The organism is Kribbella antiqua, from assembly GCF_004345665.1.
GTDB classification, from domain to species: Bacteria; Actinomycetota; Actinomycetes; order Propionibacteriales; family Kribbellaceae; genus Kribbella; species Kribbella antiqua.
The window spans coordinates 518,118-633,460 of the sequence record NZ_SLWR01000002.1; the positions used below are offsets into that span (position 1 = coordinate 518,118).

The 115,343-nt window shown below is 67.4% G+C and carries 100 protein-coding genes and 1 pseudogene (2 of these 101 cut by a window edge); 45 read left to right on the plus strand and 56 right to left on the minus strand.

Going from position 1 to position 115,343, the window contains the following annotated elements; translation table 11 throughout:
* The 4 genes in view from EV646_RS08370 to EV646_RS08385 are tightly spaced (at most 34 nt apart) and all read right to left on the minus strand, a layout consistent with a single transcriptional unit that may run on beyond the window.
* A protein-coding gene (locus EV646_RS08370; protein WP_132145695.1) for a type 2 periplasmic-binding domain-containing protein crosses the window boundary here: on the minus strand, positions 1-1,374 show its 5' portion. 318 nt of this gene lie to the left of the window's left edge; the window shows 1,374 of its 1,692 coding nt (coding positions 1-1,374); it begins with the start codon at positions 1,372-1,374; its stop codon lies beyond the left edge, outside the window.
* A 34-nt stretch (positions 1,375-1,408) separates the two neighbouring features.
* On the minus strand, positions 1,409-2,359 hold the full coding sequence (locus EV646_RS08375) for a carbohydrate ABC transporter permease (protein ID WP_132145697.1): 951 nt from the start codon (positions 2,357-2,359) through the stop codon (positions 1,409-1,411).
* A complete protein-coding gene (locus EV646_RS08380; protein ID WP_132145699.1) occupies positions 2,356-3,345 on the minus strand; it encodes an ABC transporter permease in 990 nt (329 codons plus the stop codon). Before EV646_RS08380 ends, EV646_RS08375 begins: the two co-directional genes overlap by 4 nt.
* A 25-nt stretch (positions 3,346-3,370) precedes the next feature.
* A complete protein-coding gene (locus EV646_RS08385) occupies positions 3,371-5,746 on the minus strand; it encodes a glycoside hydrolase family 95 protein (protein WP_132145701.1) in 2,376 nt (791 codons plus the stop codon).
* 141 nt (positions 5,747-5,887) lie between these two features.
* On the opposite strand from EV646_RS08385, the gene EV646_RS08390 reads away from it, so the two are divergent.
* The 3 genes from EV646_RS08390 to EV646_RS08400 are packed head-to-tail and all read left to right on the plus strand — an operon-like array spanning position 5,888 to position 10,002.
* A complete protein-coding gene (locus EV646_RS08390) occupies positions 5,888-7,207 on the plus strand; it encodes an L-fuconate dehydratase (protein WP_132145703.1) in 1,320 nt (439 codons plus the stop codon).
* A complete protein-coding gene (locus EV646_RS08395) occupies positions 7,204-7,953 on the plus strand; it encodes a FadR/GntR family transcriptional regulator (protein ID WP_132145705.1) in 750 nt (249 codons plus the stop codon). Before EV646_RS08390 ends, EV646_RS08395 begins: the two co-directional genes overlap by 4 nt.
* Positions 7,954-7,962: 9 nt before the next feature.
* Positions 7,963-10,002 carry a glycoside hydrolase family 36 protein gene (locus EV646_RS08400; protein WP_132145707.1) on the plus strand — a complete coding sequence of 680 codons (2,040 nt, stop codon included), beginning with the start codon at positions 7,963-7,965 and terminating at the stop codon, positions 10,000-10,002.
* Here EV646_RS08400 and EV646_RS08405 read toward each other — a convergent pair.
* Complete coding sequence (locus tag EV646_RS08405; RefSeq protein ID WP_132145709.1) at positions 9,997-10,845, minus strand: NAD-dependent epimerase/dehydratase family protein; 849 nt, start codon at positions 10,843-10,845, stop codon at positions 9,997-9,999. The genes EV646_RS08400 and EV646_RS08405 overlap by 6 nt on opposite strands.
* Before the next feature lie 172 nt (positions 10,846-11,017).
* On the opposite strand from EV646_RS08405, the gene EV646_RS08410 reads away from it, so the two are divergent.
* Entirely contained in the window at positions 11,018-12,178 is a 1,161-nt protein-coding gene (locus EV646_RS08410; RefSeq protein ID WP_132145711.1) for a pyridoxal phosphate-dependent aminotransferase, read from the plus strand.
* 1 nt (position 12,179) lies between these two features.
* Positions 12,180-12,896, plus strand: coding sequence for an alanyl-tRNA editing protein (locus EV646_RS08415; RefSeq protein ID WP_132145713.1), 717 nt, complete (start codon positions 12,180-12,182; stop codon positions 12,894-12,896).
* 329 nt (positions 12,897-13,225) lie between these two features.
* Here EV646_RS08415 and EV646_RS08420 read toward each other — a convergent pair whose 3' ends face one another.
* From EV646_RS08420 to EV646_RS08470, 11 genes are all read right to left on the minus strand, one after another.
* Entirely contained in the window at positions 13,226-13,996 is a 771-nt protein-coding gene (locus EV646_RS08420; RefSeq protein WP_132145715.1) for a sugar phosphate isomerase/epimerase family protein, read from the minus strand.
* Complete coding sequence (locus EV646_RS08425) at positions 13,993-15,096, minus strand: Gfo/Idh/MocA family protein (protein WP_132145717.1); 1,104 nt, start codon at positions 15,094-15,096, stop codon at positions 13,993-13,995. Before EV646_RS08425 ends, EV646_RS08420 begins: the two co-directional genes overlap by 4 nt.
* Positions 15,093-16,106: a Gfo/Idh/MocA family protein gene (locus EV646_RS08430; protein WP_132145719.1), complete on the minus strand. Its 1,014-nt coding sequence runs from the start codon at positions 16,104-16,106 to the stop codon at positions 15,093-15,095. Before EV646_RS08430 ends, EV646_RS08425 begins: the two co-directional genes overlap by 4 nt.
* Complete coding sequence (locus EV646_RS08435; RefSeq protein WP_132146134.1) at positions 16,103-16,804, minus strand: ThuA domain-containing protein; 702 nt, start codon at positions 16,802-16,804, stop codon at positions 16,103-16,105. The genes EV646_RS08430 and EV646_RS08435 overlap by 4 nt, the downstream gene beginning before the upstream one ends.
* Positions 16,805-16,806: 2 nt before the next feature.
* Complete coding sequence (locus EV646_RS08440) at positions 16,807-18,474, minus strand: ABC transporter substrate-binding protein (RefSeq protein WP_132145721.1); 1,668 nt, start codon at positions 18,472-18,474, stop codon at positions 16,807-16,809.
* A 25-nt stretch (positions 18,475-18,499) separates the two neighbouring features.
* The gene (locus tag EV646_RS08445) at positions 18,500-19,510 is read right to left on the minus strand and encodes an ABC transporter ATP-binding protein (RefSeq protein WP_132145723.1); all 1,011 of its coding nucleotides are present in this window, start codon (positions 19,508-19,510) and stop codon (positions 18,500-18,502) included.
* Positions 19,507-21,486, minus strand: a complete 1,980-nt coding sequence (locus tag EV646_RS08450) for a dipeptide/oligopeptide/nickel ABC transporter permease/ATP-binding protein (RefSeq protein WP_132145725.1) — start codon at positions 21,484-21,486, stop codon at positions 19,507-19,509. Before EV646_RS08450 ends, EV646_RS08445 begins: the two co-directional genes overlap by 4 nt.
* Positions 21,487-22,464 carry an ABC transporter permease gene (locus tag EV646_RS08455; RefSeq protein ID WP_132145727.1) on the minus strand — a complete coding sequence of 326 codons (978 nt, stop codon included), beginning with the start codon at positions 22,462-22,464 and terminating at the stop codon, positions 21,487-21,489.
* 74 nt (positions 22,465-22,538) lie between these two features.
* Positions 22,539-23,486, minus strand: coding sequence for an aldo/keto reductase (locus EV646_RS08460; protein WP_132145729.1), 948 nt, complete (start codon positions 23,484-23,486; stop codon positions 22,539-22,541).
* Positions 23,487-23,488: 2 nt separating this feature from the next.
* The gene (locus tag EV646_RS08465; RefSeq protein WP_132145731.1) at positions 23,489-24,946 is read right to left on the minus strand and encodes an aldehyde dehydrogenase family protein; all 1,458 of its coding nucleotides are present in this window, start codon (positions 24,944-24,946) and stop codon (positions 23,489-23,491) included.
* 11 nt (positions 24,947-24,957) lie between these two features.
* Complete coding sequence (locus EV646_RS08470) at positions 24,958-25,896, minus strand: sugar phosphate isomerase/epimerase family protein (protein WP_132145733.1); 939 nt, start codon at positions 25,894-25,896, stop codon at positions 24,958-24,960.
* Between the two features lie 120 nt (positions 25,897-26,016).
* On the opposite strand from EV646_RS08470, the gene EV646_RS08475 reads away from it, so the two are divergent.
* Positions 26,017-27,183, plus strand: a complete 1,167-nt coding sequence (locus tag EV646_RS08475) for an ROK family transcriptional regulator (RefSeq protein ID WP_132145735.1) — start codon at positions 26,017-26,019, stop codon at positions 27,181-27,183.
* A 3-nt stretch (positions 27,184-27,186) separates the two neighbouring features.
* Here the strand turns inward: EV646_RS08475 and EV646_RS08480 are convergent, their stop codons facing one another.
* From EV646_RS08480 to EV646_RS08490, 3 genes are read right to left on the minus strand one after another with little or no spacing between them, the layout of a single operon-like run.
* Complete coding sequence (locus tag EV646_RS08480) at positions 27,187-29,052, minus strand: primary-amine oxidase (protein ID WP_132145737.1); 1,866 nt, start codon at positions 29,050-29,052, stop codon at positions 27,187-27,189.
* A complete protein-coding gene (locus EV646_RS08485; protein WP_132145739.1) occupies positions 29,030-30,061 on the minus strand; it encodes an SIS domain-containing protein in 1,032 nt (343 codons plus the stop codon). Before EV646_RS08485 ends, EV646_RS08480 begins: the two co-directional genes overlap by 23 nt.
* A 10-nt stretch (positions 30,062-30,071) precedes the next feature.
* A complete protein-coding gene (locus EV646_RS08490) occupies positions 30,072-30,980 on the minus strand; it encodes an N-acetylglucosamine kinase (RefSeq protein WP_132145741.1) in 909 nt (302 codons plus the stop codon).
* 229 nt (positions 30,981-31,209) lie between these two features.
* Here EV646_RS08490 and EV646_RS08495 point away from each other — a divergent pair, with 229 nt between their 5' ends.
* Positions 31,210-32,568 (plus strand): FAD-binding oxidoreductase, encoded by a 1,359-nt coding sequence (locus EV646_RS08495; RefSeq protein WP_241995575.1) that lies wholly within the window; start codon positions 31,210-31,212, stop codon positions 32,566-32,568.
* Here the strand turns inward: EV646_RS08495 and EV646_RS08500 are convergent.
* Positions 32,565-32,936 carry a DUF5997 family protein gene (locus EV646_RS08500; protein WP_132145743.1) on the minus strand — a complete coding sequence of 124 codons (372 nt, stop codon included), beginning with the start codon at positions 32,934-32,936 and terminating at the stop codon, positions 32,565-32,567. The two genes, EV646_RS08495 and EV646_RS08500, sit on opposite strands and share 4 nt — an antisense overlap.
* 45 nt (positions 32,937-32,981) lie before the next feature.
* Here EV646_RS08500 and EV646_RS08505 point away from each other — a divergent pair, with 45 nt between their 5' ends.
* Both EV646_RS08505 and EV646_RS08510 read left to right on the plus strand, forming a co-directional pair.
* Entirely contained in the window at positions 32,982-33,644 is a 663-nt protein-coding gene (locus EV646_RS08505; RefSeq protein WP_241995577.1) for a LysR substrate-binding domain-containing protein, read from the plus strand.
* 10 nt (positions 33,645-33,654) lie between these two features.
* Complete coding sequence (locus tag EV646_RS08510; protein WP_132145745.1) at positions 33,655-34,098, plus strand: RpiB/LacA/LacB family sugar-phosphate isomerase; 444 nt, start codon at positions 33,655-33,657, stop codon at positions 34,096-34,098.
* Here EV646_RS08510 and EV646_RS08515 read toward each other — a convergent pair.
* The 5 genes from EV646_RS08515 to EV646_RS08535 are packed head-to-tail and all read right to left on the minus strand — an operon-like array spanning position 34,076 to position 40,176.
* Positions 34,076-35,998: a GMC oxidoreductase gene (locus tag EV646_RS08515; RefSeq protein WP_241995579.1), complete on the minus strand. Its 1,923-nt coding sequence runs from the start codon at positions 35,996-35,998 to the stop codon at positions 34,076-34,078. The two genes, EV646_RS08510 and EV646_RS08515, sit on opposite strands and share 23 nt — an antisense overlap.
* Positions 35,988-37,610 (minus strand): AMP-binding protein, encoded by a 1,623-nt coding sequence (locus tag EV646_RS08520; RefSeq protein ID WP_132145747.1) that lies wholly within the window; start codon positions 37,608-37,610, stop codon positions 35,988-35,990. The genes EV646_RS08515 and EV646_RS08520 overlap by 11 nt, the downstream gene beginning before the upstream one ends.
* 18 nt (positions 37,611-37,628) lie before the next feature.
* Positions 37,629-38,231 (minus strand): maleylpyruvate isomerase family mycothiol-dependent enzyme, encoded by a 603-nt coding sequence (locus EV646_RS08525; RefSeq protein ID WP_241995580.1) that lies wholly within the window; start codon positions 38,229-38,231, stop codon positions 37,629-37,631.
* Entirely contained in the window at positions 38,231-39,040 is an 810-nt protein-coding gene (locus EV646_RS08530) for a fumarylacetoacetate hydrolase family protein (RefSeq protein ID WP_132145749.1), read from the minus strand. The genes EV646_RS08525 and EV646_RS08530 overlap by 1 nt, the downstream gene beginning before the upstream one ends.
* Positions 39,037-40,176 (minus strand): cupin domain-containing protein, encoded by a 1,140-nt coding sequence (locus tag EV646_RS08535; RefSeq protein ID WP_132145751.1) that lies wholly within the window; start codon positions 40,174-40,176, stop codon positions 39,037-39,039. Before EV646_RS08535 ends, EV646_RS08530 begins: the two co-directional genes overlap by 4 nt.
* Positions 40,177-40,241: 65 nt before the next feature.
* Here EV646_RS08535 and EV646_RS08540 point away from each other — a divergent pair, with 65 nt between their 5' ends.
* The 3 genes from EV646_RS08540 (at position 40,242) to EV646_RS08550 (ending at position 43,586) form a co-directional block, all read left to right on the plus strand.
* Positions 40,242-40,982: an IclR family transcriptional regulator gene (locus EV646_RS08540; RefSeq protein WP_132145753.1), complete on the plus strand. Its 741-nt coding sequence runs from the start codon at positions 40,242-40,244 to the stop codon at positions 40,980-40,982.
* Positions 40,983-41,030: 48 nt separating this feature from the next.
* A complete protein-coding gene (locus EV646_RS08545) occupies positions 41,031-41,426 on the plus strand; it encodes an SRPBCC family protein (RefSeq protein ID WP_132145755.1) in 396 nt (131 codons plus the stop codon).
* A gap of 165 nt (positions 41,427-41,591) precedes the next feature.
* Positions 41,592-43,586 (plus strand): HNH endonuclease signature motif containing protein, encoded by a 1,995-nt coding sequence (locus EV646_RS08550; RefSeq protein WP_132145757.1) that lies wholly within the window; start codon positions 41,592-41,594, stop codon positions 43,584-43,586.
* Positions 43,587-43,590: 4 nt separating this feature from the next.
* Here the strand turns inward: EV646_RS08550 and ilvY are convergent, their stop codons facing one another.
* Positions 43,591-44,442, minus strand: a complete 852-nt coding sequence (gene ilvY, locus EV646_RS08555) for an HTH-type transcriptional activator IlvY (RefSeq protein WP_132145759.1) — start codon at positions 44,440-44,442, stop codon at positions 43,591-43,593.
* Between the two features lie 75 nt (positions 44,443-44,517).
* Between ilvY and EV646_RS08560 the strand changes: the two genes are divergently transcribed.
* The gene (locus tag EV646_RS08560) at positions 44,518-45,981 is read left to right on the plus strand and encodes a ketol-acid reductoisomerase (protein ID WP_132145761.1); all 1,464 of its coding nucleotides are present in this window, start codon (positions 44,518-44,520) and stop codon (positions 45,979-45,981) included.
* Between the two features lie 32 nt (positions 45,982-46,013).
* Here EV646_RS08560 and EV646_RS39235 read toward each other — a convergent pair whose 3' ends face one another.
* Both EV646_RS39235 and EV646_RS40925 read right to left on the minus strand, forming a co-directional pair.
* On the minus strand, positions 46,014-46,304 hold the full coding sequence (locus tag EV646_RS39235; protein WP_199236908.1) for a nitroreductase family protein: 291 nt from the start codon (positions 46,302-46,304) through the stop codon (positions 46,014-46,016).
* 76 nt (positions 46,305-46,380) lie between these two features.
* A pseudogene (locus tag EV646_RS40925) lies at positions 46,381-46,629 on the minus strand (nitroreductase family protein); the annotation flags it as partial.
* 163 nt (positions 46,630-46,792) lie between these two features.
* On the opposite strand from EV646_RS40925, the gene EV646_RS08570 reads away from it, so the two are divergent.
* From EV646_RS08570 to EV646_RS08580, 3 genes are all read left to right on the plus strand, one after another.
* The gene (locus tag EV646_RS08570) at positions 46,793-47,488 is read left to right on the plus strand and encodes a GntR family transcriptional regulator (RefSeq protein WP_132145763.1); all 696 of its coding nucleotides are present in this window, start codon (positions 46,793-46,795) and stop codon (positions 47,486-47,488) included.
* Between the two features lie 129 nt (positions 47,489-47,617).
* Positions 47,618-49,069, plus strand: a complete 1,452-nt coding sequence (locus EV646_RS08575; RefSeq protein ID WP_132145765.1) for an NCS1 family nucleobase:cation symporter-1 — start codon at positions 47,618-47,620, stop codon at positions 49,067-49,069.
* Positions 49,066-49,788: an aspartate/glutamate racemase family protein gene (locus EV646_RS08580; RefSeq protein ID WP_241995582.1), complete on the plus strand. Its 723-nt coding sequence runs from the start codon at positions 49,066-49,068 to the stop codon at positions 49,786-49,788. Before EV646_RS08575 ends, EV646_RS08580 begins: the two co-directional genes overlap by 4 nt.
* Here the strand turns inward: EV646_RS08580 and EV646_RS08585 are convergent.
* The 3 genes from EV646_RS08585 to EV646_RS08595 are packed head-to-tail and all read right to left on the minus strand — an operon-like array spanning position 49,781 to position 55,091.
* Positions 49,781-52,717, minus strand: a complete 2,937-nt coding sequence (locus EV646_RS08585) for a DUF3376 domain-containing protein (protein ID WP_132145767.1) — start codon at positions 52,715-52,717, stop codon at positions 49,781-49,783. The genes EV646_RS08580 and EV646_RS08585 overlap by 8 nt on opposite strands.
* Positions 52,608-53,813, minus strand: a complete 1,206-nt coding sequence (locus tag EV646_RS08590) for a patatin-like protein (protein WP_132145768.1) — start codon at positions 53,811-53,813, stop codon at positions 52,608-52,610. Before EV646_RS08590 ends, EV646_RS08585 begins: the two co-directional genes overlap by 110 nt.
* A 15-nt stretch (positions 53,814-53,828) precedes the next feature.
* Positions 53,829-55,091 (minus strand): MFS transporter, encoded by a 1,263-nt coding sequence (locus EV646_RS08595; RefSeq protein WP_132145770.1) that lies wholly within the window; start codon positions 55,089-55,091, stop codon positions 53,829-53,831.
* A 150-nt stretch (positions 55,092-55,241) separates the two neighbouring features.
* Between EV646_RS08595 and EV646_RS08600 the strand changes: the two genes are divergently transcribed.
* The 7 genes from EV646_RS08600 (at position 55,242) to EV646_RS08630 (ending at position 61,240) form a co-directional block, all read left to right on the plus strand.
* Positions 55,242-56,456: a helix-turn-helix domain-containing protein gene (locus tag EV646_RS08600; RefSeq protein ID WP_132145771.1), complete on the plus strand. Its 1,215-nt coding sequence runs from the start codon at positions 55,242-55,244 to the stop codon at positions 56,454-56,456.
* Positions 56,457-56,568: 112 nt separating this feature from the next.
* Positions 56,569-56,895, plus strand: a complete 327-nt coding sequence (locus EV646_RS08605; protein ID WP_132145772.1) for a hypothetical protein — start codon at positions 56,569-56,571, stop codon at positions 56,893-56,895.
* A 16-nt stretch (positions 56,896-56,911) separates the two neighbouring features.
* Positions 56,912-58,141: a DegT/DnrJ/EryC1/StrS family aminotransferase gene (locus EV646_RS08610; RefSeq protein WP_132145773.1), complete on the plus strand. Its 1,230-nt coding sequence runs from the start codon at positions 56,912-56,914 to the stop codon at positions 58,139-58,141.
* On the plus strand, positions 58,138-58,845 hold the full coding sequence (locus EV646_RS08615; protein ID WP_132145774.1) for an amidohydrolase family protein: 708 nt from the start codon (positions 58,138-58,140) through the stop codon (positions 58,843-58,845). Before EV646_RS08610 ends, EV646_RS08615 begins: the two co-directional genes overlap by 4 nt.
* On the plus strand, positions 58,842-59,564 hold the full coding sequence (locus EV646_RS08620; RefSeq protein ID WP_132145775.1) for an amidohydrolase family protein: 723 nt from the start codon (positions 58,842-58,844) through the stop codon (positions 59,562-59,564). The genes EV646_RS08615 and EV646_RS08620 overlap by 4 nt, the downstream gene beginning before the upstream one ends.
* Positions 59,565-59,654: 90 nt before the next feature.
* Positions 59,655-60,422: a helix-turn-helix transcriptional regulator gene (locus tag EV646_RS08625; protein WP_241995584.1), complete on the plus strand. Its 768-nt coding sequence runs from the start codon at positions 59,655-59,657 to the stop codon at positions 60,420-60,422.
* A 68-nt stretch (positions 60,423-60,490) separates the two neighbouring features.
* Positions 60,491-61,240, plus strand: a complete 750-nt coding sequence (locus tag EV646_RS08630; protein ID WP_132145777.1) for a glucose 1-dehydrogenase — start codon at positions 60,491-60,493, stop codon at positions 61,238-61,240.
* A 1-nt stretch (position 61,241) separates the two neighbouring features.
* On the opposite strand, the gene EV646_RS08635 is transcribed toward EV646_RS08630, so the two are convergent.
* From EV646_RS08635 to EV646_RS08645, 3 genes are read right to left on the minus strand one after another with little or no spacing between them, the layout of a single operon-like run.
* Positions 61,242-61,538 carry a hypothetical protein gene (locus tag EV646_RS08635; RefSeq protein ID WP_132145778.1) on the minus strand — a complete coding sequence of 99 codons (297 nt, stop codon included), beginning with the start codon at positions 61,536-61,538 and terminating at the stop codon, positions 61,242-61,244.
* Between the two features lie 48 nt (positions 61,539-61,586).
* Entirely contained in the window at positions 61,587-62,369 is a 783-nt protein-coding gene (locus tag EV646_RS08640; RefSeq protein WP_132145779.1) for a CPBP family intramembrane glutamic endopeptidase, read from the minus strand.
* 38 nt (positions 62,370-62,407) lie between these two features.
* On the minus strand, positions 62,408-63,406 hold the full coding sequence (locus EV646_RS08645; protein WP_132145780.1) for a LacI family DNA-binding transcriptional regulator: 999 nt from the start codon (positions 63,404-63,406) through the stop codon (positions 62,408-62,410).
* A 188-nt stretch (positions 63,407-63,594) separates the two neighbouring features.
* On the opposite strand from EV646_RS08645, the gene EV646_RS08650 reads away from it, so the two are divergent.
* The 3 genes from EV646_RS08650 to EV646_RS08660 are packed head-to-tail and all read left to right on the plus strand — an operon-like array spanning position 63,595 to position 69,818.
* Entirely contained in the window at positions 63,595-66,813 is a 3,219-nt protein-coding gene (locus EV646_RS08650) for an alginate lyase family protein (protein WP_199236874.1), read from the plus strand.
* A gap of 13 nt (positions 66,814-66,826) precedes the next feature.
* A complete protein-coding gene (locus tag EV646_RS08655) occupies positions 66,827-68,590 on the plus strand; it encodes a glycosyl hydrolase family 28 protein (RefSeq protein WP_132145784.1) in 1,764 nt (587 codons plus the stop codon).
* Between the two features lie 25 nt (positions 68,591-68,615).
* Complete coding sequence (locus EV646_RS08660) at positions 68,616-69,818, plus strand: alginate lyase family protein (RefSeq protein ID WP_132145786.1); 1,203 nt, start codon at positions 68,616-68,618, stop codon at positions 69,816-69,818.
* An 11-nt stretch (positions 69,819-69,829) separates the two neighbouring features.
* On the opposite strand, the gene EV646_RS08665 is transcribed toward EV646_RS08660, so the two are convergent.
* Positions 69,830-70,396, minus strand: a complete 567-nt coding sequence (locus EV646_RS08665; RefSeq protein WP_132145788.1) for a TetR/AcrR family transcriptional regulator — start codon at positions 70,394-70,396, stop codon at positions 69,830-69,832.
* 47 nt (positions 70,397-70,443) lie between these two features.
* Between EV646_RS08665 and EV646_RS08670 the strand changes: the two genes are divergently transcribed.
* Both EV646_RS08670 and EV646_RS08675 read left to right on the plus strand, forming a co-directional pair.
* Positions 70,444-72,861 (plus strand): glycoside hydrolase family 3 protein, encoded by a 2,418-nt coding sequence (locus EV646_RS08670; protein WP_132145790.1) that lies wholly within the window; start codon positions 70,444-70,446, stop codon positions 72,859-72,861.
* Between the two features lie 51 nt (positions 72,862-72,912).
* Entirely contained in the window at positions 72,913-73,170 is a 258-nt protein-coding gene (locus tag EV646_RS08675) for a hypothetical protein (protein ID WP_132145792.1), read from the plus strand.
* 579 nt (positions 73,171-73,749) lie between these two features.
* Here EV646_RS08675 and EV646_RS08680 read toward each other — a convergent pair.
* Positions 73,750-74,400 carry a TetR/AcrR family transcriptional regulator gene (locus tag EV646_RS08680; RefSeq protein WP_132145794.1) on the minus strand — a complete coding sequence of 217 codons (651 nt, stop codon included), beginning with the start codon at positions 74,398-74,400 and terminating at the stop codon, positions 73,750-73,752.
* Positions 74,401-74,504: 104 nt separating this feature from the next.
* Positions 74,505-75,455: a winged helix-turn-helix domain-containing protein gene (locus tag EV646_RS08685; protein WP_132145796.1), complete on the minus strand. Its 951-nt coding sequence runs from the start codon at positions 75,453-75,455 to the stop codon at positions 74,505-74,507.
* 59 nt (positions 75,456-75,514) lie between these two features.
* Between EV646_RS08685 and EV646_RS08690 the strand changes: the two genes are divergently transcribed.
* Genes EV646_RS08690 through EV646_RS08700 form a run of 3 tightly spaced genes read left to right on the plus strand, consistent with a single transcriptional unit; the run spans position 75,515 to position 78,142 of the window.
* Entirely contained in the window at positions 75,515-76,759 is a 1,245-nt protein-coding gene (locus EV646_RS08690) for an MFS transporter (protein WP_132145798.1), read from the plus strand.
* On the plus strand, positions 76,689-77,498 hold the full coding sequence (locus EV646_RS08695) for an ABC transporter ATP-binding protein (RefSeq protein ID WP_132145800.1): 810 nt from the start codon (positions 76,689-76,691) through the stop codon (positions 77,496-77,498). The genes EV646_RS08690 and EV646_RS08695 overlap by 71 nt, the downstream gene beginning before the upstream one ends.
* The gene (locus tag EV646_RS08700) at positions 77,495-78,142 is read left to right on the plus strand and encodes a hypothetical protein (RefSeq protein WP_132145802.1); all 648 of its coding nucleotides are present in this window, start codon (positions 77,495-77,497) and stop codon (positions 78,140-78,142) included. Before EV646_RS08695 ends, EV646_RS08700 begins: the two co-directional genes overlap by 4 nt.
* A gap of 2 nt (positions 78,143-78,144) precedes the next feature.
* On the opposite strand, the gene EV646_RS08705 is transcribed toward EV646_RS08700, so the two are convergent.
* Positions 78,145-79,191, minus strand: a complete 1,047-nt coding sequence (locus EV646_RS08705; protein WP_132145804.1) for a LacI family DNA-binding transcriptional regulator — start codon at positions 79,189-79,191, stop codon at positions 78,145-78,147.
* 4 nt (positions 79,192-79,195) lie between these two features.
* Positions 79,196-81,562, minus strand: a complete 2,367-nt coding sequence (locus tag EV646_RS08710; RefSeq protein ID WP_241995586.1) for a glycoside hydrolase family 3 N-terminal domain-containing protein — start codon at positions 81,560-81,562, stop codon at positions 79,196-79,198.
* Positions 81,563-81,915: 353 nt separating this feature from the next.
* Here EV646_RS08710 and EV646_RS08715 point away from each other — a divergent pair, with 353 nt between their 5' ends.
* The 3 genes from EV646_RS08715 to EV646_RS08725 are packed head-to-tail and all read left to right on the plus strand — an operon-like array spanning position 81,916 to position 85,118.
* Positions 81,916-83,265: an extracellular solute-binding protein gene (locus EV646_RS08715; protein ID WP_132145808.1), complete on the plus strand. Its 1,350-nt coding sequence runs from the start codon at positions 81,916-81,918 to the stop codon at positions 83,263-83,265.
* A 31-nt stretch (positions 83,266-83,296) separates the two neighbouring features.
* Positions 83,297-84,226 carry a carbohydrate ABC transporter permease gene (locus EV646_RS08720; RefSeq protein WP_132145810.1) on the plus strand — a complete coding sequence of 310 codons (930 nt, stop codon included), beginning with the start codon at positions 83,297-83,299 and terminating at the stop codon, positions 84,224-84,226.
* A gap of 1 nt (position 84,227) precedes the next feature.
* Positions 84,228-85,118, plus strand: coding sequence for a carbohydrate ABC transporter permease (locus EV646_RS08725; protein WP_132145812.1), 891 nt, complete (start codon positions 84,228-84,230; stop codon positions 85,116-85,118).
* On the opposite strand, the gene EV646_RS08730 is transcribed toward EV646_RS08725, so the two are convergent.
* From EV646_RS08730 to EV646_RS08750, 5 genes are all read right to left on the minus strand, one after another.
* Complete coding sequence (locus EV646_RS08730) at positions 85,108-85,872, minus strand: FAD:protein FMN transferase (RefSeq protein ID WP_199236875.1); 765 nt, start codon at positions 85,870-85,872, stop codon at positions 85,108-85,110. The two genes, EV646_RS08725 and EV646_RS08730, sit on opposite strands and share 11 nt — an antisense overlap.
* Positions 85,869-86,294, minus strand: coding sequence for an FMN-binding protein (locus tag EV646_RS08735; protein WP_132145814.1), 426 nt, complete (start codon positions 86,292-86,294; stop codon positions 85,869-85,871). The genes EV646_RS08730 and EV646_RS08735 overlap by 4 nt, the downstream gene beginning before the upstream one ends.
* A 5-nt stretch (positions 86,295-86,299) precedes the next feature.
* The gene (locus EV646_RS08740; protein ID WP_132145816.1) at positions 86,300-87,682 is read right to left on the minus strand and encodes a ferredoxin reductase family protein; all 1,383 of its coding nucleotides are present in this window, start codon (positions 87,680-87,682) and stop codon (positions 86,300-86,302) included.
* Positions 87,683-87,779: 97 nt separating this feature from the next.
* Positions 87,780-88,184: a (R)-mandelonitrile lyase gene (locus EV646_RS08745; RefSeq protein ID WP_132145818.1), complete on the minus strand. Its 405-nt coding sequence runs from the start codon at positions 88,182-88,184 to the stop codon at positions 87,780-87,782.
* A gap of 2 nt (positions 88,185-88,186) precedes the next feature.
* Positions 88,187-89,053 carry a helix-turn-helix domain-containing protein gene (locus tag EV646_RS08750; RefSeq protein ID WP_132145820.1) on the minus strand — a complete coding sequence of 289 codons (867 nt, stop codon included), beginning with the start codon at positions 89,051-89,053 and terminating at the stop codon, positions 88,187-88,189.
* A gap of 102 nt (positions 89,054-89,155) precedes the next feature.
* On the opposite strand from EV646_RS08750, the gene EV646_RS08755 reads away from it, so the two are divergent.
* From EV646_RS08755 to EV646_RS08790, 8 genes are all read left to right on the plus strand, one after another.
* Positions 89,156-90,193: a zinc-dependent alcohol dehydrogenase family protein gene (locus tag EV646_RS08755; RefSeq protein WP_132145822.1), complete on the plus strand. Its 1,038-nt coding sequence runs from the start codon at positions 89,156-89,158 to the stop codon at positions 90,191-90,193.
* A complete protein-coding gene (locus EV646_RS08760) occupies positions 90,190-91,623 on the plus strand; it encodes an MFS transporter (RefSeq protein ID WP_199236876.1) in 1,434 nt (477 codons plus the stop codon). The genes EV646_RS08755 and EV646_RS08760 overlap by 4 nt, the downstream gene beginning before the upstream one ends.
* Complete coding sequence (locus tag EV646_RS08765) at positions 91,544-91,861, plus strand: carboxymuconolactone decarboxylase family protein (protein WP_132145824.1); 318 nt, start codon at positions 91,544-91,546, stop codon at positions 91,859-91,861. The genes EV646_RS08760 and EV646_RS08765 overlap by 80 nt, the downstream gene beginning before the upstream one ends.
* Positions 91,858-92,235 (plus strand): DUF2255 family protein, encoded by a 378-nt coding sequence (locus tag EV646_RS08770; protein WP_132145826.1) that lies wholly within the window; start codon positions 91,858-91,860, stop codon positions 92,233-92,235. The genes EV646_RS08765 and EV646_RS08770 overlap by 4 nt, the downstream gene beginning before the upstream one ends.
* A 66-nt stretch (positions 92,236-92,301) precedes the next feature.
* A complete protein-coding gene (locus EV646_RS08775; RefSeq protein WP_422386699.1) occupies positions 92,302-92,898 on the plus strand; it encodes an aldo/keto reductase in 597 nt (198 codons plus the stop codon).
* Positions 92,899-93,021: 123 nt separating this feature from the next.
* Positions 93,022-95,415, plus strand: a complete 2,394-nt coding sequence (locus tag EV646_RS08780; RefSeq protein WP_132145828.1) for a penicillin-binding protein — start codon at positions 93,022-93,024, stop codon at positions 95,413-95,415.
* Between the two features lie 64 nt (positions 95,416-95,479).
* On the plus strand, positions 95,480-97,879 hold the full coding sequence (locus EV646_RS08785; RefSeq protein WP_132145830.1) for a hypothetical protein: 2,400 nt from the start codon (positions 95,480-95,482) through the stop codon (positions 97,877-97,879).
* A 60-nt stretch (positions 97,880-97,939) separates the two neighbouring features.
* A complete protein-coding gene (locus EV646_RS08790; RefSeq protein WP_199236877.1) occupies positions 97,940-99,199 on the plus strand; it encodes an aspartate aminotransferase type Ic in 1,260 nt (419 codons plus the stop codon).
* Positions 99,200-99,208: 9 nt separating this feature from the next.
* Here the strand turns inward: EV646_RS08790 and EV646_RS08795 are convergent, their stop codons facing one another.
* Complete coding sequence (locus EV646_RS08795; RefSeq protein WP_132145832.1) at positions 99,209-99,721, minus strand: PaaI family thioesterase; 513 nt, start codon at positions 99,719-99,721, stop codon at positions 99,209-99,211.
* Positions 99,722-99,904: 183 nt separating this feature from the next.
* On the opposite strand from EV646_RS08795, the gene EV646_RS08800 reads away from it, so the two are divergent.
* Together EV646_RS08800 and EV646_RS39925 are read left to right on the plus strand one after the other, a co-directional pair.
* Positions 99,905-100,399 (plus strand): winged helix-turn-helix transcriptional regulator, encoded by a 495-nt coding sequence (locus tag EV646_RS08800; protein ID WP_132145834.1) that lies wholly within the window; start codon positions 99,905-99,907, stop codon positions 100,397-100,399.
* 247 nt (positions 100,400-100,646) lie between these two features.
* Positions 100,647-101,099 carry an excalibur calcium-binding domain-containing protein gene (locus tag EV646_RS39925; protein WP_241995588.1) on the plus strand — a complete coding sequence of 151 codons (453 nt, stop codon included), beginning with the start codon at positions 100,647-100,649 and terminating at the stop codon, positions 101,097-101,099.
* On the opposite strand, the gene EV646_RS08810 is transcribed toward EV646_RS39925, so the two are convergent.
* The 7 genes from EV646_RS08810 to EV646_RS08840 all read right to left on the minus strand — a co-directional run bounded on the left by EV646_RS08810 (position 101,039) and on the right by EV646_RS08840 (position 109,641).
* On the minus strand, positions 101,039-101,959 hold the full coding sequence (locus EV646_RS08810; protein ID WP_132145836.1) for a hypothetical protein: 921 nt from the start codon (positions 101,957-101,959) through the stop codon (positions 101,039-101,041). The genes EV646_RS39925 and EV646_RS08810 overlap by 61 nt on opposite strands.
* A gap of 71 nt (positions 101,960-102,030) precedes the next feature.
* On the minus strand, positions 102,031-103,389 hold the full coding sequence (locus EV646_RS08815) for an NAD-dependent succinate-semialdehyde dehydrogenase (RefSeq protein WP_132145838.1): 1,359 nt from the start codon (positions 103,387-103,389) through the stop codon (positions 102,031-102,033).
* Between the two features lie 286 nt (positions 103,390-103,675).
* Positions 103,676-104,311, minus strand: a complete 636-nt coding sequence (locus EV646_RS08820; RefSeq protein ID WP_132145840.1) for a histone deacetylase — start codon at positions 104,309-104,311, stop codon at positions 103,676-103,678.
* An 8-nt stretch (positions 104,312-104,319) separates the two neighbouring features.
* Positions 104,320-105,912: a peptide ligase PGM1-related protein gene (locus EV646_RS08825; RefSeq protein WP_132145842.1), complete on the minus strand. Its 1,593-nt coding sequence runs from the start codon at positions 105,910-105,912 to the stop codon at positions 104,320-104,322.
* A complete protein-coding gene (locus EV646_RS08830; protein ID WP_132145844.1) occupies positions 105,909-107,027 on the minus strand; it encodes an adenylate/guanylate cyclase domain-containing protein in 1,119 nt (372 codons plus the stop codon). The genes EV646_RS08825 and EV646_RS08830 overlap by 4 nt, the downstream gene beginning before the upstream one ends.
* Positions 107,024-107,407 (minus strand): response regulator, encoded by a 384-nt coding sequence (locus tag EV646_RS08835; protein ID WP_132145846.1) that lies wholly within the window; start codon positions 107,405-107,407, stop codon positions 107,024-107,026. Before EV646_RS08835 ends, EV646_RS08830 begins: the two co-directional genes overlap by 4 nt.
* Positions 107,404-109,641: a hybrid sensor histidine kinase/response regulator gene (locus EV646_RS08840; protein ID WP_132145848.1), complete on the minus strand. Its 2,238-nt coding sequence runs from the start codon at positions 109,639-109,641 to the stop codon at positions 107,404-107,406. The genes EV646_RS08835 and EV646_RS08840 overlap by 4 nt, the downstream gene beginning before the upstream one ends.
* Positions 109,642-109,879: 238 nt before the next feature.
* On the opposite strand from EV646_RS08840, the gene EV646_RS08845 reads away from it, so the two are divergent.
* Positions 109,880-111,913 (plus strand): phosphocholine-specific phospholipase C, encoded by a 2,034-nt coding sequence (locus tag EV646_RS08845; RefSeq protein ID WP_132145850.1) that lies wholly within the window; start codon positions 109,880-109,882, stop codon positions 111,911-111,913.
* Positions 111,914-111,915: 2 nt separating this feature from the next.
* Here EV646_RS08845 and EV646_RS08850 read toward each other — a convergent pair whose 3' ends face one another.
* The 4 genes in view from EV646_RS08850 to EV646_RS08865 are tightly spaced (at most 5 nt apart) and all read right to left on the minus strand, a layout consistent with a single transcriptional unit that may run on beyond the window.
* Positions 111,916-112,800: an ABC transporter ATP-binding protein gene (locus EV646_RS08850; protein WP_132145852.1), complete on the minus strand. Its 885-nt coding sequence runs from the start codon at positions 112,798-112,800 to the stop codon at positions 111,916-111,918.
* Entirely contained in the window at positions 112,797-113,612 is an 816-nt protein-coding gene (locus tag EV646_RS08855; RefSeq protein WP_132145854.1) for an ABC transporter ATP-binding protein, read from the minus strand. Before EV646_RS08855 ends, EV646_RS08850 begins: the two co-directional genes overlap by 4 nt.
* Complete coding sequence (locus EV646_RS08860; RefSeq protein ID WP_241995590.1) at positions 113,605-114,480, minus strand: ABC transporter permease; 876 nt, start codon at positions 114,478-114,480, stop codon at positions 113,605-113,607. The genes EV646_RS08855 and EV646_RS08860 overlap by 8 nt, the downstream gene beginning before the upstream one ends.
* Before the next feature lie 5 nt (positions 114,481-114,485).
* A protein-coding gene (locus EV646_RS08865; protein ID WP_241995592.1) for an ABC transporter permease crosses the window boundary here: on the minus strand, positions 114,486-115,343 show its 3' portion. 216 nt of this gene lie beyond the right edge of the window; the window shows 858 of its 1,074 coding nt (coding positions 217-1,074); the start codon falls outside the window, past its right edge; it ends in the stop codon at positions 114,486-114,488.

Here is a 115,343-nt window from a genome sequence, read left to right on the forward strand (position 1 = left end):
GACCTCGGAGTTGCGGTACTTCGCGGTGTTGTTGTACTGCGCCAGCGGACCCCAGCCGCTGTTCCGCGGTTTCGACCCGGGCTTCAGGGGAATCTGTTTGAAGCTCGGCTTCAGCGACTTGTCGAGCGCCACATCGCCGGGACCGGGCTTGGTCCAGGCCTTGCCCTCCATGCCGAACTGTCCGTTGTTCTGTCCCTCGTCGGTGAAGATGTAGTCGAGCATCTTGATCGCCTGGATCTGCTTCTCCGGTGTGGCCTTCGACGTCAGGACGAACGTGGCGCCGGGAATACTCGGGAAGACGTAGCTGGCGTAGTTCGCGCCACTCGGACCGGTCAGCGGCGGTACCGCGTCGTACTGCTTGTCCCGCCCGTCCGCCGAACCGATGGTGACGAAGATACCGGAATGCATGACGGTGCCCGCGCCGAGGATGACCGAGCCGCCGTGGTTGCCCTGCTGCTGCATCGCGTCCGGGTTCTGCGTGAAGGCGCCTTTGTCGATCAGGCCTTCTTTGTAGAGCGAGTTGATGTACCGCAGGCCTTCGCGCCAGCCGTCCTTGTTCGCCTGGACGTCGACCTTGCCGTTGTTGAGAACCAGCGTGGTGTTGTTGCCGCCGCTGTTGTTCTGCCCTTGCGGGTCGTAGATGAAGGCGTCCATGAGGTACGGGATGAGGTTGTCGCGGACGTTCGCGCTGAGCGGGATCTCGTCGGCCTTGCCGTTGCCGTTCGGGTCCTGGGTCTTGAACGCCTGGAGCACCTTCCGCAGGTCCTCGGTGGTCTTCGGCTGCTCGAGGCCCAGCTTCTTCAGCCACGCCGAGTTCATCCACAGCTTGTCCGGGTACGAACAGTGGAAGCAGTCGACCCACTGCGGGATGCCGTAGATCTTGCCGTCCGGCGCGGTCGCCATCGCCTTCCACTCCGGCGTGGAGTCCAGCGCCTTCTTGATGTTCGGCGCGTACTGGTCGATCAGCTGGTTCAGCGGTACGACGACACCCTGATTTCCCAGCTTCAGCAGGTCCGCCGTCGTGAACTGGTCGACCCAGGGGATCAGCAGGTACAGATCGGGATAGTCGCCGCTGGCCAGCGAGATCTGCCGCTTCTCCTTGGCGGGGCCGCCGTCGAACGTCGTGGTCTGCCACTTGACGGTGATGTTGAACTTCTGCTGGATCAGCTTGGTGAAGTCGTTCGTGGCCAGGTTCGTGTCGGCCGACTGCGGCGCGAAGACGTTCAGGGTGACGGCGGGATTTCCGGTGATCGTTGGCAACGGCTTACCCTGCTCGTCGTTCGAGCCGCCACCGGAACAGGCCGCAAGCGCGAATGCCAGGAGACTGATGCCGGCGATCGCGGCACGCCTCCTCTTTCTGAACTGTACAGACATTAGGTCCCTCACAGGGTCGAGGTGATGCGGAAGATCAGCCCTTCACGGCGCCGATCAGGATTCCCTTGGTGAAGTAGCGGGCGACGAACGGATAGATCAGCAGCACCGGCACGCTCGCCACCACGATCAGCGAGTACTTGAGCAGATCGGCCAATTGCTGGCGCTGGATGACCACGGAGGCATCGACCGCCCCACCGCCGGTCGTGTTCAGGATCAAGATGTTGCGCAGCACCAGCTGCAGCGGGAACAGATCCGGGTTCTTGAGGTAGATCAGCGCGTCGAAGTACGAGTTCCACTGCATGATCGCGTACATCAGCGCGACGACCGCGATCATCGGTTTGGCCAGCGGGATCACCACCGACCACAGGAAGCGCAGGTCACCGCAACCGTCCAGCTGGGCCGCCTCGACCAGTTCCTCGGGGATCGCGGTCCGGAAGTAGGTCCGGGCGATGATGACCTGCCAGACCCCGATCGCCTGCGGGATGATGAGCGCCCACCGGGTGTCGAGCAGCCCGGTCGACTGGACCACCAGGTACGTCGGGATCAGGCCGCCGGTGAACAGCATCGTGAACAGGATCAGCGTCATCACGACATTGCGGCCGACGAGCGTACGACGGGACATCGGATACGCGATCGCGACCGTCATCGTGACACTGACGATCGTCCCGACCACCGTGTAGAACAGCGAGTTCAGGTACCCCTGGACGATCTGCGGGTTGGCGAAGACCGCGTGGTACCCGCGCAGCGAGAAGTCCACCGGCCAGAACAGCACCCGCCCGGACGTCACCGCCTCCGGGCTGCTGAACGAGCTGGCCACGATGTACAGCAGCGGCAGCGTGACCACCGCGAAGAACACCGCCAGCAGCAGATACACACAGAACAGGAAGATCCGGTCCGTGCGCGGCTCGCGGATCCGGCGGGCCCGCGCCGCCCGGCGCTCGACCTTCTTGCTCGGCAACGGCCTCGTTTCGGTCTGAGCGCTCATGACCACAGTCCGTTTCCGGTGATCCGCTTGGCGATCGCGTTGACCATCAGCAGCAGCACCAGGTTGATCACCGAGTTGAACAACCCGACCGCTGTCGCACCGCTGAAGTCCGCGTTCAGTAGCCCCGTCTTGTACACGTACGTCGCGATGATCTCGGACTCACTCAGGTTGAGCGGGTTCTGCAGCAGGAACGCCTTCTCGAAGCCGATCGCCATGATGTTGCCGACCGCAAGGACGAGGATGATCACCGCGGTCGGCATGATGCCCGGCAGATCCACATGCCGGATCCGCTGCAACCTGGTGGCACCGTCGAGCTTGGCCGACTCGTGCAGCGCCGGGTCGATGCCGGACAACGCGGCCAGGTAGATCACCGCGGAGTACCCGGTGGTCTGCCAAACGTCCGACCAGACATAGATGTGCCGGAAGTAGTCCGGGGTGCCGAGGAAGTCGATCGCGGGAACGCCGAAGAATCCCAGGCCCTCGTTGACGATGCCGAGCCGCGGCGACAGCACCAGGATCGTCATCGACACGACCACCACGGTGGAGATGAAGTACGGCGCGTACGTCACCATCTGCACGGTCCGCTTGAAGAGTCCGTTGCGGATCTCGTTGAGCGCCAGCGCCAGGATGATCGCGATCGGGAAACTCGCCGCGACGGTGTAGACCGAGAGCACGAAGGTGTTCTTCACCAGGTTCCAGAACACCGGGTTGTGGAAGAACAGGTCGAAGTTCTGCCAGCCCACCCACGGACTTCCCCAGATGCCCTTGACCACGTTGAAACTCTTGAACGCCAGGACCGCGTTCGACATCGGGATGTACTTGAAGACCGCGAACCAGATCAGCGGCACGACCATCAGCAGGTACAGGGTCCAGTGCCGTTGAAGACTACGCCGGAGCCCCTTGATCCCGGGGCGCTCGCGTCGCCGTCGCTTGGGCCGGGCCGGTAGTTCACCGGCCGGTGGCCGGACGGTTGTCAGGGTTGCCATGAGACCTCCTCGTCCAAGCCGGCGATCAACTCGAGCTCACGCGGTGACCGATGCCGGCCGTCAATCTGACCGGCATCCGATCGCCGCCGCGGCGTACGATCCGTTCCTGGTCCCGATTAGCCGTCAGGACCGCCTCGACGCCGTACGGTGTCCAGGCGATGTCGACGACGACCCCGCCGCGAGCTCTGAGGCCGGTCACGCGCCCGCTTGTCCATTCGGCGGGCAGCGCCGGCAGCAGTTCGATCTCGCCGGTATGGCTCTGCAGCAGCATCTCCGCGATCCCCGCTGTCGCCCCGAAGTTGCCGTCGATCTGGAACGGCGGGTGCGCGCAGAACAGATTCGGGTAGACGCCCGCGCCACTGCCCACGTAGTCGGTCGACGTGTCGTTGGCCGGGGTCAGGAAGGCACGCACGAGCCGATGTGCGGCGACCGCGTCGCGCAGCCGGGCCCGCAGGTTGATCTTCCAGGCCAGCGACCAGCCCGTCGCCTCGTCGCCGCGCAGGTCCAGCGTCCGTTCCGCCGCGGCGGCGAGTTTCGGGTTCTTGTCCGGAGTGATCGCGTCGCCAGGATGCAGTCCGATCAGATGAGACATGTGCCGGTGATGCGGATCTTCCTCGGGCAGGTCGGCGGCCCACTCCTGCAGTTGTCCCTGTGCGCCGACCGGCGGGTCGGGCAGTCGCTTGCGGGCCGCGGCGAGCTCCTCGACGAGCGGGTCCACGACATCGAGCAACTCCGCCGCCTGCTCGACTCGGTGGAACAGATCCGAGATGAGCGCCAGGTCCATGGTCGACGACTCGGTGACGGATGCCGGCTGCCCGTCGTGGGCGATGTAGTCGTTCTCCGGGGACGTCGACGGCGCCGTACCGAGACTGCCGTCCGGCATCTCCACGAGCCAGTCGAGGCAGAACTCAGCGGCACCCCGTAGCACTCGCCAGGACTCGCCGAGGAACTCCAGATCGCCGGTGAAGGCGTAGTGGTCCCACAGGTGCCGGACAAGCCAGGCGCCGGCCATCGGCCAGTTCGACCACCGCGGATCGCCCTCGACCGGGTTCGTCCAGCACCACGCGTCGGCATTGTGGTGGGCGGTCCAGCCGCCGCAGCCGTAGCGCTCGCGGGCGGTACTACGTCCCGCCTGGGCGAGTTCGCCGATATAACGAAGCAGCGGTTCGTGGCACTCGGACAGGTTCGTCGTCTCCGCCGGCCAGTAGTTCATCTCGGTGTTGATGTTCACCGTGAAGTTCGAACTCCACGGTGGCCGCAGGATGTCGTTCCAGATTCCCTGCAGATTGGTCGGCAGCCCACCTGGTCGCGAACTCGCGGCCATCAGGTAACGGCCGTAGTTGAAGATCAGCGCAGCCAAGGCAGGGTCCTCGACGTCGACCGCCCGGGCCACCCGCACATCGGTCGGCAGCCCGGACTGCTCCGCCGCCCCGGCCAGCTCGAGCGACGCACGACGGAACAGTCGCCGGTGATCCTGCTGATGATCGGAAACAAGCTGCCCGTATTCGCGATCGAGAGCCGCCAGCACTGTCTGATCCGCCGAGAGCCAGCACTCCTCCGCCGTCCGGGTCGGTGCAGTGAACGGACCGTCGTATCCAGTGGCGGACGAGAGGATCAGCGTGATCTCCGTTGCGCTCTCGACAGTGAGCTCGGAGTCACTCGTCCGGACATCGCCATCGGTGCTGGCGCGTAACGCGATAGCAGCCTCCATGCCGCGATCGGCACCATCGGAGTACCGGATCGGCTCAGGTACGTCGCGATGCGGAGGAGCGACATCGGCGGGAGCCTGCAGGAGCAGTCCGAGCCCGTCGTCGACCGCGTGCGGGCGCGAGTGCAACTGCGATGTCAACTGGCACGTCAGCGCCAGTACAGGCTTCGAAGCGGTCATTCGCTGGACCAGTACGCCGTCCGGCGCGCTGACGAAGACCTCCTGTCGAACCGCCACTCCCCCGATCTCGAACTCCGCGGTGGCGACCGCGGCGTCGAGATCAAGCTCCCGGCGATAGTGCGCGACATCGTCGGCGGCAGGGGTCGTGCCATCGACGCGAATGTCGAGCAGGAGATCACCCAGCGGCAGGTACGCCTGCGAGTAGCCGGAGTGAAAACCACAAGCCAACTCGTGCGCCCGGCGAATGTCACCCGCCCTGAGCGCGTCGCGCACCGCGCGTACGGCGTCGGCACCGGTCGCACCGAGCGGAGCCGACAACGACCGGGCGGTTTCCGGACTGCCCGACCACAACGTCTCGTCGTTCAGTCCGATCCGATCCCTGCCGATACCACCGAAGCACATCGCTCCGATCCGGCCGTTGCCGAGCGGCAACGCCTCCAGCCACGTTTCCGCCGGCCGGTCGTAGACCAGCCGCTGCGTGCCGGCGCGGTCCGAGCTCACCAGGTTGCCCATGCCACCGTCCTCCGTCGAGACGACGAGGTATTAATCCCATGAATTGTCGGGAGCGTAGCGCTAGACGCGACCCTGGTCCATACTGAACGGCATCAAAGCTGGAGAAAGATCCCATCTATTACTCATCGTGAGGGGCCCGCCATGCCACGCATCACCTCGGTTGAGGTCATCGACGTTCGCTTCCCGACCTCGATGACCCAGGACGGGTCCGACGCGATGAACAAGGACGGCGACCACTCGGCGGCGTACGTCGTCCTGCACACGGACGACCCGGAGCTCGCCGGGTACGGCTTCACCTTCACCATCGGGCGCGGCAACGACCTGTGCGTCGCCGCCGCGGTTCAGCGCGCCGAGCCACTTGTGGGCCGGGACGTCGACGCGCTGTGCGGAGACCTCGGCGCGATCTACCGGGAGCTGCAGTCGGACAGCCAGTTGCGCTGGCTCGGCCCGGACAAGGGAGTCATCCATCTGGCCCTGGCTGCTGTGATGAACGCAGTGTGGGATCTCGCGGCCCGACGAGCCGGCGTACCCCTCTGGCGACTGCTGACCGACATGTCACCCGAGCAACTCGTGGCGGCTGCCGATCTGCGGTACCTGACCGACGTACTGACGCCGGAACAGGCTGTCACGCTACTTGCCCGCCAAGAACCGGGCCGCAAGCAACGAATCGAGGACCTCGAGGCATCCGGCTACCCGTGCTACACCACCTCCGCCGGATGGCTCGGGTACTCCGACGCCAAGCTCCGCAGGCTCTGCGAGGAAGCCGTTGCCGCAGGCTACAAACATGTCAAACTCAAGGTCGGCGCCAAGCTGGCCGACGACATCCGGCGCTGTGGCATCGCCCGCGAGGTCCTCGGGCCGGACGGCCACCTGATGATCGACGCGAATCAGGTCTGGGACGTGCCCGAGGCGATCGAATGGGTCAAGGCCCTGGCCGAGTTCGAACCGCTGTGGATCGAGGAACCGACCAGTCCCGACGACATCCTGGGCCACGCCGCGATCCGCAAGGCCGTGGCACCCATCGGTGTCGCCACCGGCGAGCACGGGATGAACCGGGTTCTGTTCAAGCAGATGTTCCAGGCCGGCGCCATCGACTACTGCCAGCTCGACGCAGCCCGCCTCGGCAGCGTCAACGAAGTACTCGCGGTCTACCTTCTCGCCGCCTGGTTCGACGTACCGGTCTGCCCGCACGCGGGTGGCGTCGGTCTGTGCGAACTGGTTCAGCACCTCGCGATCTTCGACTACCTGGCCGTGTCAGGCAGCCTGGAGCGCCGCGTCACCGAGTACGTCGACCACCTGCACGAGCACTTCGTCGACCCCTGCGTGATCCGCAACGGTGCATACGTGCTTCCGAGTGCGCCCGGTTACAGTGCCGAGATGCACAGAGAGTCCTTGGAGAGCTATCGATTCCCGGACGGCGCCTACTGGGCGTCACGCGCGGAAGTGGATCCGCTGACATGACGGCCGGCAGGCCGGCCGAGCTGTCACGCACCCCCGGCATTTCACAGACCGATGTCGTGGTTCAGGGCATCCGGCAGATGATCATCGACGGGCTGCTCCGGCCGGGCGATCGGCTTCCGGTCGAGAAGGACCTCGCCGCGGCGCTCGGGGTCTCCAGGAATCCCCTCCGCGAGGGGGTGCGCGCGCTGTCGATGATGGGAGTTCTCGAGACGCGGCAAGGTGACGGTACCTACGTCACCAAGCTGGATCCTTCGATGCTGCTGGCTCCGATGGGCTTCGTGGTCGATCTGCACCACGGCAGCGGAACACATCACCTGCATGTGGTCCGCCGGATCCTCGAGACGGAGGCCTCCGCCTTGGCAGCCCGGCAGATCGGCGCGGCGGAGCTCGACGCCGCAGCCGAACTGTTGCGCCACAACGAGGCCGAACTGACCCACGCGGAACCCAACCACGAGGCCGTGATCGAGAACGACATCGCCTTCCACCGCATCATCGCGGAGGCCGCCGCCAACCCCGTACTGACCGCGCTGATCGACGCGCTGGGCGGACGGACGATGCGCGATCGGCTGCGCCGATCCATCACCCAGCCCGGCGCCGACGAGACCGCGCACCGCGAACACCTCTCCATCCTCGCCGCCCTCACCAACCGCGACCCCGATCGCGCACGGACCCGGATGGCCGCACACCTGTTCACCGTCGAGGACTACCTGCTCGAACGAAGCACCACGACCCCCACCACGAAATGAGACTTGTGGATGAATGTGCTGCGCTGGAGTGCCGGTGAGCTGACCCTGACCTTCGCTCTCGACGACGGCCCGGTGCGGCTGATCGGCGTACGCGAAGCCTCGCAACCAGACGGCGGTACGCCGGACCCCAGCCAGCCACTGGTCGAGGTCTCCGCCACCGGATACGGACTTTCACCGAGCACCAACCGGCACGTCGACACCATCCTCGGGCAGCAGTTGCGTTATGTCCGTCACGAGGAAACCGGCACGACGTTGCGCATCGTTCAGGAGGAGCCCACCACGGGTCTGCGGGTCACCAGCGTGTTCGAAGCCCTGGCCGGCGTACGCGCCTGGTCCGAGGTCTCGATGAACGGTCCGGGTGCGCTCGAGCTCACCTTCGTGTCGTCTCTGGTCGTCGGCCTCGCGTCGGTCGACGCCGAGCTGTACTCAGCCGCCAACAGCTGGATGGCCGAGAACCGGTGGTCGAAGCGCGTACTCCGGGAGGTGTTGGCCGACATCGTCCGCGATCCGCACCACCACGTCGCCAGGAGCCGGCACGCGGTGACCAACACCGGCTCGTGGTCCAGCGGAGAGCGGCTGCCGGTCGGGGTTCTCGTCGATCGGAGTGCGCCGTACGCCCTCGGTTGGCAGATCGAGCACAACGGGGCGTGGCATTACGAGCTCGGGGAGACCCGGCGCGGCGGCTATCTGCTGCTGAGCGGTCCCACCGACCAGGAGAACCAATGGAGCGTCGAGCTCACTGCCGACAAGCCATTCACGACGGTACCCGTGTCGCTCGTCGCCGGGACCGATCTGGACAGCGTGTTCGCCGCGCTCACCCGTCAACGCCGTGCGATCCGGAACCGGCGCCCAATCGACGACCGGATGCCCGTGGTCTTCAACGACTTCATGAACACCCTGGCAGGTGATCCGACGACCGAGAAGCTCCTGCCACTGATCGATGCGGCCGCGGAGGTCGGCGCGGACTACTTCTGCATCGACGCCGGCTGGTACGCCGACGGCGACTGGTGGAACACCGTCGGAGCCTGGCAACCGTCGACGACCCGCTTCCCGAACGGGCTCACCGAGGTCATCGACCGGATCCACACACACGGCATGGTCCCCGGCCTCTGGCTCGAACCCGAGGTCATCGGCGTCCGCTCACCGATCGCAGCCGAGCTACCCGACGACGCCTTCCTCACCCGCCGTGGCCAACGGGTCGCCGAGTCGGGGCGCTATCTGCTCGATCTCCGCAGTACGGCGGCCCGCAAGCACCTCGACGACACGGTCGACCGGCTGATCGGCGAGTTCGGCATCGGCTTCTTCAAGTTCGACAACAACACGATGACAGGCCCCGGCAGCGACAAGGGTGGTACATCTCTCGGCCATGGACTGCTGGAACACAACCGGGCACTGCTCGATTGGCTCGACAGCCTCCAGACACGTCACCCGGAGCTGCTGATCGAAAACTGTGCCTCGGGCGCAATGCGGATGGACTACGCGATGATGTCCCGCCTCCATCTGCAGTCGACCTCGGACCAGGAACATCCGTTGCTCTACGCACCGATCACCGCGGCCGCCCCCGCCGCCCTGCTGCCCGAACAGGCCGGCCACTGGGCGTACCCGATCACCGGGACCACTCGTGAGGAGTTCACCTTCGCCCTCGTCAACGGCATCCCCGGACGTCTCTACCTCTCCGGCCATCTCAACCGGATGACGCCCGTCGAACTCGACCTCATCCGGTCCGCCTTGACCGCCCATCGCGCCGTACTCGAGGACCTCGACACTCTCGTCCCCGCGTGGCCGCTAGGTCTATCGACATGGACCGACGAGTGGATTGCCCTCGCACTCAACGGTCCTGACGTCTCCTACCTGACGCTCTGGCACCGCGCTCCAGGCCCGTCCAGCATCACGCTCCCGCTTCGGCGGTCGAGCATCGAGCCCCACTTCCCCACCGACCTCACCGACCTCACCGACTGGAGCTACGCCTGGACGGACAATGCTCTCACCATCACCACCAACACTCCCGAACCCTCCGCCCGCGTCCTGCGCCTGACGTCGCCGTCATGAACGCCAGGTGTACTGCGGCTCGTAGCCGAGGAGTTTGCGGGCCTTGTCGATCGACAGCAGCGTCTCGTTCGGGCCGAACGGGCGCTTGACCGGTACGCCCGGGAACACCTCGGCGAGGAGCTCCTCGTTCGGGCGCGACATCACCGTGTCGGCGTTGGCGACGATGAACACGTCGGTGCCGGTGACGTCGTACTCAAGTGCCTTGCGGACCGCCTGGGCGCCGTCGCGGGCGTCGATGTAGCCCCACAGGTTCCACTTGCGCAGCTGAGCGTCGGCGTCGAACGACGGGAACGCCGCGTAGTCCTCGGGGTACATCACGTTGGAGAACCGCAGGCCGATCAGCTTCAGGTCCGGGTGCCACCGGCACAGCTGCCGGGCCAGCTCCTCCTCGAGCGTCTTCACCAGCGAGTAGGTGCTGTTCGGCCGCGGCGGGTAGTCCTCGTCGACCGGCACGTACGGCGGGAACTCGTCGAACGGCAGGCCGAGCACGGTCTCGCTCGACGCCCACACGATGTTCTTGATGCCGGCCCGCAACGCCGCCGAGAACACGTTGTAGGTGGCGGTCATGTTGTTCTCGAACGTCGCCGCGTTCGGCCGCAGCCCGGGCGCGGGAATCGCGGCCAGATGGACGACGGCGTCCACACCGTCGTGCCGGTCGTCGATCCCGGCCAGCGCCTCGTAGGTCTGTCCGAAATCGGTCAGATCGACCCGGCTCGCGACGACGCCGCTGCGCGCCGGCGGAGCCTGGTCCAGCGCGACCACGTCCCAGCCGTTGTCCAGCAGGTGATCCACCACCGCCCGGCCGAGCTTCCCGCTGCTCCCGGTGACCGCTACCCGTGCCATCCGCGCTCCTCCGCCGTCTGAACCCACCCGATAATCCCACGCCCGCCCATCGCCGCTTTGGTGGGTCCACCTATCAACTTGTGGGTTCCCCCACCGGATTCGGGCGGGGAACCCACCATTTGGCAGGTGAACCCATCAAACGCGGGCGGGGCTGGAGGGCTAGGCTCGAGCTGTGAGACTAGCTGGGCGGATGGAGCGGCTCGGGACAGAGTCCGCGTTCGAGGTGCTGGCGAAGGCGAAGGCACTCGAGGCGCGCGGGCGCGAGATCGTGCATCTCGAGATCGGCGAGCCGGACTTCGACACCCCCGAGCATGTCCTCGCCGCCGCGCAACAGGCCCTGGACAAGGGCTACACCCACTACGTCCCGGCGCCAGGCATCCCCGAGCTGCGGACGGCGGTGGCGGACTTCCTCGAGCGCACCGGCAGGCTGCACACCACTCCGGACCGGGTGCTGGTCACGCCCGGCGCCAAGCCGATCATGTTCTTCACGATCATGGCGCTGTGCGAGGAGGGCGACGAGGTCCTCTACCCGGACCCGGGCTTTCCGATGTACGCCTCGATCGCGTCCTTCGCCGGCGCGACCCCGGTGCCGGTACCGCTGCGCGAGGAGAACGGGTTCGTCATCGACCCCGAGGAGCTCGAGTCCCTGATCACCGAGCGGTCGAAGCTGCTCATCCTCAACTCCCCGCACAACCCCTGCGGCAGCGCCTCGACGCCGGAGCAGCTCGAGGCGATCGCTGAGCTTGCCAACCGGCACGATCTCGTCGTACTCACCGACGAGGTCTACTGGGCGCTGCGGTACGACGGCGACCACCACAGCGTGCTCGACGTCGACGGCATGGCCGAGCGGACCATTCTGCTCGACGGCTGGTCCAAGACGTTCGCGATGACCGGCTGGCGCCTCGGCTTCGGTGTCTTCCCGCCGGCGCTGGTCGAGCCGATCACCCGCCTGGTGATCAACTCGGTCTCCTGTACGTCGGCCTTCAGTCAGCACGCTGCGATCGCTGCCCTCGAAGGACCGTGGGACGACGTCGACCGGATGCTCGAGGCCTTCCGCGAACGGCGCGACGTCATCGTGTCCGGCCTGAACGACGTACCAGGCGTGTCCTGCGTCGAACCGGGCGGCGCGTTCTACGCCTTCCCCAACATCACCGAGCTCGGCCTCTCCGCCGCCGACCTCGCCGACCGCCTCCTCGAAGAAGTCGGCGTCGCGTGCCTGCCAGGCACCTCATTCGGCGCGTACGGCGAAGGTCACCTCCGCTTCTCCTACGCCAACTCCGTCGACAACATCCGCCGCGCCCTGTCGGCCTTCGAAAACCTCGCCATCAGCTGACATGCACACACATCGTCTGGACCTCGAGGACGCGTCGATCCGGGACTGGGAGGCGGTTGTCGTCGCGGTCGACGCCGAGCGGGGCATCGTGCTCGACCGGTCCGCCTTCTATCCCGGTGGTGGCGGCCAGCCTCCGGACCAGGGCGTCCTGCTCTGGGGCGGCGTACGCACGCGGATCCTCGGCACGATCAAGGGTGACGACCTCTACCTCGTCCCCCACGAAGACGACCCGGTGCCGCCGCCGGGCACCGCCGTACAGGGTGCCCTCGACGACGAGCGGCGGACCAACCTGATGCGGACCCACTCCGGGCTGCATGTGCTGACCGGCGTCGTCTTCCGCGACTTCGGCGCGCTGGTGACCGGCGGCAACATGGAGCCGCTGACCGCCCGGATGGACTTCGACCTCTCAGAGGTGCCGCCGGACTTCAAGGACCGCGTCGCCGAGGCCGTCAACACGGAGATCCAGACCGACCGCCGGATCACCGTGAGCAACCTGCCGCGCGACGAGGCGTTCGCCATCCCGGACATCATCCGTACGGCGACCAACCTGCTGCCGCCGGACATCGAGGTCGTCCGGATCGTCGACATCGCCGGCCTCGACACCCAGGCGGACGGCGGCACCCATGTCGCCTCCACCGCCCTGATCGGCCGCATGGACGTCGTCAAGATGGAAAGCAAGGGACGCGGCTTCCGCCGCCTCCGCGTCCGCTTCAGCTGAACACGCGCGTCAGCCCCCGCCGCGACCAGCCCCTGCAACCCAACCCACCGCAACCCGAATGCCGGGAGATCCCCCGAAGGCGCCAGGGCCCACGGCGGACAATGGAGAGTTTCTTTCGCCATGAGCCTGTTGCAAAATAGATCTCGGTCTCTCTGTCCACACCAACACGCCGCGACTTTTCTCGCCGATGCGGCGCTCGCGCTCCACTCGGCCTGCGGATTCGGCGTACGTCCCTCGGTCCGTCCCCACCAAGCTCGGACGCTGGGGAATTCTGCAACAGGCTCCATTTCGCGAAAACCCTCCACCGTCGACACCAAAAACCTCCACAGTCAATGCGGCGCGGCTCGGGTGCCGGTGGAGAGGCCGTTGCCGATCAGGTAGTCGTAGCTGTCCCGCAAGGCGAGCATGATGTCGGTGTCGCAGCGGTCCAGCTCGACGATGTGCCACTCCACGGCCGGGTTCGCGGCCAGGACGGCTGGGATGTCCAGGCTGCCTTGGCCTACGGCGACCATCGCGTCCTCGGAGGACTTCGCCGGGCCGTCCTTGACGTGCAGGAAGCGAACCCGCTCGCCCAGGTCGCGCACCACAGCCGCCGGATCGACACCGGCCAACTGGACCCAGTACATGTCGAGCTCCACCAGGACACCTGGGTCCAGCTGGTCCAGCAGGACGTCGTACGCGCGTCTCCCGTCGGCCAGCTGCGTGAACTCGGCCGAGTGGTTGTGGTACGCGATGCGCATACCGCGGCCGCGTGCGTTGGCCGCGGCGATGTTCACTCGCTCGACACCACGGGCGATGCTGTCTTCAGTGGCGAACTCCTCCGGCTCGAGGCTCCACGCAAGTACGGGCGCGCCGAGCTCGCTCTGCTCATCGAGGATCCGCTCCGCCTCCGGCCCCGCGGGGAAAGGTGCGTGAGCACTGCAGAGTCCGAGCCCGAGGTCGTCGAGCATGCGTCGCACCACCGCGGGTTTCAGCCCATGCAGGCCGAACGTCTCGACGGCGAGGTACCCGATCTCGCTGATCTGCCGCAGTACGCCGGGAAAGTCCTCCTCCGCCAGTGCGTAGACCGACCAGAGCTGGACCGCGATCGGACGCTTCATTCGCACCCGTCCGGCAGGGAGAACGTCGTACTGAGCTCCATCGCTCGACCGCTGCTCGCCGACTCGTCGGCCTTGAGCATGATCTCCAGGACATGACGTGCGTGCTCGAGATTCAGCACCGGCTGAGCGCCCGTACGCACGCAGTCGGCAAGATGGTCGACGAGAACCGCCCGGTGCAGCGCCAGCACCGCGTCGCCATCCGGGAGCTCGGGAGTGACCCACCCCGGCGCGTCGACCTGGAAGATCTCCAGCACCGGTCCTTCGCCGCCGAACGGCCGGCCGCTGAGGTTGATGGTTCCTTCCCGGCCGAAGATCTCCAGCTTCGGACCGCGGCCGGCGTTCACGTTGAACGTGCCGTCGACGACCGCGAAGGTGGACGCACCGAAGTCCAGCATCATCAGCACGTTGTCGTCCGCGGTGACGTCGATCGTCTTCCCCTGGAACGGCCCGCCGCGGACTGTCCGGGTGGGCTCGGTGATACCGGCGAAGGCGACCACGCGCTGTGCCGGACCGAGGATCCCGGTGATCTCGTGGATTCCGTAGACGCCCATGTCGAACAACGGCCCGGCGCCCTTCTGGTAGAACCAGCTCGGGTCGGCCGGCCAGGCGCCGGACGCAGGTCCACCGTGCGAGGACCGAACGCGCGCAAACGCAACCTTGCCGATGGCCCCTTCGCGCACCAGCCGACGCGCTTCCGCACGGTCCGGGTAGAGCATGTTGTACGGCGCACAGACCACAGTCAGGCCGCGCTCCTGCGCCAGCTCACAGATCCGGTCCGCATCGTCCATCGTGGTGGCGAGCGGCTTCTCGGTGGCCAGATGCTTGCCCGCCGCAAGAATCCGGAGACACGTCTCACCATGCGCCGGGATCGGCGTCAGATTCAGTACGGCGTCCATCGCAGCCCCGGCCAGCATGGCGTCCAGACTCGTGAACGCCGCCGGGATGCCGAACGTGGTAGCGACTGCCGAGGCCAGCCCAGGTACGACGTCCGCGATCGCGACGACCTCGACCTTGTCCCGGATCGCCTTCAGATTGGGCAGGAATCCCACTGCCCCGCTGGCGATCATCCCGGCTCCGAGCACCCCGAGTCGCAAGCTCATGCCGGCTCCTCCTGCGGCCGGATGCTCCGGCCTTCGCGGACCGATTCGTAGAACGCGATACACGCGGCGAGGTTGTGCCAGGCATCGTCAACGGTAGCCACCGGTTCCACGTCTCCGCTGATGACAGCACCCCAGTGGTCCAGGTCCGCGGCCTGGTCATGCTTCGCCGGCGGCGACACCTCCGCCCACCCGCTCTCCCCATGGACCAGGAGGCGCCCGAGGATGCCGTCCATCCGCAGCGCTCCGGGGCTGCCGACCAAGGTGTAGCTGGACTGGAATCCACCATCCGGAGCTGTCCAGGTGTCCTCCAGCGTCGCCACCGCACCACCGGAGAACGTCACAGTTGCCACGCCGTAGTCCTCGACACCGAGTTGATGCCGGTGGTTGGCCGTCTGCCCGGTGATCGCAACCACCTCCTCACCGAGCAACCATCGCAGTACGTCGATCTGGTAGATCGCATGGTCGATCCAGCCACCGCCAAGCGTGCGGGCCGGATCGGCGAACCACCCCGGATCGGGATCACCCGACCATCGGCTGGGCAGCCCTGCCCAGATCGTCATCGAAGCGCTGGTGAGCCGGCCGTCGGACAGCCATTCGCGGACGAACTGCCAGCCCGGCCCCAGCCGTTGCCGGGACTCGGCCGGGAGGAAGTGCACACCGGAGTCATGCACGGCCGCGACGACCTCCGAGGCATCCTGCAGGCGCAAGGCCAATGGCTTGTTGGCGACGATGTGCTTGCCTGCCTTGGCAGCGGCCAGGCACACCGCGTGGTTCAGCTCCGGGCTGACGAAGCTCATCACCGCGTCGATGCCCGGGTCGTCCACCAGGGTCCGCCAATCCGCTTCGACCCGCGGAACGCCGTACTTGCCGGCCACTTCCGCTGCCCGCGCAGGATCAGCGTCCCAGACGCCGGCCAGCTCGAGCCACTCGCGTGATCCTGCTCCGTCCGCCAAGGGAAGCGCCGAGTACCAATGGTCCACACCGATCAGGGCGACTCGAAGATCCTTCATAGGCGTTCCTCCGATGCTGTCGTGAGCAGGATGTGCGGTGCGGCCCAGCCGACCGCGTTGGCGATCACCCGGCGTACCTCGGCCTGCCGGTACACCGGGTACTGCTGATCGCCGGGGCTGAAGTAGAAGATCCTTCCGGCACCCCGGCGGAAGCAGCAACCGCTGCGGAACACGGCACCGCCGCTGTAGGAGCTGATGAAGACCAGCTCATCCGGTTCCGGCAGATCGCACGGCTCGGCGTACAACTCGTCCGCCGGGATGACGATCGGGTTCGGCACTCCGGCGGTGACGGGATGCCCTGCCTTCACCGTCCAGACTCGCTGTTCGTTGTCGGGCGCCCAGCGGTCGAGGGCACAACTCGTGCCGAGGAGCTCGAGACTGACCTTGGAGTAGAGCGCGGAATGCAGCAACACCAATCCCATCCCGCGCTCTACCCGGGCGATGACCCGATCGGCGACCTCGTCGTCCAGTTGATCGTTGGCGATGTGCGACCACCAGACCAGGACGTCCGTCGACTGGAGTACGTCGTCCGGCAGGCCCTGGCCGGGCTGGTCGAGCGTCGCGGTGCTGACGACGGCATCCGGGGCCAGCTCCCGGATGCCGTCGGCAACAACCTCGTGGATGCCCTCTGGGTACACGCGCTGGACACTCTCGTCCCGCCGCTCGTGCACGTTCTCGTTCCAGACGGTCACCCGCATGGTCACCCCTGGACCGGCTTCAGCCGCAGTACGACGATCTCCGCACCCGGCGTGTACGGCGCAGCCGGCGCGTACGGGTCGGCCTCGGTCGGCCACCCGGTCACCTTCGCCGACCGGTACATCGCCCAGTCCACGCTATAGACCAGCGGAATGATGGGTGTCTGCTCGACCATGACGCCCTGCAAGCCGCGCAACGCCGTCAGGCGCGCGTCGTCCGTGCCCGCGGCCTCGTAGTCGTCCAGCAGCTTCTGCGTCTTCGGATCGTTGAAGCGCTCGACGTTGGCCCTGGCGTTCTGCCCGACCGGTCCGGACTGGCTGTAGTCGAGCCACCCCTGGTAGGCCACGAACGGCGAGGCGCCGGTGTTGGACGATCCCAACGTGAGGTCATAGTGGCCTTGGGCAACACGCTGCGACCAGTCGTCGACGGACACGCCCTTGACGGTGACGCTGATACCGACCGTCTTGAGTTGCTGGGCAATGATCCCCGAGCTGTTCATCCAGTCCTTGTAGCCGGACGGAACGGTGAGCGTCAGCGACAGCGCGCGGCCGTTCTTCTCGTACACGCCGGACTTGTTCAGCTTGAAGCCGTCCTGCTCGAGCAACTGCTTCGCCTTGGCCTTGTCCTCGACGATCTCGAGTCCCTTGTACTTCGGGTCGAGCGCCGAATCGTAGTTGGGCAGCAGCAGGCCGGTGGGCGTCTTCACCGGTGGGTTGAAGGTGTACTGACCGAGATCGCAGATCTGCTGCCGGTTCAGTGCCGCGCTGATCGCTTGCCGGACCGGCAGCTCGCTCAACGGCCAGACCGTGTGGTTCGGGACCAAGGAGACGACGCCGGTCGGTGGATACCAGAAGTGGTTGTCCTTGTTCTTGTTGACGAATTCCTTGTTGCTGCCGGTGGTGAAGAAGTAGTCGGCCCAGTCGAGCTCACCGGAGAGCAACTGAATGCCGGCTGTCTCGAAGCTCAAACCGTGGTAGCGCAGCTCCTGCACCTCGGGTTTGCCCGCCTGCCAGAACTTGTCGTTCTTCGTCAGCACCAGCAGCTGCGGGTTGTAGGACTTGTAGACAAAGGGCCCCGTGCCGACCGGCTTCGGGTCCAGGAACTTGGTCGGATCCGGCACCGCTTCCCACACATGCTTGGAGACGATCGGGGTCAGACCGGCGACGGCGTACAGCTGCGTGTACGCCGGTTTGGCGAACGTCATCACCACGGTGTGCTCGTCGGGGGCCTTGACCTGCTGGAAGTCGATGCCGTTGACGTTCAGGGCGGCGTACTTCTTCAGCAGCGCGAAGGTGAAGACGACATCGGCGCTGGTGAAGGGCTGGCCGTCGGTCCAGGTGACGCCCTCGCGGAGCTTGAAGGTGAGCGTCTTGTCCCCGTCCGCCCACGTCCAGGCCGTCGCGAGCCAGGGATACGTGCTGCCCTCCTTGAGAATGTTGAACTGCACCAGCGGCTCGTAGATCATGTTGACCGCGCTGTAGGCGTTCAGCGCACTGGTGGGCAGGAACGGGTTGAAGTTGGCCGCCGGGCCCCCGCCGGTCCCGGTGATCTCGAGGACTGGCAGCTCACCAGCTTTGGCGGCCGGCGCCTCCTCCGTGCACGCGGCGGCGCCCAGAGCGAGCGCGACGGCGGTCGCAAGACAGGCGATCGTTCTCCATCGTCGGATGTTCATTGCAGGCACTCCTTGCCTGGGTGGTTCAGCGTGCAGGGACGGGCTCGGTGCTTGCGCTGTACAGCCAGCACTTCGTCCAGTGGCCGGGACGCAGCTCGGTTGTGCCGGGCGCCTCGGTGCGGCAGATGTCCATCGCGTGTGGACAGCGGGGATGGAATCGGCAGCCGGCGGGAGGATCGACCAGACTCGGCGGCTCCCCGGCGTCGAGCAGATCCGGACCGGTGCCGGCCCGGTCCGGATCGGGTGCGGACTCGAGCAGCAGCCGCGTGTAGGGATGCGCGGGTTGCTGGACGAGTTCCTCCGACGGTCCGCCCTCGATGACCCGGCCGGCGTACATGACCAGCGTCGTACTGGCGAAATAGCGGGCGGAGGCGATGTCGTGCGTGATGTAGAGCATCGCCAGGTCGAGGGACTTGACCAGCCCGGCGAGCAGGTTGAGGATGCCGAGCCGAATCGACACGTCGAGCATCGAGACCGGCTCGTCGGCCAGCAGCACCTTGGGTTTGGCCGCGAGTGCGCGGGCGATGGCGATCCGCTGCAGCTGACCGCCGGACAGCTCGTGCGGGAACTTCGTCAGGAACTGTTCGGCCGGCGTGAGGTTCACCTGTTCGAGCAGCTCGACGAGGGCGGCCCGGGTCGTCGGGTAACCGTGCACCTTGAGCGGTCGCCGGAGGTGGTAGGCGATGGTGTGAATCGGGTTGAGCGATCCGAACGGGTCCTGGAACACCAACTGAACGCGGCGCACGTGCTCCCGGAAATGCCGGCCGCGAGTTCCCCGCGCGGTCGCGCCGTCGATCTCGATGGTTCCGCTCGTGACCGGGTAGAGGCCGGCCAGCAATCGCGCGATCGTGGACTTGCCGGACCCCGACTCCCCCACCAAGGCGGTGACCTCGCCGGACCGCAGCGTCAGCGTGACGTCGTCGACGGCGTGCACAACCTCCGCGCGGCCGCGCAGCCGCCGGCGGAGCCGATGCACCGGAAAATGCTTGATCAGATCCCGCGCCTCCAGCACCGGCTGATCGGACTGGGTCGTCATCGTCCCTCCCCGTCCTGGTAGAGCAGGCACGCGACCTGGTGATCGGGTGCCTCGGTCGGCAAGTTCGTGGCCGAGAGCAACGGTATGGTCGTCGTACAGGCGGCCATGGCCTGTGTGCAGCGGGGCTGGAAGGCGCAGCCGGCGGATCGGAGGCGGAGGTCCGGCGGTGCGCCGGGGATACCGGTCAGCACGCGGCGTGGTCCATGCAGCAGCGGGAACGAATGCAGCAGGCCATCGCTGTAGGGGTGACGCGGCGCTTCGTACAGCTGCTTCGCCGTACTCGTCTCGATGATGCGGCCGGCGTACATGACGGCGATCCGGTCGGCCACCTCGATCAGCAGCGACAGATCGTGCGTGATGAAGACGACCGCGAACCCGAGCTGCTCCCGCAGGTTCATGATCTTCGTCAGAATCTGGCGTTGTACGACGACGTCCAGCGCCGTCGTCGGCTCGTCCAGCACCAGGATGTCGGGCTCCAGCACCAGCGCCATCGCGATCAGCGCGCGTTGCCGCATCCCGCCGGACAACTCGTGCGGGTAGGCATCGGCGCGGTCCGTCGGCAGGCCGACCATCGTCATGACCTCGGCGATCCGCTTCTGCCGTTGGCCGGGCGTCATCCCCGGCCCGTGGTCGATCAGCGCGTCGCCCAGTTGCTCTCGCAGTCTCAGCACCGGGTTCAGCGAGTTCATGGCGCTCTGGAACACGATCGCCAGCTGCGCCCACCGGAAGGCCCGCAATTCGGCGTCGGACATCTTCAGGACATCGACCGGCCCCGCGCTCGTGGGCCAGTAGCGGATCTCGCCAGCCACGACCTGCCCCGGCGGACGCAGCAGCCGGGTGATCGCGTAGGCCAACGTGGACTTGCCCGAACCCGACTCACCGGCGACGCCGAGCACTTCACCGCGCCGCAACACCAGATCGACGCCGTCGACAGCGTGCACCGCGTTCGGGCCGTCGCCGTAGTCCACCCGCAAGCCGGTCACCTCGAGCAGTACGTCGCCCGCCGCTCCAGCGTCCTGCACGACCTGCTTCGGAGCCGTACGCCGTACCCGCCGGGACTTCCGCGGGTGGAAACCCCGGACGCGCAGGCGAGGGTTCACGTACTCGTCGATGCCGAAGTTGACGAAGGCGAGCGCCGTACCGATCAGGGCAATGCACAGACCGGGCGGGACGAACCACCACCACGCGCCGGACTGCAATGCCTGGTTGTTCTGCGCCCAGTAAAGGATGCCGCCCCACGACCAGGTGGTGACGTCCGACAGGCCCAGGAACGCCAGCCCGGCCTGGGTAAGGATCGCGAAGACGATGGTGAACAGGAAGCTCGACGCGACGATCGCCATCTCGTTCGGCAGGATCTCGAAAAGGAGGATGCGGGCCGGCCGCTCGCCCGTCGCCCGTGCGGCCTCGATGAAGTCGCGTCGCCGGATCGACAGCGTCTGCGCGCGCAGGATCCGCGCACCCCACGACCACCCGGTCAGGCTGATCACGACAGCCACCGTCAGCGAGCCTCTGGTGGGGAGATACCCGGCCAGTACGACCACCAGCGGCAACGCCGGAATCACCAGGAAAACATTGGCGAGCGCGGACAGCAGCTCATCTGTCAAACCGCCGACGTACCCTGCGGTCAGCCCCACAATGAGCGACAACACGGTCGCCATCACGGCCGCGGTCACCCCAACGAGCAACGACACCCTGGTGCCGACCAGCACTTGAGCGAAGATGTCCTGACCAGTCTGGGTGGTGCCGAACCAGTGTGCACCGGACGGCGGCTGGAGTACGTCGTCCGACAACGCGGACGGATCCGTCCGCCACACCATCGGGCCGAAGGCGCCCGCGACGACGAACACGCCGAGGATGGCCAGCCCGGTGATCGTCTTCGCCGACCGCAATCCCGCAAACCACGAGCGTCTGGCCGCCACCGCCTCCGGTCGAGCGGCCGGCTCCGGCGTCGCGCCGGCCACCGCCTGGACGGCCATCTATGCCTCCACCCGGGTCCGCGGATCCAGCCAGACGTAAACCAGATCGGCCAGGAAGTTCGCCAGCAGCACGACGAAGGTGATGATCAGGAAGATGCCCTGCATCAGCGGGAAGTCCTCGTTGATCACGGCCTGGTACAAGGTGTTGCCGATGCCCGGATAGGAGAAGACGATCTCGGTCAGCACCGCCCCACCCACGACGAAGCCCAGGGACATGGTGAAGGTCGCGACCGACGGCAGGATCGCGTTGCGAGCCGCGTAGTTGAGCATCACCCGGCGCGGCGACAGTCCTTTCGCCTCAGCGAGTACGACGTAGTCGTCCGACATCGTCGTCACCATCATGTTCCGCATCGGGATCAGCCAGCCGGCCACCGAGGCGACCACGATCGTCAGCCCCGGCAGTACAGCGTGCTTGAACGCGCTGGACAGGAACGGCCACGAGAAGTCCACCGACAGCCAGGACGAGTAGCCGCCGGCGAGCGGGAACAAGCGCAGCTCGCCGCTGAGCACGAACAGCACGATCAGCCCGAACCAGAAGTACGGGATCGACGAGAAGAACGTGGTGATCGGCAACAAATGGTCCCACCGGGTGCCGCGCCGCCAGCCGGCCACGATCCCCAGCAGCGTGCCGACGGCGAAGCTGACGACCGTCGAGACACCGACCAGGACGATCGTCCAGAGCAGGCTGTCCAGGATCACCGTCGAGACCGGGGTGGGAAAGAAGGTGAACGACAGCCCGAAGTCGCCCTTGGTCAGATCCACCAGGTAGGTGCGGTACTGCGACCACATGGACTCGTCGTTCAGGCCGAACATCGCCGTCAATGCCTCCGTCGCCCGCGGGTCCAGCCGTCCCCGGAAGCGGGACAGCAGCGCCTGCACCGGGTCGCCGGGCATCAACCGAGGGATCAGGAAGTTCAGCGTGAGCGCCGCCCACGCCGTGACGACGTAGAAGGCGAAGCGCCGTGCCAGATAACGCATCCCGACCCTCCTGACCTCGCTATGTTCGGTAGCTTAACAAACTTCCGATCCGCCCGACAAGACTTCGTATGGCGCTATCGGTGAGTGGAAGTGAGGTCGTCGATCGCCTGCAGTTCGGCCGCCTCGGGCCGCCAGCGGGCCGCCTGTACGTTCGCCCGCAGCTGGCCCGGGGTTTTCACGCCGGCGATGACCGAGCTGACCGTGGGCTGGGCGGCCAGCCATCCGATCGCCACCTCCAGCAAGGTCCGGCCGTTCGCCTCGCACCACTTGGTCAGCCTGTCCACCCGATCGAGACGCTCCTCGGTGACGAGGTGACTGCGATCCGCGATCCGAGTGCCATCGGGCAACGGCGTACCGCGTCGTACCTTGCCGGTCAGCATCCCTTCGGCGAGCGGGTAGTACGGCAGCACGCCGACGCCGTAGTGCTCGGCCGCGGGAACGACTTCGGCTTCTGTCTCGCGGGCGAGCAGCGACCAGTTGTTCTGCGCCGAGACGAACGGGGTCAGCCCGTTCTCGCGCGCGACATGGTTGGCCTCCGCCAGCCGCCAGCCCGCGAAGTTCGAGTGGCCGAGGTAGCGAATCTTGCCCTCAGCAACGAGCTCGTTGAGAGCGGCCAGCGTTTCCAGGATCGGCGTCGCCGGATCGGGCATGTGGATCTGGTAAAGATCGATGTAGTCCGTGCGCAGGCGGCGCAATGACGCCTCGACCGCGCGCCGGATGTACGCACGGCCGCCCTTGGCACCGGCGGCCGGCCCGAACCCCAGGTCGACACCCGGGTGCCCGAACTTCGTCGCAATCACGACCTGGTCGCGCCGGCCGGCCAGCACCTCTCCCAGCACGCGTTCGGAGCCGCCGTCCGGGCCGTAGATGTCCGCGGTGTCGAAGAGTGTGACGCCGAGTTCGATCGCGGTGTCCACCACAGCCCGGCTGGCGGCGACGTCCATCCTGCCGCCGAAGTCGAGGCACCCGACGCCGACCACCGAGACGAGCTGACCGGATCGCCCGAGCGCCCGATAGTCCATGATCAGTAGGGGTAGTGCGCTGGACCGGCAGCGACTGTCATCCAGCGGCGTTCGGTGAACTCGTCTAGGTTGGAGTCCCCGCCCGCGCGTCCGCCGAGGCCCGACTGCCCGATTCCACCGAACGGCGCCAGCGCTTCGTCCTGAGGCGTCGCGTCGTTGAGATGCACCATGCCGGCGGACAGGCTCCGGGCGATCGCGAGGCCGCGCGCGAGGTCTGCCGTGAGTACGGAATCGACCAGGCCATAGCCGCTGTCGTTCGCCACTTCCAATGCCTCGGCATCGCTGTCGACCGCGAGTACGGGCGCTATCGGTGCGAAGATCTCCTCGGTCCACAACCGCATCTGCCGGGTCACATCGACCACGACGGCCGGCCGGAAGAACGGCTCGGCAGCGGAGCCGGTGGTCACGACGCGAGCTCCCGCGGCGACCGCCTCGTCGAGCATCTCCTGTGCCCTGGCCTGTTGCCTGGGGTTGATCATGGGCCCGATCCCGACCGTCTCGTCGCGTGGGTCTCCCACGGTGATCGCGTCGGCGCGGGCGGCGAGCCTGGCGACGTACGCGTCGGCTATCTCCCGCTGCACGATGTGCCGGCCAGCGGTGATGCACGTCTGTCCCTGGTAGTGGAAGCTCGACCAGGCCCCGATCATCGTGGCCTGCTCGAGGTCGGCGTCGTCCAGGACGATCAGCGCGTTGTTGCCGCCGAGTTCGAGCGACACCTTCTTCAGCAGCCCGCCGGCGACCGCGGCGATCTCCCGTCCGACCTTGGTCGATCCGGTGAAGTGGATCATCGGGACCGCAGGGTGCTCGACCAGCCGCCGGCCGACCTTCTCCTCCCCCGGCACCACCTGGAAGATCCCGGCCGGGGCTCCCGCGGCGGTGAAGAGTTCCGCGATCGCGAGCCCGCCGCTGATCGGCGTCTCGGGCGATGGTTTTAGTACGACGGCATTACCCAGCGCCAAGGCCGGGGCGATCACTCGCATGCCCAGCACCAGCGGGAAGTTCCACGGCGTCATGACGCCGACCACTCCGACCGGGACGCGATCCGACACCGAGAATCTGCCGGCATGGTTGGACGGAAGCACCTCGCCCACCGGCCGCGACGCCAGGCCGGCGGCTTCGTGCAACTCACTCGTGGCGGCGCCGATCTCGTAGTCCGCCTTCCCGCCGATACAGCCCGTCTCACGGATGAGCAGTTCGCGGAAGAACGGCGCGCGATCAGCCAGCACGGCAGCCACTTGCCGCAGCACGGCCGCGCGTTCGGCGTACGTCCGCTGGGCCCAATCCCGCTGAGCAGCTGCAGCCGATTCGACCGCTTCGTCGACATCGGCCAGATCCGCCAGGCCGGCAGTGTCGAACACCTGATTCGTCGCTTTGTCCCGTACGTCGATGGTCAGGTCGCCGGCCGGCCTGCGGAACTGCCCATCGACGAACAAACTCCTGTGCCACAGCTCGTTCTGCATGGTCTCTCCGGTTAGTTGCTGGGCGCGATGGATCGGATCAGCGCCGCCGCCTTGGCGATACCGTCCGCGTCGTCGTACAGCGGATCGCCCTGCTCGATGCACAGATCCGCGCTGTAGCCGATCTCCACCACGCTGCTGACGAAGTCCTTCCAGAACTCGGCTCCGTGGCCGAAGCCCAAGGTGCGGTGCACCCAGGGACGCTCCGTCCAGTCCGCGCCGGGCACCGGGCTCAGCACCCCCACCTCGGCAAGCCGGTGAGTCCTGAGCTGACTGTCGTTCATGTGCACGCGATGAACGGCCGGGCCGAGATACCGCACCGCGCCCGGTACGTCGATCTGCTGCCAGAACAGGTGGCTCGGATCCACCAGCGCGCCGACGACCGGGCCGATCGCGTCGCGGAGCCGGAGCAGCGTGCTCGGGTTGAAGACGACACTGCCCGGATACAACTCCAGCGCGACCTGTACGTCGTGGTCGGCGCAGAAGGCCCCGGCTCGCTCCCAGTACGGCAGGACGCGTTCGGACCACTGCCAGTCGAGGATCTTCGCGAAGTCGTCGAGCGCCAAGATGGAGATCCAGTTCGGGAACCGGGCCTGCTCGGAGTCGCCAGGGCAGCCGGCGAACTCGGTGACCGTGGGTACGCCGAGCAGAGCCGCGAGCTCGACCGTCTTAGTGAACAGGTTCTGCTGGCGAAGCGCCCGGCCGGCATCGGGATGGAGTGGGTTGCCGTAGCAGCCGAAGGCAGTGATCTCGAGACCGGCCGCCTCGACGCGGTTCAGCAGCTCCTTGCGTTGCCGTCCGTCGGCCAGTAGATCGTCCAGCCGGTATTCGAAGGCGACGTACTCGCCGAAGGTGCCGACTTCCAGGCACTGCACGTTGTGCTGGGCCAGGAAGCTCAGCGCGTCGTCGAGCGCCCAGCCGCGGAGACAGTCCAGGAACACACCGGTCCTCATGGCGACCCTCCCTCTAGTGTTCGGTAGCTTAACAAACTCAACCAGTCGCAGCAACTGCCTCAGGTTGCGTTAACATGAACCGTCACTGCGTGACGAAACGTGCGATGTCAGGAGCCTGCCGTGAACCCAGAGCCGACGCCCCCGAGCCGACTGGACCTGCCGGACAGCTCCCGCGGTGTACTCCGGCGACTCGCGACCCACGGGCCGGCGACCCGGCCTCAGCTGGCCAAGATCCTGGGCCTGTCGCGGCCGACGATGTCGGCGGTGATGCCTGAGTTGATGAGGCTGAATCTGGTCGGCAGCAGTGGCTCGTCGCGCGGTGCCACCGGTCGCAGCGCCGCGCTCTACTCGCTCGCGCCCGGCGCCGGCCATGTTCTGGGAGTGGAGGTCGGCGCGACCCGCGCGAGGGTGGTCGCGCACTCGCTGGACGGAGAGCAGATCGCCGCTCGTGAGGAGCGCGTCTCGGCGCGCCGGCGCAACGTCACCGAAGCGGCGGTCGCCACCACGACCGAGCTCTGCGAGAAGCTGCTCGCCGAGGTTGGCGACGGCCATGGACCGTTGCGCGACGTCGTGGTCGCCGCACCGACCAAGCCATCCTCGAAGCCGTCGACCGCCAACACCAGCGGTCTGCAACCCGATGGCGTGGAGCAGCTTGCCGCCGCTCTCCCCGTCCCGGCCGACGTACCGGTCATCGTGGAGAACAACGTCAACTGCGCCGCCATCGCCGAGCACCGGCTCGGCGCCGCGCAGAACCAGGACACCTTCGTGTATCTCCAGGTGGGCGTGAAGATCGGCCTCGGCATCGTGGTCGACGGGAAGCTGATGCACGGCGCGCATGGCGCCTCCGGCGAGGTGGCGATGATGCCGTTCCCCTGGTCGCCGGACGAGCAGCCGGCCCGCGCCGGTCTCGAGGAGTATCTCGGTTCCGAGGCGCTGATGGCCCGGTGCGCGGACGCCTGGACGGACAGCAGCGGTCCGGTGCCGAAGGATCCGGAGGCTCTGTTCGAAGCCGCGGCCCGCGGGCATTCGACCGCGCGCCGGCTTGTCGATCAACACGCCACCGACATCGGCCGCCTGGCGGTCGGTGTGATGAGTGTTCTCGACCCCGGGCTCGTCGTGCTCGGCGGCGGCGTGGGGCAGAACCAGCTCCTTCTTCCCGGGGTACGACGGGCGACGACGTCGCTCGCGTGGGACACCGAGATCACCGTGGGCGCGCTGGGCGAACACGCGACCGTGCTCGGGGCCGTTCATCTCGCCATCACCCGCGCCCTCGACCGCCTCACCTGACCGTCAGCCGGCGTGGTGGCAGTGTGCCGGCGCCGGGACGTCGAGGGTCGGGTTGCGGTCGAAGAAGCCGGCTGGCTTGAGCGTGAAGCCACACCGTTCGACGGGCATCACCGGCCAGTCCTCCGGCCGCGGGAAATGCGTCGGCCCGAAGGTGTGCCAGACCACGATGTCCGTGCCATCGACGTCCTCGGCGGCCTCGACGTACCGCGGAAGCCCGTCGCCACCGGGATGCTGGTTGACGAAATCACCCGCTGGGTAGCGTTCCGCCGCGTCGTACTGAGTGACCCAAAGGTGGCGGGTGGCGAATCCGGCGCGTTGGAACAGCGTCGAACCTTCGGCGGCGAGTAGCAGTGGCGCGGGCTGGGGATGCAGCACGTACGCGACCGGCTGACCGAGCCTGTTGCTCTGCTGGGGATTGAGGATCCGCCACACCCGGCCGCGGTCTGCGTCGGCCAGCCGGCCGTCCTCAGTTGTCAGCCGGGTGCTCGTCCGGATCAGCGCGTTGCCGTAGGGGTTGCCGGGGCCGATCGGCTGACCGTGGAGGTCAACCTCCTCGACCGCGTTCGTCAGCCCATCGACCATCATGTCCAGCCGCGCGCTGAACAGGTGCTGATGAGCTGGCGCGCCGAGGCCCGGAGCGACCTCGGTGGCGTACGGATAGTCCTTCCCCGGGTAGCTGGAGGTCCAGATGACGCCGGTGAGCTTGACCTCGAACTCGATGGTTCCGTCGAGGTAGAGGTACCAGTAGTAGCCGTAGTCGTAGTTGCCGACGGTGGTGAAGAAGGAGATGACCAGCCGGCGCTGGCGGCGGGTCTGGGACGAACCGTTGAAGATGTCGGTGTGCTTCCAGAGGATGCCGAAGTCTTCCTCGTGAAGGCAGATGGCGTTCCGGATTGTTCGCGGCCGGCCGTGATCGTCGGCGACGACGGCGTCCAGATAGGCGATCTCCCCTAGGCAGTCGCAGCCCAGTTCGAGTGAGTTGGCGAACTTCCCGATCAGGTATTCGCCGTTGTCGAAGTAGGTCTGGAAGTAGCGGGCCGGGCCGGGATCGCCGTACGGGACGACCATCTCGGGGATCGAGGCGCGGTAGATCACCGGTCGGCCGTCGACGCTGATTTGGTGCAGCGACAGACCTTCGCGGGCGTCGAAACCGATCCGCAGCGACCAGTTCTGCCACTCCAGCAGGTGCCCGTCCAGGCGGAAGCTCGGCCCGTCCGGCTGGGTGATCTCGATCGGCCGCAGGCCGGTCCGCTCCGGCCCTTGGTAGACCCCGGACTCAGGCGGAACAGGCAGGTCGGCTTCGTCGATCAGCTGGTACACGCGCCCTTCGATCAGATCGACGTACGCCGCCAATCCGTCGATCGGATGCGCCCACGCGAGATCCGTCGCGGATTCCTGGACAAAGGCGAGCACCCGGACGATCCGCCGGCCCTCCTCGCCCGGGTGGCCGTACCAGCCGGCGGTGAGCGGGCAGACCCGAACCGTGGCCAGGTCGGTGATCCCGCGACGCACGACCGCCTGCTGCCACTGTGGATCCGAGCGGACGATCTCGTCGACCCGGGCGAAGTCTTCGTCGAGGATCGGGACCTGCCCGTCGGCTTTCGGATCCAGCGCTCGATGACGGATCAAGTCGCCCCGGCTGACCGAGACCACCACGTCGGCGAGCTCTCCGGTCGCCACGTCGATCAGGAACGCCCGTACCCTCCGGTCGACCACGTCGTCCTCGAGCACGTCCTGTTTCGGCGGCTCGTCCAGGCCCATGTAGGCGAAGCGGGTGCTGGGGCTCAGCAGACCCGCCTTCTCGAGTACGTCGCGCGCGGCCAGGAACTCGTCGGCCGAGACCGGGTCAAGCGGGTGACTGCTCGCCATTGCTGCTCCTCGGTTGTGCGAGTGCGGGCACCTTGGTGTCGTCCTGGTGGTGGAGGAAGCTATCGATCGCCAGCCCACGGGCCCGCGCGACCTCTCCGGCCAGCAGCTGGGCCGGCAGGATCTCCAGCACCGCGCGGGACATGATTGGGGCCTGAGGCAACGGCATCACGACGAGGCCCTGCTCCGCGTCGACTGGTGCCGACGTCGCGAGTACGGTCGGGATGCCGGCTCGGGCCAGATACTGCGCGAGGGACACCTCGCGACCGTCGCCGATCAGTAGGCAGGCGTTCGCGGGGGTCAGCGGTTCCATCGGGCCGTGGAGGTATTGGTAGGTCTCGTACGTCGCCGTACAGATGCGGGTCGACTCGCGCAGCAGCAGGGCCGCCTCGGCCGCCGTGGCATACGAACCGCCGGCGCCGACCACATCGATCGAAGTGGCGCGGCTGAAGACAGCCGCCGCCTCTGCAGCCTTCGGAGCCAGGACGTCCAGCGTCATCGAGACCAGGTCAGGCAGACCAGTCCAGTCGTCACCTTGGTTGCTCAAGGCATCGGCCAGCAGGCCGCATGCCTGCAGCGTGGTGGTGTACCCGACGGTGTAGACCCGACTGTCCTCCCCCGCGGCCAGGTCCACGACCGCATCCACATGCGTCGACAGGGGTCCGTCCGGCACGTTCGTCAGTCCCAGCCGGACGCCCACCGGCGCGAGATCCGCGGCCTCGATCGTCTCCCGGCTGCGGCCGCCCTCCGAGATGAAGAGGTAGCAATCGGCTGGTCCGTACGGCGCGAGTGCGACGACATCCGACGCGGTCAGGTTCACCGCGCGACGCCCGGCCCGGCCCAGCCGGAAGACCATGGCGTGGCCGGCGTGCGTACTCGCTCCCATCGACACAATGCCGAACGTTCCGTGCCGCCACGCGTCCAGGTCGAGCTCGCGGAGGCGCGCCCGTACGGCGGCGGCCGAACGCTCCAACGCGACGGGCTGACTGGCGACCGCGCGGTAGTAGTCCATAGAGATCCCTTCAGGAATGAGTCGTGTCGTCCGCCAAGGCGAGAGCGCCGAAGACCGGAGCTCGATCGAGGACGTGGACGGCCACGTCCGGATGCCGCCCGCTGAGGGCTTTCAGGAAGGTCTCGTACAGCCGGCGCTGTCCGAGCAGCACGCTGCCGCCCACGACGACTTGACCGGCCGCCACACCGCGGCCGATCAATCGATCGACGAGCTCTGCCAACTGCCGGCCTGCCTCCCGTATCACGAGTCCGGCGAGTGCCGAGCCTTCGTCGGCGGCCTGGAAGATCTCAATCGATCGTTCGCCGAGCCAGGCCGGGGACGTCGAGTCGGTGACAGCCATGGCCAGTTGCGCGCCGTCCGCGACGCCGAAGGAGGCGAGCAGTCGCCGGCTGAGCGGATCGATCGGCTCGCCGCGATCCAGTTGACCGAGTACCGCGCGGGTCGCTTCCCGGACGAGTCCGGCGGACCCACCTTCGTCGCCGAGCACCCAGCCCCAGCCGCCGGCCGTGACGAGTTGGCCGTTGACCCGCGCGACCGCGATCGAACCGGTACCCGCGATCAGGCCGATGCCGTCCCGTCGCGACGCCGCCGGAACCAGCAACTCCGCGTCATTGACCACGAGGACGTCGCCGGTGAAGTAACCGCGCAACGCCGCTGAGAACGCATCGCACTGCTCAGTGCTGTCACAGCCGTGTGCCCCGACCACCAACGGAAGTTTCAGTGCCTCGTCGCCCAGCCAGTCGCGGATCAGGCGATGCAGAGCGACGGCGTTGTGGTCCAGCGAGTGGGTCCGCCAAGACGGCGTACTGACGGTCCATTCCTTGACGACGGTGCCGCCGAGCCCCAGCGCCAGATGGGTCTTGGTCCCTCCGACGTCGATCCCGATGACCTCCCGCGGCCGGGACGAGGCAGCTTCCATCGTTCGATCACCGAACTCTCGCTTGGTTCAGATCCCGCCCCGACCCCTCCGGCGGCAGCGCACTGTGTCTCTAAGTTCGGTAGCTTAACAAACCTCGCGCAACCCCACAACACTCAGACCGCGTCCACATGTGGCCAGTGGCAAGTAGCGGCCGGGGGTATTCGGTGGCCAAAAGTGACTGGGCGCGGAAGACTGCGTGGTCGGTGGGGAACGACTGAGGGAGGAAATCGTGGCTGAGTTGATCGATCGGCTTCGGGGGCGGGTGGCCGGGCCGGTGCTCGGACCGGACGACGACGGGTTCGCGACCGAGGTCGCCGCCTGGAACCGCGCCGCACAGCACAGCCCTGAGGTGGTCGTCGGGCTGACGTCGGAGGCCGATGCGGTCGAGGTGGTCCGGGCCGCGGCGGACACCGGTACGCCGATCAGAGTGCTCGCCACCGGCCATGGTGCTCCCGTGCCAATCACCGACGGCATTCTGGTCACCACGTCCCGGCTGTCCGAAGTGAGCATCGATCCCGACCGCAAGCTCGCGAATATCGGGGCGGGGTGCCAATGGGCCGAGGTGATCGCGGCCGCGGCCGAGCACGGCCTCGCGCCGATCACCGGTGCGTCCGACGTCGTCGGCTGTATCGGATACACCCTCGGCGGCGGTCTCGGCCCGTTGGCCCGGACCTACGGCTTCTCGTCCGACTGGGCGCGCGGCTTCCGGATCGTCACCGCGGCCGGCGAGGCTATCACGGCGAGCGCCGAGGAGAACCCGGATCTCTTCTGGGCCCTCCGCGGCGGCAAGGGCGGTTTCGGCATCGTCACCTCGATGGACTTCGAGCTCGTCGAGCTCACCACCCTGTACGGCGGCTCAGTCTTCTTCGACACCGAGTACGTCGCACCGGCCCTAAGTGCCTGGGCCGAGTGGACCAAGACGGTCCCGGAGACCGCGACGTCGTCCGTCGCACTGCTGCGGCTGCCGCCGCTGGAGGTCATCCCGGAGCCGCTGCGAGGCAAGACGGTCCTCAACGTCCGCTTCGCGTTCGTCGGCGACCCGGTCGAAGGCGAACGTTTGTTCCAGCCGATCCGCGACGCCGGGCCGGCCATCATCGACGCGGTCCGGGAGATGCCCGCGACCGACATCGCGCTGATCCACAACGACCCCAAGGATCCGACTCCTGCCTGGGACCGTGGCCAGCTGCTCGACGACATCGACGCCGACTTCGTCGCGGCGTTCCTCGACGCGGCCGGCCCCGGCCGGCAGGTGCCGATCGTCGCGATCGAGATCAGGCACCTCGGCGGTGCGACCGCTCGCGACGTACCGGAAGGCAGCGCGGTCGGCGGTCGTGGTGGCGCCTACAGCCTGGTGCTGATCGGCGTACCGGATCCGAGCCTGTTCGAGAAGGTACTGCCGGACACCGTCGACAACGTCCTGGGAAGCCTTCGCCGCTGGATCTCGGCCGAGACGACGGTCAACTTCGCGGGCGCCTTCACCGTGCCGGGCTCGTACGAGGCGTCGTGGCCGGCCGAGACGTTCGCCCGTCTCGCCGAGCTGCGGGCGACGTACGACCCGGACCAGCTCTTCCCGTATGGGCCTGCCTAGTCGTCCTTCTCCTTGAGGCGGGCCGCTTCCTCACGGACCTTGGCCTGGGTGTCCCGCTCGAGCTGCAGCCAGCGCGGGTTCTCAGCCTTGATCGCATCGATCGCATCGGTCGTCAGCGGGTCGGTGATGCCGGCCCGCGCAAGGCCGCTGATCGATACGCCGAGCCGGCTCGCGACGACCTGCCGCGGATGAGGTCCGGTACGGCGGAGCTCACGCAGCCACTCGGGCGGATCCGTCTGCAGCGCGTTGAGCTCGTCGCGGGAAACGACCCCCTCCTGAAACTCCGCCGGAGTGGCCTGAAGGAGCACACCCAGCTTCTTCGCCGCTGTAGCGGCCTTCATCGTCTGGGGACTCTTACGCGACGTCATGACGGCAAGGGTATCGAGGCCGATCACGGCCGGTAACCTGGCCTGGTGACCTTCAAGCTCGGGTACGTCCCTGGGGTGACTCCGGCCAAGTGGGTGCGGATGTGGCAGGAGCGGCTGCCTCGGGTGCCGTTGGAGCTGGTTCAGGTGACTGCGGCCGACGCCGCTGGCGTCGTACGGGAGCAGAAGATCGACGCGGTGCTGCTGCGGTTGCCGATCGATCGGACCGGTTTGCACGCCATTCCGTTGTACGAGGAGACGACGGTGGTGGTGGTGCCGAAGGATCATGTGGTGACGGCTGTCGAAGAGGTGACCGTCGAGGATCTGGCCGATGAGTTGATGTGGCACCCGTTGGACGACGTACTCGATTGGGAGCGTCCGCCGGGGCGGTTGATCGAAGAGCGGCCGGCGACTACGGCGGATGCGATCGCGCTCGTTGCCACAGGCACCGGACTTCTCGTCGTACCGCAGTCGCTGGCACGGCTGCATCACCGCAAGGACCTCACCTACCGGCCGCTGCTGGACGCGCCGCAGTCGACGGTCGCGTTGTCGTGGCCGGAGGACGAGACGACCGAGTTGATGGAGCAGTTCATCGGCATCGTTCGTGGGCGGACGGTCAACAGCACCCGCGGTCCCGCGAAGCCGGCGAAGACCGTGACGAAGAAGCCGGTGAAGAAGACCGCCAAACCGGGCAGGCGCCGGGCGCGTTAGGCTCCGGAGCATGCGGATTTCCGTTTCCTCGGACATGGACGAACCCGTCGCGCGCTCGCTCGTCGCCGAGCTGCAAAGTCGCGGCCACGAGGTCGTCACCCACGGAGCGCTGAGCCCAGGTGACAACCCGCAGTGGGCCGTGTGCTCCGAGGCCGCCGCTCGCGACGTTGCCGCCGGGACGACGGATCAGGCGGTCGTGTGCTGCTGGACCGGTACAGGCGCGTCCATCGCCGCGAACAAGGTGCCGGGCGTACGCGCGGCCTTGTGCACGGACGCGTACACAGCAGAAGGCGCCCGTCGCTGGAACGACGCCAACGTACTGGCGCTCAGCCTGCGACTGACCTCCGAGCCGCTGCTCAAGGAGATCCTCGACGCCTGGTTCACCACCGAGGCCAGTGAAGACGAAGAAGACCGCCAGAACGTGGAGCGCGTCAACCGACCAAGTGGTGACTGATCCGCAGCGCGCTAGCCAGGACGGTCAGCACCGGGTTCACTCCGCCGTTGGTCACATGCACGGATGCGTCGACAATCCGCACGTTGTCGTGGCCCCAGATCCGGCCGTAGGGATCGGTCACCGACCGCGCCGGGTCGTCACCCATCCGGCAGCTCCCCGCCTGATGCTGGCCAACGCTCGCCTGCCGCGTGGTCCCGAGACCGTTGAGAGCAGTCCGCGTGGCACCGGCCTCGACCAGCCACTCCCTCGCCTTTGAACTCATGTACTCCTGCGCGCGGGCGTCCTCGGGATGGATTGACCCGCTGATCACCGCGACCGGATTGCCGAAGCGGTCGACGACACCCGGATCGACCCGCACCCGCGACTCCGCCGACGTCACCTCCTGAATGGGCCCGACCACCCGCATCATCCGGCGAGCCTCCTGCTGCATCGCCTGCTTCCCGGCCACGCCCGCGGCCGGGATCAGTCCCGCCGAGGTCAGATAGTCGTACGTCGCCGCCGGCGTCGGGACGAACTCGTTCGCCAGCATCCCGCCGCCCACGATCCCCTCATTGCCGTGCCGGAAGTCGCACGTCGCGATCGAGACACCAGGACCCACCAGGTCGACCACTTCGTCCTCGAACAGCCCGACCGCTCCGGCGTAGACATGCGCCTGCAGATAGCGGCCGACCTGATCCTGGTTGTTCCCAAGCCCGGCCGGTTCACCGTCGTGCGCGCTGTTCAGCAACAGCCGCGGCGTCTCAGTAGCGCCGGCCGCGATCACAACCTCAGCGCACTGCACAGTACGACGCCAGCCGTCCGCGACCAGCGAAACACCAGTAACCCGACCGGTCGAGTCGGTCACCAACCGCTCGGCGGTCGTCTCGGTGACCAGCGTGCAGAGACCAGTGGCCAGGGCGCCCGGCAACGCGGTGTTGTGGGTCCCGGCCTTGGCCTCGACCGGGCAGGCGAACCCAACGCACTGTGCACAGCGCATGCACCCAGACCGACCCTGGTAGTCCACAGAGTTGATGAGCAGCGGTACGTCGAGAGTGCCCCAGCCGAGGCGCTCAGCCGCCGCAGCCAACCGCTCGGCGGTGGCAGTCCGCGGCAGCGGAGGCATCGGGAGCGAGCGCGGCGGGTGCCACGGGTCCACTCCCCCGCCGCTGACTCCGAAGCGCTGCTCGGCCAGGCTGTAGTACGGCTCCAGGTCGTCGTACGTGATCGGCCAGTCCGCGAGCCCGCTGCCGTCGGGGACGCCGTACGTCGTCGCCATGGTGAAGTCGTGTGGCACGAATCGCCAGGCCTGGGCGCCGTACACGCGCGTACCGCCGCCGACGGTGAAGGCGTTGTTGCCCCAGCCGTTGTCGGGCGGCAGGACTCTGCGAGGTTCGTCGTCGATGATCGCGACTCGCGGGCGGCCGTGTGGATCCGGGTCGGTGGGAGCGGGGAGCCCGGACGACGAGCGGGGGTTCCGCAGGTGGTCGCGGGACAGTGACTCGGTCGTCGGGTAGCTGCCGGTCTCCACGACCAGCACGGAGCGGCCAGACTCCGCGAGTACTTGGGCAGCCGCGCCGCCGCCCGCGCCCGAGCCGATCACGACGCAGTCATAGGTGTCAGCGAGCTCTGAGCGAGGTGTGATGGTCAGCGGGGTCTCAAAAGGCTCGGTACGCCTAGGCTCCCAGCCGACCATGGCCCACCCTCGTGAGCTGGCGTAGAACCCTTGCGCGATCAGGCGGACGAGCCAAGCCCCATCCGGGTCGTGGAGGACAGCGTCAGGCCCCAGCTCCAGCGCCCGCGAAACCCGCGGCCGCCAGTCGGGCCGGTCGACGGTCAGCACCTGTTCAAGGAACGCGCCCGCGTCGAAGTCCTCGCCGGGCACGGCAAACTCGGCAACCCGCGCAAGATTCTCACTCAGCACTCAGGCCGAGCCTCTCGGCGGACTCCTCACGCATCTGCACCTTGCGGATCTTACCGGTGACCGTCATCGGGAACGCGTCCACCAGCAGCACATAGCGCGGGATCTTGAAGTGCGCCAACCGGCCCTGGCAGAACTCCTTCACCGCGGCCGCGTCCAGGGGTTCGGCGCCCGCCTTCAGCTTGATCCAGGCGCACAGCTCCTCGCCGTACTTCGCGTCCGGTACGCCGACCACCTGGACGTCCTCGATGTCGGGATGCGCGTACAGGAACTCCTCGATCTCGCGCGGGTAGATGTTCTCGCCGCCGCGGATCACCATGTCCTTGATCCGGCCGACGATCGTGCAGTAGCCGTCCTCCCGCATCACCGCGAGGTCGCCGGTGTGCATCCAGCCGGCCGCGTCGACGGCCTCGGCGGTCTTCTCCGGCTCCTCCCAGTAGCCGAGCATCACCGAATAACCGCGCGTACAAAACTCACCAGGTTCACCACGCGGTACGACTTCGCCGGTGGCGGGGTCGACGATCTTGATCTGGACATGCGGGTGGACCTGCCCGATGGTCGCCGTACGACGTTCGAGGTCGTCGTCGGCGCGGGTCTGGGTCGACACCGGGGACGTCTCGGTCATGCCGTAGGCGATCGACACCTCGGCCATGTGCATGTCGTCGATACAGCGCTTCATCACCTCGACCGGGCACGGCGAGCCGGCCATGATCCCGGTGCGCAGCGTGGACAGATCGAAGTCGGCGAACCCCGGGGCGTTCTGCATCGCGATGAACATGGTCGGTACGCCGTACACGCCGGTGCATCGCTCGTCCTGCACCGCCTGCAGGGTGCGGACCGGGTCGAAGCCCGGCCCCGGGATCACCATCGTGGCGCCGTGCGTGGTGCAGCCGAGGTTGCCCATGACCATGCCGAAGCAGTGGTAGAAGGGCACAGGGATGCACAGCCGGTCCTGATCCGTGAAGTTGATCGTCTCGGTGACGAAGAATCCGTTGTTGAGGATGTTGCGATGGGACAGCGTCGCGCCCTTCGGAAACCCGGTGGTGCCGGACGTGTACTGGATGTTGATCGGGTCGTACGGCGCCAGCGTCGCCATCCGGTCCCGAACCGCATCGGCGGGCAGGTCCGAGCCTTCGCCGATGAGCTCGTCCCAGTCGGAGGTGCCGATGTAGACGACCCGCTCGAGCGACGGGCAGTCGTCACGTACCTCGTCGACCATCGCGCGGTAGTTGCTGACGTTGAACGACTCCGCGCTGATCAGCATCCGCAGCCCCGACTGGTTCACCGCGTAGGAGAACTCGTGGGTTCGGTACGCCGGGTTGACGTTCACCAGGATCGCCCCGGCCTTGGCGGTCGCGTACTGCGCGATCGTCCACTCCGCGCAGTTCGGCGCCCAGATCCCGACCCGGTCGCCCTTCTTCACGCCTGCACCGATCAGGCCGCGCGCGAGCGCGTTCACGTCCCGGTCGAGTTCGGCGTACGTCCACCGCCGGCCGGTACTGAACTCGACCAGCGCCTCGTTGTCACCGTATGCGGCGACGGTCGCCTCGAAGTTGTCCCCAATGGTCTGCTCGATCAGGGGAGGCTCAGTCTCACCCTTCGCGTAGGACTCCATGTCCTCACAGTAAGCGCCCTACAGCCACGGCGGGAGCGGCTCGGCGTTCAGAACATTGGGACGGCCGGCGAGGTACGCCGCCACTTCGGGTAGCGGACCCTGTACTTCGGGAACACTGCCGCGCTTGGCCCGGATGTCCAGGCACAACTCCTCGAGGAACTCCACCGGCAGGTCGTGGAAGCTCACCCCGGTGCCGAGGTCGACCGCGTGGATCATGACCTCCCTGGTCCGCATCCACGGGATCTCGGTCGCCGGGACTTCCCGGCCCTGAGCCGTGCGGACCTGGTTCTCCCACTGAGCCTCGGTCAGGTCTCCTATCGACTGGGCCAGCTTCTGCGCCGACTCCTCGAACCAGGCGACCACCCGATCTGCGGGCAGTTGTGCGCCCGCCTCGATGTCCGCGTTCCGCTGCTCCGGCGAGGTGTACATCGGCGTTTCCTCGCCCGTCTTGGCCCAGTGCACCAGGTTGCCCAGCGCCTCGGCGTTGGCCGCCAGGTGGGCGACGACGTGCTTCCGGGTCCAGCTCGGCAGCAGCGACGGCTCGTCGAGCTCTCCGATCGCCTTGGCGCACAGCGTCGTACCGTCGGCCATCCAGGCGAGCGAGACTTCCAGGGTTCGCATCAGCCGGCCACCACGCGGTTCTCCAGCCGGCCGATCCCCTCGATCTCCGTCACGACCGTCTCGCCGCCGCGCAGGAACACCGGTGGCTTCCGGGCGTTGCCGACGCCGCCTGGGGTGCCGGTCGCGATCAGGTCGCCCGGGTTCAGCCGGACCATCGTGGAGACGTAGCGGAGCAGCTCGACCGGGTCGAAGAGCAGGTCGCCGGTGGTGTCCTTCTGCATCACCTGGTCGTCGACCAGGCAGCGGATGTCGAGCGCCGGCCGCGGTCCGCCGACCTCGTCCGGGGTGACCAGGTAGGGGCCGACCGGGGTGGTGGAGTCCCAGTTCTTGCCCTGCAGCCATTCGCGGGTCCGGAACTGCCAGTCGCGGCAGGTGATGTCGTTGAGCACCGTGAAGCCCGCGATCGCTTCGATCGCCGCGGCCTCGTCGGCCCGCCGTACTTCCTTGCCGATGACAACGGTCAGCTCGGCCTCCCAGTCGAACTGCTCGGTCTCGGCCGGCCGCACGATGTCGTCGCGCGCACCGATGAGCGTGTCGGCGAACTTGGCGAACAGCGTCGGGTACTCGGGCAGGTCGCGACCCATCTCCTGGATGTGGTTGCGGTAGTTCAGCCCGACGCACACCACCTTGCCCGGTCGCGGCACGAGCGGCGCGAACTCCACCTCGGCGACGGCATATTCCTTGCCATCGGCAACTGGCGCCCCAGCGAGTACGGCGCCCACGTCAGGCACCCCGAGATCGACCAGGACCTCACCCTCGCGCCGTACGGCGGTGGTGCGGTCATCGACCCGAATCGTCGCCAGCTTCACCGGCCGACCTCCTCGACAAGGCTGCGGAACAGGTTCAACTTACTGAAGATCGGCGCGTCACTGAACTGGAACAGGTCGAGCGCACCGGAGTCCGAGTCGGACGCAGACGCCTGCGACGACACCGACAACGGCATCCACGACGGTACGACGAACAGGTCGCCACGCTGCACGGACCAGGAGAAATCACCGACCGTGACCCGTCCGGAACCATCGAACACCTGATACACGGAGGACCCGGTCTCCCGGCGCGGCGCAGTCTCCACACCGCTCTCGATCCGGTGGAACTGCACGCGGATGGTCGGAAGCACGTCACCGGCCGTCGTCGGGTTGGTGTAGCGCACGACCGCATGACCACGTTCGACCGTACTCGGGTAACCCTCGCGCTCCAGCTCCAGCTGATCGGTCAGAGCGGCATCGGTATCCACCCAGCGGTAGCACAGCAGTGGACTGCCCTCGACGGGCTTGAACTGCGAGACCGGCACCAGGCCCGGGTGACCCCACAGCCGCTCCGAGCGGGAACGATCCGGCGTCGCGTGCTCCGCCTCGGACAGGTGTTCGCGACCGAAGTCGAAGAACTGCGACTCGACGTCGTACTGGAACGGGATGTCCAGGCCGTCGATCCACGCCATCGGCTGCTGCGCGGAGTTGTGGTGGGCGTGCCAGTTCATGCCGGCTTGCGGCAGGAAGTCGCCGCGGCGCATCGGGACCGGGTCGCGCTCGACGACCGTCCACACGCCCTCGCCCTCGACCACGAAGCGGAAGGCGTTCTGAGTGTGCCGATGCTCGGGTGCGTTCTCGCCGGGCATCAGGTACTGGATCGCGGCCCACAGCGTCGGCGTCGCGTACGGGCGTCCACCGAGGCTCGGGTTGGCCAGCGCGATGGCCCGTCGTTCGCCGCCGCGGCCGACCGGGACGAGGTCCCCGGAACGCGCGGCCAGTTCGACCAGGTTCTTCCAGTCCCAGAGGTGCGGCTGCGCCTTCGAGGTCGGCTGGTGCGGCATCAGGTCGCCGATCCTGGTCCACAGCGGTACCAGCAGCTCCTTCTCGAAGCCGCGGTACAGATCGTCGAGCTCCGGCGTGGCCGGCGGCTGGTCGGGGCTGTCCTCAGCGGTGAGTTTCACAGGCGAGTCCGTCATAGGAGTACCGTGCGTCGTACGACCCGATTTGGAACAGTAGATTCTGTCTTGCAGAACGGCTCACGATGAAGAACCCACCGGCGTACGGCGTGACGAGTGTGGACCACGCGCTGCGTCTCGCGGTGATCCTGCAGGTGGAGGGACCACTCACCGTGTCCGCCGCGGCGTCACGGCTCGGCGTGGCCCGATCCACCGCTCATCGTTTGCTGTCCACGCTCGTGTACCGCGACTTCGCCGTACAAGACGATGACCGCAGCTATCGCGCCGGCCCGGTCCTCGAGGTCGCGGCGAAGGCGCAGTCCGGCATCGGCACCATCCGCGCCGCCGCCCTCGGACCGATGCGGACCCTGGCCGAGACCGTCGACGAAACCGTCAACCTCAGCATCCGGACCGGGCGCACGATCCGGTTCATCGCCTCGGTCGAAGGCACTCAGACTCTCCGAGTCGGCAGCCGCGAAGGCATGGTCCTGCCCGCCCACCACGCCACCGGCGGTCTCGCCATCCTCGCGGCTTTGTCCGACTCGGAGCTCACCTCGCTGTACGACGCCGCGCCTGTGGACGAACGGGTTGACCTGGCCAAGCTCCGGCGCGAGCTGCGAGCGGTACGGCGCAGCGGCATCGCCATCAACCGCGAACGCACCGAACGCGGCCTGATCGCCTTCGGCCACGCGATCACCAACAGCCTCGGCGATACCGTCGCAGCCGTGTCGGTGTCGATGCCGACCGTCCGCTACTCCCCCGCCACCGTCGAACACATCACGCCCGCGTTGACCACCGCCGCGCACGCGATCTCCGCGGCACTATGACCGATTTGTTCAAGACCCTGCGGCGGCACGACTCCTAAGGTCGATGGCATGGAAACCTCACGACACATCAGCACCTACATCGACCGGACGTCCAAGGAGGTCTACGACTTCGCGTCGAACCCGCAGAACCTGCCGCAATGGGCTTCCGGCCTGAGCAACAGCACGGTCGAGATCGTGGACGGGCAATGGGTCACGGACTCCCCGATGGGACGGATCCTGATCGACTTCGCTCCCCCGAACGACTTCGGCATCCTCGACCACGACGTCACCGTCCCGTCGGGCCAGACCTTCCATAACCCGATGCGGGTGATGCCCGACGGCGACGGCGCCGAGGTCGTCTTCACCCTCCGCCGCCAGCCGGACGTGACCGACCCCGACTTCGAACGCGACGCCACCACCATCGCCGGCGACCTCGCCACCCTCAAGACCCTGCTCGAGGGCTAGCGCGCCTACCCCGGAGCTGCGACGACCTCTTCACCGCCCACCGCTTGCCTATCACTTTCTGACCGGTCTTGAGTGTGACGTTTCCCCTTGTGGATAAGGGATTTCAGTTCACGGTCGACTTGCTTCGGCATCCAATCGAACATATGCTCGGATACATGTTCGACGATGACCTGGCTGAGCTCGACACCGCAGACCTGCTGGTCGCCGCGGCGCAGTTCGTCGACGGTCCAAGAACACGCCGCGGTACGGCTCCTCGAGGCCGCGCTCGCCTTCGCCGACCGGCACGCCGTCGTCAACTACGACAGCGGCGAGGTGCTGCCCGGCACCGAACGATTGAAGGTGTACGGCGGCGACGGCTGCCCCGGGGTGGCCGAGTTCGCCCCGGTCGAGTTCGGCGCCGTCACCCGGATGTCCACCGGCGCCGCCGCCTCCTTCATCGGCGAAGCCCTCGCCCTGCGGCACCGCCTCCCCAGGATCTGGGCCGCCGTGCTGGCCGGGAACGCGGTCGCGTGGCGGGCCCGCAAGATCGCCCACGCCTGCCTGTCGCTGTCGCTGGAGGCGGCCGCGATCGTCGACCGCCGCATCGTCGGCATCGTCAACACCGTCACCCCCACCAAACTCGCCACCATCGTGAAGGCCGCCATGTGGGAAGCCGACCCCGACCTGGCCAAAGCCCACGCCGAAGCCGTCGCCAAAGCCCGCCGCGTCTACGTCGGCCCCTCCGACGACCACGGCACCAAGCGGTTCTGGGTCCGCGCCGCCGCCGGCGACGTCATCCGCTTCGACGCCACCATCAACGACATCGCCCGCGCCCTCAAAATCCTCGGCGACCCCGACACCCTGGACCAACGCCGCGCCAAGGCCATCGGCTGGATCGCCGACCCCGCCGCCGCCCACCACCTCCTCCAAGTCGCCCGCTACCTCGCCCGCATCCGCCCCCACATCCCCGAAGACGACCCCGGCCACACTCACACGCCTACCGCCGACCGCCCTGCAAGCAGTACAGAAGCCGCCGCTCCCGATGAGCGGCCTGCGCCGGACGACTGGCCGCCGCCGGAGGACGACACTGTCCTGGACGACGGCGACCACGACGTCGACGGCGCCCACGACCACGACCACGACCACGACGGCGACGACCACGACGGCGGCGACGACGGTGACGACGGGCATGACCGCACCGCGGGGCGCGACTGGACCTCACCGGCTGACGACACCGTCCCGAACGACGGGGTCCGCGGGTACGACGGCGACGACCGCACGGCGGCACGCGACTGGACCAAGCCGGCTGCCGACAGCCCCGCCCACGCCAGCGCCGGCGACGGCGACCCTCACAAGGACGCCAGCCATCCCGACGCCGCCGCAGACCAGACCGACGACGATGGTTGGTACCCGGCGGACGACGGAGCCAACCCGGACAACAGGGGCGTCATGCACGACTGGGCAATGCCCGATGACGATCCGGGCCCGGATGACTGGCACGACCCGGAAGACCAGAGCGCGGCGGCCGGCACCGGTGAATCGGGTGTGCCGGGGGACGAGTTCGCCGACGACGCGTTCACGCGGCGGATGTTGGCCGAGTCACTTCCGGCCAGGCTCGCCGCGATCAAGCAGCAGGCCTACAGCCACGGCCTCGCCGCCGGCACCGGACAACGCCCCAACCGGCACACCCTCTACGTCCACCTCACCGACAAAGCACTTGCCACCCGCAACGGTGTCCTACGGGTCGAAGAACTCGGACCGCTGCTGCTCAACCAACTGAGCGAACTGCTCGGCCACGACCACATCGTGGTCAAGCCCGTCATCGACCTGCGCGAACAGATCAATGTCCACAGCTACGAAATCCCCGACCGGATCCGCGAACGCGTCCGGCTGCGGCACCCGGTGGACATGTTCCCCTACGGCGCCGCCGAAGCGACCACCCGAATGGACCAAGACCACATCACCCCCTACGACCGAACCGGCCCACCAGGCCCACGAGGCCAGACCGACCCCGACAACCTCATACCACTCGGACGACTCCACCACCGCGCAAAAACCTTCGGCGGATGGCAGAGCCGCAGGCTGCCCACCGGCGGCGTCGAATGGATCAGCCCGCACGGCTTCCGCTTCCACGTCGACCACACCGGCACCCACCCGATACCGACGGATCAGCCAGGCTGAGCTTTCACGGTTGAGTGTTCGTCAGAGCCCAGAGGGCGGCAATCAGCGGACGTCGTAGGTCTGCGCGACGGGCGCAGAGGCCGATGGTGAGCGGCTCGAGTGTTGGGCGCGCGGACAGCTCGACCAGTCGGCCAACAGAGGTCGAGGACTCCAGCACGAGGCGTGGCACGATCCCGGTGCCGCAGCCCAGGGCCACAAGCGCAAGGAGTGCTTCATGCCCGTCGGGCTCGGCCGCGATGACCGGCTTCACCCCAGTCCGGCGGAACCACCGGAACGCCGCCTCGCGCACCAGCCCCCGTGCCGGTACGACGAACGGCCCATCCGCCGTGGACACCTCCGTACCGCGAGCGGCGACCAACACCAGATCGGTGACGGCCACGGTACGGGTCACCATCGTTTGCGGCAGACGCTTCGGGATACCCGCGACCGCAGCGTCCACCTCGCCCTCATCAAGCCGGGCCAATGCGGTCGCCGCGTCACCGGTCCTCACGTCCAGCCGGATCTGCGGGTGCGCTGACCGCAGTGGCGCGAGCAAGTCAGGCAGCAGTGCCTGGCAGGCGGTGACCGTGGCGAAGATGCGCAGGTCGCCGGCCAGTTTGGCCGGCTCGCCGGTGCCGGCGTGGTAGTCGTCCCAGAGTTGCAGAGCCTGTTCGGCGTACGACGTGAAGCGCTGACCCTCGGCGGTGAGAACTACGCCGCGCGGACCGCGGTCGAGCAGTCGCGCCCCCGCGCGTGTCTCCAGCCGCTGGATCGTCCGGGTCAGCGTCGCCGGGCTCACGTGACACTCCAGGCTGGTGCGCCCGTAGTTCAGCGTGCGCGCCAGATGCAGGAACAGCTCCAGCTCGCGATGCTCCATGTTTCACCTCCCGCAACGGCCCGATGCAGATGTTGCGCTTGCTGCAACACTAGCGGTCGGCGTTGACTGAAAGGCATGAGCACCTTCACTTCGGAGATCTTCCAGACCGAGACCATGACCGTCCCCGGTGGGACGGAGACGATCCTGCGCGGCGGCCGGGACCTCTTCCCGTTGCTCCCCGACGCGCTGCACGGCGTACGGCGGATCGGCGTACTCGGCTGGGGACCGCAAGGTCGCGCCCAGGCCCAGAACCTGCGTGATTCGCTGGCCGGGACCGAGGTGACGGTGTCCGTCGGCTTGCGGCCGGGCTCGGCCTCGGCCGACGACGCGCGTACGCACGGATTCACCGAGGACAACGGCACCCTCGGCGACTGGCTGGCGGTCGCGGCCGAGTCCGACCTGGTGATCCTGCTCATCGCCGACGCCGCCCTGGCCGCGGAGCACGAGAAGATCTTCGCGGTCCTCAAGCCTGGCGCCACGATCGGCCTGTCGCACGGCTTCCTGCTCGGCCACCTCAAGGCAATCGGCAGCGGCTTCCCTGCCGGCCACCCGGTCATCGCAGTGTGTCCGAAGGGCATGGGCGACTCCGTACGGCGTCTCTACCAGCAAGGGGCGACGGTGAACGGCGCCGGCATCAACGCGAGCATCGCCGTCCACGCGGATCCGGATGGGCACGCGACGGATCGTGCGCTGGCGTGGTCGGTCGGGCTGGGTTCTCCGTACACCTTCGCGACCACCCTGCAGGACGAGTACCGGTCCGACATTGTGGGTGAGCGCGCCATCCTGCTGGGCGCAGTGCACGGACTGGTCGAGGCCCTGTACCGCCAGTTCCGGCTCGACGGAGCTGATCCGGTGACGGCGTACGAGCGTTCGACCGAGTCGATCACCGGGCCGATCGCCCGCACGATCTCCCGGTCCGGCCTGCCCGCTGTCCGGGCCGCGCTGTCCGAGGCGGAGCAGGAGTTGTTCGACCGCGCGTACAGCGTCTCCTACGGACCAGCGCGCGAGATCGTCGCCGAGATCTACGACGAAGTTGCCGAGGGCACCGAACTACGCAGCGTGATCCTCGCGGAGCAGCGGCTCACTTCTCGTCCGATGTCGCGGATCGGCGGCAGCACGATGTGGTCCCACAGCGCCGAGGTGCACACGCGCCGCGGTACGACGCCGGCCGCGATCGACCCACTCACCGCGGGCCTGTTCCTCGCGACCATGATGGCGCAGGTCGACGAATTCGCCGACCGCGGGCACGCCTGGTCGGAGATCGTCAACGAGTCGATCATCGAGGCGGTCGACTCACTTCTCCCGTACATGCACGCCCGCGACGTCGCCTACATGGTCGACAACTGCTCCCGCACGGCTCGCCTCGGCACGCGCCGCTGGGGTCCCCGCTTCCAGGCGGCGTACGAGCAGATCGCCCTGCCGGCCGTCGACACACCCGCGGACCCCACGCTGATCAAGGGCTTCCTGGACAACCCGGCCCACGAAGCCCTCGCGGCCGCAGCCGAACTCCGCCCATCGGTCGACATCTCCGTCGCCTGACACGCGAGGAGGGCGGGCGCCGTCCTTGCGCTTCAGCGGAGTTCGAAGCCCAAGGTCTGGAGGGCTGCACGGAGGTGTTCGCGACCTTTGAGACCGGCCGTGGTGCCGAACCGGGTCGCGACTCGCTCCGTCCAGCCTTCCGGTAGACCCGCAGCGGAGTAGAAGCCGTTGAGCACCTCCTCGTAGGTCTTCAGGTGAGGTGCTTGCGGCTCGAGCTCGTAGCGCTCGTGGTGAAGCACCACCTGCTGCGGGAGCCGCGGCTTCACGGCGGTCTCGTCGTACTTGTCTGGATGACCGACGACGAGACCGAAGACCGCGAACACACACGTGTCGCGCCCGGGCGAGATCGGCCAGCCAGGCCAGCAGCAAGGGCGCCTCGACGATGAACTGCTGGTCACCGGCCAGTTCCGCCAACCGCCGACGACGTTCTTCGTCGCGTACGGCGACCACGCTCCACAGCTGGAGATTGCCCGACGTCGGAGCCGATTGCGCGGCGGCGATCAGAGCCGTCAACGTCTCGTCGGGGACCGGATCGGGCCGGTACGAGCGCACCGACCGGTGGGCCAGCTGGTGCGACAGCACCTCGGTCCACTGCTCCGGAGCGTCGTACGCCTTCGATCCGTAGCGCAACTCGTAGGGGTCTGCCATGTCAGCTCCTCGCTGCGGTGCCGTGGATGCCGTGCTCGTCGATGCAACTCTTCGTCGGTCAAGGACGGGAAGTCCAGAGCGGGCTGACCTGCTCCTCCACCGCGCCGTCCGTGAGCTGGGACGGCGTTACCGCGCGGAAACGCCGGGGGCTTATCGTGCCCGGATGCGTGGTCGGTCGGGATTCGCCTCGCGGTTGGTGCGGACGGCCGCCGCCGGGGAGCAACCGCATGTCGAAACGGACTTGCGGCACGCCATCCTGACCGGGGAGCAGCCGCCGGGGACGGGCATCCCGATCGACGAGGTCGCGGCGTTCTTCGGCGTGAGCGCGATTCCGGTCCGGGAGGCGCTCAAAACACTGCGCGGCGAAGGCCTGGTCGAGCATCGGCCGCATGTCGGGTACAGCGTCGCCAAGCTGACCTACCTCGAGTTCCAGGAGCTGTACGACGTACGCCAGGCGCTCGAGGCCGCCGCGCTGCGGGCAGCCGCGGTGAATGCGACCAGAGCAGACCTGGAGGAGATCGAGGCAGCCCTCGAAGAACAGGGCCAGGCCGGCGACGACCGCGCGTACGCCGCGGCGACCCGCCGGTTCCACTTCGCGTTGATCCGGCCGTCGGGGATGCGGCGGATGATCCGGATGTACGAGTCGGCCTGGAACATCACCGAGCCGGCCCGCCCGATGTCGCGCGTACCCGCGCACGAGCGGACTGCCTTCCACACCGACCACGCGCGGCTGCTCGAGGCGTACGCCGCCCGCGACGCCGACGCCCTGGTTGCGGAGTCCGACCGGCACTATGCACACCTCAAGGAAGCGATCGCGGAGTTCGCCACGGATCCGGAATGCTTCGCTGACCCTGCGTAATCCCGCGTTTCCTATATTTGAACGGAAACCCGGCGTTTACCGGCGACGCCGGCCGGCGAAACGACCGGTTCCTAGCTTCGGTGCACTGGCCGCACGACTCCGCCCGCGGCCCGGCCCGAGGAGCAGACCATGACCGACCCCCGGCTCACCAACGAAGACCTGGCGCCGCTGAAGAAACAAACCTGGGGCAGCTACAACATCTTCGCGTTCTGGATGTCCGACGTGCACAGCGTCGGCGGCTACCTGACCGCCGGCAGCCTGTTCGCCCTCGGCTTGACCAGCTGGCAGGTGTTCGTCTGCCTGATCGCCGGCATCTGCCTGGTGCAGTTCTTCTGCAACCTGGTCGCCAAACCCAGCCAGGTCACGGGCGTTCCGTATCCGGTGATCAGCCGCGTCTCCTTCGGCGTACTCGGCGCCAACATCCCGGCGATCATCCGCGGCCTGATCGCGGTCGCCTGGTATGGCGTGCAGACCTTCCTCGCCGCGGAGTCGCTGAACATCGTGTTCCTCAAGCTCTGGCCCGGGCTCGGCCCCTGGGCGGATGCCGACGTCCACGGCTTCCTCGGGCTGTCGCTGCTCGGCTACGTCAGCTTCGCGATCCTCTGGGTCGCCCAGGCCGCGCTGTTCTGGCGCGGGATGGAGACGATCCGCAAGTTCATCGACCTGGCCGGCCCGGCGGTCTACGTGACCATGCTGGCGCTCTGCATCTACCTGCTGGTCAAATCGGACTTCGCCATCGACCTCAACCTGTCCAACCACACCCTGTCCGGCTGGACCACCGTCGGCACGATGCTCGGCGCGATCGCCCTGGTCGTCTCGTACTTCTCCGGTCCGATGCTCAACTTCGGCGACTTCGCCCGGTACGGCAAGAGCTTCGACAGCGTGAAGAAGGGCAACTTCTGGGGACTGCCGGTCAACTTCGTCTTCTTCTCGCTGCTGACCGTCCTCACCGCCGGCGCCACGGTCCCGGTGTACGGCGAACTCCTCACCGACCCGATCAAGACGGTCGAGCGGATCGACAGCACCTTCGCGATCCTGCTCGGCGCGGCCACCTTCGTCACCGCGACCGTCGGCATCAACATCGTGGCGAACTTCATCTCCCCCGCGTTCGACTTCTCCCACGTCAGCCCGCAGAAGATCAGCTGGCGGATGGGCGGCATGATCGCGGCCGTCGGGTCAGTCATCCTCACCCCGTGGAACTGGTACAACAACGACACCGCGATCCACTACACGCTCGGCATCCTCGGTGCGCTGATCGGCCCGCTGTTCGGGATCCTGATCGCGGACTTCTACCTGATCCGCAAGCAGAAGGTGGTCGTGGACGACCTGTTCACGATGGAGGAGAGCGGCGAGTACTACTACCGCAAGGGCTACAACCCGGTCGCGGTTCAGTCGGTGATCGCCGCCGGTCTCGTCTCGGTCGCCTCGGTGCTGGTGCCGCGCTGGATCGGTACGGCGCTGTGGATCAGCGACTACAGCTGGTTCATCGGCTGCGGCATCGGCTTCGCCGTCTACACGGTGCTGGCGAAACGTGCTGACGTCGGCGCGAGGGTCGCCGTACCGGCAACTGCGGCGGCGTGACCTTCGTGACGGGGATGCGGATCAAGGTCATCAACCCCAACACCACAGCGTCGATGACCGCCATGATCGGCAAGTGCGCCCGGGCCGTTGCCGGTCCGGGCGTGACCGTCGACGCGGTGAATCCCCGGCAAGGACCCGCGGCGATCGAGAGCCACACCGACGACGCCCTCGCCGTACCGGGCCTGCTGGAGGAAGTCGCACGGGGTGAGGCCGAGGGGTACGACGGTTACGTCGTCGCCTGCTTCGGAGACCCCGGCCTGAAGGCGGCCCGCGAGCTGGCCCGCGGCCCGGTCGTCGGCATCGCCGAGGCCGCCATGCGAACGGCGTCGTACCTGGGCCGCGGCTTCAGCGTGGTCACCACAATCGCCCGCACCGTCGGGCACGCCCGCGACCTGACCTTCGCATACGGCGTCGAGCGCCAGTGCCTGGGCATCCATGCCTGCGACATCCCGGTCCTCGACCTCGATACCGACCCGAACGCCTGGACGACCATCCTCCGCACCTGCGAGAAAGCCCTCACCCGCGACCACTCCGACGCCATCGTCCTCGGCTGCGCCGGCATGGCCGACCTCTGCCACGACCTCTCGGCCAACCTAGGCGTCAGCGTCGTAGACGGCGTCGCCGCAGCCACCACCACAGTCGAGACGCTGGTCCGAATGCGCCTGACCACCGGCAAACTCACCGAGTTCGCCCAGCCACCGGCTCGCGGCCTCAGTTGAGCTGATCAAGTGTCTCCCGTAGGCGGCGGCCCGTGCGGGTGAGCTTGAGGCTGGTGGCGTCTGGACTGGATCGGGTGAGCAGGCAGCGGAAGCGGACATCGTTCTTCCACAGCAGCTCGACCACCTCGTCTGGGCTCTCGTCCTGGGCGGGCCACTGGAGTACGGCGTTCTTCTTGTCCCTGAGCAGGCGTTCGCGGATCCGTCGTACCGATCCGGTCAGCACAGTGATCGGTACGACGTACAGGAGGAGCAGGGCGAAGATGACAGCGGTGGCGAGGGCTGAGCGCCAGACCCAGTTCGGCTGGTCCGGCCACCAGGTGATGATTCCGGCCGCGACGAGCCCGTAGCACGTGCCGTAGATCACCGACCAGGTCGCGGCGACACCACTCGACTGATGGACCCCGCGGATCCGGTAGACGACGCTCGTACCGTCGCTCAGCTCGTTCCACGATCGCAACCGCCACCCCGTCCAGTAGCCGACCGCGCAGCCGACCAGAACGAGCGCCGCAGTGATGACCCAGAGCCAGATGCGGTGGTCCTGCCACGTCGGGGCTTGGTCGAACACCCAGAAAGCCAGCTCGACCAGAGCGTAGACGGCCAGCGCGAGGAGCGCGAGCGAAGCGATCACGCGCGCGATCCAGACCCAGCCGGCGAGGACGCGCAACCAGAACCGCTTCCGCGTCGAGAGCTCCTTCTTGGCCTGTTTCGGGAAGTAGCGCCGCAGAAGCCGGTCCAGGGACCGATACACCGCGGCGACCGGGCTCATCGTCTCCGACGGCAGGCTGCCCAGCAGCATGAGTGCCAACGCGAACGCGATGATCGTCCCAGCCACCGCCAGCGAACGGGACTTCCCACCGTCGTCGCCACTGTTCCAGCCGTCGACCGCGAAGGCGACGAGTGGTATCAGAGGTGTCAGCAGTACGACGCTGTGCAGCAACGTCCCGGTCCGCAGCGCGGCGAAGCCGAAGGCGGTCAGCAAGGCGCCGACCCCGATCGCGGTCGCCGGTCCCGACGCCCAGCCGTCGATGCCGCCCAGCAAGGAGAGCGCCAGGAGCAGCGCTCCTCCGGCCAGCGTCAGCACGGCAAGGAATCGGGCGATGGTGGTCCCCGCCGCGAGGCCCAGGATGGTCCAGTACGGCATCAGCATGCCGCCGCGCAGTGTCCGGGTGACGGGCTTGATCGCACCCAGGCCCGAACGGTTGCTGTCGGCAACAGTGACGGCGACGCTGGCCGCGGTCGCCGCCGTACGGATCAGCTGATCGCTGCGTGACTCCTCCTCGAGCGGCTCGCGACCGACCCCGGCGCGATCGAACGCCCGCAACGCCTGCAGGCCGCGGTCCACCTCGTCGGCCGACAGCGGAGCCGAGTCCGCCGGCGGCTTCGTGATCTCGAGCTGTTTCAGCAAGGAACTGTTCTGGATCAGGAAGAGCTCGCCCTTCGAGGACGGGTTCGCACGGTCGATCCGGTCGGCTTTCACCGCCGCCGCGATGGAGGGAAGCTCCTCGACCGCGGCCCGGAGGTGCACCGCCCACGCCGCGAGCGCGGCGAGACTGGGCAGGCTGGCCGGCAGGTCCCGATCCGGCATGTACGCCGATTTCAGTTCGTCCACCGCGACCGCGCGCAGACGTTGAAGCTGCTCGGGCAGCGGCCCTCCGAACAACGTCCCGACCAGCTTCTGGACGAATTCCTCCGCGGTCTCGGCCTCGCCACGCAGCCTGCGCTGGACGCTGCGCCGACGCAGTCGCTCCGGCGACAGGATGACCTGACACAGCATGGTGGCGGCGTCCATCCGGCCCCAGGCCCAGTCGTTCATCCGCCACGATCGCTTGAGGAATCCGCCGAAGCGGTTGAGCGACATCCCACCGACCTTGTCGTCGGCGGTGGTCGACTGCTCGGCAAAATGGTTCTGCGTCTGCAACGAGATCTGCACCAGGTCCACCGGATGCGAGCTGGACGCACCACTCTCGTCGGCGAGCGTCCACGACGCGATGTGCAACCACAGCAGCCGCGTCAGAACCCGCTGCTCGACGTCCTCCCCCTCGATGTCGCCGAACACCTTGCGCCACTGCGTCAGTGCGCCCACCTCGGCGACCGCGTCCGACAACCTGTTCAGTACGTCGAGCGCACTCACGACGGCCTCGACAATGACCCCCACCGCGTTGTTGGCGCGCACACCTGGGGCGCCCGTCGGTATCAGCTTGTAGAGCCGCGCGAATGCCTCGACCTGCGCGGCCCTGCGCACCTCACGCCGTACGTCGAAATTGGACCCGGCACGGTCGCCGCGATCGGGCCGGCCGGCGCGATCGCGGACCCACTCGCGGGTGTCCTCGAAGGTCTCGAACCCGATGACCGCTTCCTCGGCGCTGCGGATCAGCTCAGTGGCCGCGCCATCGTCGTCCCCGGCCACCGCGCGGGCGTAGTGCGCCAGCCGCAGCTTCCAGTAGTCCGTCCCGGGTCGCAGTGTGCTGAGGGTCTCGTCGTCCACCCAAGGACTGTCCATCGCCTCGCGAAGGGCCTGCAGGTCGTCCCTCGCCCTGCTGACCTTCCTCCGGTCGTCGGCGAGCCGGGTACAGGTGTCCGGGTCGGAGCTGATTCCGATCAGGCGATGCAGCAGGTCCATCGCCGCGTCGCCGAGATCGAGCGCCGCGGTGATTCCCCAACGCCAGTATGGCGCCGCTTCGCCGGTGTCTTCGGGGAATTCGGCCGGGACATACGGCAGTTCCGCCCGTTCCTCCGTCCATTGGACCTGTGCTGCCTGGACCGCCGCTGCGATCCGTCGTACCGACCAGTCCGCGGGTGGCTGAACGCGCTGGGCGAGATCACGGGCCGCACGCCTGATGCGCTGGTTGCGGTACTGCGTGAAGACGCAGCGGGCCAGCGTCCGCAGGCCGGTCCGTGATCTCGCCCATGATGTCGAGCCGGGTACCACGGCGGGCCCGTGCCGCCTGGTTGTGTTTCTCGACCTCGTCGACGAAGGTCCGGCTGCCCTGGCTGAGCAGCGCACCGAGGACGCCGCCCATCGCGTCGGTGACGGTCGGCGGCTCGTCGGAGAGATCTGGCGGATCCGGATGGTTCACCGGCGCATGCGGATAGACGAGCAGCATCACGCGCTGAACCAGGTCACCGGCCGGCATCCGGGCGATCGCATCGAGCGCGGCTTGGGTCGGTGTGTTCGCGAGGAGGCCGCCGTCCACGGCGTACCGCGATCGGTCTGGCGGCATCTCCTCGGCCGGCCCCGCGGTCCGCCACGACACGTACTGCCCGAGGTCAGGCCGACGGTCCGGATCGGTCAGATCGATCGGCCGGTCACCGGGTGGGGCCGTCGTACCGGCTCGGCCGCGGGCCGGCACGAAGCAGGGCTCGAACGCCACTGGGAAGCCCGCCGTACACCGGGCGGCCATCGCCAGCGCCGCCGGCACATTCCGGCCCGGTCCGGGAGCGAAGTCGTCGTGCACCCCGACGGCCTCGTCGTCGCGCCTGAAGGTGAAGTGTCCCTGGTGGACCATCTGCGGCAACTGCTGGCCGAGCGAGTCGACCGTCACCGTTCGCGCGCCATTGAGCAGCGTGGTCGTGATGATCAGCTCGATCGGATGCTCAGCGCTGTCGGTCGCATCCCACGGCTTGCACAGCTGCCGCATCGCGTCGTTCAGCTTCGGCAGGAAGTAGTCGTCGCCGCGCAGCAGTGACGCCGGTGATCCCTTGAACGGCCGCTGCAGCAGCGAGTCCATCCGGCCCTGCTCGGCCCACAGGTCCCGCATCAACCCGACGTCCGCGCAGGTGTTGGCCTGGCCCAGCGCCAACGCGGCTCCGTTGATCCCGCCTGCCGACGTACCGGCGATGACGTCGGCGCGAGCCTTGGCATTGACCAGTTCCAGCAGACGACCGTACGGGCCGAGCCCGCGTGTGACCCGGTCGATCTCGCGGACGACCCCGCCCATCCAGACCGCGAGACTGACGCCGCCGTTCAGTACGACAGCGAACCGGATCTCCTCCGGCACGCCCCACTCGTCGCCCGGCACGTTCATGAAAGCCCCCAAGGGCTATCGCGCCCACCCCTGGACCGCCTCTGCCCTTGCGTGGATGGTACGCCGATCATCACGCTCCGTCACCCCCCGAGCCCGCAGGATGAACGGGATCGCGAGGAGCTGGATGCACGCGCTCAGCAGGTACGCCGGCCCGTAGCTCCAGGCGTCGGCGGCCTTGCCCAGCGCCGGCTGGATGACGACACCACCGGCGGATCCGAGCAGGCTGTCCGACGAGAGGACGGTCGCTCGCTGGGCCGACGGAATCAGACTGTTCAGGAGTGCCTGCCGGACCGGAGTGGTCGCCGCGAACAACACGGACCAGATCGCGAGGAGCACCAGAGCCATCCAGAAGTTCGTGATCAGGCCGATCAGCACGAGCACCACCGCGGTGGCGCCAGTCGCGAAGAGGATCACGGAGGTACGACGCCGGAAGACGCCCGCCACCATCGATGCCGTGGCACCACCCACGATCTGAGCACCGGCGACCAGACCGGCGGAGAGTCCCGCGATCGCGTAAGAGTCGGTGCTGCCGTAGAGCTGCAGCAGGTAGGGCTGAGCGGCGTAGAAGCCGTAGATACTCACACCCGCGGCGAAGGGCGACGCGAGCATCAGCCAACGCACCGGCGGGTTGCGCAAGCCATGATCAAGCGAAGCGCGCAGGATTCCGCGCATCTCCCCCAGCACCGACACTCGCGGCTTCGGGGTGAAGCCGATGTCGTGCATCGACCGCCACGCAACCACGAAAGTGACACCGAGCAGTACCGCACGTACGACGTACGGCACACCAAGGTTCGTCCACTGCGCCAGCAGACCGCCACCGATCGTGCCGCCCATCATCGCGATGCCGTTGACGATCTGGCCCTTCGCGAACGCCCCGTCGAGCGAGCCCCGGTACCCGGTCGCGTTCAGCCCGTCGACCAGCCAGGCCTCGGTCGCACCGCTGAAGAACGTGAACCCCAGCCCGAGCAGCGCCGACGCCACCGCCCAAGCCGCGAACGGCGCACCCGTGTGCCACAGCAGCAGATAGAGCAAGGTGGACCCGAACAAGGTGGCGGAGCCGAGCAAGTACGACGTACGCCGTCCAACCGTGTCGGCGACGACACCGGTCGGGACCTCGAACAGCACCATCCCCACGGTGAAGAAAGCGTTCGCCGCGAACGCCTCGCCGATGCTCAGTCCCGCGTCCAGCAGGAACAGGGTGTTGACACCCCAGATCATCGACGAGGCGCTCGTCGACACCGCGACCAGCGTGAGATACGTCCGCAGTACTCGGCTCATCAGGCACCTCCGACCTTTCACCTGCTACGTCGGAGCCGCCATCGCGTTCTCGACAGTAGAGCCCGCCGTGACCGGCGCGCGTTCTTGCAGCGGGGTGCTGATCTGGTGAGACTGAGGCGCTGGACAGCTTGGACGAGGGGGTGGCCCGCGATGGTGACGACGATCGGCATCGTCGGTCCGTCCGACCTGGTCACCTCCACCAGCCGGATCTGCTCGGGTCTGCGCGGTGTGGAGGTGGTCCCGCTGCGGTACCGACGCGAGACCGATACACCGAAAGTGATGGCTGAGGCGCCACCCAGCGTCGATGCGTGGCTCTTCACCGGCGTCGTTCCGTATCAGATCGCCGCCGCCGCCGACCTCCTCGACCGCCCGGCGGCGTACGTCGAATACACCGGCGCTACTTTGATGCGTTCTCTGGTGCAGCTGCTGCGCGAGGGCCGCGACGTGACTTCGATGAGCATCGACGTGCTGGGCGACGCACAGGTCCGGGAGACGCTGGAAGAGGTGGGTCTGCCGACCCGCGATGTCCAGGTGCTGCCTTATCGTCCTGGGCTGAGCTCCGATGACGTGGTTGCCTTCCATCGCGAGGCTCAGGCGACCATCGCGGTGACCTGTCTGCGGTCGGCGTACGAGAAACTGCGGACCGAGCGGACCGCCGTCCGGCTGGCGCCGTCGGTGCATTCGGTGCGTGCGGCGGTGAACGGATTGTTGCTGCGGCACGACGCTTTGCGCAGTGACGATGCGCAGATCGCGCTCGGTCTGGTCGAGATCGCCGCCGAGGGCGAGCAGGCGCTGCGACGCGAGGCCGGCTCGCTCGGCGGCAGCGTCATCCGGTACGACGACAAGCGCTATCTGGTGGTGGCGACACGCGGCCCGCTGGAGCAGGCGACCGCTTCGTTCACCGAGCTCGGCATGCTGACCAGGCTCAAGGAGCGGTTCGGGCCGGTCCGGATCGGATTCGGGATCGGCGGCTCTGGCACCGAGACGGAGGCACTGGCTCGGCGCGCGCTGGGGCGTGCGAAGACGGCCGGGCGTACGGCGGCAGTGGTTTCACTCCGCAACGACATCGACCTCGTGCTGGCCGGAGGCGCCGCACCGCGCGCCCAACAGCGGACGAAGCTTCAACTGCTCGCCCAACGCGCCGGACTGTCCAAGGCGACTCTCGAGAAGCTTCAGGAGATGGTCCACGCCACTCCGGACTCCGGCCTGACCACCCGCAGCGTCGCCGACCACCTGGGCATTCAGCCGCGTACGGCGCGCCGGGTCCTGAACCGCCTCGAACGCGCCGGTCTCGCCGACGCGACCGGCACCCAGATCGGCCCCGGCAGCGGCCGCCCGCTGGTCATCTACCGCGTCCACCTCTGAGTTTTCCACACCCTCTGCATCGACCGATTGACGGTCGATCGGGCCCGCGCGTAATCTGCCGGGTAATTTCAGCCATGACCGTAAAACTGTCATCGATGTCCCGGAGGCCCTTGTGGACAAGCGATTCGCACGGAGGTTGATCGCTCGCCGTACACTTCCGTTCACCTACAACCTCGCGACGAAGGCCGTCGTACGTGGGAGCAACAAGCTGTCCGGTTACGGTGAGATCTACACCGACAACACCGGGGTCTATTGTGAAACGAACTTCGGCGGCAACCTGTATCAGCTCGGGCCGGGCCTCGCGGCGGCGAAGCTGCTGGTGAACAAGCTGGGCGACGGGTGGTACACCGTTCCACAGCTGTCGCCGGTGCGCGGCGCGCCACAGCACCGCGTCTGGGGCCTCGCCGACCGCGACCTCGTCCAACTACCGTTGCCATGAGCAAAGGAATGCCGTGATGGACAAGCTGGCCCGCGACGGTGGGACCCCGGTGCGCACCACTCCCCTGCCGTCGGTGGCCGATGCCTCCGGTCGCCGCTTCGGCGACGAGGAGGTCAAGGCGGTCGAGCGGGTGCTGCGTAGCGGCATGCTCTCCGCCACCTGGGGCACCGAGGTGCCGGGGCTCGAGCAGGAGTTCGCGGAGCTGCTCGGTGCGTCGCATGCGGTCGCGTGCAGTTCCGGGACGGCGGCGCTTCATCTCGCAGTCGCCGCGGTCGACCCGGAGCCGGGTGACGAGATCATCACCACGCCGATCAGCGACATGGGCACGGTGTTCCCGATCCTGATGCAGAACGCCGTACCGGTGTTCGCCGACGTCGACCCGCTCACCGGGAACCTCGACGTCTCCGCTGTCGCAGCTGCAATCACTGAGCGCACCAAGGCTGTGATGGCGGTGCACCTGTTCGGCAAGCCGGCGCCTGTTCTTGAGCTGCGGGAGTTGTGCGACCGGCACGGGATCGTGCTGATCGAGGACTGCGCGCAGGCGTACCTCGCGCCGGTCGGCGACACGTATGTCGGGCGCATCGGGCACATCGGTTGCTTCAGCTTGCAGCAGACGAAGCACATCAGCGCCGGCGACGGTGGGCTCGTCGTCAGCGACGACGCTGGATTGGCCCGACGGATGCGGCTGTTCTCCGACAAGGGATGGCCGCGCGACACGGACGAGCGGACTTATCTCTTCCTTGCGCTCAACTACCGGATGACCGAGCTGGTCGGCGCGGTCACCCGGGCCCAGTTGGCGCGGCTGCGGGGCGTGGTCGACGATCGCCGTACGGCGGCTGCGCGGGCGACGGCCGGGATCGCCGGACTGTCCGGAATCACGACGCCTCCTGACGATGGTGATCATGTGTATTGGCAGTATCCGCTGATTCTCGATCCATCAGTCGCGGGAGAGCTGCATGAGTGGGCGGCTGCGCTGACTGCGGAGGGTGTGCCGGCGAATGGGGGTTATCTGACTAGTCCGTTGTATGCCGCGCCGGCGTTGCGCGAGCGGTCGACGTACGGACAGTCTCGGTTTCCGTTGCAGGACGTCGATTATCCGCCGGGGTTGTGTCCCAACGCCGAGGAGCTGATCGAGCGGCGGCTGCTGGTGCTGCCGTGGAACGAGAACTACACCTCGGCTGATATCGACGACATTGTGGCCGCAGTTCGTAAGGTCCATGCCGCGTTGGCACGGGAGGCGCGATGAACGACGTACCTCTGCTGCTGGATTGCGATGTGCTGGTCGGCCATGACGTGACGACCGGTCGCTGGTCGCATCCTTCGGCGGTGCGCGACGTGATGAAGGCGACCGGCGTCTCCGGCGGGCTCGTGTCGTCGCTGCGGGCGGTGCATTTCGACGTACCGAGTGGGAACGACGAGGCGGACGCTGTTGCCTCGGACAACGGTTGGTCGTGGTGTCCGGTGCTGGATCTTCGGGATCCATTGGGGGCCGAGCGGGAGCTGGAGCGGTTGGCGGGCCGGTCTGGGGTGATCCGGCTGGCGCCGGAGAAGCAGGGCGTGGAGCCGGGGTTTCCCGCTTTCGAGCACGTCGTACGGCTGCTGGTGGAGGCGGGGCTGACCATCTTCGTCGAGGGCGACGTACGCAAGGTGAGTGCACCGTTCCGGGGGCTCGGGGCGCGGGTCGTGTTCCTCGACACGCACTTCTATCATCTGGGCGATTACGTCGTACTGGCTCGTGCGGAGCCGGGGTTCCTGACGTCGACGCGGATGCTGACCGGGCCGGATTCGCTGGAGATCGTCGCGGCCGAGGTCGGTGCCGAGCGCCTGGTCCTCGGCTGCCGGACGCCGTTCCACGAGACCAACGCCGTCGTACGGCGACTCCTCACGTCCAAGCTCACCCCGGACGAGATCGCCCAGGTCGGCAGCCGCAACCTCCTGGAGCTCGCATGATCATCGACGTGCACGCTCATTGGGGTCCCTGGTTCTTCTCCATGGACGTTGGAAGTCTGGCCGTCAACAGCGAGCTGCTCGATCGGTTCGGGATCGACATCCAGCTGGTGTCCGCGATCGAAGCCATCGTGTACGACGCTCCGGCCGGGAACCGCTCACTGGCGTCACAACTCCCGGCCGACCCGCGGTTGCGCGGCATGATCGTGGTCGACCCTCGGCGGCCGGAGGAGGCGCGCGCCGATCTGACTGAGCTGGCTGGCGATACGCGATGGGTCGGCGCGAAGATCCACACCGACTACAGCCGGACCCCGATCGACTCCCCCGCCATGCGAGCCGCGATCGAACTCACCAGCGAGTTCGGCCTGCCCACCCTGGTTCATACCTGGGGCGACAACCTCCTCGACCTCGCCGACGTCGCCGCCGCCGTGCCCGACGCCCGCGTCATCGCCGGCCACATGGGCGCGGCAGGCTGGCCACTCGTCCCCGAGGCCGCCTCCCGCAGCGACCGCATCTGGTTCGAACCCTGCTGGTCAGCCCCCGAAGCCGGCCGCATCCGCTGGATCCTCGACCGCATCGGCCCGTCCCGCCTCATGTTCGGCACCGACGCCACCTTGATCGACCCCTCGATAGCCCTGGCCACCTTCGACGCCGCCAACCTGACCCCCACCGAACACGAAGCCATCATGTGGCAAAACGCCACCAGCCTGTTCAACCTCTGAGACCACTCAGGGCGCGAGGAAGACGACGATGTCGGTTTCCGGGCCGCGGCGCTATCCGATGCGACCGAGTCGCCTTGCTAGCGTGGCGTGGTGACAGGGCGCCGGGAGCAGTTGCGGGAGTTTCTTCGGGCGCGGCGGGCGGCGATTGGACCGGCTGATGTCGGCTTGCCGGATGCCGGGCGGCGCCGTACGCCGGGATTGCGGCGCGAGGAGGTCGCGCTGCTGGCGGGTGTCGGCGTGTCTTGGTACACCTGGCTGGAGCAAGGGCGAGACATCAAAGTCTCGGGCGAGGTGCTCGACGCGATCGGCAAGGCGCTGCGCCTCAACGCACCGGAACGCGCACACCTGTACGTGCTCGCCGGACTCAACCCACCGCTGGACAGGCCGATCCAGTCTGAGGTGACACCCGAGTTGCGGCGGTTGGTCGCCGCGTGGTCGCCGCGGCCGGCGATCCTGCGCGATCGGTACTGGAACCTACTCGCGATCAACGACGCGACCCGCACGGTCTTCGGGTACGACGATGCCGACCGCAACTGCCTGATCTCGTTCTTCACCAACCCCCGGTACCGCGGTATGCACACACACTGGGCCTCAGTCGCACCCGCCGTTGTTGCGGCCTTCCGTGCCGACGCAGCGCACGCTCCCGACGACCCGGAATTTGGTCGCGTGGTGGATGAGCTCACCAAAGCGAGCCCCGAGTTCGCTGAGCTGTGGGCGCAGCACCAGGTCGCCGTACTGGGGCAGGCAGTGAAGGCCGTCAACCACCCGGAAGCCGGTGAGCTGTTCTTCGACATGACGACGCTGACGGTGACCGAGCACCCGCACTGGCACCTCGAGCTCTACACCCCGCGCCCGTAGCCTGGTGGTGCCACACCCAGGTTGACTGCGCACTGGTTGCCACGCGCAACGACCAGCACGCTGGACTCATGACTGACCGATTCAACGGCAAGATCGCGCTCGTCACCGGCGGCTCCAGCGGCATGGGCCTGGCCACTGCCCGGCGGTTGCTGGCCGAGGGTGCTCAGGTGATCATCACCGGACGCGACAAGACCCGGCTCGACGCCGCCACCGAGAGCCTTGGCGGCGGCGTCCTCGCCGTACCCGGCGACACCGCTCAGGTTGGTGACCTCGATGCGCTCACCAGCGCGATCGACCGGCGCTACGGCCGTCTGGACGTCGTGTTCGCAAACGCGGGCGTGGCGGCGTTCCGGCCGGTCGAGGAGACCGACGAGGCCGAGTTCGACCGAGTCGTGGAGGTCAACTTCAAAGGCGTGTTCTTCACCGTCCAGAAGTCGCTCCCGCTGCTGTCCGACGGCGCGGCGATCGTGATCAACGCCTCCTGGACGATCCAGCGCGGCCTGCCCGGCTCCTCCGTGTACGCCGCGACGAAGGCGGCCGTGCACAACCTTGCTCACACCCTCGCCGCGGAGCTCGCACCCCGGCGGATCCGGGTCAACTCCGTCAGCCCCGGCTACATCGAGACGCCGATGTTCCACGGCAACGTGACGCCCGAGGCGCACGCGGCCGTGGTCAGGGCGATCCCGGCCGGCCGGATCGGATCCGCGGACGACGTCGCCGCCGCGGTCGCCTTTCTCGCGTCCGACGAGGCGTCTTACATCAACGGCCAGGACATGATCATCGACGGTGGCCTGGTCACCGCGGGCACCGTCGCCTGAGCTACCCCGGGGGTGGTTCGGCTGCGGTTGCGGCTAGTTCGGGTGGGGTTGCTGCGATGGTGTCGAGTTCGGTGCGGAACTGGGGCAGCATCCAGCGCAGCGGCTGGTCGAGGACGCGGGCAATGGTGGCTTCGTCGACGCTGAGCAGGGCGGCGATCCGGGTCAGGGCGTCTGGCTCGTCGGAGGCGGCGTACAGCAGATGGACGACTTCGTGGCGGTGCGCGTAGACGGCGAGTGCCGCCGCGGCGAGGCCCGGATCGATGGTGGGCAGGCTCGTAGTTTCCCCGTTGACTGTCACGCCATCACAACCTGATAAAGCACCCGTCGGTTACGTGGCTAGACCGGTTCAGTGTGGGAGCCAGCCGACTTTACCGATCAAGTACGTCGCCCCGACCAGCGCGGCGACGTCGATCAGGGTGTGGGCGACGACCAGGGGCATGACGCGACCCCAGCGGCGGTAGAGGTAGCAGAAGATGGCGCCCATGATGACGTTGCCGGCGAAACCACCGAGGCCCTGGTAGAGGTGGTATGAACCACGCAGCAGCGAGCTGGTGATCGTCGTACGGCGAAGTGACCATCCGAGCTGATCGAGCCGCCGGTTCAGGTACCCGAGGACGATGACCTCCTCGAGTACGGCGTTCTGCGCCGCCACCAGGACCAGGACCGGAATCCGCCACCAGTTGTCCGGAAGCTGCGCCGGATCGACGCTCAGGTTCGCACCGGAGGCGTACGCCAGCAGGTAGAACCCGAGCCCGGCACCCCCGATGCAGGCCGCTACCGCAGTCCCCCGCCCAAGATCCCGGAGGCGGTCCCGCAGGTCGAAGCCGATTGTGCGCAGCGACTCGCCGCCGCGAGCCATGAAGTGCGCGACGAGCGCGACCGGCACGAGCGCCGTCACGATCGCGAAGAGCTGCCACGCGAGATCCAGCCAAGGCCGCCCCGGCGCCCGGGACCCCACAATGACCGCCGTCTGACCGCTGATCGGCTTACTCGACGTCAACACCCCGGTAAACGAGATGAGCGCCGCCACCCCGGACGCCCCCAACGAAAGCGCCAGCACCAACCAGATTTCCTTCGTCAGCACCCGCCGCCCAACCACAGCCCCCGCCGCAGCCTCATCCGTCACCATGCACCAACTATCCCCTGCCACTCCACCCGGCCCGGGTGCTAGTGCGGCGGAGCCGTGCTTTCGCGTACGACGAGGCGCGGGGTCAGGGAGACCGCGGCGGGCTCCGGGCGGGTCAAGCGGAGCAGCCCGAGGAGGTGATCGACCGACTCCTGGGCCAGCTGGTCGATCGGGAACGCGACCGTCGTCAGCGGCGGCTCCGCGGACGCGGCGGCGGCGATGTTGTCGATGCCGATGACCGAGAGGTCGTCCGGGACTCGGCGGCCGGTCGCGCCGGCTGCCTGCAGGACGCCGAGGGCGAGGAGGTCGTGGGTCGCGATGATCGCGGTGACCTCTGGATGGTCGGCCAGGAGTTGGGTTGCTGCCCGGACGCCGCCACGCTGCGACTTCTCTGGTGTCGAGACGATCCGCGTCGGGCGGATGGCGATTGAACCCTCCGCCAGCGCCCGCTCGGCGCCGTACAGGCGCATGCGGTGAGCGGGGAACTCCCCGACGACGGCGATCTCCCGATGGCCGAGTTCGCGCAGGTGTTCGCCGGCCAGGTAGCCCGCGCGGGCGTGGTCGAAGGTCACCACCGGGGTTCCGGCCGGGATCTCGGGCTCGGATCCGCACAGGACGAACGGAAGCTCCAGTTGCCGGACCAGGTCGAGGTGGCGGCTGACGTTGCCGTCGTCGAAGAGGATCAGCCCGTCGATGTACCGGCGTTTGAGCGTGACGAGCTGCTGGGTCGCCCGGTCCGGGTCGCCGTCCGTCGTACAGAGGGCGATGCCGTAGCCGTCGACCTCCAGGCAGCGCTCGAGCCGCTCGATCAGCTCGGTGTAGAACGGGTTCGCCAACGTCGGCACGACCAGGCCGATCATCATCGACTGCCCGGTCGCGAGGCCGCGGGCGATCAGGTTCGGCGTGTAGCCGAGTTCGGCGATGGCCTGCTGCACGCGTTCCCGGGTGGCGGGCTTCACCACCGGCCGCTGGTTGATGACGTTGGACACCGTCTGCTTGGTGACGCCCGCCCGCAGCGCAACGTCCTTGATCGTGACCACTCGCGCGGGCGCCCTTCGTCGAGGTCGAGTTGACCGGTCCAATTATCACCTCACCCAGCTGCGTTTGATCGATAAAAACCTCTCGAAACTTTCTTGGCAAGCGCTTGCTATTGACCGGTCCAATCCCGCCCGGCAGGGTGATTGCCGCTTCCCCCGCCCCACCGCCCCAGGGAGAAACCATGACCTTGATGAGTCGTCGCACGGTGCTGGCCGCGGCAGGTGGAGCGGTCGCCGCGGCCCACCTCGCCGAAGGCCCTCCCCCAGCCAACGCCACGAGCACTGACCCCGCTGCCACCGACTCGGCCACCACAGCAGGGTTCCTTCATCCCGGGCTGCTCCACACCACGGAGGACCTCGAGCGCATGCGGTCCTCCGTCGCCTCCGGACAGGCGCCGGTGTACGACGGGTTTCTCGCCCTCGCCGCGCACCCCCGATCGTCGTACGACTATGTCGTCCGAAACACCGGGCACATCACCTCGTGGGGTCGTGGGCCGGCGAACTTCATGGCGGAGGCGGTCAGCGACTCCTGCGCGGCATACCAGAACGCGCTCATGTGGTGTGTCACTGGCGACAAGAAGCACGCCGACAAAGCGCGCGACATCCTCAACGTCTGGTCCGCCAGCCTGCAGGCGATCACCGGCGCGGACGGTCAGCTCGGCTCGGGCCTCCAGGGCTTCAAGTTCGTCAACGCCGCCGAGCTCCTCCGCGAGTACGACGGCTGGGCCGCAGCTGACGTCGACCGTTGCCGAGACTCTTTCCGCAAGGTCTGGTACCGCTCCTTCGCCGGCAACGCGCTATTTGCCAACGGCAACTGGGACGTCGCCGCCCTCCAGGCGATCATCGCGATAGCCGTCTTCTGCGACGACCGCGTGATGTTCGAGGACGCGATCCGGTACGCCGTCGCCGGCGCGGGCAACGGCCGGATCGACCACATCGTCGTCGAGGCCACCGGCCAGGGTCAGGAGAGCGGCCGCAGCCAGGCCTACGCTCAGCTCGCTCTCGGACTGCTCGCCAACGTCGCCGAGGTCGCCTGGAACCAGGGTGTCGACCTCTACGGCCAGCTCGACAACCGAATCCTCAAGGGCTTCGAGTACACCGCCCGCTACAACCTCGGCGACGACGGCGTCCCGTTCGCCACCGACCTCGACCGCACCGGCAAGTACCTCAAGACCACCATTGCCACCGGCAACCGAGGACAGTTCCAGCCGATCTATGAGCTTGCCTACGGCCACTACGTCGGCCGTCGCGGCCTCAAGGCGCCGTACCTCGAACAAGTTGTCTTCCGCAACAACGGCAACCGATTCATCGAAGGCACCAACGACGACCACCCCGGCTTCGGCACCCTGACCCACGCCGGAGCGACACCCAACACAAGAATCGGCACACCCTCCGGCCTGACCGCCCGCAGCGAAGCCGCCGGCGTCGTACTCACCTGGGTGTCGTCCAACGCGACGAGCTACACCATCCAGCGGGCAACGTCCGGCGGCCCGTACACGACCATCGCGACCGGCGTCACCGAGACGACCTACACCGACAGTACGGCGAGACAGGCCGGCCGCACGTACTACTACAAGGTCGAGGACTCGCTCGCGGTCGCCAGCCAGAGATTGCCCTGGGCAAACAAAAACATCAGCACCTCCACAGGAAGAACAGACTTCGACGGCCACACCTTCACGATCGAAGCCGGCGGCACCGACATCGGCGGCACCACCGACAGCTTCCACTTCGCCTACCTCCCGATGTACGGCGACGGCGTCATCACCGCCCGCGTAGCGCACCCGGTCAGTTCGCAGTACGCCACCCTCGGCGTGATGATGCGCCAGACCCTCGACCCGGACTCCGCCCACGCATCCATGCTGATCAAGGGCCTCCCCCTCCACACCTGGAGCGGCGTGTGGACCGTCCGCCCCGCAACCGGCGCGAAGACGACAGCAACAGGCAGCACCACCGTTCCGCCGTCCCAGCAGCAGGCGATCACGGTCAACGCCGGCTTCCCCATCTCCAACCTCGGCACACTGCCGGAATCCGCGACCCCGCTCCAGGCGCCGTACGTCGAGGCAGCCAGCGACGGCTATCGGCTTCGCCGTCCGTACTGGGTCCGCCTCGTCCGCAAGGGCAACACCTTCACCGGCCTGATCTCCCCCGACGGCCACACCTGGACCGAAGTCGGCTCCTCCAAGCTCCGCCTAGGCGCCCCGCTGTACGCCGGCATCGCCGTCTGCTCAGCCCTGGGCGACAAGGAAACAACCACCGCGGCCTTCGACAACGTGACCGCACCAGGCTGGTCCGTACGACGCCCTGACACCACAGTCAGCACTCTCACCGCACGAGCCGACACCAGCGCGATCGAGCTCGCCTGGACCGACCTCGACCACTCCGCCACCTTCACGATCCAGCGCAGTACGACACCCAGCGGCCCCTACAAGACCATCGCCACCGGCGTGACCGGCTTCGGCGTCGAGACCCGCTACCGCGACGCGACCGGCGTACGCGGAACCACGTACCACTACACCGTCGCGAAGACGAACGTCGCCGGCGCCGGCCCGAGCTCCAACCCGGCCAGTGCGATCATGCCCACCCCGCCGGCACCCGAGATCACCAGCGCCAGCACCGCCTTCGCCAACCTGACCAGGCCCTTCCAGTACCGGATCGAGGCCACCAACGACCCGACGACGTTCACCGCAACCGGTCTCCCCCAAGGCCTCATCATCGATCCCCGCACCGGCATAATCGGCGGAAACCCAACAGAACAAGGCACTTTCGCCGTCGACCTCATCGCAGCGACCATAACCAAGCGCCTCACCCTGACCGTCGCCGCACCGCCGCCGGCCCCCTGGGAATACCGCGACCTCGGCGACTACGTGCTGGACGAACGACAGCTGGCCACCTATAGCGCCTTATCGATCCGCACGCCCGGTATCACCAACTACGCCGACGGCAGCTTCACCGTCCGCGGCGCCGGCACCGATCTCAACGTCATCAACCAGGGCATGACGGCCCACTACGTCTCCACGCTCCGGGCCGGCGACCACTCCATCACCGCCCGCATCGCCAGCATCGAATCCGGCCGATCCGGCCTGATCATGACCAAGTCGCTGAACCCCTTCGACCAGATGGCCGGCGTGATCATCACAAGCGACAAGCTCCAATTCGTACGACGCTTGCGCGTGGCAACCACTCTGGTCACGACCGAACTGTCAATCACCGCGAGCTGGCTGAGACTGCGGCGAGTCGGCGAAACCTTCAGCACCGAAACCTCGACCGATGGCCAGACCTGGACCCCACTCGGCGAGCCGGCCGGCATCCCGGGCTTCGGCGATGCGCCATACCACACCGGACTCGCGGTCACGTCCCGCAACCCGTTCGTCCTCAGCACCACCGTCTTCGACCACGTGTCGATCAGCTAAGGAGCCCCTGCCGATGACCGGAGAATTCACCCGACGCCGTCTGCTGCAGGCCGCCGGCGCCACCGTCGCCGCCGGCTACCTCACGTCCCAGACCAGCGCCGCCAGTGCCGACACCGCGGAGACCAAAGTGCCGAGACTGAAGACCTATCCGATCCCCGTGGGCATCGCGCAGGCCACCACCTTCGAGGTGAAGGTGCGTACGGCGCCGGGCCCGTGGCAGCCGGTGTCGGCGTACTCGGTCAATCTCAAGGAGATCAACGCCAAGACCGGCTCCGGGAAGATCCTGAAGTCGTCGATGGTGTACTTCGACTTCGCCGGGCCGGTCGAGGTGATGGTCACCTACACCAAGGGCACCATCAACACCGCGCGGATCCGGCCGCTCGCGGCGGGGATCCAGCCGGCGATCGACGGCAGCACGCTCAAGTTCACCCTGACCGACCCGCGCAAGCTCGTGATCGAGGTGAACGGCGAGATCTTCGACTGCCTGCACCTGCTCACCCGCCCGATCGAGGTCGACGCGCCCGACCCGAACGATCCGGACGTCATCTACTTCGGCCCCGGCGTGCATACGACCGCGACGGGTGAGGTAGTGGTGCCGAGCGGGAAGACGGTCTATCTGGCGGGTGGCGCCGTACTCAAGGCTGGGGTGAACTTCAAGAACGTCGCCGACGCCGCGCTCACCGGCCGCGGCCTGATCTACGGCACCAAGGCCGGCGGCTGCACCATCGTGGACTCGAAGAACATCCGTGTCGACGGCATCTCGATGCTCGACCTGGTCTCCGGTTACGCGATCACGGCCGGCCAGTCGGAGCAGGTGTCCATCACCGACTTCGGCTACTTCAGCGCGGGCCAGTGGGGCGACGGCATCGACATCTTCTCCAGCAGCGAGATCCTGATCGACAACTCGTTCCTGCGCTGCTCCGACGACTGCATCGCCCTCTACACCCACCGCTGGGACTACTACGGCGACACCCGGAACGTCACCATCTCGAACTCCAGCCTGTGGGCGGACGTGGCGCACCCGATCAACGTCGGCACCCACGGCAACACCGCCAACCCCGAGGTACTGGAGAACATCACCATCAGCAACGTCGACATCCTCGACCACCGCGAGCCGCAGAAGTGGTACCAGGGCTGCATCGCGCTGAACCCCGGTGACAGCAACCTGGTCCGCAACGTGCGGATCGAGAACGTCCGGGTGGAGGACTTCCGCTGGGGTGAGTTCATCCACCTGCGCGTCGCGTACAACAAGACGTACAACACCTCGGCCGGCCGGGGCATCGAGGGCGTGTACGTCAAGAACCTCACGTACACGGGCCAGCACGCCGAGACCGCGATGATGCTCGGGTACGACGAGACTCGCGGCATCAAGGACGTCACCTTCCAGAACCTGGTCGTCAACGGCACCGTGATGGCGTCGACGATGCAGAAGCCCCGCTGGTTCACGGTCGCCGACATGGTGCCGATGCACGTCAACGAGCACGTCACGAACCTGCGCTGGCTGGACGCGGCGACCGCGCCGACCGACACCCCGCCTGTCATCACCACCCCGGACACCGCCGGCCTCACCGCCGGCGCCCCGGTCGTGCTCACCCTTACCGCGACCGGCTTCCCGTCGGGTTTCGCCGTACAAGGCCTGCCGGCCGGGCTCGTGGTCGACCAGACCACCGGCGTCGTCACCGGTACCCCGACCGCCCCCGGCACGTCCACCGCCACGGTGAGCGTGACGAACGCCGCGGGCACGACAACGAAGGACCTCATCCTGACTGTGCAGTGACAACCGCCCCACAAGGAGAACAGCAATGAGGGAGTTCAATCGACGTACGTTGCTCAAAGGCACCGCAGGTGCGGCCGCGGCCGCAGCCGGTATCACCATGCTGGACGGGCCGGCGACTGCCGCACCCGCCACCTTCACCCACCCCGGCGCTCTGCACAACTGGGGCGACCTGAACCGGGCGAAGGTCAGAGTTGCCGCCGGCACCGATCCGTGGCTCTCGGGCTACTACAAGCTGATCGCCAACTCGCACGCCCAGTCGGGCTGGGCAGCGAGGCCGCAGGCAACGGTCATCCGCGGCGGCACCGGCGAGAACTACGGCCTGCTCTACAACGACATCGCCGCCGCCTACCAGAACGCCCTGCGCTGGTGGATCACCGGCTCGACCGCGCACGGCGACACCGCGCGCAACATCCTCAACGCGTGGTCGTCCACGCTCACCTCAATCGGCGGTAACGCAGACCGGTTCCTGGCGGCCGGCCTCTACGGATACCAGTTCGCGAACGTGGCCGAGCTGATGCGCGGCTACTCCGGCTTCGACCTGGCCCGGTTCAAGACGATGATGCTGAACGTCTTCTACCCGATGAACAACTCGTTCCTGAACAATCACAACGACGCCTGTATCACCAACTACTGGGCCAACTGGGATCTGTGCAACATGAACTCGATCCTGGCCATCGCGATTCTCTGCGACGATGCGGCGAAGTACGACCAGGCGGTCAACTACTTCAAGACCGGCGCCGGCAACGGCTCGATCAAGCACGCCGTCCCGTTCGTGTACGACTCGGAAGGATTGGCTCAGTGGCAGGAGTCGGGCCGCGACCAGGGCCACACCGTGATGGGCATCGGGCAGATGGGCGCGTTCTGCGAGATGGCCTGGAACCAGGGCGAGGATCTGTACGGCTATGACAACAACCGCTTCATGAAGGCCGCGCAGTACGTCGCCAAGTACAACCTCGGCCAGGACGTCCCGTTCACCAAGTACACCTGGGGCACTGGGCAAAGCTGCGCCTACCAGGAGCACACGGTGATCTCCAGCGCGAGCCGCGGTCAGCTCCGGCCGGTGTGGGAGATCCTGCACTTCCACTACACCCGGCGGAAGTACCTGTCGGTGCCGTACATCTCCCAGATGGCCGCGCAGGTCAGGCCGGAGGGAGGCGGCGGCGACTACGGCTCGACCAGCGGCGGTTTCGACCAGACCGGCTTCGGCACCGTGATGTACGCCAAGTAGGTCACAGCAAGTCAGAGCAAGGCCAGCAAGTGCTCCATCACCTCAGCCGGCTCGTCGTCGAGGCTGAACTGTGACTGGATCTGCAGTCCGTCGGACACGGCGATCAGCAGGGTGGCGATCTTCTCCGGATCCGCGGCCGTGCTGATCGTTCCGGCCGCCTGCCGGGTCCGGATGCTGTCGGCCAGCGACTCGCGCAGCCGCTGGTAACGCTCCACGAAGTACTCGTGCGCACCGTGTTGCGGATCGCCGGCTTCGGCCGAGAACGTCGAGTAGAGCTGGACCAGGCCCGGTACGTCGCGGTTGTGCCGGACGATCTTGACCAGGCCGCCGACGACGTCCTCATCGCCGAGCCGCTCGAGGTCGGCCTCGTCGCGTGCCCGCAGCACCGCCTCGAAGAGCTGCTCCTTGGACCCGAAGTAGTGCAGCAGGCCCGCCTCGCTCAGGCCGACGGCGGCCGCGAGTTCTCGCGTGGACGTCTTGCGGTAGCCGTGCCGGGCGATCACCTCGAGCGCCTTGGTCAGGATCTCCTCCCGCTTGGCTACGCCTTTCGCGTACGGACCTCTGGAAGAAGCAGTCATATTTCAAAACCTAGCACTACTCGGTTTTCGCGCGTAGCATGCAACGCATGAGCCCGACACCCGGTGACTTCGAAGAACTGCTCGGCCGCCTCACGCTCGAGGAGAAGGTCCGGATCCTGACCGGCCAGGACTTCTGGTCCACCCATCCGCTGCCCGGGATCGGGCTGCGGTCGATGGTTCTGTCCGACGGTCCGAGCGGCGTGCGCGGTGCCGTCTGGGACGAGCGCGACCCGTCGCTCAACCTCCCGTCGGCGACCGCGCTCGCGTCGTCCTGGGACGTCGGCATCGCCCATCAGTACGGCGTCGTGTCGGGCCTCGAGGCCCGTCGCAAGGGCGTGGACGTCGTACTCGGGCCGACGATCAACCTGCATCGGTCACCACTCGGCGGGCGGCACTTCGAGGCGTTCAGCGAGGACCCAGTGCTGACGTCGGAGCTCGCCGCCGCCTACGTGTCCGGTGTGCAGGAGCTCGGTGTCGGCGCGACGCCGAAGCACTACATCGCGAACGACTTCGAGACCGAGCGCTTCACCGCCGACGTGGTGGTGAGCGAGCGGGCGCTGCGCGAGCTGTACCTGCTGGCGTTCGAGAAGGCTGTCACCGAGGCCAAGGCATGGCTGGTGATGAGCTCGTACAACTCCATCAACGGCGCCACCGCGTCGGAGAACGAACTGCTCGAGACCCCGCTCAACACCGACTGGGGTTTCGACGGCGTCGTGGTCAGCGACTGGACCGCCGTACGCAGTCTGGAAAGCGCCAAGCACTCCCAGGACCTGGCGATGCCCGGGCCGGTGGGTGCGTGGGGTGACGCGCTGGTCGAGGCGGTGCGCTCCGGGGAGATCAAGGAGGACGCGATCGACCGGAAGGTGCTGCGGATCATCGCGCTCGGCGCCCGCGTCGGTGCGCTCGAAGGTTTCGAAAAGCCGGCATCAGTGCCGGACGTGGACGGCGTCGCTTTCGCTCGTACGGCGGCCGCCGAGGGCTCGGTGCTCGTGCGGAACACCGGCGAGCTGCCGTGGGACGCGTCGGCGTTGTCGCGGGTGGCGATCATCGGGCACAACGCGCAGCACGCGCGCACCCAGGGTGGCGGCAGCGCGACCGTCATCCCGTCCTCGGTTGTCTCCCCGCTCGACGGTTTGCGTACGGCGCTTCCTGGTGTCGACGTGACGTACTCCGTCGGGGCCGTCGTACAGGAAGGCATCGCGGAGCTGCCGCTGGAGTCGATGGTCAACCCATCAACTGGGAAGCACGGCGCGCGGGTGCGATTCCTCGATGCCAACGGGGTCGAGTTGTTCGCGGAGGACCGGTTCTCGAGTGCGCTCGTTTATATCGGTGGTGGGGCGCCGATCGGTCAGACGTCGACCTTCGAGTTCCGTACGACGTATACGCCGTCGGAGAGCGGCACGATCCTGCTCGGCTTCGCGTCCGTCGGTCTGGGGCGGATCTTCGTCGACGGCACGCTGGCGCGCGAGGTCACCGCCGTACCTGAAGGCAAGGATCTCGCCGAGATCATGCTCGCTCCGCCGTCGGTCTCTACGCCGGTCGAGGTCACCGCGGGCCAATCGATCGACGTCCGGGTTGAGCTCGAATTGGAAAAGCACGAGGGTGCGTTCGCCGACGCCATGGCCATCACGGTCGGCGTCGAGCCCGACCGCTCCAACCCCCAGGCGCTGATCGACGAGGCCGTCGCCGCCGCCCGCGCCGCAGAGGTCGCGGTCGTGGTGGTCGGCACCAACTCGAAGGTCGAATCCGAGGGCTACGACCGTACGACGCTGGCGCTTCCAGGTCTGCAGGACGACTTGGTCCGCGCCGTCGCTCTGGTGAATCCGCGGACTGTGGTTGTCGTGAACGCCGGCTCGCCTGTGCTGATGCCGTGGCGCGATGAGGTGGCCGCCGTACTGGTGACGTACTTCGGTGGGCAGGAGTACGGCAACGCGTTGGCCGACGTACTGCTCGGCGTCGTGGAGCCGGGCGGCCGTCTCCCGACCACCTGGGCGCGGGAGGAGTCCGACGTACCGGTCATCGACGTGACCCCGCGCAACGGGATCGTCCGGTACGACGAGGGCATCCACATCGGCTACCGAGCTTGGCTCCGGGCCGGCACCGAGCCCGCCTACGAGTTCGGCCACGGCCTCGGCTACACCACCTGGTCCCTCAGCGACCTTGCCGCGAGTCAATCCGCTGTGTCGGTCAACGTCACCAACACCGGCGAACGGTCCGGCAAGCACGTCATCCAGGTATACGCCGAACGCCCCGAAACCACCGTCGACCGCCCGGTGCGTTGGCTGGCCGGCTTCACCGTCGTACGCCTAGACGCCGGCGAATCCACCGAGGCCACCATCGACCTACAACCCCACACGTTCCAACACTGGGACAACGGCTGGACCACCGAACCCGGCACCTTCACCCTCCACGCCGGCTCCTCAGTCACCAACCTCCCCTTGTCGACAACCATCCAGGTCGACTAACCCCTATCGGTTCGCGGCGGGCCCGCTGCCCGCCCGCCGCGAACTACTCCCGTGCCGGGGCGTCAGAGCTGCAGGCGGGGCGGCGCTGCTCCGGTCGTACGACGGATCGCCCGAGACGAAGGTGTGGTCGAGGGCGCGGCGCCGGGCGTACGACGGATAGCGCGAGACGAAGGTGTGGTCGAGGGCGCGACTCCGGGCGTACGACGGAATGCCCGAGACGAAGGTGTGGTCGAGGGCGCTGCTCCGGGCGTACGACGGAATGCGCGAGCCGAAGGTGTGTGGTCGAGGGCGCGGCTCCGGGCTGCGTGAGGGTGCTAGTCCGGCCGGTGGGTGTCAAGGGCGCCTCCTTCGTCGGCGTCGCTGCGCGATCTTCGACCCTTGACACCCACCACCCGGACCAGGGAAGGACGCAGCTATCCCGGAGCTGCTCACCCGAGTGGTCGCGTGCCGGGGTGGATCCGGGTGGTGCGGCCGTGAAGCGTGCGGACCGGGTCGTTCGGCACCGGAGGTGGCTGTCGGGCCGGGCCCGATAGCGGGTTATGTGACGGCTGACGGTTTATTGGGCGCTATCGATCAAACAACCCGCCATCGAGCCGGCGAATCAGCCCTAGTGCCCGGGATATGGCCGGTTTCGTCCGGATGCCGGGATCGGCCGGACCTGGCACAAGAAGCCGGGGCCCGACACAGGTTATTTCCTGTGTCCGCCCCCCAGTACCTGTGTCAGTCCACCAGCACCTGTCCCAACCCACCCAGGCGACCCCACCCCAACCCGCCAAGCACACAGACCACCCGGAGCTAAAACCATCCACCTCGACCAGCACACTCACGCAGCGAAGCCCGCGGACAATCACCTCCGTCTAAACGCGAGACAAACCCGCACCCAAAAGATCAGGCGGCGGGGAGGTCGTCCAGGCTTGGGAGCGGAGCCTGGCTGAGCGAACGCGCCTCCTCGGGCGGGAGGCCGAACATGCGCAGCAGATCCTCGGCGATCTGGTCTGTGGCGGTGGCGTCGTCGCGGTCCGGGCGGTCGAGGAGGAGCTGACCGAGGGCGAGCAGGGCCCCGCCGGCGATGACGACGGCGAGCTCTGGGTCCTGGGCGGTGAAGCGGCCGGAGTCGATCGCCGCCTGCAGGTCGCGGATCGCGCGCGGCGCCAGACCGCGCCCCGACGTGATCAGCTCGGTCCCGCTGCGGAGCAGCACCCGGCTCAGCTGCGGCGCCTTCCGATGCAGCCGCCCAGTCAGCCGGAAGCTCCGCGCGAACGTCTCGGCCGGGTCGTCAGACGACTCACCAAGCGAATCCAGTACGGCGCCGTGCGCCTCGAGCGCAGCGTCGACAGCGGCCGAGAACAGCTCGTCCTTGGTTTGGAAGTGGTTGTAGAACGAGCCCATCCCGACATCCGCCGCCTTGGTGATCTCCAGTATCGGCACGTTCAGGTTGCCGTCGGCGATGAAGGTCTGAGCTGCATGTACGAGCGCCGCCCGGGTGCGCATCTTGCGCCGCTCCAGGCGGTTCGGCTCTGGCTTGGCGTCGGCTGCCATGGCACGAAACCCTAGCATTCATCGTCAGAGATGACGATCTCGTCAGTCCAATGGAGACCACATGGTCGGCCCAGCCTCACGATCGGCAGCATGGCGGCCTTCCGCTAGCGACGCAGCTGGGCGACGCGGGTGCCGGTGTCGGATTGCCAGTAGAGGACTGAGCGGCCTGCGCGGCGGCGTTCGAGGAGGCCGGCTTCGGTCAGGATGCGTAGGTGGTCCGCGACCGTGGCCAGGGACAGACCGGTGGTCGCGACCAGGGCGGTGGTGCTGATCGGGGTGGCGGCTTCGACCAGGATGCGGGCGCGATTCCGGCCGAGCAGTTGTACCAGCGGCTCGGTCGGCGCCTCGCGGGCGGCGAAGATCCCGGTGACGGGATAGGTCAGGGCAAACAGATCCGGTGGGAACCAGCTGACGTTGACGCGCAGCGTATGGGCCGCGATGAACAGCAGGTCGCGGCCGCGGACGTCCGTCGGCGGGTAGTTCCAGAGATTGATCTGGATGCGGCCGTCGCCGAGCCAGCGGACGTTCGGACCGAGGTCGCGCAGTACACCCGCCCAGCCCTGCGCGCTCAGCCGCGCCGTACGGGACACGATGTCGGCCTGGAGCACCCGGAGCCGTCGCGGCCACTCGGGCTCGACCGTAGCCGCCCACACCCAGCGAAACAGCTCGGCCGCATGCTCGGCCAGCCCGTTCGACTCCAGCAGGATGTCGGGCAACGGCGTCCGTACGACCCTGAGGTCGGCGCGGATGTGCTCGTCGTCCAGGCCGAGGAGATACTCCAGTTCGTCCTCGAGGACCATGTTCGGCTCACGCGGTGGCACGGCGATGAAGTCGGCGATCCAGCTGCGGCCGAAGCCGCTGTCGACGATCGCCGCCCAGATCGGATGAGCGGCGAGCTGCTCCTGGTAAGCGGCGACGTGCGCGTCCTTCCAGGTGCGGTACCAGGGCTCGGTCGGAGCCCTCAGCATCTTCAGCGCGGCTACCGTCTCGGTCAGCTGCGACGTACCGAATCGGGCGTTCGCCAGGGTGTCGGCATCGACGAGGAACTCGGACAAGGTTTCGCCTCCATCCGAAACTGTAGGTGGCCGATCGACCGGAGTCGATCCTCGGTGGCATGACTACTTACCGCCAGCTCTTCGCGAATCAGGAGTTCCGCAGCCTGTGGATCGGCAGCGCACTCGGCACTGCCTCCTCGACGATGACGAGCCTGACACTCGCACTGATGGTCGACGCGGCCACTGGTTCGGCGCTGCTGGCGGCTCTGGTGATGTTCGGTCCGTCGCTGGCTCAGGTATTGGGCGCCTCAACGCTGATGTCGGCGGCCGACACCGCGCGACCGCGGCGCGTCCTGATCATGCTCGCCACGCTGTCGACAGTGGCGGTCGGTGCTCAAGCCGCTCTCGATCTGAACGCCGGGACGCGACTGCTGCTGGCCCTGCTGGTGGCGTATGGCCTGTCGATCGGATCCGGTGTGCGCTGGGGTCTGCTGAACGAGGTGGTCGACAAGGACCAGTTCGTGCTCGGCCGCTCCGCGATGAACCTGTCCGTCGGCGCCATGCAGATCGCCGGCTTCGGTACGGCGGGATTGTTGCTGCAGGCCCTCAGTCCGTCCACGGTGCTGTGGCTGGCGACCGGCGCCTCGGCGCTGGCCATCCCGGCGTTCCGTTTCGGCCTGCGCGACCGCGCTCCCCGGCGGGTCGCCCGTACCGGTTTCGGCGAGACGTGGCGCGGCAACCGCCGCCTGCTCGGCCAGGCCAGCACTCGGCCGTTGCTGCTTGCCCTGTCGATCCCGAACGGCTTGATCGTCGGCTGCGAGGCACTCTTCGTCCCGTACGCCGGATCGGGCGCCGGCTGGCTGTTGGCCGCAGGAGCCGCCGGCATGATGACCGGGGACCTCGTGATCGGTCGTTTCCTCAGCCCCTCGGGTCGCCGGACCGCTGGACGCTGGCTGCGGTACCTCCTCGCCGTACCGTTCCTCGGATTCGCGTTCGAGCTGCCGATCGCCGTACTGGCCGTATTTGTTGCCCTCGGCAGCTTTGGCTATTCGGCGTCGCTCGCACAGCAGGAGGTCCTCGTCGACCTGACTCCGGTGGAGCTGCGGGGGCAAGTCCTCGGCCTGGAATCAGCTCTCCGGATGACAGCATTCGGCGTTTTTGCCATCCTGGCCGGCGCCCTCGCCGATCTGACCGCGGCTGGCCCCGGTATCACCACGTTCGCTGTCGCCTCTCTGCTTGCTTCGCTCGCACTGACGCCTCCGCTTGCCCGGGTCATGTCGATAGGCTCGGCGCGTGGAGATAGTGCGGCTGCGGAACGTCTCGAAACGGTACGGCCGGCGGCGGGAGGTGCTGGCGGACGTTGACCTACAGGTCGCGGCCGGCGAACTGCTGGCACTGGTCGGCGCGAACGGCTCCGGCAAGTCGACTGTGCTGAAACTGATGGTCGGCCTGTCGCGACCAACGTCGGGGACCGTACGGCGGAACGCGCAAGTCGTGAGCTACGTCCCGGACGTCTTCGCCTCGCACGACCGCTTGTCGGCGTCGGCGTACCTCAGGCACATGGGACGGATCCGGGGACTCTCGAGCCACGCGGCCAGGAAACGCTCGGACGAACTGCTCGACAGACTCGCTCTGGCAGGCGGCGCAGACACACCCATGCGCAAGCTGTCCAAGGGCAACGCCCAGAAGGTCGCCCTGGCTCAGGCACTGCTGGAGCCACCACAACTCCTGGTGCTCGACGAGCCATGGGCCGGACTTGACGCGATCGCCCACGGCACGTTGCGCGAGCTCCTGACTGAGACCGCCAACCAGGGTGCAGCTGTCGCCTTCACCGAGCACTCCGACGACACCGTCAAGTCCACCGCCACCCGCGTTTGCGAACTTCGCAACGGGAAGCTCGTTTCGGGCACCACCGCCACTCTGACCGAGATCACCCTGACGTCCGGACCGGATCTCGACTGGTCCCAGCAGCCAGACGTTCTCGAGGTACGACGGAACGATGACGGCGTGACGCTGATCCTGCCGACCGGCAGCCACGACGCCGCGTTGCTCACGGCACTCACCCACGGCTGCTCTGTCACCTCTGTCCGGCGGGTGCAATGACCGCCCTCTATCGGTACCTACTCGTCAGCGTCCTGCTCTCCCAGCGCTATTTACCACCGACCTTGATCTTCCTGGCCTTGATGGCGGTCGGCACCACCTCCGACTCCGGACCTCTGCAGGAGTCCTATGCGTTCTGCGTGCTGGCGATGCTCGTCTGTACCACCTGGCTGACGGTCAGCATCGTCAACCACGAGGACCCGACCCAGCACCAGATCACCCGGGTCATGATCGGCAGCTCTCTGCGTGTCCTCGCCACCACGGTCGCCGTTGTCCTCTCCTGGTGCGTCCCGCTCCTGGTGATCGGACTCGTCTACCCGATCGTCACCGGCAAGCACGTCGTCACCCTCGGCGCGCTCACGATCGGCGGCATCGCCGAATCAGCCGCCGCGATGATCGGCATCGCCATCGGTCTGCTCTGCTCGCGCCTTGTCATCCCGCGCATCGGCATCGCCATGCTCGCTGCAGCCGCCGCCCTCCTCGCCGTACTGCTGGTCCGCTGGATTTCCCCCATCCGTCCGCTGATGAGCATGCTGTCCAACGACAGCACGGCTGTCGTGCCCTTCACACTTCTCACGGCACTGTGCGCTGCGATCCTCTGCGCTGCTGTCATCGCCACTGGAGCTCTCGCCGACCGGAAGGAGTGAGGTCAGGAGGCGGCGACCGACTGGTACTGATTGGGGGCGGCGGAGCCGCGGACGATCAGGGTGGTGGCGAGCTCGACGTGGTGGGAGTCGACCTTCTCGCCGGCGGCGAGTTGGAGTGCGGTGCGAAGAGCTACGGCGCCCATCTCGCGAAGAGGCTGCTTGACCGTCGTCAACGGCGGCGAGGCCAAGCGGGCGGCCTGGGTGTCGTCGAAGCCGACGACGCTGAGGTCTTCTGGCACCCGAAGGCCGCGGGCGCGGGCCGCTTCGAGGACGCCGAGCGCCACCTCGTCGCTGCCGGCGAAGATCGCGGACGGCCGGTCCTGACAGTCGAGCATTGACGCGGCGCCTTCCACGCCGTCGTCGTACAAGAAGTCCCGGAGCCAGATGAACTCCGGCGGTACGTCGGCGCCGACCGACTCCATCGCACTGCGGAAGCCGCTCAGCCGCGCCTGATTGCAGCTCGAGGTCGGCTGACCCCCGACGTACCCGATGCGCCGATGCCCGAGGGACAGCAGGTACTGAGTGGCTGCCATCCCGCCGGCGAAGTTGGTCGAGCCGACACTGGCCACGTCCGGCTGCGGGATGTTGGCCGGGTCGATGACCACGAGGGGCAACCGGGCCCGGGCCAGCGCGGCAAGGTCTGCGTCGGCGAGCTGACTGGTGATGCCGATCGCGGCACGGCGATCGGCGGAGATGAGCTCGCGGATCCAGCGCGCCGCGCGGCCGCTGCTCGACGTCGGCGGGTGCGGCGGATGCGTGGTCAGGACGACGTCCACGCCGGCCGCCTGGCCGGCCTCGACGACGCCCTGGATCACTTCGACCGAGTAGGCGTTCAGGACACCTTGGTAGAACAACTCGATCGTGTCGCGCTGGACCCGGTCCGGGCGGCGGCCGACGTACCCGTGTTTCTGCAGGATCTCCTGCACCCGTGCCCGGGTCACCGGCGAGACGTCGCTGCGGCCGTTGAGCACCTTGGAGACCGTCGCGACGGACACTCCCGCCGTACTCGCGACGCTGGCCAGGGTGACACGGCCCTTCAGTCGTGGCATCTCATCACCCTCCTCCAGCTTCGACGATCTCGACAGGGGTCGTCAGGACGCGATCGTGCCCCACAACCCTCACATCACCGGTGATTCGTACGACGGCGCGACACGGCAGGTCCACCGACGACGTACCGACGAGGACCTCGAAGTCACCAGGCTCGACGATCCGGCGCAGATCCGGACCGGTGTACGCCGTCCGGTCCGCGTGCACCTGGAAGGTGACGTCCTTCGCCGAGCCCGGCTCCAGCGACACCCGGGCGAACCCGGTCAGCTGCTTCAGCGGCCGGGCAACCCGGGCGACCACATCGTGCAGGTAAAGCTGAACGACCTCGTCACCAGCTCGCTCGCCGGTGTTGCGGACCCGCACGGTCGCGGTGAACTGACCGTCGTTCCCGATCTCGGTCGCACTGAGCCGCAACTCGCCGACCTCGAAGGTGGTGTACGACGATCCGTGGCCGAACGGGAACAGCGGCACGACCTCCAGACCGCTGATGCCCGCGCTCTCGACGCTGCCGAGCGCCGGCTGCAAATACGTGCCGGGCTGTCCGCCGACGTGCTTCGGGATCTGCACCGGCAACTTGCCGCTCGGCACGATCCGCCCGCTGAGGACACCGGCGATCGCGGCCGCACCTTCCTGACCGGGCATAAACGCTTGAACCACCCCGGCCCACCGATCCGCGAACTCCCCCAGCGCATAAGGACGACCGGAGACGACAACCACCACAACCGGCGTACCGGTGTCGAGAAGCCGGGTGAGTAGCTCTGCTTGTACGCCGGGCAGCCGCAGATCCTCGGCATCGCAGCCCTCCCCCGACGTGCCGTGGCCGAACAGGCCGGCCAGGTCACCGACGAACGCGACCACCAACTCCGCGTCGCGAGCCGCTGCAACAGCCGCTTCGAAGCCGGACCGGTCGTCGCCGGACACCGCGCAGCCCACCTCGTGCACGAGCTCGACATCCGGGAGTTCGTTGCGCAGGGCATCGAGTGGGCTGCGCACCTCGACCCCCATGCCGCGCTCGGGGTAACGCGGCAGGACGTGGTTGGGGAACGAGTAGCAACCCATCATCGTCTTCGCGTCGGCCGCACAGGGCCCGACCACCGCGATCCGTCGTACGCCCGGATCGAGCGGCAAGGCAGAGCCCGCATCCAGCAGTACGACGGACCGTTCGGCGAGCTGCCGCGCGATCTCACGGTTCTCGGCGGAGTCGAGGTCGACGCTGTCGCGGACCGAACCCTCAGGAGTCCAGTCGGGATCAAGCAGGCCGAGCTTGACCTTCTGCAGCAGCAGACGCCGGGCCGCCCGATCGACCAGGTCCTCGGACACCTCGCCCGATCGCACCTGCTCGACCAGACTCGCGAAGCCGATGGTGTCCGGCAGTTCGACATCGGTGCCGGTGGTCAGCGCAAGCGCGCCCGCATCGGCCGTGTCGACCGCGACGCGATGCATCGACGCGAGGAACGGCACGGCCCAGTAGTCCGAGACAACAGTGCCGGCGAACCCCCAGTCGTCCCGTAGTACATCGGTGAACAACCAGGTGTCGGCACTCGCCGGCAGGCCGTCGATATCGGCGTACGAGCTCATCACCGAGCCGGCATCGGCGGTCGCGATCGCGGTCTCGAACGTCGGCAGGATGAAGTCGAGCAGCTCACGCTTCCCCATCGACACCGGTCCGTGATTGCGGCCGGCCCTGGACGCGGAGTAGCCGGCGAAGTGCTTCAGCGTCGCGAGTACGCCGCCGCTCTGCAACCCCCGCACGTACGCCGATCCGAGCATCGCGACCAGGTACGGATCCTCGCCCATCGTCTCCTCGACGCGACCCCACCGATAGTCACGTACGACGTCCAGCACCGGCGACAGCCCCTGATGCACACCGACCGCGGCCATGTCCCGCCCGATCGCGGCGGCCATCCGCTCGACCAGCCCGGGATCGAAGGTCGCACCCCACGCGATCGACGCCGGGTAGACCGTCGCGCCGTACGTGGTGAAGCCGGTCAGGCACTCCTCGTGGATCAGCGCCGGAACACCGAGCCGCGAACCCTCCAGGACCACGTGATGCTGGCGGATCACCTCGGCGACGCCCTGCTCGACCGTTTGCGGGACGCTGCCCCAGACCCGGGTGAGGTGGCCGAGTCCGTCCCGGCTCGCCTCCTCCAGCGACAGCGATCCGCCGGCGGCGAAGACGTCCTCCATCGGCGCGACGTTGATCGTCTCGTCGGCCGGCAGTTCGGTGTCGGCCATGTCGTTGCCGGCCCAGCGGCTGCCGAGCTGGGCGACCTTCTCCTCCAGCGTCATCGCCTGCAGGAGCAGTTCCACCCGCTTCTCGGCGGACAGTGCGGTGTCCTGCCACGGACGGTCGGGCGAGCTCGCGGTGGTCAAGAAATTCTCCCTTAACATCTACCCTTTGCCGTGACAAAGTATCGAAAAAGTTTCGAGGATTCCGGAGCTGGTCCGCGTCGTCGTCACGATCGGTGGGAAGCCGGTGGATCGCCTGTGACAGCAGGGAATCCGTGACCTCACTGTGACCCCAAAGAGGGCTTAGTTCAAGTCTTGACAGCGATACTCGCGAAATCTACGTTACGAAACATAGTCTTAATCGGCAGGTGCTTCCGCTACCTCGTGGAGCATCCGGCCGGAAGGTTTCGACCTGTCCGGACGGCGGCCCCGCACCTGGCAACCACGTCGCCGTGGAGCGGTCCGCGGCATGGAGTACGGAGATCACTGTGGATCCCATGACGACATCTCGGCGTTCTTTCCTCGGCCTGGTCGGTGGCGGCGCGCTCGCGGCCGGCCTGGCCGCCTGCGGTACCTCTGGCCCGAAGAGCTCCGGCGGTTCCACCGGCGGCGCCGCGGCCGGTAGCGGAACGACGTACTGGTTCCTCACCGGCCAGCCCCAGCAGAGCATCCGGGAGGCTCAGGTCAAGCGGTTCAACGACGCGAACCCGGATACGAAGATCAAGTACACGGAGTTCCAGAACGACGCGTTCAAGCAGAAGATCAAGACCGCGATCGGCGCGGGCCAAGGCCCGACGCTGATCTGGGGCTGGGGCGGCGGCGGCCTGAAGGCGTACGTCGAGGCCGGCCAGGTCGAGGACCTCACCGACTGGCTCACCAACCAGGAAGCCGACCTGAAGAACTCGATCTTCCCGTCCGCCTTCACGGCGGCGACCGTCAACGGCAAGATCTACGCGGTGCCGGGAGAGACCGTGACGCCGATCGTGCTGTTCTACGACAAGCGCGCGTTCGAGAAGATCGGTGCCCAGCCCCCGCAATCCTGGGGTGACATCATGGACCTGGTGCCGAAGTTCAACGAGAAGGGCATCGCGCCGTTCTCGCTCGGCGGCCAGTCGCGCTGGACATCGATGATGTGGCTGGAGTTCCTGTTCGACCGGATCGGCGGCAGTGAGGTCTTCCAGAACATCTTCGACGGCAAGGCGAACGGCTGGTCCGACCCGTCCGCGCTGAAGGCGCTGGAGGAGATGCAGAAGCTGATCAAGGCGAACGGTTTCGTCAAGGGCTTCTCCTCCATCACCGCCGACTCCAACGCCGACCAGGCGCTGCTCTTCACCGGCAAGGCCGCGATGATGCTGCACGGCGCCTGGACCTACGGCAACATGAAGGCGTCCGGTGGCGACTTCGTGACCGGTGGGCACCTCGGCTACATGAACTTCCCGCCGGTCGACGGCGGCAAGGGCGACCCGAGCGACACCGTCGGCAACCCCGGTCAGTACATGTCGATCTCCTCCAAGGCCAGTGACGCGGACAAGGAGACCGCGAAGAAGTTCATCGCCAACAACACTCTCGACGACGCCACGGTGGAGGCCTGGGTGAAGTCCGGCAACATCCCGGTCGTCAAGAGCGCGAAGGACAAACTCTCGTCGATCACCGACAAGAACGACTCCGCGTGGCTGAACTTCGTCTACGACACCGCGGCGAACGCGAAGAACTTCGCCCAGTCCTGGGACCAGGCGCTCCCCCCGACCCAGGCCGAAACCCTGCTGGACAACATCGCCAAGCTGTTCCAGCTGTCGATCTCCCCCCAGCAGTTCGCCGACAGCATGAACGCCGTCATCGGCAAGTGACAGTGCTACTCAGTTCAGGCCGGGAGGCCCCATGACCGTGACCGCACCGCCCGTCGCGCCGACGGCGGCTCGCAAAGGACCGTCCTCTGCCGCCGGGCGGAGCGGTCCGGTCGCCTGGATGGCCGTCCCCGCCCTGGCCATCTTCCTGCTCTTCGGCGTCGTCCCGCTGTTCGGCGTACTGGCGCTGAGCTTCGCGCAGTGGGACGGCCTCGGCGCCATCCACACCGCCGGTTTCTCCAACTGGCGTTCGGTGCTGAGCGATCCCGCACTGCCGCACACGATCTGGGTGACGTTCGAGATCATGATCCTGTCCTGGGCCGTGCAGACCCCGATGAGCCTGCTGATCGGGACGTTCCTGGCCGGCCGGCAGCGGTACCGCGGCTTCCTCGCCGTGCTGTACTTCATCCCCCTGCTGCTCAGCTCGACCGCGATCGCGATCACCTACAAGGCGCTGCTCGACCCGAACTTCGGACTCGGCGCCGGGCTCAAGATCGGCTTCCTCACCCAGGACTGGCTCGGCCGCAGCGACCTCGCCATCGGCGTCCTGATTTTCGTGGTGTCGTGGCAGTTCATCCCGTTCCACTCGCTGATCTACCAAGGCGGCGTACGGCAGATCCCGACCTCGATGTACGAGGCCGCCGCGATCGACGGCGCCGGCCGGGTGCGGCAGTTCTTCAGCATCACCGTGCCGCAGCTGAAGTACACGATCATCACGTCGTCCACCCTGATGGTGGTCGGGTCGCTGACCTTCTTCGACCTGATCTTCGTGCTCACCGCGGGCGGTCCGGGCGACGCGACGCGCGTCCTCGCCCTCGACATGTACAAGCGTGGTTTCCAGGCGAACCTGATGGGCCCGGCGAGCGTGATCGCCGTCCTGCTGGTCCTGCTCGGCCTGGCGCTGGCGCTGATCCTACGACGACTCGGCGGCAGTACGACGGCCAGCCAACTGGAAGGAATGTGACATGGCCGTTGCCACCACCGGAACTCCTACGACGGCCCAGCCCACGCGTAACGGCCCCGTCCGCGCCCACAAACTGCTGCAGCTGAACTGGTTCGGCGGGGCGGCGGGCTGGCTGTGGCTGGTGATCGTGTTGGTGCCGCTGTACTGGATCGTCGTCACCAGCTTCAAGGACCAGACCGCGTACTTCAGCCAGAACCCGTTCGCCCTGCCGGCTGATCCGACCTGGGCGAACTACAAACTGGTCATCGAATCGGACTTCCCGCGGTACTTCCTGAACAGCGTGATCGTCACCGCCGGCACCATCATCCCGGCGGTCGCGATCTCGTTCATGGCGGCGTACGCGATCGTCCGCGGCGCCGGCGGCCGCTTCCTGGCCGGGGTCAACGGGTTGTTCCTGATGGGACTGGCGATCCCGCTGCAGGCGACGATCATCCCGGTCTACCTGCTGATCATCCGGATGCGCCTGTACGACAGCCTGCTCGCGATCATCCTGCCGTCGATCGCGTTCTCCATCCCGCTGTCGGTGCTGGTGCTGACGAACTTCATCCGCGACGTGCCGAAGGAGCTCTTCGAGTCCATGCGCGTCGACGGCGCCAGCGAATGGGGCATGCTGCGCGGCCTCGCGCTCCCGCTGACCAGGCCCGCCCTGGTCACCGTCAGCATCTACAACGGTCTCGCCGTGTGGAACGGCTTCCTGCTTCCGCTGATCCTGACCCAGAGCCCGGACAAGCGCACACTTCCATTGGCCTTGTGGACCTTCCAGGGGCAATACAGCGTCAACGTGCCTGCCGTCCTGGCGTCCGTGATGCTCACAACGCTCCCGATCGTCATCCTGTACGCCGTCAGCCGCAAGCAGCTGCTCAGCGGTCTGACCGCCGGCTTCAGCAAGTAGCCAGCCTCGTCGCGTTGCTTCGGTAGACGTGGCGGGTGCCGTCCTCGAGTACGACCAGGCCGGTCCGGCCTGGTCGGCTCGCGAGCCAGGTAAGGGCATCGGAGCCTTTCGCGAAGGCTGCTGTCGCGTCGATGTCGGCCCAGGTGAGGTTGCTGTGGACAACGGTGACTGAGGCAACGGCTGTGGGGGTCATGCCAGTGCGGGCGTCGGTAATGTGGTTGCCGCGGTGTTTCAGGCCGGAGGTGGCGATGGCGCCGTTGCGGATTGGCACTACTGCGGCGACGGTGTTCAGGTGGTGCGGGTCTTCGATGCCGATGCGCCAAGCGGGTGAGTCTGGCGAGGCGACGTGGCAGGTCATGTCTCCGCCGGCCGAGAGGCAGTAGTCGGTGCCTGCGAGTTTGGCCAGGGCCTGGGCAGCACGTTCGACTGCCCAGCCTTTGACGACACCGCTGGGGTCGAGGGCGCCTGAGCGCCGTACGTTGAAAGCGTCGCCTGATTCGCGTCGTGCCTGCTCGCCGAGATTCAGCACTTCGGCGACCTCGGGTGGACAGTCGGCTACCTGGATTTCGCCGCGGTTGAGGCGGGAGATGTACGAGTCGGGGCGGTAGGTGCTGAAGACTCGGTCGGCATCGCGCAGGATGGCGAGTGCCTTGCTCCACGCCTGGTGTGCTTGGGCGTCGGAGGTGTGGCGGCCGCGGAGGGCGAGGCCGATCGGCATGCCCATGACGTGTTCGACGTACCGCGCGGTGTTCACTTCGCCTGGTCCAGAGCGCTCTGCAGGGAACGGATGTAGCCGTCGCTGGTGACCGTGGCACCGCTGACCATGTCGATCTGGGCACTCTGCGCCTTGGTGGTCTCGTCGATCAGGATCGGCAGCGCGTAGTCGTTGATCTCGACGTCGCGGTGATTCCCGTTCGGGTACTGCAGGACGTTGACCGCGGTGATCTTGCCGTTCTCAATGGTCAGCTGCACCTGGACCGGCCCCCACTGCGTCGACGCGACCTCACCCGTGACCGTCTGCGCGTTTGAGGTCGATGACGGGGCCGGCGTGCTCTCCACCGAACCGCCACTGATCGCAGGAGCCGCGGTCATCCGCCCGGAGGTCGAGGTGCGGTACGCGAACAGCAGCACGACGATCGACACCGTCGCGAGGAACGAGAAGACAATGCGTTTCACAGGCGTCACCACTTGAAGGTCTCGAGGTGGAGTTGGCCGGCCGGGAGGCCGGCGGCGGTGAGGGTTTGCTTCACCAGTTCGGTCCAGTGGTCAGGGCCGCACAGGTAGACGTCGCGGTCGGCGATGTCGGGGATCCAGTACAGGAGGGCCTGCAGGTCGTCGACCGGCCCGACGCCCTGCCCCAGCCACGAGTCCGTACGGCGACGATGGCCGGGCAGCGACAGGACGAACAGCCCTCGCTGATGCACCAGAGCCTGCAGCTCATGGGCGAACAACGGCTGATCGGCGTACCGCTGCACGAGGATCGCATCGCCCGGCGCATAGCTGAGCCCTTCCGCCAGGGCGCGCAACGGCGTGATGCCGACCCCGGCACCGATCAGCGCGATCTTCCGCCGAGACCTCGCCCGTGGGCTGAGCCGCCCGTACGGACCTTCGACGAAGACCCGCGTGCCGGGCCGCACCGACCGAAGAGCCGCGCTGCCGTCACCAACCTCTTGCACGGTGATGCGCAAACCTCGCCCGTCCGGCGCCGCGGATAGCGAGTACGGGTTCGCACGCGTCCAGCCGGGCCGGCCCAGGAACCGCCACGCGAAGAACTGCCCGGGCTCAGCGCGTAGCCGCTCCAGTCGTCGGCCGGCGACGTACAGCGAAAAGACGCCGTCGGTCTCCGGCACGACGGCCGCCACTCGGAGGTCATGTCGTGCGTTACGCAGCAGCGGCAGTCCGATGCGATAGACGAGCACCGTGACGGCTGCCAGTGCCCACGCCGTCCACCAGAACACTGTTCGGCCGGTGGACGACATGAACTCCTGGCCTGTCCAGAGCTGATGTGGGAGCGCCAGGCCGACGCCGAGGTAGGCATACAGATGCAGCAGGTGCCACGACTCGTACCGGATCCGACGCCGCGCCGCTTTGATACTCGTCACGACGCTCAAGCACAGCGCGACTGTCCCGCCAACTGCCAGCAGCATGCCTGGGTAGTCGACGGTGAGATCCCAGAGCGTCGCGGGTGTCCGGCCGATCTCCCCTGCGGCGTATCCCCAGATGATCAGGACGAGATGCGCCAGCATCAGGTTGAACGACGTGAACCCGGTCAGTCGGTGAATCCGCGCCAGCCGATCCTGCCCGAACGCGGCCTCCAGCACCCGCACCCGGGCCATCAACACGACCTGAGCAAGCAACAGTACGGCGCTAGCCAGGCCGGTGAACCGACCGAGTGACGTAAGCCCCGTCGCCCACCCGCCCAGCTCCTGCACACCGCCGTCGACCACCCACCAATAGGTGACCATCAACAGGCTCAGCCAGAGCGCAGCCATCGCGCCGACGCGCACCACACCGTCGACCCGCGCCCGCTGCCCCAGCAGCACCGCGGAAGACGTCTCGATCATCAAAGCTCCTGGGGTACGGCGGAATCACCCCAAGTGTCGAGCCCTCCCCTGAGCCAAACCTCCCGCTTCCCTGGCAGCCGGCTGTGAAACGATCGTTCTACTCGTTAGGTACGGCGTACTCCTCGTCGGTGACGTGGTCGCCCCATTCGGTTTCGGGGGTTTCGTCGGCGACGCCTTCCCAGATGGCGGTGTGGGTCATGAAGTTGTCGGGGGTGGCGCCGTGCCAGTGCCATTCGCCGGGTGGGGTGTAGATGACGTCGCCGGGGCGGATGACGGTGACGTCGCCGCCGCGGGATTGGATCAGGCCGACGCCGTCGGTGACGTGCAGGGTTTGGCCGTTGGCGTGCCGGTGCCAGGCGGTATGGGCGCCGGGCGCGAAGCGGACGGTGTTCACGCGGACGCGGGACGGTTCCGCGCCCCGGATGATCACGTCGAACCAGACGTCACCGGTGAACCACTCGGCCGGGCCTTTGGCACTGGGCGTCCTGGGGAGGATCTCCACAACTATTCCTTGTCTTGAGCAACGATATTGTCCTGGGTGGCCGCCCAGCTGGCGAGCAGCTTCAGGGCGTCGGCGGTCGGGCTGCCCGCGGGGGCGGTGTAGACGACCATCGTCAGCCCCGGATCGGAGGGGAACTCCATCGCCTCGAAGTTGATGTCGAGGTCGCCGACCACCGGGTGGTGCAACTTCTTCCGGCCGGTGCGGTGGAAGCGGACGTTGTGGTCCGCCCATCGCTTCCGGAACGTCTCGCTCTGAGTCGACAGCTCACCGATCAGATCGCTCAACGCCTTGTCGTGCGGGTTCCGGCCCGCCTCGGAGCGCAGCACCGCAGCGATATCGTCCGCGGCGCGCTCCCAGTCGACGAAGAACTCCTTCGCGGCCGGATCGAGAAACACGAACCGGGCCGAGCTGTGCGGCCGCCGAGGATCCGCGAACAGCGGTGCATACAGGGCGCGCGACATCCGGTTCGCCGCCAGTACGTCGAAACGCCCATTCCGGATCCACGCCGGGGCGTCGGTGATCGCGTCCAGGATCTGCTGCAGGGCAGGCCGAATCACCTTGGCCGGCTGACGACGTCGTACGGCGGGACCGGCATCGCGGGCCAACGCGAACAGGTGCGCCAGCTCGGCATCGTCCAGCTGTAGCGCGCGGCCGAGCGCCACGAGGACGCTCTCGGAGGCACCGGAAAGGTTCCCCCGCTCCATCCGCACGTAGTAGTCCACCGAGACACCGGCCAGCAGCGCGACCTCCTCCCGGCGCAGCCCCTTCACCCGGCGGTTGCCGCCGTACACGGGCAGCCCCGCCTGCTCAGGAGTCAGGCGGGCGCGTCGGGAGCTGAGGAACTCCTTGATCTCGGCTCGGTGGTCCATGACATCAACACTACGGACCGTCGCCGGGGCGAGGGAGGCACTGCCATTACCTGGATCAGCAGTGACTCCCGCGCGCACGGAACGTCACCTTCACTGGATGGCATGAGAGCTACATACATGTACAGCGCCGGGGACGTGCGTGTCATCGACGTACCGGACCCGGTGATTCAGCAACCAACGGATGCGCTGGTGCGGGTGGTCAACTCCTGCATCTGCGGTAGCGATCTGCATCCCTTTCACAACCTTCCGGCCACGCCGGGCGGGAAGTCGATGGGCCACGAGTTCATCGGTGTCGTCGAGGACGTCGGCGGCGAGGTCACGACGGTCAAGCGGGGCGACTTCGTCATCGCGCCGTTCGCTTGGTCGGACGGTACGTGTGACTTCTGCCGTGAGGGTCTGCAGACGTCCTGCCGGCACGGTGGATTCTGGAACGCGAACGGCGTCGGCGGCGGTCAGGCCGAGGCGGTACGGGTACCGCTGGCGGACGGCACGCTGGTGAAGGTTCCGGTCAGTGAGGACTCGGCGTTGCTGCCGTCGCTGCTGACTCTTTCCGATGTCTACGGCACTGGTTACCACGCGGCCTTGAAGGGTGGCGTCGCACCTGGCTCTACGGTCACGGTGATCGGCGACGGCGCGGTCGGCCTGCTCGCCGTACTGTCCGCGAAGCAGTTGGGTGCCGAGCGCATCATCCTGATGGGCCGGCACAAGGACCGCACCGATCTCGGTGTCGAATTCGGTGCGACCGACGTCGTCGCCGAGCGCGGCGAGGAAGGTATTGCCAAGGTCCGCGACCTCACCGGCGGCGACGGCACCCACGTCGTACTCGAGGCGGTCGGGCACATGTCCGCGTACGAGCAGGCGATCGGCGTCGTCCGGGCCGGCGGTGTGATCAGCCGCGTCGGCGTTCCGCAGTACGACGAAGCGCCGGTGGGCTTCGCCACCTTCTTCGTGCCCAACATCACCCTCACCGGCGGCGCGGCTCCCGCTCGCGCGTACATCGACCGGCTGCTGCCCGACGTCCTGGATGGAAAGGTTAACCCGGGCAAGGTTTTCGACCGGACGATCGAGCTCGACGGCGTGCCGGACGGGTACCGAGCGATGGACGACCGGGAAGCACTGAAGGTCCTGGTCCGGTCGTGACCACCCCCACCCGGTCCGGGCCGATCCTCGCGATCATTCTGACCAGCTACTTCATGATCCTGCTGGACAACTCGGTGATCTTCACCGGCCTGCCGAGCATCCGGTCCGAGCTGGGGTTGTCGGCAACCGAGTTGTCCTGGGTGCAGGACGCCTACACGCTGGTGTTCGGCGGATTGTTGTTGCTCGGGGCAAGGGCCGGGGACCTGATCGGTCGACGGCGGCTGTTCGTCATCGGGCTGGCGATCTTCACCACCGCGTCGTTCCTGGTCGGCGCCGCACCGACCGGCTGGTGGCTGATCGCGGCCCGCGCGTTGCAGGGCATCGGCGCGGCCGTGGTCGCACCCACCTCATTGTCGTTGCTGACGGCAAACTTCCCGGAAGGACGCGAACGGACCCGCGCGGTCAGCTGGTACGGCGCGACCGCCGGAATCGGGGCGAGTCTCGGCCTGGTCGTCGGTGGCGCGTGTGCCCACTGGATCTCCTGGCGGGCCGGGTTCTTCATCAACCTGCCGGTCGGGCTGGCGCTGGTGCTGGCCGCTCGGCGGTACCTCGGCGAGACGGAACGCCGTACCGGCCGCTTCGACACTGTCGGGGCCTTGACGGCCACGCTTGGTGTCGGGGCGATCGTGTTCGGGATCGTGAATTCGGCCGACGCCGGATGGGGTTCTCTGACGACCGTCGCCGCGCTGGCGGGAGGCGTCGTACTGCTGGTGGTTCTGGTGGCGAACGAGTGGCGGGCGGAGCAGCCGATCATGCCGTTGCGGTTGTTCCGCAGCCGGGAGCGCAGTGGTGCCTATGCGGCGCGGTTGCTGTTCCTCGGTGCGATGATCGGGTTCTTCTACTTCACCACGCAGTATCTGCAGGGCGTGCTCGGCTTCAGTCCGTTGCAGGCGGGGCTGGGGTTCTTCCCGATGACGGTGGTCAACTTCGCCGTGGCGATCGCCGTACCGCGGCTGACCCGCCGGTTCGGCAACGCGATGTTGCTTGCCGCCGGGCTGGCGGTCACGCTGGCCGGTATGGCCTGGCTCAGCCGGCTGCACGCCGGCGACGTGTATCTGAGCAGTGTCGCCCTCCCGATGGTCCTCATCGGGGCCGGCCAAGGTCTAGCGTTCGCCCCGCTCACCGCGGCCGGTATCAGCGGCGTCACCGCCGCGGACGCCGGCGTCGCCTCCGGCCTGGTCAACACCTTCCACCAGTTGGGCAGCGCCCTCGGCCTGGCCCTACTGGTCGCCATCTCCGCGAACGCGACCACTCTCACGACCCACGTCACCACAGCCCTCACTGGTAGCGCCGCGCTCCTGGCCGCGGCGCTGCTTATCACCCTCACTACCCGACCTACGAGGACAGACCATGCCAACCCCCGCACAACAGCTCATCGGCGACTTCGCCCCGAAGCTCGTCTCGCTCACGGACGACGTCCTGTTCGGTGACGTCTGGGCGCGGACCGAACTCTCCCCACGCGACCGCAGCTTGATCACCGTCGCTAGTCTCATCAGCGGCGGGAACACCGAGCAACTCCGCGGCCACCTGGCCCGGGCCAAGGCGAACGGTCTCACCGAGACCGAACTCAAGGAGGTCATCATCCACCTGGCCTTCTACGCCGGCTGGCCCAAGGCGATGTCCGCGATCACCATCGCGAAGCAGATCTTCGAAGGCGCCGAGCAGTGACCGCCTGGACAGCAGACGAACTGCAGCGCATCGGTGACGCGACCCAGCTCCGTGTGTCCTCACTGCGAAAGGACGGCTCCCTCCGTCCGTACGTGACGATCTGGGTGGTCCGGGTCGGCGACGACATCTACATCCGCTCGGCACACGGCGCGGACAACCCGTGGTTCCGCCGCGCCAAGACCAGCGGCAAGGGCCGTATCAAAGCGGGCGGGGTAGAACGCGACGTCACGTTCGCGCCCGCCTCACCCGGCACCCACCAGGCCATCGACACCGCGTACCACACCAAGTACGACCGCTACGGCCGCGCCATCGTCGCCACCGTCGTCGGCGAGAACGCAATGACCACCACCCTCCAGCTCGTCCCCCGCGACTGATCACAGGAGACACCCATCGAGCAGCTCGACGCGTCGCTGGACCGGCTCGGCACCGAGTACGTCGATCTGTACCAGATCCACCGCTTCGACCCCGACGTACCGGTCGAGGAGACGATGGAGGCACTGCACGATGTCGTCAAAGCCGGCAAGGTCAGGTACCTCGGAGCGTCGTCGATGTGGGCGTGGCAGTTCGCGAAGATGCAGCACGCCGCCGACCTGCACGGCTGGACGCGGTTCGTGTCGATGCAGAACCAGTACAGCCTGATGCAGCGGGAGGAAGAGCGTGAGATGTTCGGTCTGCTCGCCGACCAGGGTGTCGGCAGCATCCCGTGGAGCCCGCTCGCCAAGGGCCGCCTCGCGCGTCCTTGGGGCACCCAGACGCAGCGCGCGGACACCGATCCCATCGGGCAGCGCTTCTTCGCCGCGAACGACCAGCCCATCGCCGACGCGGTCCAGCGGGTCGCCGAGGCCCGCGGCATCCCGATGGCCCAGGTCGCCCTCGCCTGGGTCCTGCACAACCCCTGCGTCGCCGCCCCGATCGTCGGCCCGACCAAGCCCCATCACCTGGCCGACGCCGTCGCAGCCCTTGACGTCACCCTCACCCCCGACGAAGTCACCGCCCTCGAAGCCCCCTACACCAACCGCCCACCCACCGGCTTCTGAAGTCCTCAAGACGGCGCTGAACAGTGATTGATTGATCACCATCAGTCATAACTCTGGGCAGATCCGTTAAGTCAATGCCTAAAAGGTCCCGGAAAGGCCTCTCCTGTCGTACTCTCCGGGACCATGCGCAGACGCGAGACGGGCGGTGCCAAGGCCGTTCAATCGGTGGTTCTGTTCTTACTGGTCAGTACTCTGTCGGGCGCGCTGGTCGCCGGACTGGCGTTGCCGTTCGCCGGCCTGGCCGGAGTCACCACCAAGGAGGCGCGCGAGAGCGTCCAGTACCTCCCGCAAGACCTCAAGACGGTGCCGCTGGCCCAGAAGAGCACCATCCTGGCCGCGGACGGCTCGCTCATCGCGACGCTCTACCAGGAGAACCGCACCCCGGTCACGCTGAAGCAGATCAGCCCGATCATGCTCAAGGCGATCGTCGCGATCGAGGACGACCGGTTCTTCGAGCACGGCGCGATCGACGCCAAAGGCACGCTGCGCGCACTGCTCCGCAACCAGTCGAACGGCTCGGTGCAGCAGGGTGGTTCGAGCATCACCCAGCAGTACGTGAAGATGAGCCTGATCGCGAAGGCGCGCACGGTGGAGGAGGTGCGCGCGGCCACCGCGGAGACCTACGAGCGGAAGGTCGCCGAGCTGCGCTACGCGATCGCCGTCGAGAAGCAGTACTCGAAGTGGGAGATCCTGGAGAAGTACCTCAACCTGGCCAACTTCGGCGACGGCGCCCGCGGTATCGAGACGGCCGCACAGCACTACTTCTCCGTGCCCGCGTCGAAACTCAACCTCCCGCAAGCCGCGCTGCTGGCCGGCCTGGTGAAGAACCCGACCGGCTACGACCCGACCAACGACCTGAAGCGGGCCAAGGATCGTCGCGACGTAGTACTGCGGCGGATGCAGGAACTCAACGTCATCACGGCCAAGCAGGCCGCCCAGGCGCTGAAGACCCCGGTCATCGATCCGGCCAAGATCCGCAAGGTGCCGAACGGCTGCGCGAACTCGAAGTACCCGTTCTACTGCGACTACATCGTGGCCAAGCTGAAGGAGAACCCCGCCTTCGGCAAGACCAAGGAGGAGCGGCAGAAGTACATCGAGACGGCCGGCATCGTGGTCCGCACCGCGCTCGACCCGAAGATCCAGGCCGCGGCCGAGCAGTCGATCCGGAAGCACTCCAAGCCGGGCGACTCCGCGGTCGCCGCGATCACCATCGTCGAGCCCGGTACCGGTCTGGTGAAGGCGATGGCCCAGAGCCGTCCGTACGGCAACAACAAGGGGCAGACGTCGTACAACTACAACGTCGAGAAGTCCTACCCCGGTGGTTTCGGCGGTTTCCAGAACGGCTCGACGATGAAGGCGTTCACCATCGCGGCCGCGATCCAGAAGGGCATTCCGCTCACCTACCGGATCAACTCGCCGCAGACCATCAACCTGAGCGGCAAGGACTTCAGCACCTGCACCGGTACGACGTCCGACCCCGATTACAACCCGAGTAACTCAACGAAGACGATCGCGGACCCGTCGATGATCGACGCCGCCCGCGCGTCGACGAACACCTACTTCCTGCAGCTGTCCGAACAGGTCGGCCTCTGCCCGATCGCCACCATCGCCAAGAAGCTCGGCATGTACGACGCCCAGACGATGGACCCGCTGCAGCAGGTCGTGTCGTTCACGCTGGGCTCCGCGGGTCTGATCACCCCGCTGATGCTCTCCAACGCGTACGCGACGTTCGCCGCGCGCGGGATGTACTGCAAGCCGCAGGTGATCACCTCGATCCTGAGCAACCGGAAGAAGCCGATCTCCACCCCCGGCCGCAGTTGCACACAGGCGCTCGCCCCGACCGTGGCCGACGGCGTCAACTACGTCCTGCATCAGGTGATGGAGCCCGGTGGCACCGGCGGCAAGCTGAAGTTCGGCAAGAGCGATCTGGCCGGCAAGACCGGAACGATCCAGAAAAACCAGGCGGTGTGGTTCGCCGGCTACTCGACGAGGCTCGCGGCCGCTTCGGTGGTGGCGGATGCGGATCCCCCGGCCGCGAATCTCATCGGCCAGACGCTCAACGGGAAAGAGATGCACGACGCCTCGGGATCCGGTACGGCGGGACCGATCTGGGAGACGGCGATGCAGCTCGCACTGAAGGGCCTGCCGGCGTCCAAGTTCGTGGCGCCGAGCGACGAGATCATCCGCGGCAAGGTCAAGGACCTGCCGAACTTGAAGGGCCTGACCCCGCCGGACGCCACCGCCAAGCTGCAGCAACTCGGCTTCCAGGTCGAGGTCGCCCCGCAGCCGGTCGACTCGGACGCTCCGGCGGGCACTGTCGCCTACACCAGGCCGCGCCAGGAGGACGGCGCTCCGGAGGGCTCGAAGGTCACGCTCTACCTGTCTAACGGCAGCGCCGCACCGCCTCCGCCACCGGTCACCCCGCCGCCAGGCCCACCCACGGCCCCACCCACCATCTGGGATCCCAACTGCCCGCCCTGGGACCCCAAGTACCCCAACTGCCGCCGCCACGGCTGACTTATCCACAGGCTGGCGTTCGGGCCCCGCGCGGGGGTGGTGATTTTTCCTAGACTCCTGCGTCATGAAGTGTCTGGGGCTCCGCGTCATCATCAGCTGCCTGGTTCTCGGCCTGGCCGCGTGCACGTCGTCGTCCGGCTCGAATCGGCTCGCGTCCGATCGACCGGTTGCGCGTCCGATCGACTTCGATCAGCCGACCACGCCACAGGCGGCGGACAAGGCCTATCCGCCAGGCGATCGGACGTCGCAGGCGCTGCAGGCGGCCGCCGTGCGCGACAAGCGCGTGGTCGCGGCAGGGTTCGACGAGTCGTTCAATCTGAGCCGGCCGCTGTTCCTGAGCAGCGACGACGGTGGCGGCACCTGGGTCCGGCGTGAACTCGACCAGGACTCGGTCGACCGGTCGAGCACGTCCGAGGGAGTGACCGACCTCGCCGCGGGACCGGCGGGTTTCGTTGCCGTCGGCTACGGATATCCTGGCACCGTGCTGTGGCACAGCCCGGACGGTGTGAGCTGGCGGCGCCTGCCGGAGAACGCGAAGGTCTTTCCCGAGACCGACTCCGTGAGTGCGATCACGGCGACCACGAGCGGATTCGCCATGATCGGCAGTAGCAGTCTGGGTCAGGGCCGCCTCGTCTATTGGCAGTCCGCCGACGGTACGACGTGGCGTCGTACCGACGGACCCCCGATCGGGTTGAAGCCGACGGTGGCGGGAGACGTCGGGGCCACCGAGATTGTTGCCCACGGCACCACCGTGGTGATCAGCGGGAATCTGTCCACACCGGCGAACAGCAAGCAGACCGATCGCCTGCAGTACTGGTATTCCACGAACGGTGGCAGGAGTTTTCGTACGGCGGCCATCCGGGGCGAGATCGCCAGCGACTACCGGCTGTACAACAACGCGCTCGCGGCTGCGGACGGGAAGTTCGTGGCGCTCGTGCAGGGCAGTGGGTTCGACGACTCCGGCGATGGTTCGTGGGACGGCGTCGTACTGGAGGGCGGCCCAAATGGCGCCTCATGGCGGGTGGTCGCCAAGCCGTGGGTGCTCGGCTCGGCGTACGAGGAAATCCCCGGCACGCTGGTGAAGGCGGGCAATGATTGGGTTGCCACGGCCATGATGACGTCCGGCACGGTGGACACCACGGTCGCCGTCGGACCGACCTGGAAACAGTTCGCGGACGGCACCGACGTGGACAGCCAGCGCGGCCGCGGGGACCAGGTCGTCACCGATTCGGTTGCTGTTGGCAACGATGCACTCCTGGTCGGCTCGAACAATCGCAGCGGCTCGAACGAGCCGGCGATCTGGCGCTACCGGGAGTCGCGGGTGTCGCCCATCGCGCTGCCGGCCGAGGCGTCCGCCGGCCGCGCCTCGTCGAGTGTGAACACGCTCGTGCGGGCCGGCCGGGAGCTCGTCGCGGTCGGCGATGTCTCGGGCGCTCCGACCGGATGGACCCGCAGTGGATCGACGTGGCCGGCCACGACCCTGCCCGGCCGGAAGAACGGCGTGACCATCTACCAGCGAGACGCCGCCGCGACCGCGGACGGCCGAGTGGTCGCCGTCGGCGAGAAGAGCTTGCCGATCGGGCGTCGAGCCGTGGTCTGGGTCAGGGCGGCCAACGGTCGATGGACAGAGGCCGACTCCCCCATCTTCGGTGTGCAGGCCAAGTCGCCGTACGGCGGACCGAGCGCGGAGGCGATCGCCATCGGTCCATCGGGTTGGGTCGTGGTCGGTCAGCGTCATGACGGCGACGGTCATTTCGACGCCTGGTCGGCGTACTCGAAGGACGGCAAGACCTGGACCGAGGGGGTCGGAGGTCAGGTGCTGCCAGTTGGCGACGATGAGCGGACGCGGCGGACCCGTTCGCGGAACTTGCGCAGCGTGGGCACTGATGAGGCCGAGATGCGGACGGTGCTCGCGGTCGGCTCGCGCTTCGTGGCCGGTGGCGACCGCGGCGACGGGAGTCCGGCCGTCTGGCTGTCGCCGAACGGGAGCGACTGGAAGACCGTGGTGAAGCTGCCACTCGCGAAGGGCATGCATTCGGCCACCCTTCGCTCCTTGGGGCGCATCGGGAACAGCCTCGTCGCGATCGGCGATTACGAGCGGAAGGACGGTGACGCCGAGGGCGGATGGACGAGTTGGACGTCCAAGGACGGTGGCCTCACCTGGACCGCGGCTCCAGCGGCGGTGCCGACCCGCGCGTTCGCGGGAGGCCTGGTCAGCGTTCCGAACGGGCTGATCGCGCTGGGCCACACGGGTGCACGTGACGACATCGACGCGGCGGCTTGGTTCAGCCGCGACGGTCGTACGTGGACGGCCGTCCCGCTGCCGGGCGAGCGGATCAAGGGTCCTGGGCGGCAGGGGCTCAGCTCGGCCGTGCCTGTGGACGGGAAGCTGCTCGCGGTTGCCTTCGACGTTCCGCCGTACGGCGGTGGTTTCTACACGCTCGAGATCGACCTCCCGAAATAACGACTGGCAGCCGTCACTAGGCTGAAGCCAACACCCCCTGGTTTGTGAAAGGACTCCCCTGTGAGCGTCGACGAGCTGATTGCCCAGCGTGACCGTGCCCGGCAGGACTACGAGGCGTTGGTGGCCAAGGGGCTGAAGCTTGATCTGACGCGAGGGAAGCCTTCGCCTCGGCAGCTGGATCTGGCGGACGGGATGCTGGCAGCGGTGGACCGGGCAGTCTCGGCAGACGGGGTCGATCTACGGAACTACGGCGGGCTGGAAGGGCTGCCGGAGTTGCGGGCGATATTTACCGAGGCGTTGCAGGTGCCGGTGGGGCAGTTGCTTGCCGCAGGCAACTCGAGCCTCGAGCTGATGCACGACGCGATCGTCTTCGCTTTGCTCGGCGTACTGCCGGGTGCCGAGCGGCGGTGGGCGGACGAGCCGGAGATCACGTTCCTGTGCCCGGTGCCTGGTTACGACCGGCACTTCGCGATCTGTGAGCGGTACGGGATCAAGATGGTCGCGGTGCCGATGACACCGGACGGTCCGGACATGGACGTCGTCGAGCAACTGGTGGCCGCGGACCCGCAGGTGAAGGGCATCTGGTGTGTGCCCAAGTACAGCAACCCCGACGGCACCGTCTACTCCGACGACACCGTACGGCGCCTGGCCGCGATGGAGACGGCGGCACCGGACTTCCGGATCTTCTGGGACAACGCGTACGCCGTGCATCACCTGACCGACCAGCCGGCCGAGATCGCCGACGTACTCGCGCTGTGCGCCGAGCACGGGCATGCCGACCGGGCGTTCGTGTTCGGCTCCAGCTCGAAGATCACCTACGCCGGCTGCGGTGTCGCCTTCTTCGGCTCCTCCCCCGCCAACATCGAGTGGTGGGTGAGCCACACGTCCAAGCGCAGCATCGGGCCGGACAAGATCAACCAGCTCCGGCATGTGCGGTTCCTCGGGGACGCCGACGGGTTGCGGCAGCACATGCGTAACCTCGCGGACCTGATCCGCCCGAAGTTCGACGCCGTCGACAAGATCCTCACCGCCGAACTCGGTGGCACCGGCCTCGCCACGTGGACAGCGCCGGCCGGCGGCTACTTCATCACCCTCGAGGTACCTGAAGGCTGCGCCCGCGAGGTCGTCGCCAAGGCCAAGGCCGCCGGCATCGCCTTAACACCCGCCGGCGCCAGCCACCCGTACGGCGACGACCCGGCCGACCGCACCATTCGCCTCGCCCCCACCTACCCCGACCTCGCCGAGGTCGAAGCCGCCATCACCGGCGTAGCAACCGTCGTCCGCCTGGTCGCCGCCGAAAAGGCGCTCAGCACCACCTAGATCAGCGGATCAGGCGGCGGGGAGGTCGAAGATCAGGCAGGTGGAGGTCGCGTGGGCCAGTAGCGTGCCGCGCTCGTCCAGGAGGCGGGATTCGGCGACGGCAGTACGACGGCCGCGGTTGATGATGGCGCCTTCGCAGCGGAGCAGGCCGGACGCGACGGTGACCGGCTTGATGAAGCGCGTCATCAGGTCGAGCGACGTGTAGCCGACGCCGGCCGGCAGCGTCGAGTGAACCGTGCAGCCGGCGGCCGTGTCGAGCAGGGTCGCGATGATGCCGCCGTGCACAGTGCCGAGCGGGTTGTAGTGGAACTCCTGCGCCGGCATCAGCACGGCGACCCGGCCTTCCTCGACCTCGAATCCGGTCCCGCCGACCAGCTGCAGGATCGGCGGCGGCGGGATCTCCCCGTCCCGCATCGCCCGCAGCATCTCCAGCCCGGAGGTCGATCCGACCCGCGCCGCCGTCAGCGCCGGATCCGACCACGAGAACGTACGGCTGCGGCTCGCCTGCTGCGTCCCGGTCATGGGGCCTCCCGGCCTGGACTGAGGAGTGGAGGGAGCGAAGCGACCGGAGGGACGAGGGAAGGCCGGGAGTCAAAGCCCCATGACCCGCCGCGCCGGAGGCGTGGCATCAATACAGTCATGGGCCGAGCCTCACATTCCCAGCTGGGTCTGTCAACGAGACCTAGCACTCACTAGGATGCAGTCATGACGGCGACGACGTACGACGCCCTGGACTGGTCGGTGGACAACTGCCCGATCGGCCGGGCGATGGAGATCCTCGGCGAGCGGTGGACCGTGGTGGTGCTGCGCGAGGTGTTCAACGGCATCCGCCGGTTCGACGACATGCGGGTCCGGACCGCGATCCCGCGTCAGGTGCTGTCTAACCGGCTCGCCAAACTGGTCGACCACGGCATCCTGCGCCGGACGCCGTACCGCGAACCCGGATCCCGGCAGCGCGAGGAGTACCGCCTCACCGAGAAGGGCTTCGACCTCTATCCGCTGCTGATCGCCGTCCGCGACTGGGGTGACAAATACCTCGTCGGCGCGGAGGGTTCGCCGCTGAGCATCGCCCATCGGGACTGCGGCGCGGATGTCCACACCGAGATTCGCTGCGCGTCCGGCCACACTCTGACATCGCCTCGCGACGCAGTGCCACGCCCTGGCCCGGGTGCCCGGCGACGCCGTCCGAAACCTTCCTGACAGCCTCCTTGCGCCGCCGCCCAGGCTCGATAAGCTGCGGATTCGGACGGCCTGGGGAGGAAGGTTCCGAGTGAGGCAGTTCAACGCACCAGACGGGTGGCCGGATCCACCGAACGCACGCTGGCGACCACCGAAAAACTGGCAACCGTCGGAATCATGGCCCCCCGCCCCGCCCGGGTGGAGGTTCTGGGTCGACGAGGACGGATACCCCGTCCGCGGACCGATCGGCCGGTACGGCGGACCGAGTGTGCTCAAGCTCGGCGCCGCAGCTGCCGTCCTGCTCGTGCTGATCGGCTTGATCCTGTCCGTCCCGTTCAACGGCGACGACACCGCGAGTACGTCGGCCGACAGACCAGTCGGTACGGCGCCAACGCCCGCGCCCGCGCCAACGGAGACCACCACGTCGGCGAGTCCGACCGAGACGCCTACCGATGAGCCGACGCACAGCACGACGCCGAGGTTGACGCCCACACCGTCGCCGAGTGAGACGCCGTCCACTGCCGCGCCGCCGGCCACCCCAACCGAGACGCCAACAGAGGCAACGAAGACGACGCCATCCGTTGCCGCGGCCATCGCGTACAAGAACTGCGCCGAGGTCCGCGCCGCCGGTAAGGCACCGCTGCACCGCGGCGACCCGGGCTATTCGAGGGACCTCGACCGCAACGGCGACGGCGTGGCCTGCGAACGCGGCAACTCCTGACCATCACCGCGTAGGCCCTCGTTCCACAACTCCTGCGTCTGGATGATCCAGAAGATCGCAAACAACGTGATCAGCGAGCCCTCGATCCACAACACCACGTGGCCCCAGCCGAACAGCGCCCTCCAGGCCCACATCACCAGCGGTACGACGACCATCGCAATGGCGATCGCGGAGTACCTGTTCGCCGGCATCGGCTTCGTGGTCGGCGCCCGGTGGTGCTCGGCCCGGTGCTGTTTGCGGCGGAACTGCTCCGCGTTGAGCAGCACCACTGCGACGATGCAGACGAACATGACCACGGCCGCGGCATAGTGCGCATGACCGTCGAACCCGCCGCGATCGACGAAGAACCACAGGATTCCGCCGCCGAAGATCGCCGCCACGACCGCGAACCCGACCAGATACATCGGGTTCGAGTCCGCCCGCGACAACCGCGCCCTCGTCACGAACACCAGCGTCACCGCCAGGCAAGGACCGCCGACGATGAACAACGCGAGCATGTTGTTGGCAATGTTCGCCGTCGTGTCCCCCAGCACCATCGGCACCGAGCGGCACGAGCCCGGACTTGGCGTCGGGACGAACGCGACCCCCGGCGCGAGAACACCGGCCACGTTGAGCAGGATGTCCTCCGGCTCGGTGTTGCCCTTGAGCACCACCATGCAGACGCCGATGGTGATCAGCGCGCCGACGAAGATCGCCTGGACCGGCGTGTAGTAGTAGGCGCTGATCGAGGTCTGCAGACAATGCGGGTTCGTCTTCGACCACTCGATGACCAGCGCTGCTCCGAGGAGCACAACCATGGCCACCATGGCCATCCGCAGATAGCGGTAGGTCTTGATGGAGTAACCAGCGGGCTCTCCCATGTCGGCAGTATGGCGCCGGTGCGGACCGCACAACAGCAGGTGCGGCCCACTCGTGTCCGGAGTTGCCATCGTCAGAGGCGGATGGATTTCTTGTTCATGAATTCTTCGATGCCGGCCGGGCCGAGTTCGCGGCCGATGCCGGAGCGTTTGATGCCGCCGAAGGGGAGGTCGGCCTGGGAGCCGCCGGCGCGGTTGAGGTAGACCATGCCGGCGTCGATGCGTTCGGCGACTCGGCGGGCGCGAGCCGGGTCGGTGCCCCAGACGCTGGCGCCGAGACCGAACGGCGTGTCGTTGGCCAGCCGGATTGCGTCCTCCTCGGTCTCGGCGCGGAAGACGATCACGACCGGGCCGAAGATCTCTTCGTAGTACGCGTCCATCTCCGGCGTGACGTCCGTGAGTACGGTCGCCTCGAGGTAAGCCCCGGGCTGGATGCGACGACCTCCGGCGCGCAGGGTGGCGCCTTGCTCGACCGCCTTGGCGATCTGCGCCGCGACTTCGTCAGCTGCCGCGATCGAGGCGAGCGGCGGGAGCTTGGTTTCGGGGTCCGCCGGGTCTCCCGGGACGTAGTACTCGGCGACTCGCTTGGTCAGGCGGTCGACGTACTCGTCGTAGATGTCGGCCATCACGATCATCCGTTTGGGCGCATTGCAGGATTGGCCGCAATTCCGCATCCGGGCGGTCGCGGTGGCGCTGACGGTCTCGTCCATGTCCGCGGTGTCGAGGACGATCAGCGGGTCGGACCCACCGAGCTCGAGCACGGTCTTCTTCAGATGCCGGCCGGCTTCCGCGGCGACCGCGATGCCGGCCTGTTCGCTGCCGGTCAACGAGACGCCCTGGATCCGTGGATCGGCCAGGATCGCCGGGATCTGACGGCTCGACGCGAAGGTGTTCACGTACACGTCGTCCGGTACGCCGGCTGCCCGCAGTACTTCCTCGATCGCGCGGGCCGAGCGCGGGCAGATCGACGCGTGCTTGAGCAGGATGGTGTTGCCGAGCACCAGGTTCGGCGCGACGAACCGGGCCACCTGGTAGCACGGGAAGTTCCACGGCATGATCCCGAGCAGCGCACCGATCGGGCTCTTGGTGATGACGGCCTTGCCGCCCTTGATGTCCAGCGGTTCGTCCGCGAGCAACGCCGGCGCCTGCTGGGCGTAGTACCGGAAGATGTCGACCACGATCCCGATCTCGCCGCGGCCTTCGTTGATCCGCTTCCCCATCTCCAGCGTCATGATCGCGGCCAGCTCATCGGCCCGCTCCGCGAAGATGTCCGCCGCCCGCGCCACGATCGCGGCCCGCTCCCCCACCGATCGCGCCCGCCAGGCCGGAAAGCCCTCATGCACCCGTCCGATCGCGGCCCGCACCTCCGCGTCCGTCGAATTCACCACTTCCTCGACCAGCTCGCCGGTCGCCGGGTTCGTCACCACGTACATGCGCGGCCTCCTCGAGATGTCAACTGAAGCACATACTGTATACAGTAGTCTTCCAGTTCGGGACACCCCCAACGGTTGTGGAGTGGATCAAGCCGTACCTGAAGGGCGACGTCTACCGCGTCTCCGCAAAGATCGACGGCAAGGACTGGACGATGTCGCTCCCCAGCGCCCTGGCCACCGCGAACGCGGGCCACAGCACGACGGTCCCCGTCACGCCAAGGCCGGCACCAGCCCCCTCGCCAAGATCACCCTCACCGCAACGTCCGAAAGCGACCCGACCATAAAATCAACGGCCACCTGCATCGCGGTCAAGCGTTAAGAGTTCGTCCACCGTCCATGCATCGCTGACGCCGGGCGCGGAGTGGAGGTACTCCGCGACCCGGTGGGCAGTCCAACCGTGAGCTTCGGTCAGGCCTGCGGCGATCCAGCGGAGGTATGGGAGGGTGGGCGCCCTCGGCTCGAGGTCGGCGATGGTTCCGTGGGTGACGGTGAACATGGGTACGCCGTCTTGTTCGCCCAACCGGGCCACGGTCTCGTAGCGGCCTGGGCCCATCGCGTGGACCGCGTCTACTTCGGGGAGCAGAGCGGCCAGATCGCGGGCGAACTCACCGCCCGGTTCGCGGCGCATCTCCTGCGCGGCCACATCACCCAACTGGTCCGGCGTCACCAGATAGGCCCGGGCGGCCACCCGCCCCGGCGCAGCCGGGTTGTAGAACGCCGACCCACCGCCCCAGACCGTCGAGGCCCCCGCGAACACCAGCCCACCCGGAATCTCGACTCCTACGATCCGCTCGGGATCACGCGGATCGCGGCAGCCGGGGTACACGCGCGCACCGCCGGCTGGGCGGCCACCGGCGAGATAACACCGAAACCGATCGAGGGCGAGGTTGGACCCGTAGGCGACGTACCAGACTTGCTGCATCAATCCCCTCAGTCCGGGAGCGGACGCTCGGCGAAGGCCTGCTCGGCTTCCGCCAGCACAATGCGGGAGGCATCACGGTACCGGCGATCCGCCTCGGCCGGACTGTTCCCCACGGCTGTCAGCCCCAACCGACCCTTCTCGGTCAGGCAGCTGATCATGTGGAACACCACGCCGACCTGCCGCGACTGGTCGAAGTGCAACCCGTGCCGCGCGACGATGTCGAACAGATCCGCGGGCATCAGGCCGGTCAGGAGTTCGGACTCGAGGTGGTCGGTCGCGACCAGATGTTTCTCGTCACCTCCCGGCGTCAGGAAGAGCGCGGTCTGCGGGTCGTACCGCCCGTCGGTCAGGAACTGCAGGGTGAGGAACGGATGCGTCGTCCCGCCCTTGCGCAGGTTCAGTTCGATCGCGTACGGCGTCCAGCCGCCGTCCGCACCGCGAACCACGACGAAGTCGATCGCGAAGCGCCCGAGTGCACCCTCGGTCGCCAACCGGCGCCCAACGGTCGCGGCGTGCTCGGTGATGAGCCGCGCGTACTCCGGCGCCGCCGGGAACACACATCCCAGATAGCTCTGACCACTCGCACCGCCCAGCAGCTGATCGTGGGTGGACAGCAGCTCGACGTCACCACGGGGCATCACCCGGAGCTGCACACTCGGACTCCGCAGTTCGTCGCCGACGATCCGCTCCTCGACGATACCGCCGTTTTCGGCGAACTTGGCCAGGTAGACGTCGAAAGGTGTCTTCCGCGACTCCAGCTCCATCTCCAGCAGGCGCTTCATCACGTCGTCGCGTTCCGTCGGCGAACCGGGTGCGGGCAGTCCTTTCAGCCGGACCACCGCGTTGCCCTCACCCGAGACGCCCTCGTTGAGCTTCACGATCGCGCTGTCCATCGTGGGCCGCTCGGCGCGCATCGCGAGGACCGCGTCGGCGATCTCGTCGAGGCTGCGCAGGTTCTCCGCCCCCAATGGATGCGGTACGCCGAGCTCCGCGAACAGCCGGCGGCACCCGGACTTCGAGCCCAACGGGGCCAGCCTCGGATCGGCGGCGAACATCGGGATGCCGAGACTGATCGCGACATCGCGTTCGAGCTCGGTCGTGTTGTAGGGAATCAGATGCGAGCGCCGCGGGTTCGGAATCAGCGCGGCGATCCGCTGCAGCAGCCGCGGCCGTGCCAGCAGCTTCTCGCTGAGCGAGATCGGAGTGGCGTCGTTGACCGCGATCAGCGACAGCCGGGCGCGCGCATGGCTCGGGATCACCCCGGGCAGCAGAGCCAGGTAGTACTCGACGATCTCGGGCGCGATCGGCATGGACGTCACGTAGATCATCCGCAACCGCGGCTCCCGCAGCAGGATCAGCAGGAACAGGAACCGTTCCTCGTAGGCCTGCATCATCGTGCCGGTGCCGGTGGTCTCGGTCCGGTCCAGCGTGATGGACGGTACGACGATCACCGACTCGTCCTCGTAGTTGAGCCGCACAACGTCCCACACCTCGGCCATCCGCGCTTGCAGCTGGTCGAAGCGACGGTAACGCTCGTCCTCGGTCAGCGCGGACAGGCCCCGACCCGCCTCGCCCGGAGCGGTCCAGAGGCCCCCGGTCATGACGCGACCCGGGAGTTGTCGAGGCCGCGGATGCTGTAGGCGTGAACGGTCCGGGTGAACCCGCGGACCTCGCGCAGACCGGCGTCCTCACCGATAACCACATTGCCGGCGCCACTGTAGACGCGTTCGGTCGCGAGGATCTGCCACGGCTCCGCGTCGGCACACAACCGCGCGGCCAGGTTGGTCACGCTCCCGATCGCCGCGTAGTCGAGGCGGCTGTCGAACCCGATCGTGCCCAATGTCGCGTAGCCCTGGGCGACGCCGATGCCGAGCGCGAGGTCGTGCCCGTGCCGGCCCCACGTCTCGGCCAGTCCTCGAACCCGGGTCCGCATCGCGACGCTCATCCGCAGCGCCCGCAACGGCCCGTCCTCACAGCGCACCGGATCGTTGAAGAACACCATCAGGCCGTCGCCCGTGAACCGCTCCAGCGTTCCCTCGAACCGGAAGATCAGGTCGCCGAGCGCGTGGTGGTACTCCTCCAGCACGCCCATCACCTCTTCCGGTTCGCTCGCCTCCGCGAACGTGGTGAAGCCGCGCAGATCGCAGAAGACCACGACGATCTCGCGCCGGTGACTGGCCAGGAAGGACTCGTCGCCGGAGTCCACGATCAGCTCAGCCAGTTGCGGACTGAGGAACCGCCGCAGCCGGCCCATCCGCTGCAGCTGCGACACCTGGCTCTCGACCCGGGACTCCAGCTCCTGGTTCCACGCGGTCAACTCGGCGGCCTGGCGCTTGATCGTGTCCTGATAGCGCTTGATCCGCGCTAATGACGCCACCCGGGCGAGCAGTTCACTCTGGTTGACCGGCTTCGTGAGGAAGTCATCCGCTCCGGCCTCGAGCGCCTTCACCTTCTGCTCGTCGCCGCTGGCCGTGACCATGACCACTGGCAGGTATGCGGTGTCCACCTGGTCGCGGATCCGCCGGCACACCTCGTACCCGTCGATGCCGGGCATCAGGATGTCGAGCAACACGAGATCGACGTCCTCGGCGCCGATCAGCTCCAGCGCCTGCTCCCCCGACGACGCCGTCAGTACGTCGTACCCGCGTGGAGCGAGGATGGCTTCCAGCAGCCGCACGTTCGGCGGCTGGTCGTCGACGACGAGCACCTTGGTCATACCGCACCTCCAAGACGGAGGAAGTCGCGCACTTGTTGGGGCAAATGACGGACGCTGATCGGCTTCTCGACGTAACCCGTGAAGCCCGAGTCGAACGCGTTCTGCCGGTCGTGGTCCATCGCGAACGCCGTCACCGCCACCACCGGTACGTCGCGAGTCCGCTCACTGGCGCGGATCCGGCGCAACGCCTCAGCACCGTCGATCCCGGGCAGCTGAAGATCCATCAGGATCAGGTCCGGATCCTCCGACGCCGCCAGCCGGACCCCGTCCTCGCCCGACGTCGCCTCGATCACCTCGTAGCCGGAGAACTGCAGGACATCCCTGACCAGCTTGAGATTCTTCGGATTGTCCTCCACCACCAGGATCCGCCCCGGATTCATCGATCCTCCCCCTCGAAGTCTGCTACGGCTCCGACCGCCCGCAGGGCGTGGAGCAGGGCGTCCCGGCTGACCGGTTTGACCAGATAGGCGGCGGCACCGAGCGCGGCACCACGGGCCCGTTCGTCGACAATCGACACGACGATGACGGGGATGTCCCGCGTCCCCGGTTCGGCCTTCAACGCCTGCAGCACCGCCCACCCGTCGATGCCCGGCAACCTGATGTCGAGCAGTACGGCGGCCGGCCGAACCCGACGTACGGCGTCCAGCCCGGTCTGACCGTCGCCGGCGACAGTCACCCGCAACGCCGCGCCGGACAGGTACGCCGTCATCAGCTCGAGCGACGGCCGGTCGTCCTCGATGATCACGACATCTCCGACCGACAAGGCCGGATCCGGCCGCTCGTTCTCCCTGCTGCGCAAGGAGAATCCGAACGTACTGCCGACCCCGACCTCGCTCTCCAGCCACATCCGTCCACCGAGCAGCTCGACGATCCGCCGCGACAACGTCAGCCCGAGCCCGGTGCCTTCCTCCTGCGACGGACCCCGGCCGCCCTGCTGGAACGACTCGAAGATCCGCTCGCGGTCCTCCGTCGGTACGCCGCGGCCGGTGTCGGTGACGGCAATGTGGATGTCGGCACCGGATCGGGTCGCGCGGACGATCACCGAGCCGCCGTCGCCGGTGAACTTCACCGCGTTCGTCATCAGATTGAGGACGACCTGCTTCAGCCGCAGCTCGTCGGCGTACACCTGATCGATTGCCGGGTCGATCTCGACCCGCAGCTCGATGCCGTGTGCGGTGGCGCGTTCGCGCAACATCGCCGCGGTGTTCTCCAGCAGCCGGCTCAGCGGGAAGGTCGAGTACTCCAGTTCCATCCGGCCCGCCTCGACCTTGGACAGATCGAGGATCTCGTTCAGCAGTTCCAGCAGATGCTTGCCCGAGCCGTGGATGTCACGCAGGTACTCCTCCTGCCGTTCGTTGAGCTCCCCGAACATCCGCTCCAGCAGCACTTCGGAGAACCCGAGTACGGCGTTCAGCGGCGTACGCAACTCATGCGACATGCTGGCGAGGAACTCGGACTTGTGCCGGCTCGCGACCTCCAGCTCCGCGCTGCGCTGCTTCAGCTCCCGGAACAACTGCGCGTTCAGCAGCGCGAGTGTCGACTGATCGGCGAACATCTCCAGCAGCGTCAGCGTTTCCGCCGAGAACTCACCCGGCCGCTTGCGACGCACCACCAGCGAGCCGAGGATCTGCCCCTCCCGCAGCAGCGGTACGGCGACCAGCGACCGCCAGCCGGCTTCGTACAGCACAGCCAGGTGTGGATCGAGGTCGACCGTACTGAGGTCGGGCACCGCGAGCGGACGGCCGAGTTTCGCCGCGCGGCCGACCAGCGTCTCGTCGAGGTGGATCCGGGTCGTCCGAAGTCGTTCGATTACGCTCGGATCGGTCTGGTAGACACTGCGGACCAGGAAGCATTGCGTGACGTCGTCGTACTCCATGATCGAGCCGCCGTCGGTCGCCGAGATCCGGACCGCGTGCTTCGCGATCGTCGACAGCACCTTGGTCACGTCGAGGCTGGAGTTGACCGCCTCGCCGACCTCGCGCAGCGCCTCCAGTTCGGTGATCCGGCGCGTCAGCTCGGCGCCACGCGCTTCAAGCTCTTGGACCAGCTTCACGCTGTTCACAGCCATCGCCGCCTGTCCGGCGAACGCGGTGACCAGGTTCTGTTCCCGTTGGTCGAACGGGCTGACCTCGTTGCGCCAAACGGCCAGTGCACCGACGACCTCGTCGTCGATGAGCATCGGGGCACCCATCGTGGTGCGGAATCCCGCCAGCCGCTGGAGGTCCTGCCGGTTGTAGCCCGGATCGGCGAGGACGTCTGGGATCTGCTGCGTCGTGCGGTCGAGCCCGGCCCGCCCGACCATCGTGCCGCGATCCATGGGCAACGGATGCTCGGTGAGGTACCGGATGGCTGCGTCGGGCATCCCGACCGCCTTGATCAGCCGGTAGTAGCCGTCCTCGAACAGGTAGAGCTGAGCGGCCTGCGAACGGCAGAGCCGGCGCGCGCTCTCGACGATGGTGGTGAGCACCTGGTCCGGGTCGCCGGCCGAGCGGCCGACCGCGGAGAGCACTTCGTTGGCCGCGGCGAACTGGTCGGTCAAGGCCGCGAGCTGTCCGCGCAGCCGATCGTGCTCTGCCTTCGATCCGACGCCCCCAGCGAGCGCTCGCCCGCCCATCGCAGCCTCCCCACCCGAGTCCCCCAGGCCGCACCATTCCAGTCTCGCGCCGTTCGTCGCGGTGAGCAATCACCTGCGGTGATCGAACCACCGTTTGAACGCACGGAATGGTTCGAAAGTCACCAACACGGAACAGCAGAGTTCATCTTTCGTCGGTTAATCGTTCAGGCTAGGGTGCGGCCGACGCAGTGCTGGTGTTCCAGACTCCATCCCCCCAACCGCCCACCAGGAGACCACCATGCCAGACATCAACCGCCGCAGGTTCCTGCAGGTCGCCGGTGCGTCCGCCGCCTTCGCCGCGATGGCGAACAGTATCGAGCAGGCCGCCGCGATCCCGGCCTCGCGCCGGTACGGCGACCTCCGCGACGTCGAGCACATCGTCGTACTGATGCAGGAGAACCGCTCGTTCGACCACTACTTCGGCACCCTGAAGGGCGTCCGCGGGTTCGGCGATCCCCGGCCGGTGACGCTGCCCAGCGGCAAGCCGGTGTGGTACCAGAAGGATGCCCTCGGCAAGGAGATCCTGCCGTTCCGGCCGGATGCCGACAACCTCGGGCTGCAGTTCATCCAGGACCTCGCGCACGGCTGGTCCGACGGTCACCTGGCCTTCAACTCGGGTCGGTACGACAAGTGGATCCCGGCCAAGACCGCCACCACGATGGCGTACCTGACCCGCGAGGACATCCCGTTCCACTACGCGCTCGCCGACAAGTTCACGCTGTGCGACGCGTATCACTGCTCGTTCATCGGCTCGACCGACCCGAACCGCTACTACATGTGGACCGGCTACACCGGCAACGACGGCACCGGCGGCGGCCCGGTCCTGGGCAACGACGAGGCCGGCTACGGCTGGACGACGTACCCGGAACGGCTGGAGCAGGCCGGGGTGTCGTGGAAGATCTACCAGGACATCGGCGACGGCCTGGACGCGGCCGGCAGCTGGGGCTGGATCAACGACGCGTACCGCGGCAACTACGGCGACAACTCGTTGCTCTACTTCAACAACTACCGCAACGCCGAGCCCGGGAATCCCCTGTACGACAAGGCCCGCACCGGCACCAACGCCAAGGCCGGCGAGAACCTGTTCGCGCAGCTGACCGCGGACGTGCAGCAGAACCGGCTGCCGAAGATCTCCTGGATCGCGGCGCCCGAGGCGTTCACCGAGCACCCGAACTGGCCGGCCAACTACGGCGCCTGGTACATCTCCCAGGTCCTCGACGCGCTCACCTCGAACCCGGAGGTCTGGAGCAAGACCGCGCTCTTCATCACGTACGACGAGAACGACGGCTTCTTCGACCACGTCGTACCGCCGTACCCGCCATCGTCGGCATCGCAAGGACTGTCGACAATCGACACCGCGCCTGACTACTACACGGGGAACAAGGCCGCACCGGGTCCTTACGGCCTGGGTCAGCGGGTGCCGATGTTCGTGGTGTCGCCGTGGAGCACCGGCGGCTACACCTGCTCGCAGGTCTTCGACCACACCTCGATCATCCGCTTCATGGAGAACAGGTTCGGCGTGCACGAGCCGAACATCTCGCCGTGGCGCCGGGCGATCTGTGGCGACCTCACCTCCGCCTTCGACTTCGGCACCTCGAGCACGCAACCCGCCACCCTTCCCGACACCGCGGCGTACGAACCGCCGGACCACAACCGGCACCCCGACTACGTACCGACGCCGCCCGCGGTCGGCAGTGTGCCGCGGCAGGAGCGCGGCTACCGCCGTACCAGGCCGTTGCCCTACGCACCGGTCGTCGACGGGACCGTCGCCGGCGGCAAGTACACGCTCACCTTCAAGTCAGGTTTGAAGGCCGGCGCCCAATTCCTCATCACCTCGGCGAACCGCTCCGACGGCCCGTGGACCTACACGACCGAAGCCGGCAAGAGCATCGCGGACAGCTGGAACACGATCTACTCCGCCGGCGTCTACGACCTCACCGTCCACGGCCCGAACGGCTTCCTGCGCACCTTCAAGGGCAAGCCCGCGACCGGCCTCGAGATCACCGCCCGCGAGAACGCCACCACCGGCAACCTCGACCTCACCTTCACCACCGACGTCGCCCGCCGCATCACCATCACCAACGCGTACGGCGGCAAGCCCAAGCGACTCGACCTCCGCCCCGGCACCACGCCGTACACCATCACCACCACCAGCCGCTGGTACGACGTCCAGGTCACCACCGACTCCGACACGTCGTACCTCCGCCGCTTCGCCGGCCACATCGAAACCGGCACCCCGGGCGTGAGCGACCCAGCGATCAAGACGGTCTGAGGTCAGATGACCGGCGTCTCCGGAGCGGTGGCGGGGGCGTCGGTCTTCTCTTCTTCGTCGAGTTCGTCGACATTGATGCGGGTGGTCCAGCGGGCGTCGGGGTCGGGTTGCGGGATCGAGTCGAGCAGGAGTTTGGTGTAGGGGTGTGACGGCTCGTGCATCACCGTGGAGACCGGGCCGCGTTCGACGATGCTGCCCTTGGTGATGACCATGACCTCTCCGCCGAGGTAGTAGACGGTGGAGAGGTCATGGGTGATGAACAGTGTCGTCATGCCGTGCTCGCGCTGGAAGTCGAGCAGGATGTCCAGGAAGTGCTTGCGGACCTGGGCGTCCAGCATCGACACCGGCTCGTCCGCGATGATGAACGACGGCCGCAGCATGTGCACCCGGGCCAGCATGATGCGTTGCCGCTGACCGCCGGAGAGCTGGTGCGGGTAGCGGCCGAGGACGTTCTCCGGCTCGAGCCGAACTGCCCTCAGCGACTCCTCGATCAGCTCGAGACCCGTGGCCCGGGTTGACGCGAGTCCGAACTTCTTCACCGCCTTCCACAGCGCGCGATCGACGCGATAGAAAGGGTTGAAGATCGCGTAGGGGTCCTGGAACACCGGCTGCACGTCGCGCCGGTATTCGTCGTACTCGGCGCGACTCAGCTTGAAGATGTCCTTGCCGCCGTACAGCACGGATCCGGCTGTCGGTTTCTGCAGGCCGAGCACGTTGCGGGCAATGGTGCTCTTCCCGCTGCCGCTCTGGCCGACCAGGCTCACGACCTGCGGCGGCGATGCGGCGAGCGTGAAGCTCACGTCGTCCACCGCGGTGATGTAGCCGCCTTCGACCCCACGGGCGTGGAATCGTTGCTGTACGCCCCGAAGCTCGAGCTCGGACTTCACGATGCCCTCCTTCCAACGCGCGGGATCGACTCGATCAGTTGGCGGGTGTAGGGATCCCGTGGATCCTTGAACACCTGCCGTACGTCGCCCACCTCGACCAGCCGGCCCTCGTACATCACCGCGACCCGGTCGGCGAGCTGCGCGTGCACACCCATGTCGTGCGAGATCACCATCAGCGTCACACCGAAGTCGGTGCGCAGATCAGCCAGCGACTGCAGGATCACCCGCTGGATCGTCACGTCGAGCGCGGTGGTCGGCTCGTCCGCGATGACCAGATCCGGTTCGAGTGCGACCGCGATCGCCATCAGCACCCGCTGCTTCATCCCGCCGGACAACTCGTGCGGATACATCCGCGCCACTCGCGGCTCGAGCCCGACCTGGCTCAGCAACGTGGGGATCAGTTCGCGCAGCGTTTCCTTGCGGGCTGGAGCGTGTTCCAGGATCACGTCCTTGAACTGGTCCTGCACCCGCATCACCGGGTTGAGCGAACTCATCGATCCTTGCGGTAGATACGACAACGCCGACCACCGCAGGACGCGCAATTCCTCGCCCTGAACTTTCAGCAGATCCACCGGCGAACGCCCGGCCGGATGGAACATCACGGACCCGGCCGTCACCTTTCCCGGCGGCTTCAGCAGCCGCAGCAGCGCGACGGCGAGCGTACTCTTCCCACTGCCCGACTCCCCCGCGATCCCGAGGATCTCTCCTCGTCGTACGGCGAGATCCAGCCCGCGCACCGCCTTCACGTCACCCCGGTTGGTCGAGTAGGTGACCTCGAGGCCCTTCACTTCCAAGACATTGGAGTCACTCACCGGCGACTCCCCTCAGCCGCGGGTTGTAGACCTCTTCCAACCCGATGTTGATCATGTTCAGCGCCGCGAACAGCAGCGTCAGCAGCACAATCGGTACGACGAACATCGGCCACGCGCCGAGCGTCAGCGCACCGGTGCTGATCGCGTTGAAGATGATCTGCCCGAGGTCGATCACGCCACCAGGCCCGAGCCCGATCACCTCCAGGCCGACCAGCCCGAAGATCGCGCCCAGCGCCGACGACGCGAAGCCGACGCCGATGAACGGCAGCAGGTTCGGCAGCAACTCGGTGACGATGATCTCCAGGTCACGCGCCTTGCTCACCCGGGCCAGATCGACGTACGGGCGCGATCTCAAGCTGAGCACCTGCGACCGGATCGTCTTCGCCGCGAACGGCCAGGAGAAGATCGAGATCATCACCCCGACCTGGAACAGACTGACATTCTTCGCGTACGCCGACAACGCGATCAGCAACGGGAACGTCGGAATCACCAGCAAAATCCCGGTAAACGTCGACAACACCCCATCGATCCAGCCACCCTTGTAGCCGGCGACAAACGCGACGATCACCCCGGCCACGGTCGAAATCACGCCCGCGATCGCGCCGATCTGCAGCGACACCGACATCGCGCTCACGACCATCGCGAACACGTCCCGCCCGTACTGGTCGGTGCCCAGCAGATGATCCGGCCCCGGCACCAGCCACTTCTCGTACGCCGCCACCTCGATCGGATCCGATCCACCACCGATCGCATGAACGATCAGCGGGCTGAACACCGCGAGCAACACCATCAACCCGAGGATGATCAGTCCCACAGCGAGCCTCCGGCTGTGCCGGATCGTCCGCAGTACCGCAGTCAGTAGTCTCATCGTCATCACTTCCAGTACTTGACGCGCGGGTCAAGCAACGGGAGCAGGAGGTCGAGCAACAGGACGGCGGTGAGGACGGAGAAGATGGCCATGTCGGTCACCCCCAGGATCGTGTTGAAATCGAGTTGACGGATCGCCGTGACGAGCGTCGTACCGAGGCCGGGATAGTTGAACAGCTGCTCCACCAGGACGTTGCCGTTGAAGATGAAGCCCAGCGAGATCCCGAACGCGGTCACCTGCGGCAGGTAGCAGTTCCGCAACGCGTAGCGGGTCAGGATCCGCCACGGCTTCAGGCCTTTGGCCTCGGCGTACACCAGGTAGTCCTCGCCGAGCACCGGCACCATCAGCATCCGGGTGGACAGGATCCACCCGAAGGTGCCGATCACCACGATCGACAGCCCGGGCAGCAGTCCGTACTTCAGCACACTGCCGATGAAGTCCAGACTGAAACCGGGACTCAGGTTGGAGTCGTACGCCGATCGCGCTGGGAGCACCCCGAGGCTGTAGGCGAACACGTAGACCAGGATCAGCGCGACGAAGAAGAACGGGACGTGCGCGAGCGCGATCGACAGGTTGGTCGCGATCGCGGATCCGATCTTGCCCCGCCGCCAGCCGGCGATCGCGCCGACGATGACGCCGAGGATCCAGGCCAGTACGGCGGAGATGCCGAGCAGGCCGATGGTCCATGGCAACGACTGCAGGATCACGTCCTGCGCCGGAGTCGGGTAGTTGATCAGCGACGGCCCCAGATCCCCGTGCAGCACCAGGTTCGAAAGGTGCTTGAGGTACTGGGAGAAGATGTTGCCGTCCAGCCCGAACTCGTGCCGGTACCGGCCGATCACCTCGGCACTCGCCTGCTGGTT

Bases quoted from the DNA above. Each gene is read 5' to 3' on its own strand.
- EV646_RS08680 (WP_132145794.1), bottom strand. From the start codon at position 74,400: ATGGCAGCCGACGCCAAGCCAGAGCCGAACCGCCTGGAGCGGCGCAAG.
- EV646_RS08705 (WP_132145804.1), bottom strand. From the start codon at position 79,191: ATGCCACGACTGAAGGGCCGTGTCACCCTGGCCAGCGTCGCGAGTACG.
- EV646_RS08535 (WP_132145751.1), bottom strand. From the start codon at position 40,176: ATGACGGACTCGCCTGTGAAACTCACCGCTGAGGACAGCCCCGACCAG.
- EV646_RS08465 (WP_132145731.1), bottom strand. From the start codon at position 24,946: ATGCAGAACGAGCTGTGGCACAGGAGTTTGTTCGTCGATGGGCAGTTC.
- EV646_RS08575 (WP_132145765.1), top strand. From the start codon at position 47,618: ATGACCGACCCCCGGCTCACCAACGAAGACCTGGCGCCGCTGAAGAAA.
- EV646_RS08440 (WP_132145721.1), bottom strand. From the start codon at position 18,474: ATGAACATCCGACGATGGAGAACGATCGCCTGTCTTGCGACCGCCGTC.
- EV646_RS08420 (WP_132145715.1), bottom strand. From the start codon at position 13,996: ATGAAGCGTCCGATCGCGGTCCAGCTCTGGTCGGTCTACGCACTGGCG.
- EV646_RS08490 (WP_132145741.1), bottom strand. From the start codon at position 30,980: ATGGAAGCTGCCTCGTCCCGGCCGCGGGAGGTCATCGGGATCGACGTC.
- EV646_RS08590 (WP_132145768.1), bottom strand. From the start codon at position 53,813: ATGAACGTGCCGGGCGACGAGTGGGGCGTGCCGGAGGAGATCCGGTTC.
- EV646_RS08545 (WP_132145755.1), top strand. From the start codon at position 41,031: ATGGAAACCTCACGACACATCAGCACCTACATCGACCGGACGTCCAAG.
- EV646_RS08550 (WP_132145757.1), top strand. From the start codon at position 41,592: ATGACCTGGCTGAGCTCGACACCGCAGACCTGCTGGTCGCCGCGGCGC.
- EV646_RS08415 (WP_132145713.1), top strand. From the start codon at position 12,180: ATGCACACACATCGTCTGGACCTCGAGGACGCGTCGATCCGGGACTGG.
- EV646_RS08650 (WP_199236874.1), top strand. From the start codon at position 63,595: ATGAGTCGTCGCACGGTGCTGGCCGCGGCAGGTGGAGCGGTCGCCGCG.
- EV646_RS08435 (WP_132146134.1), bottom strand. From the start codon at position 16,804: ATGCGGGTGACCGTCTGGAACGAGAACGTGCACGAGCGGCGGGACGAG.
- EV646_RS08630 (WP_132145777.1), top strand. From the start codon at position 60,491: ATGACTGACCGATTCAACGGCAAGATCGCGCTCGTCACCGGCGGCTCC.
- EV646_RS08720 (WP_132145810.1), top strand. From the start codon at position 83,297: ATGACCGTGACCGCACCGCCCGTCGCGCCGACGGCGGCTCGCAAAGGA.
- EV646_RS08400 (WP_132145707.1), top strand. From the start codon at position 7,963: ATGAATGTGCTGCGCTGGAGTGCCGGTGAGCTGACCCTGACCTTCGCT.
- EV646_RS08485 (WP_132145739.1), bottom strand. From the start codon at position 30,061: ATGGACTACTACCGCGCGGTCGCCAGTCAGCCCGTCGCGTTGGAGCGT.
- EV646_RS08405 (WP_132145709.1), bottom strand. From the start codon at position 10,845: ATGGCACGGGTAGCGGTCACCGGGAGCAGCGGGAAGCTCGGCCGGGCG.
- EV646_RS08500 (WP_132145743.1), bottom strand. From the start codon at position 32,936: ATGACGTCGCGTAAGAGTCCCCAGACGATGAAGGCCGCTACAGCGGCG.
- EV646_RS08425 (WP_132145717.1), bottom strand. From the start codon at position 15,096: ATGAGCTTGCGACTCGGGGTGCTCGGAGCCGGGATGATCGCCAGCGGG.
- EV646_RS08820 (WP_132145840.1), bottom strand. From the start codon at position 104,311: ATGCAGCAAGTCTGGTACGTCGCCTACGGGTCCAACCTCGCCCTCGAT.
- EV646_RS08615 (WP_132145774.1), top strand. From the start codon at position 58,138: ATGAACGACGTACCTCTGCTGCTGGATTGCGATGTGCTGGTCGGCCAT.
- EV646_RS08700 (WP_132145802.1), top strand. From the start codon at position 77,495: ATGACCGCCCTCTATCGGTACCTACTCGTCAGCGTCCTGCTCTCCCAG.
- ilvY (WP_132145759.1), bottom strand. From the start codon at position 44,442: ATGGAGCATCGCGAGCTGGAGCTGTTCCTGCATCTGGCGCGCACGCTG.
- EV646_RS08385 (WP_132145701.1), bottom strand. From the start codon at position 5,746: ATGGGCAACCTGGTGAGCTCGGACCGCGCCGGCACGCAGCGGCTGGTC.
- EV646_RS08600 (WP_132145771.1), top strand. From the start codon at position 55,242: ATGGTGACGACGATCGGCATCGTCGGTCCGTCCGACCTGGTCACCTCC.
- EV646_RS08430 (WP_132145719.1), bottom strand. From the start codon at position 16,106: ATGAAGGATCTTCGAGTCGCCCTGATCGGTGTGGACCATTGGTACTCG.
- EV646_RS08690 (WP_132145798.1), top strand. From the start codon at position 75,515: ATGACTACTTACCGCCAGCTCTTCGCGAATCAGGAGTTCCGCAGCCTG.
- EV646_RS08640 (WP_132145779.1), bottom strand. From the start codon at position 62,369: ATGGTGACGGATGAGGCTGCGGCGGGGGCTGTGGTTGGGCGGCGGGTG.
- EV646_RS08830 (WP_132145844.1), bottom strand. From the start codon at position 107,027: ATGACCAAGGTGCTCGTCGTCGACGACCAGCCGCCGAACGTGCGGCTG.
- EV646_RS08540 (WP_132145753.1), top strand. From the start codon at position 40,242: ATGAAGAACCCACCGGCGTACGGCGTGACGAGTGTGGACCACGCGCTG.
- EV646_RS08570 (WP_132145763.1), top strand. From the start codon at position 46,793: ATGCGTGGTCGGTCGGGATTCGCCTCGCGGTTGGTGCGGACGGCCGCC.
- EV646_RS08480 (WP_132145737.1), bottom strand. From the start codon at position 29,052: ATGGCGAGCAGTCACCCGCTTGACCCGGTCTCGGCCGACGAGTTCCTG.
- EV646_RS08840 (WP_132145848.1), bottom strand. From the start codon at position 109,641: ATGGGCGGGCGAGCGCTCGCTGGGGGCGTCGGATCGAAGGCAGAGCAC.
- EV646_RS08520 (WP_132145747.1), bottom strand. From the start codon at position 37,610: ATGGAGTCCTACGCGAAGGGTGAGACTGAGCCTCCCCTGATCGAGCAG.
- EV646_RS08815 (WP_132145838.1), bottom strand. From the start codon at position 103,389: ATGTACGTGGTGACGAACCCGGCGACCGGCGAGCTGGTCGAGGAAGTG.
- EV646_RS08595 (WP_132145770.1), bottom strand. From the start codon at position 55,091: ATGAGCCGAGTACTGCGGACGTATCTCACGCTGGTCGCGGTGTCGACG.
- EV646_RS08750 (WP_132145820.1), bottom strand. From the start codon at position 89,053: ATGGACCACCGAGCCGAGATCAAGGAGTTCCTCAGCTCCCGACGCGCC.
- EV646_RS08810 (WP_132145836.1), bottom strand. From the start codon at position 101,959: ATGGGAGAGCCCGCTGGTTACTCCATCAAGACCTACCGCTATCTGCGG.
- EV646_RS08460 (WP_132145729.1), bottom strand. From the start codon at position 23,486: ATGGACTATCGGGCGCTCGGGCGATCCGGTCAGCTCGTCTCGGTGGTC.
- EV646_RS08655 (WP_132145784.1), top strand. From the start codon at position 66,827: ATGACCGGAGAATTCACCCGACGCCGTCTGCTGCAGGCCGCCGGCGCC.
- EV646_RS08510 (WP_132145745.1), top strand. From the start codon at position 33,655: ATGCGGATTTCCGTTTCCTCGGACATGGACGAACCCGTCGCGCGCTCG.
- EV646_RS08825 (WP_132145842.1), bottom strand. From the start codon at position 105,912: ATGACCGGGGGCCTCTGGACCGCTCCGGGCGAGGCGGGTCGGGGCCTG.
- EV646_RS08445 (WP_132145723.1), bottom strand. From the start codon at position 19,510: ATGACGACCCAGTCCGATCAGCCGGTGCTGGAGGCGCGGGATCTGATC.
- EV646_RS08780 (WP_132145828.1), top strand. From the start codon at position 93,022: ATGCGCAGACGCGAGACGGGCGGTGCCAAGGCCGTTCAATCGGTGGTT.
- EV646_RS08835 (WP_132145846.1), bottom strand. From the start codon at position 107,407: ATGAATCCGGGGCGGATCCTGGTGGTGGAGGACAATCCGAAGAATCTC.
- EV646_RS08725 (WP_132145812.1), top strand. From the start codon at position 84,228: ATGGCCGTTGCCACCACCGGAACTCCTACGACGGCCCAGCCCACGCGT.
- EV646_RS08450 (WP_132145725.1), bottom strand. From the start codon at position 21,486: ATGGCCGTCCAGGCGGTGGCCGGCGCGACGCCGGAGCCGGCCGCTCGA.
- EV646_RS08390 (WP_132145703.1), top strand. From the start codon at position 5,888: ATGCCACGCATCACCTCGGTTGAGGTCATCGACGTTCGCTTCCCGACC.
- EV646_RS08560 (WP_132145761.1), top strand. From the start codon at position 44,518: ATGAGCACCTTCACTTCGGAGATCTTCCAGACCGAGACCATGACCGTC.
- EV646_RS08740 (WP_132145816.1), bottom strand. From the start codon at position 87,682: ATGATCGAGACGTCTTCCGCGGTGCTGCTGGGGCAGCGGGCGCGGGTC.
- EV646_RS08610 (WP_132145773.1), top strand. From the start codon at position 56,912: ATGGACAAGCTGGCCCGCGACGGTGGGACCCCGGTGCGCACCACTCCC.
- EV646_RS08715 (WP_132145808.1), top strand. From the start codon at position 81,916: ATGACGACATCTCGGCGTTCTTTCCTCGGCCTGGTCGGTGGCGGCGCG.
- EV646_RS08395 (WP_132145705.1), top strand. From the start codon at position 7,204: ATGACGGCCGGCAGGCCGGCCGAGCTGTCACGCACCCCCGGCATTTCA.
- EV646_RS08765 (WP_132145824.1), top strand. From the start codon at position 91,544: ATGCCAACCCCCGCACAACAGCTCATCGGCGACTTCGCCCCGAAGCTC.
- EV646_RS08525 (WP_241995580.1), bottom strand. From the start codon at position 38,231: ATGCGAACCCTGGAAGTCTCGCTCGCCTGGATGGCCGACGGTACGACG.
- EV646_RS08470 (WP_132145733.1), bottom strand. From the start codon at position 25,896: ATGAGGACCGGTGTGTTCCTGGACTGTCTCCGCGGCTGGGCGCTCGAC.
- EV646_RS08670 (WP_132145790.1), top strand. From the start codon at position 70,444: ATGAGCCCGACACCCGGTGACTTCGAAGAACTGCTCGGCCGCCTCACG.
- EV646_RS08755 (WP_132145822.1), top strand. From the start codon at position 89,156: ATGAGAGCTACATACATGTACAGCGCCGGGGACGTGCGTGTCATCGAC.
- EV646_RS08665 (WP_132145788.1), bottom strand. From the start codon at position 70,396: ATGACTGCTTCTTCCAGAGGTCCGTACGCGAAAGGCGTAGCCAAGCGG.
- EV646_RS08795 (WP_132145832.1), bottom strand. From the start codon at position 99,721: ATGACCGGGACGCAGCAGGCGAGCCGCAGCCGTACGTTCTCGTGGTCG.
- EV646_RS08785 (WP_132145830.1), top strand. From the start codon at position 95,480: ATGAAGTGTCTGGGGCTCCGCGTCATCATCAGCTGCCTGGTTCTCGGC.
- EV646_RS08860 (WP_241995590.1), bottom strand. From the start codon at position 114,480: ATGAGACTACTGACTGCGGTACTGCGGACGATCCGGCACAGCCGGAGG.
- EV646_RS08800 (WP_132145834.1), top strand. From the start codon at position 99,905: ATGACGGCGACGACGTACGACGCCCTGGACTGGTCGGTGGACAACTGC.
- EV646_RS08455 (WP_132145727.1), bottom strand. From the start codon at position 22,464: ATGCGTTATCTGGCACGGCGCTTCGCCTTCTACGTCGTCACGGCGTGG.
- EV646_RS08845 (WP_132145850.1), top strand. From the start codon at position 109,880: ATGCCAGACATCAACCGCCGCAGGTTCCTGCAGGTCGCCGGTGCGTCC.
- EV646_RS08380 (WP_132145699.1), bottom strand. From the start codon at position 3,345: ATGGCAACCCTGACAACCGTCCGGCCACCGGCCGGTGAACTACCGGCC.
- EV646_RS08660 (WP_132145786.1), top strand. From the start codon at position 68,616: ATGAGGGAGTTCAATCGACGTACGTTGCTCAAAGGCACCGCAGGTGCG.
- EV646_RS08620 (WP_132145775.1), top strand. From the start codon at position 58,842: ATGATCATCGACGTGCACGCTCATTGGGGTCCCTGGTTCTTCTCCATG.
- EV646_RS08375 (WP_132145697.1), bottom strand. From the start codon at position 2,359: ATGAGCGCTCAGACCGAAACGAGGCCGTTGCCGAGCAAGAAGGTCGAG.